Annotated in this window: 111 protein-coding genes and 3 pseudogenes (2 of these 114 cut by a window edge); 48 read left to right on the plus strand and 66 right to left on the minus strand. The window is 59.9% G+C overall.

The window, feature by feature from the left end; genetic code table 11:
- Positions 1–473, minus strand: the 5' portion of a protein-coding gene (locus QOM08_RS10465) for a response regulator (protein WP_047227685.1). Its footprint begins 238 nt before the window's first position; 473 of the gene's 711 nt are visible here — the first part of the coding sequence; its start codon is at positions 471–473; its stop codon lies beyond the left edge, outside the window.
- Positions 474–734: 261 nt separating this feature from the next.
- Here QOM08_RS10465 and QOM08_RS10470 point away from each other — a divergent pair, with 261 nt between their 5' ends.
- The 3 genes from QOM08_RS10470 to QOM08_RS10480 are packed head-to-tail and all read left to right on the plus strand — an operon-like array spanning position 735 to position 2,301.
- Positions 735–1,523, plus strand: a complete 789-nt coding sequence (locus QOM08_RS10470; protein WP_139050629.1) for a VacJ family lipoprotein — start codon at positions 735–737, stop codon at positions 1,521–1,523.
- Positions 1,516–1,761, plus strand: a complete 246-nt coding sequence (locus QOM08_RS10475) for a hypothetical protein (protein WP_047227683.1) — start codon at positions 1,516–1,518, stop codon at positions 1,759–1,761. Before QOM08_RS10470 ends, QOM08_RS10475 begins: the two co-directional genes overlap by 8 nt.
- A gap of 60 nt (positions 1,762–1,821) precedes the next feature.
- Positions 1,822–2,301: a VOC family protein gene (locus QOM08_RS10480; protein WP_139050628.1), complete on the plus strand. Its 480-nt coding sequence runs from the start codon at positions 1,822–1,824 to the stop codon at positions 2,299–2,301.
- Between the two features lie 163 nt (positions 2,302–2,464).
- On the opposite strand, the gene QOM08_RS10485 is transcribed toward QOM08_RS10480, so the two are convergent.
- A complete protein-coding gene (locus QOM08_RS10485) occupies positions 2,465–2,869 on the minus strand; it encodes a RidA family protein (protein ID WP_139050626.1) in 405 nt (134 codons plus the stop codon).
- Between the two features lie 130 nt (positions 2,870–2,999).
- Between QOM08_RS10485 and QOM08_RS10490 the strand changes: the two genes are divergently transcribed.
- On the plus strand, positions 3,000–3,926 hold the full coding sequence (locus QOM08_RS10490; RefSeq protein ID WP_139050625.1) for a LysR family transcriptional regulator: 927 nt from the start codon (positions 3,000–3,002) through the stop codon (positions 3,924–3,926).
- Positions 3,927–3,959: 33 nt separating this feature from the next.
- Positions 3,960–4,352, plus strand: coding sequence for a GFA family protein (locus QOM08_RS10495; RefSeq protein WP_316912936.1), 393 nt, complete (start codon positions 3,960–3,962; stop codon positions 4,350–4,352).
- 15 nt (positions 4,353–4,367) lie between these two features.
- Here the strand turns inward: QOM08_RS10495 and QOM08_RS10500 are convergent, their stop codons facing one another.
- The 5 genes from QOM08_RS10500 to QOM08_RS10520 all read right to left on the minus strand — a co-directional run bounded on the left by QOM08_RS10500 (position 4,368) and on the right by QOM08_RS10520 (position 11,418).
- On the minus strand, positions 4,368–4,520 hold the full coding sequence (locus tag QOM08_RS10500) for an aldehyde dehydrogenase family protein (protein ID WP_310663005.1): 153 nt from the start codon (positions 4,518–4,520) through the stop codon (positions 4,368–4,370).
- A gap of 20 nt (positions 4,521–4,540) precedes the next feature.
- Positions 4,541–6,715 (minus strand): ATP-binding protein, encoded by a 2,175-nt coding sequence (locus tag QOM08_RS10505; protein WP_139050623.1) that lies wholly within the window; start codon positions 6,713–6,715, stop codon positions 4,541–4,543.
- A 290-nt stretch (positions 6,716–7,005) separates the two neighbouring features.
- Positions 7,006–7,959, minus strand: coding sequence for an alpha/beta fold hydrolase (locus QOM08_RS10510; RefSeq protein ID WP_076385384.1), 954 nt, complete (start codon positions 7,957–7,959; stop codon positions 7,006–7,008).
- A 168-nt stretch (positions 7,960–8,127) separates the two neighbouring features.
- Positions 8,128–9,039 (minus strand): LysR family transcriptional regulator, encoded by a 912-nt coding sequence (locus QOM08_RS10515; RefSeq protein WP_083714446.1) that lies wholly within the window; start codon positions 9,037–9,039, stop codon positions 8,128–8,130.
- A 1,401-nt stretch (positions 9,040–10,440) separates the two neighbouring features.
- Complete coding sequence (locus QOM08_RS10520) at positions 10,441–11,418, minus strand: MBL fold metallo-hydrolase (RefSeq protein WP_188251585.1); 978 nt, start codon at positions 11,416–11,418, stop codon at positions 10,441–10,443.
- A gap of 254 nt (positions 11,419–11,672) precedes the next feature.
- Here QOM08_RS10520 and QOM08_RS10525 point away from each other — a divergent pair, with 254 nt between their 5' ends.
- A complete protein-coding gene (locus QOM08_RS10525; RefSeq protein WP_107322769.1) occupies positions 11,673–12,422 on the plus strand; it encodes a substrate-binding periplasmic protein in 750 nt (249 codons plus the stop codon).
- A 22-nt stretch (positions 12,423–12,444) separates the two neighbouring features.
- Here the strand turns inward: QOM08_RS10525 and QOM08_RS10530 are convergent, their stop codons facing one another.
- A complete protein-coding gene (locus QOM08_RS10530) occupies positions 12,445–13,911 on the minus strand; it encodes a surface-adhesin E family protein (protein WP_223194458.1) in 1,467 nt (488 codons plus the stop codon).
- 133 nt (positions 13,912–14,044) lie between these two features.
- Between QOM08_RS10530 and QOM08_RS10535 the strand changes: the two genes are divergently transcribed.
- Positions 14,045–15,898, plus strand: coding sequence for an ABC transporter ATP-binding protein (locus QOM08_RS10535; RefSeq protein WP_188252391.1), 1,854 nt, complete (start codon positions 14,045–14,047; stop codon positions 15,896–15,898).
- Positions 15,899–15,994: 96 nt separating this feature from the next.
- Positions 15,995–16,891, plus strand: coding sequence for a serine hydrolase domain-containing protein (locus tag QOM08_RS10540; protein WP_281459350.1), 897 nt, complete (start codon positions 15,995–15,997; stop codon positions 16,889–16,891).
- Between the two features lie 232 nt (positions 16,892–17,123).
- Here the strand turns inward: QOM08_RS10540 and QOM08_RS10545 are convergent, their stop codons facing one another.
- Together QOM08_RS10545 and QOM08_RS10550 are read right to left on the minus strand one after the other, a co-directional pair.
- Positions 17,124–18,122 carry an NADP-dependent oxidoreductase gene (locus tag QOM08_RS10545; RefSeq protein WP_281459349.1) on the minus strand — a complete coding sequence of 333 codons (999 nt, stop codon included), beginning with the start codon at positions 18,120–18,122 and terminating at the stop codon, positions 17,124–17,126.
- A gap of 59 nt (positions 18,123–18,181) precedes the next feature.
- Positions 18,182–18,970 carry an SDR family NAD(P)-dependent oxidoreductase gene (locus QOM08_RS10550; RefSeq protein ID WP_076385372.1) on the minus strand — a complete coding sequence of 263 codons (789 nt, stop codon included), beginning with the start codon at positions 18,968–18,970 and terminating at the stop codon, positions 18,182–18,184.
- A 263-nt stretch (positions 18,971–19,233) separates the two neighbouring features.
- Here QOM08_RS10550 and QOM08_RS10555 point away from each other — a divergent pair, with 263 nt between their 5' ends.
- Positions 19,234–19,809, plus strand: a complete 576-nt coding sequence (locus tag QOM08_RS10555) for a TetR/AcrR family transcriptional regulator (RefSeq protein WP_160892875.1) — start codon at positions 19,234–19,236, stop codon at positions 19,807–19,809.
- Here QOM08_RS10555 and QOM08_RS10560 read toward each other — a convergent pair.
- A complete protein-coding gene (locus QOM08_RS10560) occupies positions 19,792–20,481 on the minus strand; it encodes a phytanoyl-CoA dioxygenase family protein (RefSeq protein ID WP_139050615.1) in 690 nt (229 codons plus the stop codon). The genes QOM08_RS10555 and QOM08_RS10560 overlap by 18 nt on opposite strands.
- A 152-nt stretch (positions 20,482–20,633) precedes the next feature.
- Between QOM08_RS10560 and QOM08_RS10565 the strand changes: the two genes are divergently transcribed.
- The 3 genes from QOM08_RS10565 (at position 20,634) to QOM08_RS10575 (ending at position 24,119) form a co-directional block, all read left to right on the plus strand.
- Positions 20,634–21,257 (plus strand): hypothetical protein, encoded by a 624-nt coding sequence (locus QOM08_RS10565; RefSeq protein WP_316912937.1) that lies wholly within the window; start codon positions 20,634–20,636, stop codon positions 21,255–21,257.
- A gap of 105 nt (positions 21,258–21,362) precedes the next feature.
- Complete coding sequence (locus tag QOM08_RS10570; RefSeq protein ID WP_139051243.1) at positions 21,363–22,622, plus strand: IS256 family transposase; 1,260 nt, start codon at positions 21,363–21,365, stop codon at positions 22,620–22,622.
- A 123-nt stretch (positions 22,623–22,745) separates the two neighbouring features.
- Entirely contained in the window at positions 22,746–24,119 is a 1,374-nt protein-coding gene (locus tag QOM08_RS10575; protein WP_034115148.1) for an IS1182 family transposase, read from the plus strand.
- A gap of 331 nt (positions 24,120–24,450) precedes the next feature.
- Here the strand turns inward: QOM08_RS10575 and QOM08_RS10580 are convergent, their stop codons facing one another.
- On the minus strand, positions 24,451–24,723 hold the full coding sequence (locus QOM08_RS10580) for a hypothetical protein (protein ID WP_310662973.1): 273 nt from the start codon (positions 24,721–24,723) through the stop codon (positions 24,451–24,453).
- A gap of 271 nt (positions 24,724–24,994) precedes the next feature.
- On the opposite strand from QOM08_RS10580, the gene QOM08_RS10585 reads away from it, so the two are divergent.
- Complete coding sequence (locus QOM08_RS10585; RefSeq protein ID WP_139050610.1) at positions 24,995–25,666, plus strand: DUF2268 domain-containing putative Zn-dependent protease; 672 nt, start codon at positions 24,995–24,997, stop codon at positions 25,664–25,666.
- On the opposite strand, the gene QOM08_RS10590 is transcribed toward QOM08_RS10585, so the two are convergent.
- Together QOM08_RS10590 and QOM08_RS10595 are read right to left on the minus strand one after the other, a co-directional pair.
- Positions 25,620–26,141 carry an HIT family protein gene (locus QOM08_RS10590; protein ID WP_139050609.1) on the minus strand — a complete coding sequence of 174 codons (522 nt, stop codon included), beginning with the start codon at positions 26,139–26,141 and terminating at the stop codon, positions 25,620–25,622. The two genes, QOM08_RS10585 and QOM08_RS10590, sit on opposite strands and share 47 nt — an antisense overlap.
- 163 nt (positions 26,142–26,304) lie before the next feature.
- On the minus strand, positions 26,305–27,171 hold the full coding sequence (locus QOM08_RS10595; protein WP_310662974.1) for a LysR substrate-binding domain-containing protein: 867 nt from the start codon (positions 27,169–27,171) through the stop codon (positions 26,305–26,307).
- Positions 27,172–27,282: 111 nt separating this feature from the next.
- Here QOM08_RS10595 and QOM08_RS10600 point away from each other — a divergent pair, with 111 nt between their 5' ends.
- Both QOM08_RS10600 and QOM08_RS10605 read left to right on the plus strand, forming a co-directional pair.
- Positions 27,283–28,221 carry a DMT family transporter gene (locus QOM08_RS10600; RefSeq protein WP_316912938.1) on the plus strand — a complete coding sequence of 313 codons (939 nt, stop codon included), beginning with the start codon at positions 27,283–27,285 and terminating at the stop codon, positions 28,219–28,221.
- Positions 28,222–28,346: 125 nt separating this feature from the next.
- On the plus strand, positions 28,347–28,979 hold the full coding sequence (locus tag QOM08_RS10605; RefSeq protein ID WP_139050606.1) for a pyridoxamine 5'-phosphate oxidase family protein: 633 nt from the start codon (positions 28,347–28,349) through the stop codon (positions 28,977–28,979).
- 58 nt (positions 28,980–29,037) lie between these two features.
- On the opposite strand, the pseudogene QOM08_RS10610 reads toward QOM08_RS10605, so the two are convergent.
- Positions 29,038–29,256: pseudogene (locus tag QOM08_RS10610) on the minus strand (NmrA/HSCARG family protein); the annotation flags it as partial.
- On the opposite strand from QOM08_RS10610, the pseudogene QOM08_RS10615 reads away from it, so the two are divergent.
- Positions 29,242–29,468 (plus strand): annotated as a pseudogene (locus QOM08_RS10615) (multidrug ABC transporter ATP-binding protein); the annotation flags it as partial. The pseudogenes QOM08_RS10610 and QOM08_RS10615 overlap by 15 nt on opposite strands.
- On the opposite strand, the gene QOM08_RS10620 reads toward QOM08_RS10615, so the two are convergent.
- The 6 genes from QOM08_RS10620 to QOM08_RS10645 form a co-directional block, all read right to left on the minus strand.
- Complete coding sequence (locus QOM08_RS10620) at positions 29,451–30,293, minus strand: oxidoreductase (protein WP_316912939.1); 843 nt, start codon at positions 30,291–30,293, stop codon at positions 29,451–29,453. The pseudogene QOM08_RS10615 and the gene QOM08_RS10620 sit on opposite strands and share 18 nt — an antisense overlap.
- A gap of 62 nt (positions 30,294–30,355) precedes the next feature.
- A complete protein-coding gene (locus QOM08_RS10625) occupies positions 30,356–31,066 on the minus strand; it encodes an SDR family NAD(P)-dependent oxidoreductase (protein ID WP_139050604.1) in 711 nt (236 codons plus the stop codon).
- A 39-nt stretch (positions 31,067–31,105) separates the two neighbouring features.
- Positions 31,106–31,762 carry a DsbA family oxidoreductase gene (locus QOM08_RS10630; RefSeq protein ID WP_139050603.1) on the minus strand — a complete coding sequence of 219 codons (657 nt, stop codon included), beginning with the start codon at positions 31,760–31,762 and terminating at the stop codon, positions 31,106–31,108.
- Positions 31,759–31,980 carry a tautomerase family protein gene (locus tag QOM08_RS10635; protein WP_139050602.1) on the minus strand — a complete coding sequence of 74 codons (222 nt, stop codon included), beginning with the start codon at positions 31,978–31,980 and terminating at the stop codon, positions 31,759–31,761. The genes QOM08_RS10630 and QOM08_RS10635 overlap by 4 nt, the downstream gene beginning before the upstream one ends.
- A 300-nt stretch (positions 31,981–32,280) precedes the next feature.
- Entirely contained in the window at positions 32,281–33,489 is a 1,209-nt protein-coding gene (locus QOM08_RS10640; protein WP_139050601.1) for an MFS transporter, read from the minus strand.
- Between the two features lie 12 nt (positions 33,490–33,501).
- Complete coding sequence (locus QOM08_RS10645; protein ID WP_139050600.1) at positions 33,502–34,128, minus strand: isochorismatase family cysteine hydrolase; 627 nt, start codon at positions 34,126–34,128, stop codon at positions 33,502–33,504.
- A gap of 222 nt (positions 34,129–34,350) precedes the next feature.
- Here QOM08_RS10645 and QOM08_RS10650 point away from each other — a divergent pair, with 222 nt between their 5' ends.
- Positions 34,351–34,848 (plus strand): winged helix-turn-helix transcriptional regulator, encoded by a 498-nt coding sequence (locus QOM08_RS10650; protein WP_171061393.1) that lies wholly within the window; start codon positions 34,351–34,353, stop codon positions 34,846–34,848.
- A 236-nt stretch (positions 34,849–35,084) separates the two neighbouring features.
- Here QOM08_RS10650 and QOM08_RS10655 read toward each other — a convergent pair whose 3' ends face one another.
- On the minus strand, positions 35,085–36,113 hold the full coding sequence (locus tag QOM08_RS10655) for a D-cysteine desulfhydrase family protein (RefSeq protein WP_316912940.1): 1,029 nt from the start codon (positions 36,111–36,113) through the stop codon (positions 35,085–35,087).
- A 345-nt stretch (positions 36,114–36,458) separates the two neighbouring features.
- Here QOM08_RS10655 and QOM08_RS10660 point away from each other — a divergent pair, with 345 nt between their 5' ends.
- Entirely contained in the window at positions 36,459–37,382 is a 924-nt protein-coding gene (locus tag QOM08_RS10660; RefSeq protein ID WP_188252378.1) for a LysR family transcriptional regulator, read from the plus strand.
- 61 nt (positions 37,383–37,443) lie between these two features.
- Here QOM08_RS10660 and QOM08_RS10665 read toward each other — a convergent pair.
- Positions 37,444–37,587: pseudogene (locus QOM08_RS10665) on the minus strand (HIT family protein); the annotation flags it as partial.
- Between the two features lie 355 nt (positions 37,588–37,942).
- On the opposite strand from QOM08_RS10665, the gene QOM08_RS10670 reads away from it, so the two are divergent.
- Entirely contained in the window at positions 37,943–38,452 is a 510-nt protein-coding gene (locus QOM08_RS10670; protein WP_139050597.1) for an antitoxin Xre/MbcA/ParS toxin-binding domain-containing protein, read from the plus strand.
- Positions 38,449–38,937 (plus strand): RES family NAD+ phosphorylase, encoded by a 489-nt coding sequence (locus QOM08_RS10675; RefSeq protein WP_139050596.1) that lies wholly within the window; start codon positions 38,449–38,451, stop codon positions 38,935–38,937. The genes QOM08_RS10670 and QOM08_RS10675 overlap by 4 nt, the downstream gene beginning before the upstream one ends.
- A gap of 514 nt (positions 38,938–39,451) precedes the next feature.
- Here the strand turns inward: QOM08_RS10675 and QOM08_RS10680 are convergent.
- From QOM08_RS10680 to QOM08_RS10720, 9 genes are read right to left on the minus strand one after another with little or no spacing between them, the layout of a single operon-like run.
- Entirely contained in the window at positions 39,452–40,525 is a 1,074-nt protein-coding gene (locus tag QOM08_RS10680; protein ID WP_047227664.1) for a chemotaxis response regulator protein-glutamate methylesterase, read from the minus strand.
- 2 nt (positions 40,526–40,527) lie between these two features.
- Positions 40,528–41,025, minus strand: coding sequence for a chemoreceptor glutamine deamidase CheD (gene cheD / locus QOM08_RS10685; protein ID WP_047227663.1), 498 nt, complete (start codon positions 41,023–41,025; stop codon positions 40,528–40,530).
- Positions 41,022–41,858 carry a CheR family methyltransferase gene (locus tag QOM08_RS10690; RefSeq protein WP_047227662.1) on the minus strand — a complete coding sequence of 279 codons (837 nt, stop codon included), beginning with the start codon at positions 41,856–41,858 and terminating at the stop codon, positions 41,022–41,024. Before QOM08_RS10690 ends, cheD begins: the two co-directional genes overlap by 4 nt.
- Positions 41,855–42,391 carry a chemotaxis protein CheW gene (locus tag QOM08_RS10695; RefSeq protein WP_047227661.1) on the minus strand — a complete coding sequence of 179 codons (537 nt, stop codon included), beginning with the start codon at positions 42,389–42,391 and terminating at the stop codon, positions 41,855–41,857. The genes QOM08_RS10690 and QOM08_RS10695 overlap by 4 nt, the downstream gene beginning before the upstream one ends.
- Before the next feature lie 40 nt (positions 42,392–42,431).
- On the minus strand, positions 42,432–44,090 hold the full coding sequence (locus tag QOM08_RS10700; RefSeq protein ID WP_316912941.1) for a methyl-accepting chemotaxis protein: 1,659 nt from the start codon (positions 44,088–44,090) through the stop codon (positions 42,432–42,434).
- A gap of 33 nt (positions 44,091–44,123) precedes the next feature.
- Positions 44,124–46,223: a chemotaxis protein CheA gene (locus QOM08_RS10705; RefSeq protein ID WP_316912942.1), complete on the minus strand. Its 2,100-nt coding sequence runs from the start codon at positions 46,221–46,223 to the stop codon at positions 44,124–44,126.
- Positions 46,224–46,262: 39 nt separating this feature from the next.
- Positions 46,263–46,547, minus strand: coding sequence for a lipid asymmetry maintenance protein MlaB (locus QOM08_RS10710; RefSeq protein ID WP_047227659.1), 285 nt, complete (start codon positions 46,545–46,547; stop codon positions 46,263–46,265).
- Positions 46,548–46,562: 15 nt separating this feature from the next.
- Entirely contained in the window at positions 46,563–46,931 is a 369-nt protein-coding gene (locus tag QOM08_RS10715) for a response regulator (protein WP_047227658.1), read from the minus strand.
- Positions 46,932–46,942: 11 nt separating this feature from the next.
- Complete coding sequence (locus tag QOM08_RS10720) at positions 46,943–48,160, minus strand: methyl-accepting chemotaxis protein (protein WP_107322759.1); 1,218 nt, start codon at positions 48,158–48,160, stop codon at positions 46,943–46,945.
- A 301-nt stretch (positions 48,161–48,461) separates the two neighbouring features.
- Between QOM08_RS10720 and QOM08_RS10725 the strand changes: the two genes are divergently transcribed.
- The gene (locus QOM08_RS10725) at positions 48,462–49,808 is read left to right on the plus strand and encodes an MATE family efflux transporter (RefSeq protein WP_047227656.1); all 1,347 of its coding nucleotides are present in this window, start codon (positions 48,462–48,464) and stop codon (positions 49,806–49,808) included.
- A 184-nt stretch (positions 49,809–49,992) separates the two neighbouring features.
- Positions 49,993–50,661: an HAD-IA family hydrolase gene (locus tag QOM08_RS10730; protein WP_310662982.1), complete on the plus strand. Its 669-nt coding sequence runs from the start codon at positions 49,993–49,995 to the stop codon at positions 50,659–50,661.
- A 133-nt stretch (positions 50,662–50,794) separates the two neighbouring features.
- Here QOM08_RS10730 and ppnN read toward each other — a convergent pair whose 3' ends face one another.
- A complete protein-coding gene (gene ppnN, locus QOM08_RS10735; protein WP_047227654.1) occupies positions 50,795–52,168 on the minus strand; it encodes a nucleotide 5'-monophosphate nucleosidase PpnN in 1,374 nt (457 codons plus the stop codon).
- Positions 52,169–52,385: 217 nt separating this feature from the next.
- Here ppnN and QOM08_RS10740 point away from each other — a divergent pair, with 217 nt between their 5' ends.
- Positions 52,386–52,919, plus strand: coding sequence for a DUF3087 family protein (locus QOM08_RS10740; RefSeq protein ID WP_160892857.1), 534 nt, complete (start codon positions 52,386–52,388; stop codon positions 52,917–52,919).
- A gap of 70 nt (positions 52,920–52,989) precedes the next feature.
- Here QOM08_RS10740 and QOM08_RS10745 read toward each other — a convergent pair whose 3' ends face one another.
- The 7 genes from QOM08_RS10745 to QOM08_RS10775 all read right to left on the minus strand — a co-directional run bounded on the left by QOM08_RS10745 (position 52,990) and on the right by QOM08_RS10775 (position 59,076).
- Positions 52,990–53,169, minus strand: a complete 180-nt coding sequence (locus QOM08_RS10745) for a general stress protein (protein ID WP_047227652.1) — start codon at positions 53,167–53,169, stop codon at positions 52,990–52,992.
- A 125-nt stretch (positions 53,170–53,294) separates the two neighbouring features.
- The gene (locus tag QOM08_RS10750) at positions 53,295–53,861 is read right to left on the minus strand and encodes an ATP-dependent Clp protease proteolytic subunit (RefSeq protein WP_310662983.1); all 567 of its coding nucleotides are present in this window, start codon (positions 53,859–53,861) and stop codon (positions 53,295–53,297) included.
- Between the two features lie 133 nt (positions 53,862–53,994).
- Entirely contained in the window at positions 53,995–55,032 is a 1,038-nt protein-coding gene (locus QOM08_RS10755; RefSeq protein ID WP_139050587.1) for a DNA topoisomerase IB, read from the minus strand.
- A gap of 232 nt (positions 55,033–55,264) precedes the next feature.
- Positions 55,265–56,344, minus strand: coding sequence for a molybdenum ABC transporter ATP-binding protein (gene modC / locus QOM08_RS10760; RefSeq protein ID WP_173407082.1), 1,080 nt, complete (start codon positions 56,342–56,344; stop codon positions 55,265–55,267).
- 3 nt (positions 56,345–56,347) lie between these two features.
- Positions 56,348–57,028 (minus strand): molybdate ABC transporter permease subunit, encoded by a 681-nt coding sequence (gene modB / locus QOM08_RS10765; protein ID WP_047227648.1) that lies wholly within the window; start codon positions 57,026–57,028, stop codon positions 56,348–56,350.
- Positions 57,029–57,781, minus strand: coding sequence for a molybdate ABC transporter substrate-binding protein (gene modA / locus QOM08_RS10770; protein WP_160892853.1), 753 nt, complete (start codon positions 57,779–57,781; stop codon positions 57,029–57,031).
- 227 nt (positions 57,782–58,008) lie between these two features.
- Positions 58,009–59,076: a nitronate monooxygenase gene (locus tag QOM08_RS10775; protein ID WP_310662984.1), complete on the minus strand. Its 1,068-nt coding sequence runs from the start codon at positions 59,074–59,076 to the stop codon at positions 58,009–58,011.
- 148 nt (positions 59,077–59,224) lie between these two features.
- Here QOM08_RS10775 and QOM08_RS10780 point away from each other — a divergent pair, with 148 nt between their 5' ends.
- Positions 59,225–59,713 (plus strand): GyrI-like domain-containing protein, encoded by a 489-nt coding sequence (locus QOM08_RS10780; RefSeq protein ID WP_047227645.1) that lies wholly within the window; start codon positions 59,225–59,227, stop codon positions 59,711–59,713.
- On the opposite strand, the gene ada is transcribed toward QOM08_RS10780, so the two are convergent.
- From ada to QOM08_RS10795, 3 genes are all read right to left on the minus strand, one after another.
- Positions 59,677–60,750, minus strand: a complete 1,074-nt coding sequence (gene ada, locus QOM08_RS10785; RefSeq protein WP_047227644.1) for a bifunctional DNA-binding transcriptional regulator/O6-methylguanine-DNA methyltransferase Ada — start codon at positions 60,748–60,750, stop codon at positions 59,677–59,679. The genes QOM08_RS10780 and ada overlap by 37 nt on opposite strands.
- Before the next feature lie 88 nt (positions 60,751–60,838).
- Positions 60,839–61,519: a DNA oxidative demethylase AlkB gene (alkB, locus tag QOM08_RS10790; RefSeq protein WP_409078012.1), complete on the minus strand. Its 681-nt coding sequence runs from the start codon at positions 61,517–61,519 to the stop codon at positions 60,839–60,841.
- Complete coding sequence (locus QOM08_RS10795; RefSeq protein WP_139050584.1) at positions 61,506–62,234, minus strand: 2OG-Fe(II) oxygenase; 729 nt, start codon at positions 62,232–62,234, stop codon at positions 61,506–61,508. Before QOM08_RS10795 ends, alkB begins: the two co-directional genes overlap by 14 nt.
- Before the next feature lie 236 nt (positions 62,235–62,470).
- Between QOM08_RS10795 and QOM08_RS10800 the strand changes: the two genes are divergently transcribed.
- Complete coding sequence (locus QOM08_RS10800) at positions 62,471–63,913, plus strand: hypothetical protein (RefSeq protein WP_139050583.1); 1,443 nt, start codon at positions 62,471–62,473, stop codon at positions 63,911–63,913.
- 142 nt (positions 63,914–64,055) lie between these two features.
- Positions 64,056–65,309 (plus strand): hypothetical protein, encoded by a 1,254-nt coding sequence (locus QOM08_RS10805; RefSeq protein WP_139050582.1) that lies wholly within the window; start codon positions 64,056–64,058, stop codon positions 65,307–65,309.
- 201 nt (positions 65,310–65,510) lie between these two features.
- Here the strand turns inward: QOM08_RS10805 and QOM08_RS10810 are convergent, their stop codons facing one another.
- A complete protein-coding gene (locus QOM08_RS10810) occupies positions 65,511–65,681 on the minus strand; it encodes a hypothetical protein (protein ID WP_171061392.1) in 171 nt (56 codons plus the stop codon).
- Positions 65,682–65,708: 27 nt separating this feature from the next.
- Positions 65,709–66,011: a DUF1883 domain-containing protein gene (locus QOM08_RS10815; protein WP_003182962.1), complete on the minus strand. Its 303-nt coding sequence runs from the start codon at positions 66,009–66,011 to the stop codon at positions 65,709–65,711.
- Between the two features lie 199 nt (positions 66,012–66,210).
- Here QOM08_RS10815 and QOM08_RS10820 point away from each other — a divergent pair, with 199 nt between their 5' ends.
- On the plus strand, positions 66,211–66,561 hold the full coding sequence (locus tag QOM08_RS10820; protein ID WP_139050581.1) for a hypothetical protein: 351 nt from the start codon (positions 66,211–66,213) through the stop codon (positions 66,559–66,561).
- A gap of 109 nt (positions 66,562–66,670) precedes the next feature.
- On the plus strand, positions 66,671–66,901 hold the full coding sequence (locus tag QOM08_RS10825; protein ID WP_047227641.1) for a hypothetical protein: 231 nt from the start codon (positions 66,671–66,673) through the stop codon (positions 66,899–66,901).
- Between the two features lie 16 nt (positions 66,902–66,917).
- On the opposite strand, the gene QOM08_RS10830 is transcribed toward QOM08_RS10825, so the two are convergent.
- Positions 66,918–67,199 (minus strand): hypothetical protein, encoded by a 282-nt coding sequence (locus QOM08_RS10830; protein WP_047227640.1) that lies wholly within the window; start codon positions 67,197–67,199, stop codon positions 66,918–66,920.
- A 116-nt stretch (positions 67,200–67,315) separates the two neighbouring features.
- Complete coding sequence (locus QOM08_RS10835) at positions 67,316–67,531, minus strand: hypothetical protein (RefSeq protein ID WP_047227639.1); 216 nt, start codon at positions 67,529–67,531, stop codon at positions 67,316–67,318.
- Positions 67,532–67,764: 233 nt separating this feature from the next.
- Between QOM08_RS10835 and galU the strand changes: the two genes are divergently transcribed.
- The 4 genes from galU (at position 67,765) to ahpF (ending at position 72,696) form a co-directional block, all read left to right on the plus strand.
- Positions 67,765–68,604, plus strand: a complete 840-nt coding sequence (gene galU / locus QOM08_RS10840) for a UTP--glucose-1-phosphate uridylyltransferase GalU (protein WP_047227638.1) — start codon at positions 67,765–67,767, stop codon at positions 68,602–68,604.
- Positions 68,605–68,909: 305 nt separating this feature from the next.
- Entirely contained in the window at positions 68,910–70,268 is a 1,359-nt protein-coding gene (gene gorA, locus QOM08_RS10845) for a glutathione-disulfide reductase (RefSeq protein WP_139050580.1), read from the plus strand.
- Between the two features lie 177 nt (positions 70,269–70,445).
- Positions 70,446–71,009 (plus strand): alkyl hydroperoxide reductase subunit C, encoded by a 564-nt coding sequence (ahpC, locus tag QOM08_RS10850; protein ID WP_047227636.1) that lies wholly within the window; start codon positions 70,446–70,448, stop codon positions 71,007–71,009.
- 124 nt (positions 71,010–71,133) lie between these two features.
- Positions 71,134–72,696 (plus strand): alkyl hydroperoxide reductase subunit F, encoded by a 1,563-nt coding sequence (ahpF, locus tag QOM08_RS10855; RefSeq protein WP_076385334.1) that lies wholly within the window; start codon positions 71,134–71,136, stop codon positions 72,694–72,696.
- Between the two features lie 209 nt (positions 72,697–72,905).
- On the opposite strand, the gene gloA is transcribed toward ahpF, so the two are convergent.
- Positions 72,906–73,427 carry a lactoylglutathione lyase gene (gloA, locus tag QOM08_RS10860; protein ID WP_047227634.1) on the minus strand — a complete coding sequence of 174 codons (522 nt, stop codon included), beginning with the start codon at positions 73,425–73,427 and terminating at the stop codon, positions 72,906–72,908.
- 191 nt (positions 73,428–73,618) lie between these two features.
- Between gloA and QOM08_RS10865 the strand changes: the two genes are divergently transcribed.
- On the plus strand, positions 73,619–74,155 hold the full coding sequence (locus tag QOM08_RS10865) for a DUF4946 domain-containing protein (protein ID WP_047227633.1): 537 nt from the start codon (positions 73,619–73,621) through the stop codon (positions 74,153–74,155).
- A gap of 91 nt (positions 74,156–74,246) precedes the next feature.
- On the opposite strand, the gene QOM08_RS10870 is transcribed toward QOM08_RS10865, so the two are convergent.
- The 3 genes from QOM08_RS10870 to QOM08_RS10880 all read right to left on the minus strand — a co-directional run bounded on the left by QOM08_RS10870 (position 74,247) and on the right by QOM08_RS10880 (position 77,304).
- Complete coding sequence (locus QOM08_RS10870; RefSeq protein WP_188252367.1) at positions 74,247–74,612, minus strand: histone-like nucleoid-structuring protein, MvaT/MvaU family; 366 nt, start codon at positions 74,610–74,612, stop codon at positions 74,247–74,249.
- A gap of 186 nt (positions 74,613–74,798) precedes the next feature.
- Positions 74,799–76,379, minus strand: a complete 1,581-nt coding sequence (locus QOM08_RS10875; RefSeq protein ID WP_310662985.1) for an EAL domain-containing protein — start codon at positions 76,377–76,379, stop codon at positions 74,799–74,801.
- A 58-nt stretch (positions 76,380–76,437) separates the two neighbouring features.
- Complete coding sequence (locus tag QOM08_RS10880) at positions 76,438–77,304, minus strand: LysR family transcriptional regulator (protein WP_076385324.1); 867 nt, start codon at positions 77,302–77,304, stop codon at positions 76,438–76,440.
- A gap of 188 nt (positions 77,305–77,492) precedes the next feature.
- Here QOM08_RS10880 and QOM08_RS10885 point away from each other — a divergent pair, with 188 nt between their 5' ends.
- Positions 77,493–78,437, plus strand: coding sequence for a DMT family transporter (locus QOM08_RS10885; RefSeq protein WP_310662986.1), 945 nt, complete (start codon positions 77,493–77,495; stop codon positions 78,435–78,437).
- A 249-nt stretch (positions 78,438–78,686) separates the two neighbouring features.
- Complete coding sequence (hppD, locus tag QOM08_RS10890; protein ID WP_047227629.1) at positions 78,687–79,763, plus strand: 4-hydroxyphenylpyruvate dioxygenase; 1,077 nt, start codon at positions 78,687–78,689, stop codon at positions 79,761–79,763.
- Positions 79,764–79,937: 174 nt separating this feature from the next.
- On the opposite strand, the gene rarD is transcribed toward hppD, so the two are convergent.
- Together rarD and QOM08_RS10900 are read right to left on the minus strand one after the other, a co-directional pair.
- A complete protein-coding gene (rarD, locus tag QOM08_RS10895; protein ID WP_139050620.1) occupies positions 79,938–80,822 on the minus strand; it encodes an EamA family transporter RarD in 885 nt (294 codons plus the stop codon).
- A gap of 182 nt (positions 80,823–81,004) precedes the next feature.
- On the minus strand, positions 81,005–82,018 hold the full coding sequence (locus tag QOM08_RS10900; protein ID WP_076385320.1) for an aldo/keto reductase: 1,014 nt from the start codon (positions 82,016–82,018) through the stop codon (positions 81,005–81,007).
- Positions 82,019–82,356: 338 nt separating this feature from the next.
- On the opposite strand from QOM08_RS10900, the gene QOM08_RS10905 reads away from it, so the two are divergent.
- The 5 genes from QOM08_RS10905 (at position 82,357) to QOM08_RS10925 (ending at position 90,571) form a co-directional block, all read left to right on the plus strand.
- Positions 82,357–83,493, plus strand: a complete 1,137-nt coding sequence (locus tag QOM08_RS10905) for a glycerate kinase (RefSeq protein ID WP_310662987.1) — start codon at positions 82,357–82,359, stop codon at positions 83,491–83,493.
- Positions 83,494–83,638: 145 nt separating this feature from the next.
- Positions 83,639–84,826 carry a pyridoxal phosphate-dependent aminotransferase gene (locus QOM08_RS10910; RefSeq protein ID WP_310662988.1) on the plus strand — a complete coding sequence of 396 codons (1,188 nt, stop codon included), beginning with the start codon at positions 83,639–83,641 and terminating at the stop codon, positions 84,824–84,826.
- Between the two features lie 208 nt (positions 84,827–85,034).
- Positions 85,035–85,850: a hypothetical protein gene (locus tag QOM08_RS10915; RefSeq protein WP_310662989.1), complete on the plus strand. Its 816-nt coding sequence runs from the start codon at positions 85,035–85,037 to the stop codon at positions 85,848–85,850.
- A 118-nt stretch (positions 85,851–85,968) separates the two neighbouring features.
- The gene (locus QOM08_RS10920; RefSeq protein ID WP_310662990.1) at positions 85,969–87,984 is read left to right on the plus strand and encodes a hypothetical protein; all 2,016 of its coding nucleotides are present in this window, start codon (positions 85,969–85,971) and stop codon (positions 87,982–87,984) included.
- 370 nt (positions 87,985–88,354) lie between these two features.
- Positions 88,355–90,571 carry an autotransporter outer membrane beta-barrel domain-containing protein gene (locus QOM08_RS10925; RefSeq protein ID WP_310662991.1) on the plus strand — a complete coding sequence of 739 codons (2,217 nt, stop codon included), beginning with the start codon at positions 88,355–88,357 and terminating at the stop codon, positions 90,569–90,571.
- Between the two features lie 85 nt (positions 90,572–90,656).
- Here QOM08_RS10925 and QOM08_RS10930 read toward each other — a convergent pair whose 3' ends face one another.
- Complete coding sequence (locus tag QOM08_RS10930) at positions 90,657–91,118, minus strand: hypothetical protein (protein ID WP_310662992.1); 462 nt, start codon at positions 91,116–91,118, stop codon at positions 90,657–90,659.
- A gap of 390 nt (positions 91,119–91,508) precedes the next feature.
- On the opposite strand from QOM08_RS10930, the gene QOM08_RS10935 reads away from it, so the two are divergent.
- Entirely contained in the window at positions 91,509–92,210 is a 702-nt protein-coding gene (locus QOM08_RS10935; protein WP_316912943.1) for a response regulator transcription factor, read from the plus strand.
- Between the two features lie 4 nt (positions 92,211–92,214).
- Positions 92,215–93,513, plus strand: coding sequence for an ATP-binding protein (locus tag QOM08_RS10940; RefSeq protein ID WP_316912944.1), 1,299 nt, complete (start codon positions 92,215–92,217; stop codon positions 93,511–93,513).
- 14 nt (positions 93,514–93,527) lie between these two features.
- Here QOM08_RS10940 and pncA read toward each other — a convergent pair whose 3' ends face one another.
- Entirely contained in the window at positions 93,528–94,154 is a 627-nt protein-coding gene (pncA, locus tag QOM08_RS10945; protein ID WP_047227619.1) for a bifunctional nicotinamidase/pyrazinamidase, read from the minus strand.
- Positions 94,155–94,373: 219 nt separating this feature from the next.
- Here pncA and QOM08_RS10950 point away from each other — a divergent pair, with 219 nt between their 5' ends.
- On the plus strand, positions 94,374–96,452 hold the full coding sequence (locus QOM08_RS10950; RefSeq protein WP_316912945.1) for a putative bifunctional diguanylate cyclase/phosphodiesterase: 2,079 nt from the start codon (positions 94,374–94,376) through the stop codon (positions 96,450–96,452).
- 8 nt (positions 96,453–96,460) lie between these two features.
- Here QOM08_RS10950 and QOM08_RS10955 read toward each other — a convergent pair whose 3' ends face one another.
- Complete coding sequence (locus QOM08_RS10955) at positions 96,461–97,564, minus strand: DNA alkylation repair protein (RefSeq protein WP_316912946.1); 1,104 nt, start codon at positions 97,562–97,564, stop codon at positions 96,461–96,463.
- A 98-nt stretch (positions 97,565–97,662) separates the two neighbouring features.
- Positions 97,663–98,286, minus strand: a complete 624-nt coding sequence (locus QOM08_RS10960) for a DJ-1/PfpI family protein (RefSeq protein WP_316912947.1) — start codon at positions 98,284–98,286, stop codon at positions 97,663–97,665.
- Positions 98,287–98,448: 162 nt separating this feature from the next.
- Here QOM08_RS10960 and QOM08_RS10965 point away from each other — a divergent pair, with 162 nt between their 5' ends.
- Positions 98,449–98,757: an RcnB family protein gene (locus QOM08_RS10965; protein ID WP_316912948.1), complete on the plus strand. Its 309-nt coding sequence runs from the start codon at positions 98,449–98,451 to the stop codon at positions 98,755–98,757.
- Here the strand turns inward: QOM08_RS10965 and QOM08_RS10970 are convergent.
- Together QOM08_RS10970 and QOM08_RS10975 are read right to left on the minus strand one after the other, a co-directional pair.
- Positions 98,754–99,086, minus strand: a complete 333-nt coding sequence (locus tag QOM08_RS10970) for a protealysin inhibitor emfourin (RefSeq protein ID WP_047227614.1) — start codon at positions 99,084–99,086, stop codon at positions 98,754–98,756. The genes QOM08_RS10965 and QOM08_RS10970 overlap by 4 nt on opposite strands.
- Positions 99,086–100,147, minus strand: coding sequence for a M4 family metallopeptidase (locus QOM08_RS10975; protein ID WP_047227613.1), 1,062 nt, complete (start codon positions 100,145–100,147; stop codon positions 99,086–99,088). The genes QOM08_RS10970 and QOM08_RS10975 overlap by 1 nt, the downstream gene beginning before the upstream one ends.
- A 146-nt stretch (positions 100,148–100,293) precedes the next feature.
- Between QOM08_RS10975 and QOM08_RS10980 the strand changes: the two genes are divergently transcribed.
- Both QOM08_RS10980 and QOM08_RS10985 read left to right on the plus strand, forming a co-directional pair.
- Positions 100,294–100,635 carry an FKBP-type peptidyl-prolyl cis-trans isomerase gene (locus QOM08_RS10980; protein ID WP_047227612.1) on the plus strand — a complete coding sequence of 114 codons (342 nt, stop codon included), beginning with the start codon at positions 100,294–100,296 and terminating at the stop codon, positions 100,633–100,635.
- A 56-nt stretch (positions 100,636–100,691) separates the two neighbouring features.
- Positions 100,692–101,447: a winged helix-turn-helix domain-containing protein gene (locus tag QOM08_RS10985; protein WP_316912949.1), complete on the plus strand. Its 756-nt coding sequence runs from the start codon at positions 100,692–100,694 to the stop codon at positions 101,445–101,447.
- A gap of 745 nt (positions 101,448–102,192) precedes the next feature.
- On the opposite strand, the gene QOM08_RS10990 is transcribed toward QOM08_RS10985, so the two are convergent.
- Positions 102,193–102,987, minus strand: coding sequence for an AraC family transcriptional regulator (locus QOM08_RS10990; protein WP_047227610.1), 795 nt, complete (start codon positions 102,985–102,987; stop codon positions 102,193–102,195).
- A gap of 109 nt (positions 102,988–103,096) precedes the next feature.
- Here QOM08_RS10990 and QOM08_RS10995 point away from each other — a divergent pair, with 109 nt between their 5' ends.
- Entirely contained in the window at positions 103,097–104,026 is a 930-nt protein-coding gene (locus QOM08_RS10995; RefSeq protein ID WP_076385300.1) for a DMT family transporter, read from the plus strand.
- A 54-nt stretch (positions 104,027–104,080) separates the two neighbouring features.
- Here QOM08_RS10995 and QOM08_RS11000 read toward each other — a convergent pair whose 3' ends face one another.
- From QOM08_RS11000 to QOM08_RS11020, 5 genes are all read right to left on the minus strand, one after another.
- Complete coding sequence (locus tag QOM08_RS11000) at positions 104,081–105,100, minus strand: branched-chain amino acid aminotransferase (protein WP_047227608.1); 1,020 nt, start codon at positions 105,098–105,100, stop codon at positions 104,081–104,083.
- 257 nt (positions 105,101–105,357) lie between these two features.
- Positions 105,358–106,740, minus strand: a complete 1,383-nt coding sequence (lpdA, locus tag QOM08_RS11005) for a dihydrolipoyl dehydrogenase (RefSeq protein ID WP_139050560.1) — start codon at positions 106,738–106,740, stop codon at positions 105,358–105,360.
- Positions 106,741–106,758: 18 nt separating this feature from the next.
- On the minus strand, positions 106,759–108,021 hold the full coding sequence (locus QOM08_RS11010) for a dihydrolipoamide acetyltransferase family protein (RefSeq protein WP_160891780.1): 1,263 nt from the start codon (positions 108,019–108,021) through the stop codon (positions 106,759–106,761).
- The gene (locus tag QOM08_RS11015; protein WP_047227605.1) at positions 108,022–109,080 is read right to left on the minus strand and encodes an alpha-ketoacid dehydrogenase subunit beta; all 1,059 of its coding nucleotides are present in this window, start codon (positions 109,078–109,080) and stop codon (positions 108,022–108,024) included. It abuts the gene before it with no gap.
- A gap of 1 nt (position 109,081) precedes the next feature.
- Positions 109,082–110,317, minus strand: coding sequence for a 3-methyl-2-oxobutanoate dehydrogenase (2-methylpropanoyl-transferring) subunit alpha (locus QOM08_RS11020; protein WP_107322737.1), 1,236 nt, complete (start codon positions 110,315–110,317; stop codon positions 109,082–109,084).
- A gap of 192 nt (positions 110,318–110,509) precedes the next feature.
- On the opposite strand from QOM08_RS11020, the gene bkdR reads away from it, so the two are divergent.
- A complete protein-coding gene (bkdR, locus tag QOM08_RS11025; protein ID WP_047227603.1) occupies positions 110,510–110,998 on the plus strand; it encodes a Bkd operon transcriptional regulator BkdR in 489 nt (162 codons plus the stop codon).
- A 37-nt stretch (positions 110,999–111,035) separates the two neighbouring features.
- Here the strand turns inward: bkdR and QOM08_RS11030 are convergent, their stop codons facing one another.
- Positions 111,036–111,698: the 3' portion of an aldose 1-epimerase gene (locus QOM08_RS11030; RefSeq protein ID WP_310663000.1), read on the minus strand. Its footprint extends 207 nt past the window's final position; 663 of the gene's 870 nt are visible here — the last part of the coding sequence; the start codon falls outside the window, past its right edge; it ends in the stop codon at positions 111,036–111,038.

Genomic DNA, 111,698 nt, shown 5'->3' on the forward strand with positions numbered 1-111,698 from the left:
AGCGGGATCATGACTTTGTCCGGTGAACGCAACTCGCGGCGGGTGACGTCCAGTTGCCAATTTTCGAATTCCAGAATCAGGCGCGAATTGTTGTTCAATGTGCCCCTGGCTTCGCCGGTGCGCCTGAGCACGGCGCGCACCCGGGCCAGCAGCTCGCGCGCATCGAACGGCTTGGTCAGGTAATCATCCGCCCCCAGCTCAAGACCGACGACGCGATCACTCAGCTCACCCATGGCCGTGAGCATGATGATGCCGACCGTATGTTCGGCCCGCAGTCGCTGGCAGAGCACCAGTCCACTGTCTCCCGGCAACATGACGTCGAGGATGATCAGGTCCGGCAATCGACGCGCCACCGCCTGCCACAGGGCGGCACCGTCGGCGGCCACTTCGACGCTATAGCCATGTTGCTCGAGGAATTTGCGCAAGAGGGCGAGGACTTCGAGGTCGTCGTCCACCAGTAATAGATGGCTCACAGTGGGCACGCAGGGCAATGAATACAGAAGGGGATACTAGGGTCAATCCGGGGCCTGCGTCATATATTTCAACTCGGTAATAAAGTTGCCGACGGGCAATGTTGTGGAAATCTTCAGGCAAAGAATCAGGGGCAGGATCACCCGATGTCAGTCAGTTAAACGACGGCCAACCCAACACAACCCTCGCCACCAGAGCTGTGTACGGCGGTGTCTTCCCAAACTGACCGGTATCGCCCCAATTCCTCGCCGAGATAGCCTTGTATGCCGATCACCAAGCCCGCTCCGCTGTTTGTTCGTTGCACTGTTGTCGTAGGACTCGTGGCATTCGCCAGCGGCTGCACCAGCACGCCCGCTGCAACCCCTGGCAGTTGTGAACGTGCGAGCTACACCGTCGATGATCCGGCAGAGCCCGTCAACCGGGGCATCTTCGCTTTCAACCGGACTGTCGATGACTATGCGCTGGCCCCGGTTGCCCGTGGTTATCTCAAGCTTCCGGATGTGGTGCAGACGGGGGTGCATAACTTCGTGGCGAACTTCGGTGAGCCCAAGGTCTTCATCAACGATCTGCTGCAAGGCAACGCTCAACGCTCGGTCAACACCCTGGGTCGCTTCGTCATCAACACCACCGCAGGCATCGTCGGGCTGATCGATGTGTCGGGCAAACTGGGTATCGAACGCCACAAGGCCGATTTCGGCCAGACGTTCGGCGTCTGGAACATCGCTCCCGGGCCGATCGTCGAACTGCCGCTGCTGGGAACGTCCAGCCTGCGCGACGCAACCGGCAAACTGCTGAGTTCTGCGGTCGATCCGTTCGGCAGCAACAGCGATACGGTCGATACGTTAGGCACGATCAATACCGTAGGCGGGGTCGTTGATGGTCGTGCCGAGGCGCTCCCGCTGACGGACAAGTTGCGGGCCCGGCCGGATTACTACGTGGCGCTTCGTGACGCGGTAGCGCAGCGGCGCGCCGATTTTGTCGCCCAGGGCAAGTTGGGCGCGGTGGCGGGGGACGACGCCGCTTGCCCGGAGGGAGAGACCGTTGATGAGTAACCCAGTATTGGTTCTGCACCGGCGAGTGAAAAACCTTGAGCAAGGCATTCTGCATTGCCGGGAGATCGAGTTGCAGTTGACGGAGGATGGCCGACATTTACTGCTCAGCCGTTACCTGGAGTTGTACAGCCATGACCAGGTTGGCGCGTGCGACATCCAGAATTACCGGGTGCCTCTGGCGAGCATGATTCGCTGGATGGTCAGTCATGGGGAGCGGATGAGTCCACTGGTCCGCTAGCCTTGCGCCGACGCAGAGACTGCTAGACTTTACCGTCCAGTTATCTCTCGGAGAGATCGGATGAATAACAAAAACACGATTTGTCTCTGGTACGACGGTGCTGCGCTGGAGGCTGCGCAGTTCTACGCCGCGACGTTCCCGGACAGTGCGGTGCAGGCTGTTCATCACGCCCCCGGTGACTACCCGATGGGCAAGCAGGGCGATGTGCTGACGGTCGAGTTCACGGTAATGGGCATTCCCTGCCTGGGGCTGAACGGAGGCCCGGCGTTCCAGCACAACGAAGCCTTTTCGTTCCAGGTCGCGACCGATGACCAGGCCGAAACGGACCGTTTGTGGGAGGCGATTATCGGCAATGGTGGCCAGGCCAGTGCCTGCGGCTGGTGCAAGGACAAGTGGGGCCTGTCCTGGCAGATCACCCCGCGCGTGCTGACTGCCGCGATAGCCAATCCCGATCAGGCAGCCGCCAAGCGCGCGTTCGAAGCCATGATGGAGATGACAAAGATCGACATCGCGGCCATTGAAGCAGCGTTGAAAGGTTGAGCGGCGCAGCCTGACAGTCCGCTATCGCGAGCAGGCTCGCTCCCACATTGGATCTGTGTCGGTCTCGATGGGTGGGTCAACACAACCCCCTGTGGGAGCGAGCCTGCTCGCGAAGACGGCGGCACATTCAACATGGCTGCAACCTGACCCACCGCCAGTCAGCTCATCCCTGTGCGGCTTCAGGCAACCTGGCAATCACCTTGATCTCGAACTGAAAACCATACAGCCACGTCACCCCCACCGCCGTGAGTGTTGGATGCGGTGCGCTGCCCCAGAATTCGGGCACCACTTTCCAGATCGTTTCGAATGTCGATTCTGGATCGACGATGAACACGGTGACGTCAACCACATCATCAAAGGTGCAATCGGCGGCGGCGAGAATCGCCTTCAGGTTGTTGAACGCCCGCCGAACCTGATCCTCCAGTTCGGGTTCTGGCGAGCCGTCTTCGGTGCTGCCGACTTGCCCCGATACGAATAAAAAGCCATTGGAACGAATCGCCGGCGAATAGCGATTACGCTCATAAAGTGCCTGGCGTCCGGCGGGGAAAACTACATCGCGCTGTGTCATGGGTGCCTCCATCAAAGGGTCGGATTCAATGTTGAAAACACTCTAGGGGCTTGTGCGCGGACGATAAACGAGCAACCTTGGCGATCACTGTTTGTAAAATCCAAACAATCTGACGGACACCGGGGCAGTAATGGATCGTTTCGACGCGATGCAGGCATTCGTTCGAGTGGTGGAGGCGGGCAGCTTCACCAAAGCCGCCGAAACACTGCATATGAGCAAGACCACCGTGACCCAACTGGTGCAGCAACTGGAGGCCCGGCTGCGCGTCAAGTTGCTCAACCGCACCACGCGCAAGGTCAACGTCACCGCTGACGGCGCCGCTTATTACGAGCGGGTGATTCGCCTGCTGGCCGACATGGACGATGCCGAGACCAGCCTGTCCGGCGCTCAGGCACTGCCCAGAGGGCGACTGCGAGTGGACGTGCCAAGCCCGCTGGCAACCATGATCCTGGTGCCGGCATTGCCGCAATTTTACGCGCGATACCCGGACATTCAGATCGACATGGGCGCAAGCGACCGCATCGTCGACATGCTCGATGAAAACGTCGATTGCGTGGTGCGCGGCGGCGAGCTGACGGACCAGTCGCTGATCGCCCGGCGCGTCGGCGACCTGGCTCTTGGCGTGTTTGCCGCACCGAGCTATCTGCAGCGCGTGGGCACGCCTGCGCATCCGCGAGAACTGGAAGATTCCCAGCATCGCATCGTCGGCTTCCTCTGGGCGCGCACCGGCAAACCGCTCCCTTACGCCATGCACAACCACGGCGAGCATTTGCACATCAAAGGACGCTACGCACTGGCCGTCGATGATGGCAACGCCTACCTGGCGGCCGGTCTGGCGGGGTTGGGTGTGCTCTGGCTACCCGAGTACATGTCCAGATCCCATCAGGCGCGCGGTGAGTTGGTGCGCCTGTTCGAAGACTGGCGCCTCGACCCGATGCCGCTCTACGTGGCCTATCCTCCTAACCGACACATCAGCGCCAAGTTGCGGGTATTTATCGAATGGGTCGTGGAGTTGATGGCGCAGCATGCGCCTGTTATCGACCGGTCCGGGTTATGAAACCCGATCGCATGACTGCAGAGGAGACGCACCATGGACCGATTCACCGGCGGTTGCCTGTGCGGCAACGTTCGCATCCAAGCCACGGGCCGCCCGTACCGGGTTGGTCTTTGCCACTGCCTCGACTGCCGCAAGCATCACGGGGCGCTCTTCTACGCCTCCGCCGTGTTCCCCCAGGATGCCGTGACGATCGAGGGCGAAACCCGGGACTACGCCGGGCGCTTCTTCTGCCCGCGCTGCGGCTCGTCGGTGTTTGCCCGTAGCGGCGACGAGGTGGAAGTGAACCTGGGAACGCTGGATGCCCCGGATCAACTGATGCCCACCTACGAAAGCTGGACCGTGCGCCGTGAGTCCTGGTTGCCGGCGTTTCCGTTCACCAGGCACTACTCGCATGATCGTGAGGGTACGGGGCGCTCCGAGGAGTAGGCGCGGTAGCGGGTCTTAGCCAAAGCCCACAATCGCCTTGATCTCCAGGTACTCCTCAAACCCATGGAGACCATACTCACGGCCATTGCCGGAACGCTTGTAGCCACCGAACGGTACCCTCTGTACGCAAGGACGAGATTCCGTTGCGCAAACTGTTGCGGCACTGATTCAAAGGAAAAGGGGCCCCGTCATCCAGCGCTGTCCTCACTGGCGTGAATCAACGCACTCACCCGTCGGCCGAGGTCAGTCAAGCTGAAAGGTTTGGCCAGTACGTGGGTCGTGGTGTCGACCGAAACCAGATTTTTCCCCTCGGCAAATCCGGTGATGAACAACACTTTCAGCGAGGGATATCTGGCCTTCATTTCATTCGCCAGGCTGATGCCATTCATGGTTCCCGGCAGGCCGATATCTGTCAGCAATAAATCGATATGCTCGGTCTTATCGGCCTGCTTGAGGGCAGAGACGCTGTCCAGCGCATCGATGACGTGATAGCCGGTTTCAGTCAGGAATTCCGAGACCAACTGGCGAATCGCCGCTTCGTCATCCACCACCAGAATGGTTTCGTTGGCGCCGGGCTGCAAGGGTGCGGTGTCATCCAGATGCGCGCTTTTCACCCTGATGGGGGACTGGCTGACAACCGGAAAATACATTGTCACGGTCGTACCCACGCCGACGCTGCTCTGAATCTTCACCTGCCCTCCGGATTGCTGGGCAAACCCGTAGATCATCGACAGGCCCAGGCCGGATCCTTCGCCAATGCGCTTGGTGGTGAAGAACGGATCGAACACCCGAGACAGGATGTCGGCGCTGATCCCCGTGCCCGAGTCGGTGACCGAGATCGCCACATATGGGCCCGGCGGCATCATTTTTTCGCTGGAAGATGTCGCGTCGATAACGCAGCGTTGCACGTCAAGTTTCAAGGTTCCGCCACCGGGCATCGCATCCCGGGCGTTGATGGCCAGATTGAGCAGGGCGTTCTCCAGTCCATTGGGGTCGCATTTGATCGGATCATGCCCCCTGAAAGCGCATTCGACATGAATGCTCGGGCCCACGGAGCGTCGGATCATTTCTTCCAGGCCGGCCACCACTTTGCGCGGTTCGAGAACTTCCGGTTCTAGCGATTGCTGCCTGGAAAATGCCAGCAGGCGCTGGGTCAGTGCGGCTGCGCGTGTCGCTGAGGTCAGGGCGACGGAGTTGTAGCGAGACAGTTCGTCGTAGCGTTGACGGTCGATGTGCCGTTGCATCAGCTCAAGGCTGCCACTGATGCCAGCCAGCAGGTTGTTGAAGTCGTGGGCAATACCCCCCGTCAGTTGGCCTACCGCTTCCATCTTCTGACTTTGCCGCAGTTTCGACTCGGCCAGCGCACGCTCCTGTTGTTCGGCTTCAAGCTGCTGGGTACGGGTTGCAATCCGGTCTTCGAGCAGGTCGTTCCAGTCCCTGAGCGCCGCCTCCAGTTGCACCCGCTCGTTGATGTCTTCGACGGTGCCATACCAGCGCTCGCATCGTCCCTCGGGATCCAGGCTACAAAACGCGCGGATTCTGAACCATCGATATTCCCCCGTGGATTTTCGCAACTGGATCTGTGCGTCGAAGGGTTGCAAACTCGCCAGCGACTGATTCCACAACCGGGCAAATGATATGCGGTCATCGGGGTGCGTTGCGTTCAACCACTGGCGCCCCAGTGTCTGTTCCGGCGACCGTGCGGTGTATTCATACCAGCGTTGATCCAGCGATGTCACCGCGCCATGGCTGTCGGCCGTCCAGGGCCAGAGTGGATTAAGCTGCGCGGCGATTCGATAGTGTCTTTCGCTTTCCCGCAATTTTTCTTCAGTCAGGCGCATGGCCTGCATGGTTTTGGCGCGTTTCAACGCCGCACCCAGCAGGTTGCTGTAGACGCGCAGAAAGTCGATGTCGCTCTCGCTAAACTGCCGGGGGCTGCGGCTGTCGACTTCGAAGATGCCGAAGGGGCGCGTCTCGGTGGCGCCGTGTACCAGCACATTGACGAACGCTTGGACGCCGTTGCGCGTTTGGAAGTCGTGATAGTGAAAGCGTGTTTCTGTCGCAATGTCCGTGGAAATGACGGCGCCGCCGGAGTCCAGGGAATACCGTTCCGGGGTGCCTTCCAGTGCCTGAACCCGGACTTCGCCAACGACCCCCGGCAACCAGCCCACACCGTTGCGCACCAGGAAAGTGACACCGTCGTCTTCCAGCGACATGAACTTCGCCAGATGGGTTTCCAGTGCTTCACCGACCAGACGACACGCCTCGTCGAGGATGTGTTCAAAATCGTCTGAAACCAGGGCTAGCTCGCCGAACTCGGCAAGTACCTTGCGTTGACGTAATAAAGTGTCTTCGATTGTCATGTGGATCACCCTTGGTACGTCTTGAATATCCGAGGGTTGCAGGACGGCTAGGTTCACATGAATTGATAAGCGTGCCGACCACAAGCCGTTTGACGTGAGAGGCGTAGAACGCAAAAGCCCTTCCTGAGAAGGGCTCTGCAAAGTGGGCGCAGAATCTGGGCGCCCCTGGACAAAGGTGGGAGCGAGTCTGCTCGCGATGGCGCTAGGTCGCCTGGTCGGGGTCGTGAATGTTCCGACGCTATCGCGAGCAGGCTCGCTCCCACACAGGTCATGCAGTGCATGTCATTGTTTTATTCCTGAAGAAACGTCAGCAGATCCTGGTTCAGCCGGTCCTTGTGCGTATCGGTCAGGCCATGCGGCGCGCCGGGGTAGACGATCAGACGTGCACCCTTGATCAGCGCCGCCGAGGCCCGACCGGAAGCATCAATGGGAACAATCTGATCATCGTCTCCATGAACGACCAGCGTCGGCACATCGAACTTCTTCAGGTCGTCGCGAAAATCGGTGGCCGAGAAGGCCGCGATCGACTCATAGGTGTTCTTGCTGCCCGCCTGCATGCCCTGCACCCAGAACGACTGGATCAGCCCTTGGGATGGCTTGGCACCCTCGCGGTTGAAACCGAAGAATGGACCGGAGGCGATGTCCAGGTAAAGCTGTGAGCGGTTCTCCAGGGACGCCTTGCGCAGCCCGTCGAACACCTCGATGGGCAGACCGCCGGGGTTGGTTTGGGTCTTGAGCATCAGCGGTGGGACGGCGGAAACCAGCACGGCCTTCTTCACCCGGCTTGTACCATGGCGACCGATGTAGCGAGCCACTTCGCCGCCCCCCGTCGAGAACCCCACCAGGGTGACATCCTTCAAGTCCAACGCTTCAATCACCGCCGCCAGATCGTCGGCGTAGTGATCCATATCGTTGCCTTCCCACGGCTGGCTGGAGCGGCCATGACCGCGACGGTCGTGGGCAACGACGCGATAACCCTTCGAGGCGAGGAACATCATCTGCGCTTCCCAGCTGTCGGCGTTCAGCGGCCAGCCGTGACTGAAGGTGACTACCTGGCCATCCCGTGGACCCCAATCCTTGTAGTACAGCTGCACGCCATCCCGGGTGGTGATATAGCTGGCGGACTGGATCATGCTGCCGACGGCGGACATGCTCGCAGCGGTCTGGGCGGGGGAGGCAGCTTCTGCGCTGAGGGTTGCCAGTGCCAGCGTCGCGATGGCCATGGTGCGGTTGAGTGTGTTCATCGTCTCTCTCCATAGGGGTCGGTTTGACCTGTCGCGACCGCCGTCGATCGCGTTGGTGGGCAGATTAGAGAGAGAGGCTGCTACCGAGAACCGCTGCGCTATCGATAGCTGCTATACGCATAACCGATGGTTGCGGCGCGCTTGGATGGACCCCCTACGCTGGAGCACTCAAGCGGGCTCCAGTTCCGCGCTGAGATAGACCTGGCGGCGCAGCCATTGATGGCCGGCATCCTTGTTATTGCGCGGGTGCCAGGCCAGCACCAGGCGCAGCGCCGTCAGCTCGAGGGGTGGTTCGAACAGGTCCAACCGGTCGCGGTACTGGCAGAGGAAGCGCGAGGGCAGTGTGCACAGGGTATCGGTGGACGCAACGAGCAGCGGCGCCAGTGCATAATTCTGAATGGAGAAGGCGACGTTGCGAACCTGGTTGATCTCCACCAGTGCCTCGTCGACCACCCCGGCAAAACGCCCGCCTTCCGAGGACACGAGCACATGATCAAGGGCGCAAAACGTCTCGAGATCAAGTGGTCCCGTGCCGCGAGGATGGCCCTTGCGCTGGGCGGTCAGGAAGCCATCCTCCCAAAGAGGTCGCTGCATGAGGTCGTCGCGAAGAGCGCCTGGCACGGTGATCAGAAGATCGATCTGGCCTTGCTCAAGACGCTCGAACACGTCGCGTGGGGGATGGATGAACGCCAGCTTTGCATGCTTTGCCTCATGCTTCAGACGGGCGCAGAGATCCGGCGCCAGAACGGCCGCCGGCGTTTCGAACAAGGCGATGACGAAGGTGCGGGTCGTGGTGGCCGGATCGAAACGTTCCGGTTGACTGACCAGGCGTTTGAGTCCTTCGAGCACTTGCAGCAACTCTTGCTCCAGTGCCTGCGCCCGGGGCGTGGGGACCACGCCACGACCGTTCGCCGCCGGGACGAACAACGGATCCGCCAGGATATCCCGCAGACGCGCCAGCCGTGCCGACAGAGCCGGTTGGCTGATGCCCAACTGGGCAGCGGCACGTGTGACATTGCGCTCTTGCAGCAGCGCCTTGAGTGCCAGCAGCAACGCTCCGTCGAAATCTGTGTAGTTCATCTTCATCTCCCGATCAGCGCCATCAGACAGGCTGCTGTGCGGGCATGAAATCAAACAAGGTGCCGGTTTGTATAGCGTTGCGCAGGTGGGAGCGAGCCTGCTCGCGAAAGCGGTGTATCAGTCAGCAAAGATGTTGAATGTGCCGCCGCCTTCGCGAGCAAGCTCGCTCCCACCCTTAATCGCCGCCAGCCGCAGAATCTTCATTCACCGCAAATCCCCTGTGGGAGCGAGCCTGCTCGCGAAAGCGGAGTGTCAGTCAGCAAAGATGTTGAATGTGCCGCCGCCATCGCGAGCAAGCTCGCTCCCACCCTTGATCGCCGCCAGCCGCAGAATCTTCATTCACCGCAAATCCCCTGTGGGAGCGAGCTTGCTCGCGAAAGCGGTGTGTCAGTCAGCAAAGATGTGGGATGTGCCTACGCCATCGCGAGCAGGCTCGCTCCCACCCTTGATCACCGCCAGCCGCAGAATCTTCATTCACCGCAGATCCCCTGTGGGAGCGGGCTTGCTCGCGAAATCGGTGTATCAGTCAGCAAAGATGTTGAATGTGCCGCCGCCATCGCGAGCAAGCTCGCTCCCACCCTTGATCACCGCCAGCCGCAGAATCTTCATTCACCGCAAATCTCCTGTGGGAGCGAGCCTGCTCGCGAAAGCGGTGTATCAGTCAGCAAAGATGTTGAATGTGCCGCCGCCATCGCGAGCAAGCTCGCTCCCACCCTTGATCGGCGCCAGCCGCAGAATCTTCATTCACCGCAGATCCCCTGTGGGAGCGAGCCTGCTCGCGAAAGCGGTGTGTCAGTCAGCAAAGATGTTGAATGTGCCGCCGCCATCGCGAGCAAGCTCGCTCCCACTCTTGATCGGCGCCAGCCGCAGAATCTTCATTCACCGCAGATCCCCTGTGGGAGCGAGCCTGCTCGCGAAAGCGGAGTGTCAGTCAGCGCCGATGGGGAATGTGCCGCCGTCTTCGCGAGCAGGCTCGCTCCCACCCTTGATCACCGCCAGCCGCAGAATCTTCATTCACCGCAGATCCCCTGTGGGAGCGAGCTTGCTCGCGAAAGCGGAGTGTCAGTCAGCGCCGATGGGGAATGTGCCTACGCCTTCGCGAGCAAGCTCGCTCCCACCCTTGATCACCGCCAGCCGCAGAATCTTCATTCACTGCAGATCCCCTGTGGGAGCGGGCCTGCTCGCGAAATCGGTGTATCAGTCAGCAAAGATGTTGAATGTGCCGCCGCCATCGCGAGCAAGCTCGCTCCCACCCTTGATCGGCGCCAGCCGCAGAATCTTCATTCACCGCAGATCCCCTGTGGGAGCGGGCTTGCTCGCGAAAGCGGAGTGTCAGTCAGCGCCGATGGGGAATGTGCCACCGCCTTCGCGAGCAAGCTCGCTCCCACAAGATCAAGCGTTTCAGTCGCGATTGCGATACTGGGCCGGCACCCACTCATACTTTCCGGCTTCGCGTCGAATATGGCCGATACCGGGGAAGGGCAAATGCGCGACCGCAGACAGGCGCATTTCATCGGCTGAGGTTTCGAACTGACGCAGCCGCTGGGCTCGTGCGTTGTCCTGATTGACGTCAAAACTGATGGTCACCTCGGGCCGGGCGAACTGGATCAGGCCGACGTGCAGGATATCCCCCCAGAAATCGAGGCTTTGGCCCTGACTCTCGACCCTGTAGAAGCTATGGCCCGGCGTGTGGCCCGGTGTCGGGATGGCGGTGATGCCGGGGAGGAGGGTGGTCTTTGCGGTGAACGTCTTGACCTTGCCCGCCTCAAGGTAGGGGCCAATCGTCTTGCGCGCTTCTTCCAGGTGCTTGGGTTCGAGTCCTCTGCTCAGGTTGGCCGGATCCAGGAAGAAATCCACATCGGCCTGACCCACGTGAATGGTCGCGTTGGGGAATAGCATCTGCCCATCCCGCGTCAGCCCGCCGGAATGATCGGTGTGAATGTGGGTGATCAGAATGTCACTGATCTGCTCCGGCCGATAGCCAGCGGCGGCCAGGCTCTGGGGCAGTTTGCCGGCTACATTGCCGAACAGTTCGCCGGCGCCTGTATCCACCAGTACCAGATGAGAACCGGTGTCGATCACGTAGGCGTTGATCGAGGTTTCCACCGGGTTACGGACGAAGCCTTTTTGCAAAAGCGCGTCTATTTGCCCGGTGCTGATGCCCCGCAGCAGCGGGTGAAGATTAAGCGGTAGCGTACCGTCGCTCAGTGCGCTGACCTGTACCTCACCCACTTGGAATCGATAGACGCCCGGCAGCTGGGGTTTGTGTGATCGCGAGGCTTCTATTGGCGTTGCGGTGGAAGTCAGGGGGTAGATCGCTGCCGTGAGAAAAAGGGCAGCTAGCAATGTTGTGCGATGGAGAATGGATTGGGTGTGCATGGCAGGAATCCTGGGCAGCGCGAACCTCATTGATCGCTGGAGCAAAGATAAGGCGACGGCGGGACGGGGGGAACGCCTGCCTCGGTTATACGACGCATCGTTGTGGCTGATGGCCGGGCGCAGTGACGCGCTTGGGTGAGCCCGTGGCGAGGGGGTTTATCCCCGCTGAAGGGGCGCACCAACTGTTTGGTGCGTGTTTAAGGCTATGCTTATCAGGTCCCCCATAAACACCAAGCAGCCCATCAGGAGAACCCGTGAAACAATCGACACCTGTCGCAGCGCTGCTCTGTCTGCTGCTCGGTACTGGCGTTGCCAGGGCCGAGCCGTATCAGGTGGTCACCGAAGAATGGGCCCCGTACAACTATCAGGAGAACAACCAGCTCACCGGCATGACCACTGAAATCGTGCGAGCCATCATGGCACTGACCGGGGATGACTTCGAGGTGCTGTTGCAGCCCAGCATGCGCGCCACCCAGGTACTGAGGACCCGAAGCAAGACCATCATGTTCTCGCTGTTTCGCACGGCGGAGCGCGAGCCGTTGTACAAGTGGGTCGGGCCGATCGTGGAAGAGTCCATTCATGCCTATCAGTTGGCCAGTACGCCGCCGGTGAATTCCCTGGAACAACTGCTGCACGCCCCGCAGATCACCACGCGACATGCCGGCCTGGTGCCGCAGATGCTGCAGTCGCTGGGCTTCAACAACCTGGACAAAAGTGCTACCGAGAGCAAGCTGCTCTACCGCATGCTGCTCGCCGGGCGGACCAAGATCATCGTAGGTGACACCGATGCCGGGGTGGCTTACTACAGCCGCCAGTTGAATATCGCACCGGGCACACTGCGCAAAATCCCCATCGAACTCTATCGGTCATCGCTGTACATCGCCTTCAGCCTTGACTCTGACGATGAGGTGGTGGCCGCGTGGGCCAAGGCTTTGGAGCAGTTGCGGCGTTCTGGCGAGGTGGAGCGGATTCAGCGGCGGTATGAGCGGCCCGTCGGGCAATAAACGAAGCTCGCTCGTCACATCCTCACTTTACACTCTGCACGCGCATGTTGATGGACATGAAGTCCTTTTTGTCCGTGCTGGCGTGATAGAAGAAACCATAGTCAACCAAATAGTAATAATGCTCCAGCGGCACGGGGGTTGTGCTTGGGCGCTGTTGACGATGGCAGCTCAACGCCTTGGCGTTGCCGCTCAAGCCTGGGTTCAAACGTTTGGCGGGGCCTTCACTGTCGACGGTGCAGTCGACGGTTTTCGGCTCATCGCCCATGGTTCCAAGCAGATCGCTAGTGATGCTGCCCCGTTGGGTATAACTCAACTGACTGCCCACAGGCATGTGCTGCCAATCACCCCGAAAGCTCAGGCTGTTGACGACTACGGTGTTTTCCGAGCGGGTGGCCTGCTCTCGGCCTGAAAGCCTGATCAGGCCGCGCCAGTTGATCTGGCGGCCATTGAGGTATTCGCTTTTGTGAACAATGTTGAGCTGCTGGGTCGCGGGGTCGGTCGACAGGAAGTACTCAGTGCGTTCTGGCCAGCTTTTTTCAGCATTACTGCCGGTGCCTGCCAGCTCTATATAGGTCAGCGTCTTGGCCGGCGGCGGCATGTGCAGTTGCTCGATACTCTTCAACACACCTGGGTTGATGTCGGGCAGCGCGTCAGCCGCCACCGGTGCCTTGGTGCGCGACTTGAGCGCCGGCAGACCGGCAATGCTTGTCGTCGCGCTGCACACGAGTTCAAACACCTTCAACTGATCCTCGTCGGCCGCCGCAATAACCTTGGCCTCGGGAAACATCTCGACTTTTCCGTCAGTTACTTCGTTATTGGAATTGAGGTAATAACGGGCCAACAGCTTGGCATTTCGTGCTGCACAGTCCATCGTGTACTGCTCACGGATCTGTGTGAAAGGTGCGTTGCTAATCGGGTTGAGACGTGTCTTCGGCTCGTCGTACGCCATCCAGAACTGCACCTGTTTGCCATTTTTTTGCAAACTGCTGTTATCGAGCAACAACCACCGTTCACCTTCGCCCTTCGCCACTTGGCGCCAGTCCGGGATGGGTAGCCTTTTACACGCCTGCGTGAAATCCCGGTTGTTCATCAGCGAGCTGTGATAGCGCGCGGGCAACGCAGTCGCCGGGGCATACTGGGCGGTATTGCTGGAGTAGGAGCGCCGGAGCATGAACGAATAAACCAGGGTGACCTGCGGTTTCGAGCAGGCCGCCGAAAACTGAACAGTTTGCCAGAACGGCAAATTCGGTTCGCGGGGTGCAAACACCTGGAAGTTGATGACGTCGCCCTCGCGCATCAGGCTGTTGGGCGTCAACGGTTGAGCGAGCAGGGCGGCTTGTTTATCGGCCGGCGTCTGGTGGCTGGCGCAAGCGGTTAGCAGCAGGGAGGCGAGGAAAAGGGTTGAGCGTTGCACAGAGGTCTCCGGTAAGTCCATTGAGGGAGGCGTTATTGCTTGGAGGGCAGGAGGTAGGATATAGCTTGTACTCATGCGTGTCGCCGAGGGTTGTGTTTCTTGGATCGAGCCCTCGTTGTGCCGGGCGAACAACCTTTCCTCCACCCAAACCCCTCAAAGCAACCTTTAAATGCCAGAATCTCTTTACCAGATGGTTTTGGAGATCACCATGCTTCACGCATTTGAACAACGGCTCGACCCTTTTCCGCCCGACGAGGCACCTCCGCCACCTGAAGGTCTGGCGCGGTTCCTGTGGGCCTGCACGCGGGGCGCTCGCGGTTACATTCTCGCGCTCGCGCTGCTCAGTGCCGCTGTGTCGATTTACGAAGCCTGGCTGTTTTCTTTTCTCGGGCAGGTCGTGGACATGCTGTCGATCTGGCAGGCAGGCGGCGATGCGGCCCGACAGGAAAGTCGCGTGCTGTGGGGCATCGGTGTGGTGCTGGTGACGAGCATTGGGCTGGTAGCGATGCGCACGATGGTGCAGCACCAGATATTGGCGATCAATCTGCCGTTGCGGTTGCGCTGGGATTTTCACCGGCTGATGCTGCGGCAAAGCCTTTCGTTCTTCTCCGATGAGTTCTCCGGCCGGGTCACCACCAAGGTGATGCAGACGGCGCTGTCGGTGCGCGAGGTGTTATTCACCATTATCGAGATCGCTCCGGGGATCGGGGTGTACTTCATCGCGATCATCGCGCTGGCCGGCGGCTTTGACTTGAAGCTGATGCTGCCGTTCATTGTCTGGGTGGCGTTGTTCGGTCTTGCCATGCGCTACTTCGTGCCCCGCCTTGAGAAAGTAGGGCAGGAGCAGGCCCATGCGCGGTCATCAATGACCGGGCGTATCTCAGACGCCTACACCAACATCACCACGGTAAAGCTGTTCTCCCACTCCAAACGTGAAGCCCACTTCGCGCGCGCTGCCATGGAGGATTTCAAGCAGACCGGCTTTCGCCAGATGCGCCTGGTCAGCCAGTTCGAGATCGTCAATCAGGCATTGGTGGTCGGGTTGATCATGGGGGCAGGCGGTTATGCCCTATGGCTATGGCACCAAGGTCAAGTGGGCGCGGGTGCGGTCGCGGCGATTATTGCCATGGCGTTGCGCATAAATGGCATGTCGCACTGGATCATGTGGCAAATGACCTCGCTGTTCGAGAGCATCGGCACCGTGCAGGATGGCATGGCGACCCTGGCCTGCGGCCCCAAGGTGCAGGATGCCCCGGACGCCAGCGAGCTGGTCACCACGGGCGGCGCGGTGACTTTCGACAATGTGAGCTTCAATTACAACGGCGAACGCCAGGTGCTCGATGGCCTGAGCCTGAGCATTCGCCCGGGCGAAAAGATCGGGTTGGTGGGCCGCTCCGGTGCCGGTAAATCCACGCTGATCAACCTGCTGCTGCGCTTTTACGACGTGGACAAGGGTGAGATTCGCATCGACGGGCAGAACATCGCGCACGTCACCCAGGACAGTCTGCGCAGTGCCATCGGCATGGTGACTCAGGATACTTCGCTGCTGCACCGCTCCATTCGCGACAACATCGCCTATGGACGCCCCGATGCCACCGACGAGCAAATCCGCAGCGCCGCGGCCAGTGCCCAAGCCGATGGGTTCATCAGCCAACTGAGCGACAAGCAAGGCCACAGCGGCTACGACACCCTGGTGGGCGAGCGGGGTATCAAGCTTTCGGGCGGCCAGCGTCAACGCGTCGCCATTGCCCGGGTAATGCTCAAAAATGCCCCGATCCTGCTGCTTGACGAGGCCACCAGCGCCCTGGATTCAGAGGTCGAAGTCGCCATCCAGGAAAGCCTCGATGAAATGATGCAGGGCAAGACCGTGATCGCCATCGCCCACCGATTGTCCACGATTGCGGCGATGGACAGGCTGATCGTCATGGATGATGGACGCATCATCGAACAAGGCACCCACACCGAATTGCTCGGGAAAAACGGCACCTATGCGCGGTTGTGGCATCACCAGAGTGGCGGATTTCTGGGGGAGGATCAGGGCGTGGCTGAGGCGGTGGAGTAGGTATGAGGGGGAAATAGTCTGGAACGATCATTTTGTGGACTGGCTACTGAGATATCTAGTCGAGGCATCGATCCACCCAACATTCCAGGGAAGCCAATGCTCAGTTCGCTCATATCAAATGGTCAACCACAAACGCCTGCCCCATCTGAACTGACGGTCCCCTGGTGGAGTTTTACGAAAACTGTCCTGGCTGGGACGGCTCTATCGTTGGTGCGTGATGGGCTGATTGGATTGGACGACCCCCTTGCTGATCAGCCTTTCACGCTACGCCAGCTGCTACGGCATGAGGCAGGACTCGCCGATTATGGCGAACTTGCGGAGTATCACGCCGCCGTTACGAACAGTGAATCAGCCTGGTCGGCCGATGAAATGATGCAACGCCTTGACGGCACTCGACTTCGATACACCCCTGGAACCGCTTGGCGCTACTCGAATGTGGGCTACTTGCTCATCGGCCGGCTCATTGAACGGCTGACAGATCTGACGCTCGATGAAGCAGTGAGTCAACGCGTGCTAACTCCCCTGGGCCTGTCGAACGTTCGCTTCGCTAAAACGCGAGCAGACCTACAAGCGACCCCTCTTGGAAGCGCCTCAAAATATGACCCCGCCTGGGTCTATCATGGCTTGCTGATCGGCCCGATTTCGCAAGCAGCGCTATTGCTGGACCGACTCCTTTCTGCCGATCTTTTCTCCAAGGGCCTGCTCCAGGAAATGCAGGCAGTACGAGCATTGGGCGGCCCGATTCCCGGACGCCCATGGATCACGCCTGGCTATGGCCTGGGTGTGATGCAGGGTGCGATTGACGGCGGATTTTCCCTCTGCGGACACACAGGCTGCGGGCCTGGCAGTGTCATTGCCGTTTACCGCATCTGCGATGGCGATGCATCGGTTTGTTGCGCCGCTTTTGAGAGGGGGGCTGGTGAAGGTGCGGTCGAAACCTTTGTGGTTGGACAGATGCTGCAAGTCCTGCGGCAGGGGGCTGAAGACGGCTAAATGTTCTTGGCTTCGGTCTCGTGATTGGCCTAACGCCTGCCTGCGGCGTCAAGCCATTACTGCTCAAGCATCAAACCACGCCAAAAGATGATCGGCTTTTCTACCCGCGCGGGTTCCGGTGGCAACTGCTCTTCTATGGACTTGTCGTGCGCTGGCGGCTCCTCTGGTTCAGGCGCCGCAGTCGGGTACTTGGCGGTATACACATCATCTACTGACATCTTTTGTCGTGCGCTTATTTGATTGTTATGGTGACTTTGCCTTTTGATCTGCCCTGCTCGACGTAGCGCAACGCCTCTGCGGTCGATGCAAAAGGGAAGGAGCGATCGATGACCGGTTTGATGACCCCAGCCTCGATAAGCGAGGTGATTTTCTGCAGTTGTATCCCGTTGGCACGCATGAACAAAAACGCATAGCTCACCCCATGTCTGCGGGCTTTTCTGCGAATACCGCTGCTCAGCAGGCGCATGACTTGCCCCAGCACCCAGGACAGGCCTTGCTCTTGAGCAAATTGCGCGGTCGGCGGCCCTGAAAGGGAAATGAGCTGTCCGCCAGGTTTGAGCACCTTGATCGATTTCTCCAGTACATCGGCGCCGAGGCTGTTCAGCACCACGTCGAAATCGCGCAACTCCTTTGCAAAATCCTGCTGTTTGTAATCGATGACCACATCCGCCCCGAGTGCTTTCACCCATTGAACATTCGCCGTACTGGTGGTGGTCGCAACGAAGGCGCCAAGGTGTTTGGCGAGCTGGATAGCAAACGTGCCGACTCCGCCTGATCCAGCATGAATCAACACCTTCTGGCCTTTTTTCAGCTGGGCGGTCTCAACCAGCGCCTGCCAGGCCGTCAAACCCGCCAAGGGGATGGCAGCCGCTTCGGCCATGTCGAGATTGGAGGGTTTCAGCGCGAGCGCGTTTTCGTCCACGGCGATCAGTTCAGCAAACGTCCCGATCCGTGCCTCTGGAGGACGTGCATAGACTTCGTCGCCTGGCTTGAATCGCTTCACCGCCGAACCCGTGCTAACAACCACTCCGGCCAGGTCATTGCCCAATACCAATGGAAATGTATAGGGCAGGATCAGTTTGAATTCCCCCGTTCTGATCTTCGAGTCCAACGGGTTCACGCTGGTTGCATGCACCTGAACCAGAACGTCATGCACACCGACCGCAGGGTCGGGCACTTCGCCAATCATTCCGTTCTGCTTGCCGTAGCGGTCGATAAAAAATGCCTTCATGTTGCAGCTGCTCTTGTCGGGGGAATGAGAGTGGGGCGAGGCCGACCTGTCGGCATGGGTCAGTCTTGAGTCAAATAGCGCTGCGCCACAGCGGACTGCCTGATCTGCGACAAAAGACCCTGACGCGCGGTTTGCAGGGCATCCCAGCGCTCGCCTTCATGCAGCGGAGGAATGGTCACCGGTTCGCGACGGTCGAAGCCCACCAGTGCGGCATCGACCAGATCACCCACTTCCATGATTTCGCTCAAAGTGTTGATGTCGATACCGGCGCGATCCCAAATCTCCGTGCGGGTGGCGGCGGGCAGTACGGCTTGCACATAGACACCCTGAGGCGACAGTTCCAGGCTCAAGCCTTGGGACAGGAACAGCACGAACGCCTTGGTCGCTCCATAGACCGTCATGCCGAACTCAGGCGCCAGACCCACCACCGAGCCGATGTTGATGATCGCGCCTTCACCTGCTTTGGCCAAGCGTGGCGCGATGGCGCTGGCGAGACGCACCAGCGCGGTGGTGTTGAGGGCCACCAGTTGTGCCACGCTGTCGGTGCTTTGCTCGATGAAGGTGCCGGACTGTGCGGCGCCGGCATTATTGACGAGGATGCCGATGCGCGCATCATCCCGCAGGCGCGCTTCGACGCTGTGCAGGTCAGTGAGTTGAGTCAGGTCGGCCTGCAGCACTTCAACGGCGACGTTGTGCTCGCCACGCAACTTCGCGGCGAGCGTTTCCAGGCGCGAGTGATCGCGGGCGACCAACACCAGATCATGTCCGCGTTGGGCGAAACGCTCAGCGTAAACCGCGCCAATGCCGGTGGAAGCGCCAGTGATGAGAACGGTAGGGCGAGTAGTCATGATGTCAGCTCTTTGTGAGAAACATGGATTGGGATTGATGCACGAGAAAAAATCAGGCTCGATCAGCCAGTGCCTGGGCCAAGGAATAGGCGGTAAACAGATTCAGGTCGCTCATGGGAGGTTGTTCCGTGTCCGTTGGTAGCTGGTCAGATCGTTGGAAATTATGATGATGATCGAAATCTAAACTGTCAACGGTTTTGATTATGATCAACATCAATGTATGATCAGTCGATGAATTTCCAGCGGTAACGAGGTATCGAAACATGCGCGTGACCAAGGCCCAGGCCCAGGCAAATCGGGAGCACATCGTCGAAACAGCCTCAGTCGTATTTCGCGAGCGCGGTTTTGACGGGGTCGGCGTGGCCGACCTGATGGCCGCCGCCGGCTTCACCCATGGCGGTTTCTACAAACATTTCGGTTCGAAGGCTGACTTGATGGCCGAAGCCTCGGCGAAGAGTCTTGAGCAGTCACTGATCGGCGTCGACGCATTGAGCGTGAAGGACTTCATTGATGTGTATGTGTCACGGGACCATCGCGACGGGCGCGCCACGGGTTGCACCATGGCAGCGTTGTGCGGTGACGCGGCACGTCAGTCGGACGATTTGAAGGCGGCATTCGCTGAAGGCATCGAGCGCATGTTGCAAACTCTCGGCGAAAAATACCCGACCGGGCCGGATGCGGTGCCGGGTGAGGCGAGGGGGAAAATGATCGACCTGCTGGCGCACGCGGTCGGCGCGATCATGCTATCGCGCGCCTGTCCTGACGACTCGGCGCTGGCCGATGAAATTCTGGCGGTGTGTCATGCGCAAATGATTGCATCTTTACCTAGGCGAGCGTAGACCGAAGCCAAAATCCAAAGGCTCGAACCGCTCACTCGTGGCCATACGAACATTACGCAGCCCCACGGTTTCCAAGTGTGAAGCGTACAACTGCTCCGAAAAATAACTGATCAAAATCGAACGACGGTGCGAACCCACCGAGTTCAGGCTGCCCGCATGCACCAAGTCCACATCGAACACCAGGATGTCACCGGCGCAACCTGAAAGCTGTACGGAGCGTGATTCGTTGGTGAAATCGAATGGCGGCGCTCCCGGCTCGGGCCGATGGCTGCCAGGCACGATACGCGTCGCACCGTTCTCAGGGCCATAGTCGTCAAAAAAAGCCAGGGCCATGGCAATGTCGCCTGGCCGTTGGGCCGACAAGTCGCGGTGCAGCGGTTGATGGCCGCCACCGGCAAGAGGCTCGCGCCCCTCCACCTGCGACAGAAAGAACCGCTCCTCGATCAACTCCCCCGCGACCGCCAGCACCTGGGGCAGACGACACACAGCCTGAACCTTCGCATCATCGTCCAACAGCGAATGACGCCAGTCCATGCCACGCGGCACGGGCCATTGGTCCGACGGCCTCACACCAGCATCGAACGCGGCACGCAGGTCTTCCAGCCATTCGGTTGGGATCGCTTGACGGAGCAGAGCGTAACCATCTCGATGGAGTTGATCGCGGTTAGTCATGGTTTTCTCGACTTCCTTGTGCGCACGTTTGCAAGGCTAGTATTCAAAGCAAAGTTGGACCACCCGACACTGCAAAATCGAAAGTGACCAGAGACAAACCCGGAAGGTTTGCAGTTATCATCTGATCACCATCCAAGAAAAGGACTTCACCGATGAAGCGTCTGTTCGTCTGCACCCTCCTTGCACTGGCCGTCGTCGGCTACGCCAAAGCCAACCAGAGCACCTTCGAAGAAACCAACCAGTGCTCGGAAGATATCGATTGCCAAGGGGATTTCATTTGCAAAAACGGCCTATGCGATCTTCCTGAACCCCAACAAAACCTCGTTGCAAAACCCACCGTCACGACTCAAATCGCGCCCCCAGCGCCCCCCGGTGTTGCCTATGAAACCTTGCCCGTCACCGCCGAGCGTGCCGGGCCTTTCACGACCCAGACCCAAGGGACGGGGACCGCGCTGAATTATCAAACGCGCGCTGGGGTGGTGAATGTCATGGAGGCAATTGTCGAGGAGGCTGAGTACACCGGGTATGTGGCGATTGAAAAGGCTTATACGTTTGGGCCGAGCCGGTATGTGGTGGTTGTTTCCACGGGGGAGGGTGGGAATGCTTGCCCGGCGTCTACTTATGTTTTTAGTTTTGATGCCAAGGTCGAGCGTGTTGATGGGAAGCGGGAGGTGGCTGGGTGTTCTGAGTTGGTTGAGGTTGTGGTGGAGGGGAATAGGTTGACGGTTAAGAAGGAGGGGGATGGGACTGTTGTTTTTAATGGGGTTGTGGAGTAGATCGGTGGGGGGGCTTCGTCTGTTTTCGGCCGATTCTGTTGAAAAAGTAGCTCGGGACTGTCAGAAATTTTGTGTTCGGGCATAACATGCTGAAGAGGTGCATGTATGCCAACCAAAAAGAAGACGGCCTTGGAGGCCAAAACCGAGCTTCCTTCGATCCCGAAGGAGCTGATTGATCAGTTCGTCAAAGGCCCAATGACTGCCGAGGCGATTCAGGATGCGTCGATGGCCTTCAAGAAGGCGCTTATCGAGCGAGCCCTGGGCGCAGAGCTGGGCCACCATCTTGGCTATCCTCAGGGCGCGGAGCGCCCTGAGGAGTCTAATAACCAGCGCAACGGTAAAAGTGGCAAGACCGTTTTGACAGACGACGGTCCGCTTCGTCTGGAGATTCCCCGAGATCGCGATGGCAGCTTTGCGCCGATTCTGATTCCCAAGCATGAGCGGCGCTTTACCGGTTTCGATGACAAGATCATCGCCATGTACGCTCGGGGCATGACGGTTCGCGAGATTCGCGCATTTCTCTTGGAACAGTACGGTACGGATGTCTCGCACGACTTCATCAGCTCAGTCACCGACGCGGTGATGGAAGAGATCGGCGCTTGGCAGCAACGACCGCTTGAGCCGATGTACCCGGTCATCTTCTTCGACGCGCTGCGGGTCAAAATCAGGGAAGAAGGTCTGGTCCGCAATAAGGCAATCTACTTGGCCTTGGGCGTACTACCGGACGGAACCCGCGATATCTTGGGCATCTGGATCGAGACAACGGAAGGCGCCAAGTTCTGGATGAAGGTCTTCAATGACCTCAAGACACGCGGCGTCGAAGACGTGTTGATTGCCGTGACCGATGGCCTCAAAGGCATGCCAGAAGCCCTGAGCGCGGTGTTTCCTGAGACGACGTTGCAAACCTGCATCGTGCATCTGATCCGCAACAGCCTCGACTATGCAGCCTGGGACAAACGTCGGGAGCTGGCCAAGGCTCTCAAGCCGATCTATCAAGCGATCAACGCCGAGGCCGCCGAAGTGGCTCTGGACTCATTCGAAACCGGGCCGTGGGGCAAGCAGTACCCGACCGTCGTGGCTGCCTGGCGACGCGCCTGGGATCGAGTTATCCCGTTTTTTGTCTTCCCACCCGCCATCCGGAAAGTGATTTACACGACCAACGCAATCGAGAGCATCAACGCTCAACTGCGAAAGATCATCAAAACGAGGGGACACTTTCCAACCGATGATGCTGCCACGAAGCTGATCTGGCTGGGCTTGCGCAATATCACAGCAAACTGGGGCAGTGCGGCCCATGATTGGAAAAGTGCGATGAATCAGTTCGCGATCCTGTACGGGGATCGGTTCATCAGGCCGACGTGGTAAATGAAGGTCTGCCTAACGGCAGGCCGTTACCGGCCCGCACACAAAAAATCTGACACTCCCAGTAGCTCCCCCTGTTTGACCTGCGGCAAAATTGCTTCATTGGCCGGCGGGGGATCACAGAGGATGATGGGACAGTTATCGAGTGGGCAGGAGCGACTGTTTTACTCGTTCAACCTTGAAGATCACATCCCCGCCAATCACCTTCTGCGCAGCATTGATCAATGTCTCGATCTGAGCGACCTGCGCCATTACCTCGCCGATTTCTACAGCCCGATTGGGCGTCCGTCGATTGATCCAGAACTGATGATTCGTATGCTGATCGTGGGCTATTGCTACGGCATTCGCTCAGAGCGCCGGCTGTGCGAAGAGGCCCATTTGAACCTGGCGTATCGCTGGTTCTGCCGGTTAAGCCTTGAAGATGAAGTCCCCAACCACTCGACCTTTTCCAAAAATAGACACGGCCGTTTTCGGGACAGTGATCTGTTTCGCTGGTTGTTCAATGAAGTGCTGCGTCGCTGCATGGACGCAGGCCTGGTTAAAGGCGAAGGCTTTGCCGTGGACGCCAGCATCATCAAAGCGGATGCGAGTCGGCAGCGGGGCGTACCGGGTGATGAGCCAGTCAACTGGAGCGATCCGGCCCTGAGCACCCGCGCCGTGCGTGAGTACCTTGAAGCCCTCGATGAAGAGGCTTTGGCCGAAACGCTACCGAAGCGCCTGTCGCTGACGGATCCTCAAGCCCGCTGGACCGCTGCTCCAGGCGGCCCAGCGTTCTACGCTTACTCCACGAATTATCTGATCGATACCGAGCACGGTGTCATCGTGGATGTCGAGCCCACACCGGCTCATCGAACCGCAGAAGTCGAGAGCACCAAGACGATGATCAATCGGGTCGAGGCGCAGTTCGACATCAAGCCGGAGCGCCTCATTGGCGACACCGCTTACGGCACAGCGCCGATGCTGGCCTGGATGGTGGAGGAAAAAGACATCGAACCGCATGTGCCGGTGTGGGACAAAGCCGAGCGCAAGAACGACAGCTTTTCGAGTAACGATTTCCACTGGAATGAAGAGGCTGAGGAATACCGCTGCCCAGCCGGCAACGTATTACGCAGCGAATGGCGAGCCTTCAAGAACGAGCGTTCGCACGTCACCAAAGCCAACACCATCATCTTCCGATCCAGACAGACCGACTGCGCGACATGTCCGATGAAAGCCAAGTGTTGCCCGAACACTTCGATTCGCAAGATCGCTCGCAGCGTCCATGAAGCCGCTCGCGATGTGGCTCGGCGCATTGCCGCAACGCCGGCATATCAGCGATCTCGCCACGAACGTAAAAAGGTCGAAATGTTGTTTGCCCACCTCAAGCGCATCCTGAAATTGGATCGCCTGCGGCTACGTGGCATGAGTGGCGCGACGGATGAGTTCACGCTGGCCGCTGCGGTGCAGAACCTGCGACGGCTGGCCAAATTTTCATCTCAAGGGCCACCAGTCACGGGATAGTTGCGCCTGCACCAAGCAAGAAACCTCAAATTAACCCAATAGCAGAGCAGCAAAGGTCAACGAAGGGCCGAAAAACCACTCTATGTGGTGAGTAGGTTCTCCGGTGGTGGTCGCGCCTGAGTTCAGGCCATTTGAAAATCCGACTTTTTCAACAGAATCGGCCGAATGCAGACCTTGACCAACGTCTGCACATAGCCATTCTCTGCCAATCATAGGTGGTCAAATCCGATGTAAATGGCAGGTATGGTCGAATGCATGCCACGGGGGAAGTCCGTGCAGAACTCATCGGCCAGCTAAGCAGAAACGGGCGCTTTAAGCGCCCGAAACTCTGTCAATGTTCAACCTGCGACTGAAGCCGTCGACCAATCACTTCCAGCAAATCACACCCATCACGCAACGGAATTACCAGAAGTTGCGCCAAGTCCGAAAGCACCACTGTTTCGCTGGCGATCTCGGATCGGAACGCGATGTTTTCCAGTACTTGAGTCACCACACGGATGCGGTAATCAGCGGTTGCGTGCAAGACGTCCAGCGGGGCTTGAGTATCGATGAGTAGAGAGGCAGGCGTGCAGTCGATGCCGGTAATGGGGATGTATCTTTGCATGGGATTGCTCCGATCAGGTTAAAGGGCTGATCCGATTCACAGGTCGCCAAACCTGATCGCCATTCTGGGCGACGGAATGACTATAGGTTTCCCCGCGCTCGACGGACAAGGCTCCGGGTTCCGAGAGCTTTCGCGATAGTTTTTTGCCAGAGAGGGCCTACAGACAGAGGGGCGATCGAATCTGTCGACACTGGACAGCTGCCCTAGGGAAATTTACTGTCGCGAGCGGCATGGATCTATCGAGCCAGTACTGTGATTAAAGGAGAGGGTTATGGAGAAATGGACGCTGCACTGGCTGGAAGCCTCTGGGAGCCTGGCCGAGTTTCGCCGCGAGTTGACTGACGAATTTGATGCCGCGTACGAGGCCGTTGCTCGCCTGATGCCCCCGCCGAGGCTCGATGTTCTGATTCAGAGGCTACCGGGCGAAACCATTCCGGAAATGGGTCTGGTAGGGCGGGCGTATCGCAGTTCCATGTTTTCCATGACCCTTGATCCCGATAATCCCAATTTCCTTTCCAGCCTATGCACCGGCGCGTTGCGTCGACATGTTATTCATGAGGTTCATCATTGCCTGCGCATGGGTGGTCCTGGCTATGGTTGGACTTTGGGCGAGGCTCTGGTCAGCGAAGGGCTTGCCGGTCAATTTGTTCGGCATTTGCTCGGTAGCGATCCGGAGCCTTGGGAACGTGCCATAGCGTTGGCTGATCTTTCAAACTCACCGGTCGGACTCCAGGCTCTCGAATCAAGGTATTACGATCACAACGAGTGGTTCTTTGGTTTCGGCGACAAGCCCAAATGGCTCGGTTACTCGTTGGGTTATCAAATGGCCGGACGCTGGCTTGCGTCGCGGGGCGAGGTTGATGTTTCAACCTGGGTCAACGTATCAGCAACAGACATCATGGCCATTGCGCTGGAGGAAGGTTTGGTGTCGGCCGAGTCTTGAACGCCTCCCGCAACCGTTCAATTACCTGGCTGATCGAAGGCCCTTGGATTGCCGGAGGTGTAGGGCTTTCGCCGAATTCACGCCAAATGAATAACGTTAGCTCTGCGCCATCGGTCAACGTCTGGGCGTTCTCTAGTGTCCCAAAGGTCTCCAGAAGCCTGTACCGCGCATCTTTCCAAAACAGTTCCTCGACCCAGTCGTAAACCGGGATGAAATGGAAGTGGATGGGGTAGCGGGGATCGTGGCCGAATCGGCTGATATAAAGCCATTTTGGGTTCAGGTGTGTTTCGAGAGTGCGCTGGATGTTTGCCATCAGACCACCCAGCTCTGCGAGCGCCGCGTCCGGCAATTGTGCCAATGAGTTTACGTGAACCTTGGAACCGAGCATGAGGTAGCCGGGCAGGGCGGATGCCAAGTGGTGGTTGACGATCCAATGGGTGGTTTCATGGAGGGCGAATCGTGGTGCTAATTCCAAAATAGACTCCCTGTCATCGTTCGGTTTGGGCTTACATGCGACTAAAGCTTACATCTCGGTTTACCAGTCGATCACCTACAATATTCTTGGGGCTGCTTCGCCGCCCAGCGGTGCGGTACGACGTTTCGCTAAATCCCCTCGCCACAATGGAAGGGCGGTGCAGCTAGCCTTCGAACTCCGTTTGCAGCATCCCCAAAAACGCCTCCCTGGCAGGATGCCGACCGGTGTTTTCATGCCAATAAAAAAGGTTATCGATCCCCGCCAGCTCAGGGAATTCATACCCCGTCCAACCAGCCCCCTGGCGGTATTGCTCATAGATCCCACGGGGCACCAGCGAGACACCTGCACCTGCACTGACGCAGCCGACGATGGCGCCGTAGCTGGAGATGCTGATGATCGGCTGCGTTTGCTCATGGCGTAGCAGCCATTGCTCCAGCGCCAAGCGGTACGGACAGCCCGTGGGCCACATGAAGATCGCTTTGCCTCGCAAATCTGCCGCACTGCGCAGTGGACCGTGAGACTCGGAGGCGATGAGCACCAGGTCTTCGCGGTACATCACGGCTCGTTTGAGTCCAGGTCGCTCCATGTCCACCGCTACGATCACGCCATCGAGCCGGTGATGCTGGACATCGTCCAGCAGCTGAGCCCAGGTGCCCGTGCTCAGTTCCAGGGATACTTGCGGGTACTGCGCGTGGTATTTGGCCAGCAACTGGGGCAGACGCCCCGTGGCGCTGGACTCGATCGCGCCAATGCGCAACGGGCCGCTCGGCGCGCTGTCAGGGGCTATTGCGCGGTGGGCCTCTTCTGTCAGGTTCAGTATTTTTGTCGCGTACCCCACAAACACTTCACCCGCCGGGCTGACTCGCAGTCCGCGACCTTCGCGGAAGAACAACGGCGTGCCGAGCTCCCGCTCCAGGGACTTGAGGCGCGCAGTGATGTTGGACGGCACACAGTGCAGCACTTCGGCAGCACGGGCGATGCTGCCGGTGTCGCAGACCGTCTTGAGCATGCGCAGTTGGGACAGTTCCATAGCTCACCCAAAGTGAATGGTGGGTTGAGTTTAAGTCACTTGTGCTGATGTGGGGTGGTTTCGATACTTCGAGGCAAATCGGCAGACGCTCAATGGGGCAGGGACTTCTAAATGGAAACGCGTTGTGTGTCGTTCGACGGTTCCTCCAGCAAACCCGGTGCGAGAATTATCCTCGCGACGACGTTCGTGATTTTTTGCTGGGCCTATTCTCCGATTGGCATTCGCATCGGCTTGCAGGCTTACGAGCCGGGTCACTTGGCGCTGATGCGGTTTCTCATCGCTTCGGTGTTCATGGCCCTGGTCGCGATGGTCAAGGGTATTTCCCGGCCGCGTCTCAGGGACCTGCCATTGCTGGCGGTGCTGGGTTTCTTCGCTGTGAGCTTGCACCACATTGCGCTCAATTACGGTCAGCGTGGTGTCAGTGCCGGGGCCGCCAGTGTGCTCGCCCAGTCCACGCCTTTGTTCAGCGCTTTACTCGCACATTTTTTCTACAAGGACAGAGTCAGTGGTTGGCAGTGGGGGTGCGTAGTGTGCGGCTTGTTTGGCGCTGCCGTGGTCGTCACGGGGGATCGTGGCTTGGGTGATATGAACGCCCATGGACTATTGATCCTGCTGGCGGCGCTGTCCTGGAGTCTGTATTTCTCTCTCCAGAAACGTCATGCCTATCGATACGATGGATTGACCATGGTTTGCTACACCGTCTGGTCGGGCACAGTCCTGCTATTTATTTTCGCGCCGGGACTGCTAATTGACGCACAACACGCTTCTGTTTCGGTGAATCTGGCGGTGCTGATATTGGGTATTTTTCCCAGCGCGCTGGCGTACCTCGCATGGGCTTACGTGCTGGCGCATAGCAATGTAAGCCGCGCCTCCATGGCGCTTTACCTGATACCGCCCACCGCGATGTTGATGGCTTCTTTGGTGCTGGCCGAGCGCCCGTCAGTGATGGTGGTGGTTGGGGCGGTTATCGTGTTGGTGAGTGTGTTTGCGTTAAATCTAGAGCCGGTAAAAGCTGCCGTTCCGATTGCAAGCTCTAAACCCAGGGCATAACCGAGCGATGAATAATCCAGCAAACCTGCTCCTGGCCAAACCTACCGCTGCTCACTTGGTCAGAACGGGTGAGCTGGAAGCGATCAACTGAATGTGATTTTTAGACATCTACAAAGGAGATGAGCATGGAACGCGACAACGACAGCAGCGCCTACATCACGACCACACAAGCGCTGGAAAGCCTTTACGGCCCCGTCGCGGCGCCCTCGATCCTCAAGGAAGTCGATCATATCCATCCGGTTTACCAGCCCTTCATAGAGGCTGCCTCCTTTGTGATCCTCGCTTCCTCAGGCCCCGGAGGGCTGGATGCCTCACCGAGGGGCGACGCGACCGGGTTCGTTCATGTCCACGACAGCAAGACCCTGTATTTACCCGACCGCCGCGGCAACAACCGCATCGATTCGCTGCGCAACATCGTTGAGGACCCCCGGGTTGCGCTGCTCTTTCTCGTGCCTGGCATAGGGGAAACCTTGCGCGTGAACGGCACAGCCAGGATATCGGTCGAGCCAGCACTGCTGGCTCGGTTCGCGGTAAATGGGCAGCTTCCTCGAACGGTGCTGGAGATCACCGTAGCCAGCGTTTATTTCCAGTGCAGCAGGGCTGTGATCAGGGCGGGGCTGTGGGATGTGACGCGGCAGATCGAACGCAGCGCACTGCCCACGGCAGGCGAGGTATTCAAACGTATCTGCCCCTCGAAAGTAGATGGCGACGCTTACGACAAGGCCCTGTCAGGGCGCATTGCGAGCACACTTTACTGAGGAGTTCGCCGCGCCAGGGGGCAATTGGCTAATCCACCCCCTTTTTTGCCGTAGCCGCTTAAACCCCGGCAACGGCCTCGCGCACGAAGTCTTCATAGGTGCGTAGCGGGTGGCCGATGAGGGTCTGGAGCCTGTCAGGTCGCAATAACTCCGCCACGGCGACGTCAGCGATGTCGCGTGCATCAATCATCGACACTCCCGCCGAACCGATTGGCATCGGGTAGAACGAGAGGTTCTGAATCGCTTGTTGGACCATGGGCTCGTTCTGCATGAAGTAGCCCCGATCCTGCTGCTTGACGAGGCCACCAGTGCGTGGGGTTCAGAGGTCGAAGTAGCCATCCAGGAAAGCCTCGATGAAATGGCAAGACCCTGATCGCCATCGCCCATCGGCTGTCCACGATTGCGGCGATGGACATGCTCATCGTCATGGACGATGGACGCATCGTCGAACAAGGCACCCGCACCGAATTGTCAGTCAAAGTCAGTTGATTCTGAAAGACGCTCCCAGGCGGCTATTTCCGTTTGAAGACGCGCGATTTTTTCGCGCACCAGTCTCAACGCATCCTGACCGAGCAATAGATGAATGGGAGGCTTCTCAGCAGCCACCAGAGCCAATAAGGCCTGCGCCGCCTTGTGCGGATCGCCCGTCTGTTTGCCACTTTTCTCTTCACGCGTCTTGCGAAGCGGATCGAACACAGAGTCGTAGTCACTCAAGGTGCGAACTGAACGGATCATCGAGCGCCCCGCCCATTCGGTACGAAACGAGCCTGGGGCCATGGCAGTCACATGGATACCCAAGTGTTCCACTTCTTTGGCCAGTGCTTCGCTGATGCCTTCAAGGGCGAATTTGCTACCGCTGTAGTAGGCGATGCCCGGTAAGGTGATAAAACCGGCCATGGAGGTGATGTTGACAATATGTCCGTTGCGCCGCTCACGCATACCTGGCAGAACCGCCTTGATCATTGCCACCGCGCCGAACACGTTGGTGGCGAACTGGCGTTGCATCTCCGTTAGCGGTGACTCCTCAAGAATTCCCTCATGGCCATAACCCGCGTTGTTCACCAACACGTCTATCCGGCCCACATTTCCTAGGATCTCAGCCACCAGCGGCTCTATCGCCTGGTAATCGGTGACGTCGAGCACGACGGCCTTGGCGCGATCGGTGTCTAGCGCTTCGAACGCAGTACGCTCGGACTCACGCCGTACCGTACCAACCACAGTATGTCCCGCTGCTAGCACTGCTTGAGAAAAGGCCAGGCCGAAGCCTGAACTCACCCCGGTGATCAGAATAATCTTGTGAACGTGGGTGTTCATGGTGCGCTCTCTGAGGAAAACGCCGTCGGTATTGATCGACGGCGGTGCGAATAGGTCAGTCTTCAGTGCCCCGCGCTCTGACCGCCATCGACGTGGAGGATTTCACCCGTAACAAAGTTGGCGCTCTCTAGATACACTACCGCCTGCGCAATGTCGCTGATCTCGCCCATGTGTCCGATCGGGTGCAAACTTCCAAGTGCGTCGTGGGTTTCTTCGCCGTGCATCGGTGTTTTGATGATGCCTGGGGAGACCGCGTTCACCCGGATGCCGCGCTTGGCGTATTCGATGGCCAGGGATTTGGTCGCCGCGTTCAGCCCACCTTTGGTCAGCGAAGCCAGGACCGACGGTACACCGTCGATGGCATGATCGACCAAGCTGGTGGTGATGTTGACGATGTGCCCTTTGCCTTGTTTCTCCATCTCGGTGATCGCGAGTTGGCTGATATAGAAGAAGCCGTTCAGATTCACCGCCAGCACATTGGCGTAGTCTTCAGCGCTATAAGAGGTGAACGGTTTGGCAATGAATATACCGGCATTATTGACCAGAGTGTCGATGCGGCCAAAACGTGCAATCGTTTCACTGATGACTTGTTGAGCAACAGCCGGGTCGCTGATGTCGCCCGCCACGGTGAGGATGTCAGGGTCGGTGGAGGGTTTGATTGAGCGCGAGGTGGCAACCACCCGATAATCGAGATCACGGAAGGCCTTAGCTATACCCGCGCCGAGACCTTGAGATGCGCCAGTAATAACAATGACTTTTTTCGAATTGCCCATGATGGACCTCTACTAGATATATGGGTTGAAAGGGACTAATCAGGCTTGGGCGGGTGCCTGCGCCATGTGTCTCAGAATTTTTTCGTAGTCCTCGATCGATTGCGCGCCGGACACCAGCTGACGACCGTCGAGGATCATGGCCGGAACCGAAGTGATGCCGCGCTGGCGGTAAAACTTTTCAAGCTCAAGCACCTCCTTGGCAAACACTTCTGACGCCAATACCTCAAGTGCACGGGCCGAATTCAACCCCGCGTTAGCGGCTAGACGCACCAGCGTCTGACGATCGCTTGGGTTCTGACCGTCGGTGAAATAAGCAGCAAACAGGACCTTCTTGAGCTCGATCTGCCGCCCCTCCTGCAACGCCCAGTACAACAATCGGTGAGCATCGAAGGTGTTGTAGAAGTGGCTACGCTTCTCCAGATCGAACCGGAATCCAATGGCCTGACCGCGGGCAATCACCATCTGGTTTCTCGCTGTGACTTCCTCAGCACTGCGTCCGTATTTACGTATCATGTGCTGGACCGCGTCCTCGCCTTCGGCCGGCATGTCCGGGTTTAACTCGAAAGGCTTGTAGGTCAGTTTCACCGACACTTCACCTGCCACGTTTTTGATCGCTTGCTCCAGTGCCGTTGCGCCCAGTGCGCACCAAGGACAGACCACGTCAGAGACGAAATCGATGCTGACGGTGGAAGTCATGACTTAACCTCCGCTTCAACTAGTTGCTTTCGGTATTGGGTGGTGGTGATGCCTGCGTAACCCCAGTTATCGGTGTCGACTTCTTCAATCACGATATGGGTCAGGTCAGGGCGTTTGTTAAGGACGCGCTCCAGTGTTTCTGTGATTTCGGCAATCACCTGAGCTTTCTGCTCGGAAGTGATGCCGTCGCGGGTAATGCGGACGCTGACGAAAGGCATAACTACTCTCCAGTGGCCGCCCATCAACAGGATGGGCTAGGCGATGGATTGCAATGTAAGCCTTAACTATTTCGCAATAAATGCGTGTTATAGAATATAACTAGTAACATGATGTAATGAGTTTGAATGAGAGCCTGTCCGAAATGCTTGCCAGGTTCGTCAGCGCATATTCGGCAAGCAACTCGGTATGTGAATCGGCATTAGTAAGGGCGGTCGCGCCGTCGTCCGGCGTGGGATCCCAGAGAGTGCGATACCGTTGCCGCCTGTCCTTTTGTTTTAAGCGCATAGTGAGCAGTTGGCTTATGAGCGAGCCTCTGCGGGCGTTGAGCTCGGCTCACGGGGAGAAAGAACATTGATCACCGTGGCCCCAAGAGCAAGCAAGGTGCCAACTACGGCAAGACCTATCCAGCCAGACTGGTGCACTCCGTAGTTCCCTAGTGCAGCACCGACGGCTCCACCCAGGAAGTACGCTCCCATGAACACGGTATTGAGTCGGCTTCGGGCCTCAGGGCGTAAGGTGAATACGCGTGCCTGGTTGGCAATCAGGCCGGCACGATTGCCAAAGTCGAGCAGCACCATGCCGACGATCAGGGAGCCGAGGCTTTGTCCGCCTGCAGCGATGAACGCAAATCCCACAGTGAGGGCTACCGCCCCGGCGAGAACCATGGTACGTGCGCCCAGGCGATCAGCCAGGACACCGATACATGGCGACAGGGCAATGCCCAGCAATGCGACCAGACCAAACAAGCCGATGGTGGCAGAGTCGAACTCGTAAGGTGGCTGTGCCAGCAGCGCGGCGAGGCTGGCCCATAGCGCGCTGAACCCAGCGAACGTCATAAGCCCGCCCGCTGCGCAGTAGCGCAATACTCGTTCCTCAAGGACCAAGCTGCCCAGCGACCGCATGAGCCCGGCATATGGGATAGCGGTCAAGTTCGCGGTAGCGGGCAGGCTCCTGGCAACAATTATCAGCAGTAGTACATCGGTGAGCGAAGCCATTATGAAGACGACTCGCCATCCGGTGTATGCACCGACTACCCCTCCTATTGTGCGTGCCAGCAGAAGGCCTGCCGAGAGACCACTGAGCAGGCCGCCGACTATCCGCCCGCGTTCAGTCAGTGTGGCCAATCCCGAGAGTACTGGAATGATGATCTGTGCGGTAATCGCGGTCACGCCAACCACGACGCAGCTCACGCACAGCAGCGTGAAGCTCGGCGCGGCGGCGCAGACGATCAAAGCAACGGCATTCACAGCAATGGCCAGCAGCGCGATCTGGCGTGGCTGCCGGCAATCGGCGAGTGGCACGATTAGCAGCAGGCCCGCCGCATAGCCGAGCTGTGTCAACGTGGCGATCAGGCCAGCGTGTGTTGGCGCCAAGCCAAACGACGCAGCTATCTGGGGCAGCAATGGCTGATGATAGTAGATTGTCGATACGGCAAGGGCGCAGCAGAAGGCCATCAGGGCGACAAGGCGACTGGAGATTGCTTGCGGGGCTGCGGATGAGACAGGCATGGCGTGGCCCCTTTACTGCTTTAGTAGGGCCAGTAGAAGCCCTTGGGTGTCGACGATACTGTGGGCAAAAGTCGGCCCGTTCAGTTCGTGCGCCGCGTGCATCATTTCCTTGTTGAATGCCGCTGTCGCATCGCGTACCAGAGTGACGTGATAGCCGAGCTCCATGGCGAAGCGCGCCGTCGATTCGATACAAGTGTTTGCCAGCAGACCAACAACGATCACATGCGTGATGCCTTGCTGCTTGAGCCGGAAGTCGAGGTCGGTATTGGCGAACCCACTCTGACCCCAGTGCTCCTGGATGATGATGTCGCCCTGTTGCGGTACGAAGTCGGGATGCCATTCACCGCCCCAGGTACCTTTGGCGAAGGTATGGCGTTGCTGGATCAAGCGTTGGGTCGGGTTGGGGTGATCCCAGTGATCGTAGTCGCCGACCTGCCAGCGCCGATGCGGTACGTAGAACACCTGGAAGCTGTGTTCCCGAGCGGCGGCGAGGCAGGTGCGTAGGTTGTCGAGCAGATGAACGTCATCCGCGACGCCTTTCAGCATGGGGAACAGCTTACCGCCCTCGGACAGGAAATCGTTATAGGGATCGACTAGCAGCAGGCCGGTTCGCGCAGGGGAATACACAGGATGAGTCATGGCAGTGTTCCAGTTGAAAGGATGTTGGAGTGAGAGGTTTTTTGCCTGCACGGACATCTGCTTCAATTTGCCCTTGCGGCGGCGTGAACCTCAGTATGACTCATGAGACTATGAAAAACATAGTAACAGCGGATTTATCGGTCTCATATCTGGTTTCTTGAGGCTTGGCAGGCGTGACAGTGTTACTGTGAAAAACATAGTTATAGTGGGACAAACAGCGTGATGACGATGCAGGACAAGACGAATAGTACGGTGTGCCCGGTTGCACGCTCGGTGGATGTGGTAGGTGACAAATGGACGATTCTGGTTCTTCGCGAGCTGTACATGGGCGCGACACGCTTCGAGGAAATGCAGATCCAGACCGGGGCTACGCCGCAGATGCTGACCTCGCGCCTGAAAGCGCTGGAAGCCGACGGTCTGGTCGAACGTCGGCCTTACAGCGAAAAGCCGCTGCGCTACGAATACCACCTCACCGGCAAGGGAGGGGACTTCTATCCCGTGATTTACGCGTTGCGAGCCTGGGGCGAAAAGTGGTGCAAGAATGGGGATGAGGGATTAGCAGTACGTTTCGTGCATCGCGATTGTGGTCATGACGTTGGAGTGGCCAACGTTTGCCCTCACTGTGGCGTCTCCGTGGAACGCAAGGACCTCGAAGCGTCGATAAGCAATCGCTTCCTTGGCGAACGCGAGGCTCGTTGGAAGGCCTTCAAGCGAAAGTAGCTGACCCTGGCAGACTGGCGACTATTTTGACTATACCAGCGGCTACACTTGGCAGACTTTGTTGAATAAATAGCGATCACCTGAATTCGCCATCGGCCCCATCTACGCTAGCTGCGAACGAATGTTCCGCCCGGATCTGTAGGGTTTGTATCTAACAGGCTCTCCAGATCCTCGGGGTGTAGTCGATGAAGGGCTTGGGCAGGATGACGCCAGCATGTTAACCGGGGCGATGCTTGTCAGCTGTAGGCGGTTCTATAGGCAAAGATCCCAGGTAATCCACCAGTCATGATGAACAGCAGGTTGCTGCCGGCAGAGTGATCACCACGGGTGACGGATTCCAGCAAACCCGCGAAGGCCTTGCCACCATAGACTGGGTCGATTAGCAGCCCCTCCTGGGAGGCAAGGGTTCTGGTTGCCGCCAGCATGCTATCGGTCGGGGCGCCGTAAGCACTTCCTCGTTGAGAGTCGTCGATTTGCAGCGCCTCAGTGGGCAACACCGCAGTGCTACCAAGTAGCTTCAGGACGGCCTGGGTTTTTTCCCGCGTCACGTCAAGCGTTGGCCCCACCGGGCCCAGCACGGAATAGCCCTGCACCTGGGTTGATGAGCCGGCGATAGTGAGCCCTGCCAACAGGCCTGAGTGGGTGCCGCTGCTGCCATTGGGAATAATGATCCGCTCGAACTGCAGGCCAAAGGTGTCGGCCTGCCCGAGAATCTCGGCGGCGCAAGCCGCATAGCCCAGGCTCCCGCGCGCACTGGAGCCACCGAGAGGCATTACGAAGGTCCTGCGGCCTTGGCGCTGCAATTGCTCGACCAACTCCAGCGCGTAGGGTTCGGCAGCCTCCCCCACGGGCAGTTGATGGACGCCGGCGCCGAACAGTGTATCGAGTAGCACGTTGCCGTTCAGTCGGTAGTCTTCATCGTCGCGGATTGGCGATTGGGTCAGAATCAGCTCGCAGGCGAGGCCGTGGCGGGCGGCGACTGCAGCGGTCAGTCGGGCATGATTGGATTGCAGCCCGCCCCAGGTCACCAAGGTATCTGCTCCAGCAGCGATCGCCTCACCTAGCAGAAACTCGAGCTTGCGCAGTTTGTTGCCACCACCGCCCAATCCGGTGAGGTCGTCTCGTTTTACGTAGAGGTTGCACCCCCTCATCGTTGGCAGGGCACTGAGCCGTGACAGTTTCTGGATCGGGGTTGCGCTTTCCAGCAGAGCGATTCGCGGATAGGCAGACAGAGCCGTTCGTAAGTGTTCAATGTCGAGTCGCATGTGAGCATTCCTCGCAGGTAGCAAAAGAGAAGTACCGCAGCCGTAACGGCCTTCGGGAAGGACTCGTCAGACTCGGGAAACCCGGTAATTTCTGATCGTTTTCACGTCCGCATTGGTTCAGCGGCATGTGCGAGGTGGCGTTGCAGACCCTTGCCGCTGGCCCAGCGAGACAATGCACCATATTCGCAAGAAGCTTGATCTGCACCTGCCCACCAGTCGAAACAACTCATGCCATGAGGCCGACTCCGGCAAGTACCTGTTCGTCGTAGTTGGAGGAACTATATTTGTACTAGGAGTTTAGATAAATGTAGGATTTTACACTTCAGTTGATACTTGGTGTAACTAATGGTCAAGCGCCACTTTGATGACCTTCAGCTTGGCAGCATCGAGCTTTTTTGCCTCGCCGCTGAAGAGGGGAGTTTTACTGCAGCAGCGCTTTGCGCTGGCGTCACCCCAGCGGCGGTGAGTCGTTCGATATCGCGGATGGAAGAGCGTCTTGCGACACGTCTGTTCGTGCGAACGACGCGCAGTATTAGATTGACGGAAAGCGGTCGTGCTTACTTTGAGCAGTGTCGCGAGGCGTTGGCCCAATTGGTGGAGGCTGAGCGTGAAGTGATGGGCAAACAGCTCGAACCGACGGGAGAGTTGCGCATCAGCATTCCTACAACCTACGGCCACCACCGAATCCTCCCGTTGTTGCCGCGTTTCAGGGAGCGTCACCCGGGAGTGAACATCGACATCCACCTGAGCAACAGAAATATAGATTTCGTGGGGGAGGGCTATGATCTGGCAATTCGGGTGCGAGCTCAGCCCGACTCTACGCTCATTGCGCGCCATCTTGAAGATGCCCGGTTGGTCGTGGTGGCAACACCGGAGTATCTGACTCGGAATGGTATCCCGTCGAGCCTGGAAGACCTCGAGAACTGCGAGTGCATCCAGTTCGAATTGCCCAGTAGTGGCCGGCGTATTCCTTGGCTATTTAGCGAGAATGGCAAGGAACGCGAGATCCTGGCCACCGGTAATTATTGTTGCTCCGACGATGTTCTCGGCGGCGTGACCTTGGCCAAGAACGGCGCAGGCCTGTTCCAGACCTATCGCTTTATCGTCGAGCGAGAACTGGAGGAGGGCAGTCTAGTCGAGGTTCTCCAGGTGTTCGGTGGTCGGTCCCGACCCTTTACTCTGCTGTATCCGCACGGTCGTCACGTTCCGCTGCGCGTGCGTGCCTTTATCGATTTCCTGATGGAGTGCAAGAACCAATGGAATGTTTGACTACTGGCAAAGGAGAGGGTTATGGAGAAGTGGACGCTGCACTGACTGGATGCCTCGGGGAGCTCAGCTCTGCGCCATCGGCCAATGTTAGGGCATTCTCTTGAGTGCCAAACGTCTCCTGCAGCCTATACCGCGCATCTTTCCAAAACAGTTCCTCGACCCAGTCGTAAACCGGGATGAAATGGAAGTGGATGGGGTAGCGGGGATCGGGGCAGCGAACGGGGCAAAAGCCAGCTGATTCTGTAGTGGTTGTAGGCAATGACGTCGGATGTTGTCGCCGCATGGGCCGTCATTGAATAGCGTCTTACGACCAATGATCACGTTGGGATAAATCGAGGAAGTCTCTGACAACTTTTTAGGGTTGGCCTTGGGAAGCACCGCACTTACGATCTGACGTTGTCGCTGCGCTCGGTGTGGAATCCGGCACGCTCAGCTTCGTTTTATATCGTGAGGACAGATCGATGCCTGAAACCTTATACGCAAAGGCTGACAAACGGAGTTTTCGCTGTGACGACATTTGGCGCTATGATTGCGTCAAATGTCGCACTGAGGTCAACGTCATGTCCGAAGCCAAACAAGCAGACAAACCCGCCGTCAAATCCACGGCGAAAACTGGGGCGGGGACGAGGGTAACAGACGTCGCCAGAAAGCCAACGGAGGTGCTGCTGCATGGCCGCAAAGGTGATGAGCGCTTGCTGATCATCCGGTACACGCAAGAGGGCTTTTACCTGAGCGACGTCAAGGACATGCTTTCCACGTCCGCTCTGTACATGGAGCACGACCTGGTTCAGCGCATCACTGGAAGGTCCGTCAGAACCGTCCAGCGTCTGGCGAAGGAGACCAAGCCGATACGCCTGAACCAGCAGCAGAGTACGGTGGCTTTTCAGTATGCCCAGACCCTGGAGCACGCTACCAATGTCTTTGGTAGCCAGTCGTTGGCTGAGGACTGGCTCAAGAAACCCTGCAAATACCTGGACGGTTATGTGCCATTGGAGCTAATCGACAGTTCACTGGGTTTTCAGGTGCTGGAGGATTACCTGACCCGGATTGAGCACGGGGTTTATCAATGAATCCTCTGCCCTGGGATGGACGGTGGCACGCCTGGCGTCTTGACCGCGAGGTCTACAAGCAGACGTGGGACAGCGGCATTGGCGCGCAACGAACCGGTGGGCGTTGGAATCCCCCCGGGCGGCGGGTCATCTATGCTTCGGCTGACCCGTCTACGGCTATTCTGGAGGTCGCGGCCCATCTGGGATTCGACGCGTTAGACCGGGTACCTTACCTACTGACATGTTTTGAAGTGCTGGATCCGGCGCTTATCAAAGTGGTTCAGGCCGAAGACGTGCCGAACCCGAACTGGCTTGTTCCGGCTCGACCCTCGCCCAACCAGCAGCAGTTTGCTGAAGAGCTGCTGGCGCAGCATCCTTTCGTGCTGATTCCATCGGCGGTGACTCAGCATTCCTGGAATCTGCTGGTGAGCTGCGATTTGGCGGCGGATCGGTTCAGGCTTGTTTCCCAGGAGCGGTTCGGACTGGATACCCGGTTGGTTAAGTAGCAAAAAGGTTTCCCTACGAAACTCATTGGCTGTGCAATACGTCCCCAGTGGCGCAGCATTCACCGACTCTTAGTGCCTTGTATGCTGATCCGCATTTTCTCGCGACACCTGACTCTGTAATGAACCCAATCCCCACCCCAGAATACCGTTGCGGTTTGCCTGGCAGACGGCCCGTGTACTGCAAACTTTTCTATCGGGTGGGCTCATGACGAAGATGGCGATTTTTTTGGGTGGTTTTTTGGCACTGACCCTTTTGATTGGCGTGCTGGCAACGATTTCTCCGGTGTAGACACAAGCCTGCAGACAAGGTGGCCCTGTGGCAAAGGAATGCTTCAGCGGAATACTGAAGCAAACCCGGTCGCTTTTTGTGGCGAGGGGATTTATCCCCGTTGTGGGAGCAAAGCTTGCTCGCGAAGCAGGCGCCTCGGTTGCTGAAAGATTGCATCGCCTGCATCGCGGGCAAGCCTTGCTCCCACAATGAGTTCTGTGTGGATCGGGGAGCAGTCCTTAGCGCCTACCGATGCAAAATCACCTGGGCAATCTCCTGCAACCCCATCACCCGCTGCGCGGCGTTGAGTTTGATGGCTTCCTTGGGCATGCCGAAGACCACGCAGCTGGCTTCGTCCTGGGCCACGGTGCTGCTGCCGGCGTCGAGCATTTCTTTCAGGCCGCGGGCGCCGTCGTCGCCCATGCCGGTCATGATGATGCCGGTGGCGTTGCGGCCGGCGAATTTGGCTACTGAGCGAAACAGCACGTCCACCGATGGGCGGTGGCGGTTGACCAGGGGGCCATCCACCACTTGTACGTGATAGAACGCGCCGCTGCGGGTCACCATCATGTGTTTGCCGCCTGGGGCGATGAGGGCCAGGCCCGGGTGGATACGGTCGTTGTTGCGGGCTTCGCGTACTTCAATCTGGCACAGGCTGTTGAGTCGGGCGGCAAACGAGGCGGTGAATTTTTCCGGCATGTGCTGGACGATGACGATGCCTGGGCACACCCGTGGCAAGGCGGTCAGCACCGCTTCCAGGGCCTGGGTGCCGCCGGTGGACGTGCCGAGGGCGACGATGCGTTCGGTGGTCTGGGCCATGGCATGGCCGTTGGCGGCTGGCAGCATGGCATCGGCAGTGAGTTTGGTGGCTGGGGTCAGCGGCGCCGGGGCAGGGCGCCGGCCCAGGTTTTTGACGTTGACCTGGGCGGCGGCGCGAATGGCCGATATCAGCTCCGGTGCCGACTCCAGCAGGAAATTCTTCAGGCCGCTGGTGGGCTTGGTGATGATTTCCACCGCGCCGGCGGCCATGGCTTGCAAGGTGGTTTCGGCGCCCCTGGGCGTCAGGGACGAGCAGATCACCACCGGCGTGGGACGCTCGCTCATGATTTTCTTCAGGAAGGTGATGCCGTCCATGCGCGGCATCTCCACATCCAGCACGATCACGTCGGGCCACTCCCGGGCCAGTTTGTCCATGGCGAAAATCGGATCGGACGCCGCACCCATCACATGGATGTCCGGCGTGTCGCTGAGGATCGCCAGCAGTACCTGGCGAACCACGGCAGAGTCATCCACCAGCAGTACATTTATCTTTTTTGACATGGTTAATGCCGGGTCCTTATCGGTTGATGCCTGACCCACACGTCGCCGCTGCACAGGTCAAAGATGATGCTTCGGTAGCCGGTGCTGCCCATGTCCTGGGCGATCAGGTCCAGGCGGTACAGCGCGGCCATTTCCAGCGCTGCGTTGACGTTCATCCGCGCCACGTCGCCGAACGGCACCTGGCGTTGCAGCTCCGGGAACATTTCGCCGCCGCCGAACAGCTTGAGTTGGTAATCCTCGGGTTCGGTGCGATGGGCCTTTGCCTGGCGGACGAACAGTTCGATGGCTTCGTCGGCGTACATGCCGTTCAGCGCCGTGGAGCAGCGCGCCCGGCTGGGCAACATGTAATGGCACATGCCGCCGATCTTGCGCTCCGGATGCCACAGGGTGACGGCCACGCAAGAGCCGAGAATGGTGCGCAGGCGAGTCGGGCTGGTGGCGAAACGAAACTCGCCGGGCGCCAGATACACCTCGGGCATTTGCTTGAGCGCGGCGCTCATGGCTTGCGATAAATCGAAGGTGCCACCAGTTTCAACGCATCGGATACGCCGTTGAGGCTTTCGGAGTGGCTCACGATGAAATACCCGCCGGACTTGAGCCGCGGGAGCAATCGGGCGACCACTTTGCTTTTGGTGGGTTGGTCGAAATAGATCATGACGTTGCGCAGGAAAATGACATCGAACTCGCCCAGCTCCGGCAAGGTGTCGTTGAGGTTGACCTGGATGAAGTTGACCCGGCTGCGCAACGCCCGGTCGATGAGGAATGTGCCTTGCTGGCTGCCGGTGCCCTTCAGGCAATATTTCACCAGCAACGGTTGGGGCAGGGTACGGGCGCGTTCCATGGGGTAATGTCCGGAACGGGCCTTGGCCAGTACCTGGCTGCTGATGTCTGAACCGATGATTTCCCAAGGTGTGGTGCCCAGCCCTTCGGCCAGGGTCATGGCCAGGCTGTAGGGCTCTTCACCCGAGGAACTGGCGGCGCTCCACAGGCGGAAGGTTTTACCCGGCGTTGCATGGGGCAGCACATGTTCGCGCAGGAAATCGAAGTGCTTGGGCTCGCGGAAAAAGTAGGTTTCGTTGGTGGTGAGCAGGTCCAGCGCCACCTGCAATTCCTCGGTGCGCTGGCCGCTCATGATCAGCTTGAAATACTCGCCATAACTGCCCAGCTCATAGTGCTTGAGGCGCTTGAACAACCGCCCGGCCACCAGGGCCTTCTTGGCCGGTGACAGGTTGATGCCCGCGGCTTGATACAGCCAGGCTTGAAACTGGCTGAACTCACGGTCATTGAGCGCCAATGAGTTCACAGTGCGTTCCTTGCAGGTGTCTGCGTTCATTGGTTTTCAGCTTCCAGCGCGGCAGGGCTGGCCTGGGCCAGTTGCGACATTTCATCGATGGACAGCACTCGGTCCACCTCCAGTACGATCACGAACTTACCGTCGACCTTGGCCATGCCGCTGATGAAATCGGCGCGGATCTTCGCCCCGAAACTCGGTGGCGGTTCGATCTGCGAAGCCGGGATCTCCAGCACCGCCGACACCGTGTCCACCAGCAGGCCGATGTCCTGGGCGGGGCCGTCCTCGGTGTTGGCCTCGATGATCACCACGCACGAACGCCGGGTGATCGCCGAGTTCTGTCGGCCGAACCGGGCCGACAGGTCCACCACCGGCACGACCGCGCCGCGCAGGTTGATCACCCCGCGTACGAAGGCCGGCATCATCGGCACCACCGTCAGGTTGCCGTACTCGATGATTTCTTTGATGCACAGGATGCCGATGGCAAACATCTCCGTGCCGAGCATAAACGTCAGGTATTGCGCTTCTTCCTCAACCGCGATGGCGGCTTGACGTGTGGTCGCGATGGCGCCCATGCCTTTTCTCCTTTTAAGCGAAGCCCGTAGGGCCGGACCGTCAGAACCGGGTGAATTCGGATTCGTCTGGCGCGCTGGCCATGTTGTAGGCAAATGCCTTGGGCATCACCGCCGCGGGCGCACGGGCTGTCTTGCGACTGGACGGGCCGGGCGTGTTGTCCACCTTCAGTGGCTGGCTGGCCGATTTGGCCGGCGCGTCCAGGGTGAAGAAGCTCATGGCCTGTTGCAGCTGTTCGGCCTGGCTGCTCATTTCTTCTGCGGTGGCGGCCAATTCTTCGCTGCTGGAAGCATTCTGCTGGGTCACCTGGTTGAGCTGGGTCATGGCTGTGTTGATCTGCGCCACGCCGGCGGCCTGTTCTTCGGAAGCGGCGCTGATTTCCTGCACCAGGTCCGAGGTCTTGTTGATGGACGGGACCATTTCGTTCAGCAGGTGCCCGGCTTTCTCAGCCATGTCGACGCTGCTGGACGACAGCTCGCCGATCTCCTGGGCCGCCACCTGGCTGCGTTCAGCCAGTTTGCGCACCTCGGCGGCGACGACCGCGAAGCCTTTGCCATGCTCACCGGCGCGGGCCGCTTCGATTGCAGCGTTGAGCGCCAGCAGGTTGGTCTGGTAGGCGATGTCATCGATGATGCTGATGCGTTGGGCGATTTTCTTCATCGCCACCACGGTCTGCTGCACCGATTCACCGCCGTCGGTGGCTTCCTTGGCGGCCTTGCTGGCCATGCCGTCGGTGACCTTGGCGTTTTCGGTGTTCTGGTTGATGCTGGCGCTCATCTGTTCGATGGAGGCGCTGGTTTCTTCGACGCTGGCCGCCTGCTCGCTGGTGGCCTGGCTCATGGATTGCGCGGTGGCGCTGACTTCTTCGGAGGCGCTGGCCAGGTTGTCGGCGGCGTTGCGCACTTCACCGATGATATGGGACAGCTTGCCCACCATGTTTTGCATGGCGTTGAGCACCATGCCGGTTTCGTCCTTGGAGCCGCTTTCGATTTTCGCGTTCAGGTTGCCTTCGGCCAGTTGCTCGGCAACCAAGGCCGCCTGTTTCAGGGGACGGGAAATGATCCGGGAAATGAACAGCGCCAGGCCCAGGCCCACCAGCAGGGCGGCAACCAGCACGGCAATGATCGACAGGCGCGCATCCTCATACAGTTCCGTACCATGGGCGCTGGCCACGTCGGCCCCGGCGGCATTGAGCTCGACCAGTTTCTGCAGGTCGGCGGTCACCAGATCGAAATGACGTTTGGATTCGCCCTTGAGCAACGTCTGGGCTTCGTTGAGCAGATTTTGTCGGGACAGTGCGAACAGGTCCTTGCTGACGGCCAGGTACGCGGCCCAGTCACTGCGGGCGGTGTCGAACAGCTGGCGATCTTCGGCATTGGAGATCAGTTTTTCATAGGTCGCCAGGCGCGTTTCGAAACCCTGTTTGGCTTCGTCCGCTTCTTGCTCGATGGCCGTGCGCTCCTGCTCGGAGTCGGCGGTAATGTGGCGATTTTCCTTGAGGCGATAGTTCGCCGCGTAGAAACGCATGCCCGAGGCGGCGCGCATCGAAGTCATCCAGTTTTCGCGGATATCGATGGTTGTGCCGTTGACCTCGTTGAGTTGGACAATCGAGAACACCCCCATGACGGCGGTCAACGCGAGCACCACCAGAAACGAGGTGATCAGTTTGGTGGCGATTCTAAGATCGTAGAACCATTTCATTGGGAAGTACCTCTCCATGGAATTGCTAAAGCGTCAGCGAGCAGTGGCTTGTTGTGATTGAGTCGAGGTGTAGCGGTTGTCTATTTGGGCGATCTGCGTGAGCAGCGCCGGCACGTCGAGAATCAATGCCACGGCGCCGCTGCCCAGAATCGTCGAGCCGCTGATGCCGCGCAGCGCGCCGAACAACTTGCCCAAGGGTTTGATCACGGTCTGGAATTCACCGAGCAGGTCATCCACCACCAGCCCGGCCTTGAGTTCGGCGTAGCGCACCACCACTACGTTCTGCCGGCGCGAGGCCGGGCCTTCGTGGTTGAAGTGATCGCGCAGGTACACCAGCGGCAGCACTTCGCCGCGCAGGTCGAGGTAACCTTGTTCGCGGCTGCAAACCCCGTCGTCCTCGCTCAGCTCGATGCATTCCTGAACCATGTCCAGGGGAATGACGTACGTGGACTGGCCGATGCCCACCAGAAAGCCATTGATGATCGCCAGCGTCAGTGGCAGGCGAATGCGCACCACGGTGCCCTGGCCCGGTTGGCTGTCCAGGTCGACAGTGCCGCGCAGCAAGGTAATGTTGCGCTTGACCACATCCATGCCGACGCCACGCCCGGAAAGGTTGGTGACGGCCTGGGCGGTGGAGAAACCCGGCTCGAAGATCAGGTTGTAGATTTCCTGGTCGGTAGGGCTGGCGCCGGGGGCGACCAGGCCGCGTTCCTGGGCTTTTTCCAGGATCCGGTCACGGTTCAGGCCGGCGCCGTCGTCGGCGATTTCCAGCACGATGCTGCCTGAGTCGTGGTAGGCATTGAGGTGCAGATGACCTTTGGCCGGTTTACCGGCCGCCAGCCGCGCCTCGGCGGTTTCGATGCCGTGGTCCATGGCGTTGCGCAACAGGTGCATGAGCGGGTCACCGATTTTTTCCACCACGGTTTTATCCAGCTCGGTCTCCGCACCGCTGATGATCAGGTCGATGTCCTTGCCCAATTCCTGGCTGACATCGCGCACCACCCGGCGGAACCGGTTGAAGGTTTCACCGATGGGGATCATGCGCAGACGCAAGGCGCCGTCGAGAATCTCTTCCACCAGGCCGGACACCGTTGAAGTCGATTCCTGCAACGAGTCGTCGTTGCAGTGGCGGGCCAGCAGGCTGGCGCCGGCGCTGGCGATGACCAGTTCGCCCACCAGGTTGATCAACTCGTCGAGCTTGTCGGCGTTGACCCGCACATAGGCGCCGTCCTTGGCCTTGCCGTCGCTGGTTGCCGGTTGCTTGTCGGGCGTGACCTGAGCGGGCATGCGCGCAGCCGAACGCTGGTCCGGCATCAGTTCGCCGGTGGTGACCATTGCCGTGTTGGGGTCAGCCTGCTCTTGAGTGGTGGCAACCAGCCCGGTGTTCATCTGCGGCACGGGGTCATCAATGGCGACGATCTGGATCTGGCAATCTTCGCGCACGAAATCGAAGACTTCGTTGATCGCCCCGTGGCCGGCAGCCGAACTGAACTCAATGTCGAACCCCAGGTAGCAGGACTCGGCATCCCAGGTTTCGGCCGAGGGCATTGCGTCGGTCAGCGTGGTGATGTGGATGATCTCACCGAGGGTTTGCAGGTAACGCAGAAATGACAGCGGGTCCATGCCGTTGCGGAACACCTCCGGGCCAAAACGCAGGGCAATATGCCAGAGGCGCGTTTCGGCGGGCGCTTGTGTGTCGCTTGCTTCGGCGGGCTTCGGGGCTTCGGCAGGCGAGGGCGCCTGATATTCCTGAAGGATCTGGCACAGCTCCATTTCCCGGGCCAGGGCCGGGGGCGCCAGTTTCGCGCCCTGGTTGGCCACCACATTGATCAGCTCCAGCATGTGATCACTGGACTTGAGCAGCACGGCGATCAGGCCGGCGTCCACTTCGACGCTGCCATTGCGCAACCGATCGAGCACGTCTTCGACGATGTGGGTGAAACTGACGATGGGTTCCAGGCCGAACAGCCCGGCCGAGCCCTTGATCGTATGGGCCGCCCGGAAGATCGCGCCAATAGCATCATCGTCGCCCGGGTCGCTTTCCAGTTGCAGCAGGGACTCTTCCATCGCCTGCAACTGTTCCCGTGCCTCGACGATGAACGTTTGTTGTGCCTGATCGAGATTGATGCTCACGCTCATATCCTTTGTCGTGTCCGACGTGTTGCGAGGTCTCTATACAACCAGGTTGCACAGGGCGAGTGTTTCCGTGACGGCCTTGCTGTGGCCCGTTATCTCCAGGCGGGTACCGGCCTTGGGAGCCTCGCGCTGGACCATCATCAGCAGTTGCAGGCCGGCGCCGTCCATTTCTGTGATCTGCGACAGATCCAGCGCCATGCGCGGCGTCGCCCCCAGGCGCGGCAGCAACTGCGCGGCGAGGTCGGCGGCGGTGTAGATCGTCAGCTCGCCGTCGATCTGCACCTGCGCGGTGTCGTCCTGTGTTTCGTACAGCAAGGGCATTTCACTCTCCGCGAATCAAGGAAGAATCAGCTTGGACACCGCTGCCAGCATCTGCGCCGGCTGGAACGGCTTGACCACCCAGGCCTTGGCACCCGCCGCCTGGCCCTCGAGTTTTTTCGACTCCTGGGATTCGGTGGTGAGCATGATGATCGGCGTGAACTTGTAGCTGGCCAGCTTCTTGACCTCCTTGACGAAGGTGATGCCGTCCATGTTCGGCATGTTCACGTCACTGATGATCAGGTGCACCTTCTGGCCATTGAGCTTGCCCAGTGCATCCTTGCCATCGCTGGCCTCGATCACGTCGTAGCCGGCACTTTTCAACGCGATGCCGACGACCTGCCGGACGCTCGCGGAGTCGTCGACAACCAATACACTTTTAGCCATGAACGGCTCTCCTAGAAGAAGGTTATTTCCTGTGAATTCTGTTGCGCGCCCGATTCGCCGTGGTGGTTGCGGCGTTGTTCTTCGGTGGCGTAAGTGGTTTCCATGCGCGCCAGCCATTGGCGGGCATCGATGGAAACGGCCTGGTCGGGCGACTGACTGGCCTGCTGCATATGCACATGCAGGTCCTCGATGTTGTCGCGCACGTGGCTGAGAATCTGGCTGACCCGATCCTGGAATTGCAGGTTGACCAGCACTTCGGTGAGCTCGTCGCGAATACCGAAGCTTTCCTGTTGCAACAGGTCGGCCGATTCGGCCAGCCGCCCGGTGACGCTCTTGAAGCGTTCCAGCACGCGCTGGATGCTGTCCTCGGAGACGGTGACCGACTGGCTGTCCTGATCCGCGCCGCTGGAGGCGGCCTGGACCAATTGAGTGATGGCGCTATTGATGATGTCGACCTTGGCCGACATCTGCTGGCCAGTCTCGCTGGACTTGCTCGACAGGCTGCGCACGGCGTCGGCCACCACCGCAAAACCGCGCCCGGCTTCGCCCGCACGGGCGGCTTCGATGGCGGCGTTGAGGGCCAGCAAGTTGGTTTGCGCGGCAATGGCCGCGACATCGGCGGCCATGGTCCGCAGCTCGCCGGTGTAGGCGGTGAGGTTGCGCACCTGGGCCAGGGTTTCATCGCGGCTGGCCTGGGTGGCTTTCAGGGAGTCGATGACCTGGACCAGCTCACCTTCGCTTTGGGCCAGCACCTGCACGGCGCCGCCACTGCTGTTGCCGGCCAGCTCACCGGCGGCCAGTTGCGAAGCTTGCACGGTATCTTCCAGGCGTGAAGAGATGCCGGTGAAGCGATTGGTCAGCGAGACGATCGCGGTTTCGGTCTGCTGCCGGGAGCTTTCCACCTGCTTGGCCCAGATCGGCATGGCACCGAGGATGACTTCGTTGAGTTGCGCGCTGGCCTTATGGTTCAAGTGGTCGGCGGCGTGTAGCGCGTGATGGGCAATGGCGGCGGCGACGGCTCTGTCGATCTGCTGGTGCTGGGCGCGGGCAGCCCACACGCCGACCCCGGCGCCAATGGCCAGGAGCACGGCACACAACCCCAGGTTTTGTGTACTTGGGCCGTTGAGAACCAACAGGCCGACGCTCGCGATCAGGGCCACAAACAAGCTGGACCAAAGGATGCGCGGCGGAGTTTGGGAATGGGAATGACCGTGTGAATACGACGTCATGGTTCGGTCCTTGAACAGTGTTGCTAACAGGTTATTTACGAATAACTGGTTATCTGCGACCCCACCCCGGACTTTAAGACCGGTCGTCCGATTCCGGTATGGCCGAGGGCGCTGACCTGCCCAGTGAGTGGCACTGTGCTATCTGAGATTAGACGCAGTCGCTGAAATGTCGAGGCGCCCTGACGAACAGATGAGTCGCCCACAATCCCTTGCGCCTTGCTCCCACAGATTCCCTCACCACCATCCGGGAATAAGCTAAATTACCCCGCATCGGATTTTGAACCTGCCATCACGAGCCCTCATGCCCACCCAGCCTCTCTGGAAAATCTACCTTCTGTTCCTGGCCCCCATGGTCCTGTCCAATTTCCTGCAATCGATGTCCGGCACGCTCAATAGCATCTACATCGGCCAGATGCTCGGCACCCAGGCATTGGCGGCGGTATCAGGCATGTTTCCCATCCTGTTTTTCTTTATCGCGCTGGTGATTGGCCTGGGCGCGGGAGCAGGGGTATTGATCGGGCAGGCTTACGGCGCCGGGGAAACCGGCACGGTGAAGGCGATTGCCGGTACCACGTTATTGCTGGCGGCGATCATCGGGCTGGTGGCGGCGGTGCTCGGCACCGTGTTCGCGCGCCAGGCGCTGCAGGGGCTGGGGACGCCGGCCGATGTGCTGGAGGACGCGGTGTCCTATGCCCGGGTGATGATGTGGATCCTGCCGATACTGCTGGTGTTCGTGGTGTTTACCCAGTTGCTGCGCGGGGTGAGCGATACGCTGTCGCCCATGCTGGCCTTGCTGGTGTCCACCAGCGTCGGGCTGCTGCTGACGCCGGCGCTGATTCGCGGCTGGCTGGGGCTGCCGCAGATGGGCATCGAGAGCGCGGCGCTGGCGGGGCTGGTGGGTACGGCGTCGGCCATGGTCATGCTCGCGTGGCGCCTGAACCGTCGCGAGCACGCCCTGGCGCCGGACCGGGCGTTGTTCGCGGCGATGCGCCTGGACATGGACATCCTCGGCAAGGTGCTGCGCATCGGCCTGCCCACGGGGTTGCAGATGGTGGTGATCTCACTGTCGGAGCTGGTGATCCTGGCGCTGGTCAATGGCCACGGGTCCCAGGCCACGGCGGCCTATGGCGCGGTGACGCAGATCGTCAATTACGTGCAGTTCCCGGCGTTGTCGATTGCCATCACCGCCTCGATCCTCGGCGCCCAGGCCATCGGTGCCGGGCGTCTGGAGCGTCTGGGGCCGATCCTGCGCACCGGGCTGTTGATCAACGTCTGGCTCACCGGTGGGCTGGTGGTCTTGGGGTATCTGTTGTCTCACTGGCTGCTGGGACTGTTCATCACCGACCCGGCGGCGCGAATCCAGGCCGAACACCTGCTGCACATCATGCTCTGGAGCCTGCTGGTCTTCGGCTTCCAGGCGGTGGTCGGCGGCATCATGCGCGCCAGCGGCACGGTGCTGATGCCGGTGGCGATTTCGATCTTCTGCATCGTCGGCGTTCAGCTGCCAGTGGCCTACCTGCTGGACGCGCAGTTCGGCCTGCAAGGGGTATGGATGGCGTTTCCGGTGGCTTACTTGAGCATGCTGGTGTTGCAGACCCTGTACTACAAGATGGTCTGGCAGCATCAGCGGATTGAGCGGTTGGTGTAGCTCTGCGCTTTCTGACACAACAAAAAACCTGTGGGAGCGAGCCTGCTCGCGATAGCGTCGGCACATTCGGCATCGATGCGCGCTGACCCACCGCCATCGCGAGCAGGCTCGCTCCCACAGGGATTCGGTGCCTGGCGATGTTACAGTGGCCGGCATTCTCCTACCGCCATCACCGAGGATCTCGATGTCTGCCCGCCCGCCCTCCAGTGTTTCCTACCGCGCCTTCCTCTTCGACATGGACGGCACGCTGCTCAATTCCATCGCCGCGGCCGAGCGGATCTGGACGCGCTGGGCCCTTCGTCACGGTGTGGAGGTGGCGAGCTTTCTGCCGACCATCCACGGCGTGCGCGCCATCGACACCATTGCCCGCCAGCGCCTGCCAGGGGTGGATGCCCTGGCCGAGGCCGAGCAGATTACCCGCGAGGAAATCGAAGACGTGGAAGGTGTGGTGCCGGTGCCGGGTGCTGCGGCATTTCTCAACAGCCTGCCGCCCCTGCAATGGGCCATCGTCACCTCGGCGCCCATGGCGCTGGCCTTGCGGCGCATGGAAGCGGCCGGCATTCCACGTCCGGCGGTGATGGTCACCGCCGAGGATGTGAGCGACGGCAAACCCAATCCGGCCTGTTATCGACTGGCAGCGGAGCGCCTGCAAGTCGCCGCCCAGGACTGCCTGGTGTTCGAGGATGCCGAAGCGGGAATCAAGGCCGGCGAGGCGGCGGGAGCGGATGTGTGGGTGGTGACGGCGACGCATACGCATCCGGTGGTCACCCCCCATCCGCTGATCAAGGATTACCGTGGGCTTGGCCTTGAGGTGGATGAGGCCGGACGGATGCGACTGAACCCGACGCTGTGATCGCAGCAGACCCCCTGTGGGAGCGAGCCTGCTCGCGATAGCGACGGCACATTCAGCATTGATGCAATCTGATCCGCCGCCATCGCGAGCAGGCTCGCTCCCACAGTTGGATCTGTGGTGATCGTTGAACCGGTCAGGTCACCACGCGATAGCACGGTTCATACGCCGCGCCGCCCGGCAGTTTCATGCGGTGCTGGGCGACGAAGGCCTGGAGCAGCCGGTCGAGGGGTTCCATGATGGCGGCATCGCCGTGGATCTCGTAAGGACCGTGTTCTTCGATCAGACGGATACCCTTGTCCTTGACGTTACCGGCCACGATCCCCGAGAACGCTCGGCGCAAGTTGGCGGCCAGTTCGTGGGCGGGCAGGTCGCGCCTCAGGCCCAGGCTGGCCATGTTGGCGTGGGTCGGGTCGAACGGACGCTGGAAGCCTTCGTCGATTTTCAGCAACCAGTTGAAGTGGAAGGCGTCGTTGCGTTCGCGGCGGAACTGTTTGACCGCCTTGAGCCCTTGGGTCATCTGCCGCGCCACTTCGGCCGGGTCGTCGATGATGATCTGGTAGTGCTTCTGCGCAGCCTCGCCCAGGGTCGCACCGACAAAGGCATGCAGTTGATCAAGGTACGGCGCGGCGCTCTTGGGCCCGGTCAGAACGACCGGGAAGGGCAGGTCCTGGTTGGCCGGGTGCATCAGGATACCCAGCAAGTAGAGGAACTCTTCCGCCGTACCGGCGCCGCCCGGGAAGATGATGATGCCGTGGCCCACGCGCACAAAAGCTTCCAGGCGCTTCTCGATGTCCGGCAGGATCACCAGCTCATTGACGATCGGGTTCGGCGCTTCGGCGGCGATGATGCCAGGCTCCGTGAGGCCCAGGTAACGGCCGCCGTGGATACGCTGTTTGGCGTGGGCGATGGTGGCGCCTTTCATCGGGCCTTTCATCACGCCCGGGCCGCAGCCGGTGCAGATGTCCAGGCTGCGCAGGCCCAGTTCGTGGCCGACTTTCTTGGTGTATTTGTATTCTTCGGTGTTGATCGAGTGGCCGCCCCAGCACACGACGATTTTTGGCTCCACCCCAGGGCGCAATGTGCGGGCGTTGCGCAGCAGGTGGAAGACGTAGTCGCTGATGCCCTGGGAGGAGCTGAGATCGATGCGCTGGCTGTCCAGTTCGTTCTCGGTGTAGACGATGTCGCGCAGGGCGCTGAACAGCATCTCGCGGGTGCTGGCGATCATTTCGCCATCGACGAAGGCGTCGGCCGGGGCGTTCAGCAGTTCCAGGCGTACGCCGCGGTCTTGCTGGTGAATACGGATCTCGAAGTCTTTGTAGGCTTCCAGAATGGTCTTGGCGTTATCGACATGGGCGCCGGTGTTGAGAATGGCCAGGGCGCACTGGCGGAAGAGGGTATAGATACTGCCGGAACCGGCTTCACTCAGTTGCTGGACTTCGCGCTGGGACAAAGTCTCCAGGCTGCCCTTCGGGCTGACCGAGGCGTTGATTACATGTCTTTGATTCATTCAGCTTTCCTTGAATACGATGCCGTACACACAACGACGGCATCTTGAAAAAAACGTCCACGCAGAAAGATCGCACGATCCTTGCGGTATCGCCATGGACTTTGATCCGGATCCTTCGGGTCGGTTGCAACACAAAATGAGCTCCAGCATAGCTAAATCCACCGGGCAGGCGATAATGCGGGACTTTTTTTACCCCGCACAAGGAAATTGCACCGCGATGTTCGAGCTCAAGCCGTGGGACGCCGAAGTCTACCGACGCCAGACCCGACGCAGTACCCTCATCGTCGCCGTGACGTTCCTGGCACTGGCGATGCTGTTGTCCAGCCTTTCGGTGATGCTGTTCGGCACACCCGGGGGGGATAATTTTCGCTTCAATCTCGGCGGGGTGATTGCCGCGGTGTTGGTGATGGTCGCCTTGATGCGTCTGTATTTCTGGTCGCAGCCGTGGATGGCCGCGGCGGTGTACGGCTGGCAGCTCAAGCGCAGCCTGATGAGCATCACCAATGTGATGCACCAGGTGAAGGCCGGTGTGCAGGCCCAGGACGTGGCTGCGATGAAGCTGCTACGGTTTTATCATCTGGGATTGACGCAGATGCATCAACTGGACGCCAACTCCAGTGCCCAGGGCTCACTCGCCCGCGAGGCTGATGAGCATCTGACAAGGATGCAGGCGCTCAATCTCGACAGCGAGCAAGCTCGGCTGGACCCGATCTGGATCGACATGGTGAAAAAGGCTTATAGCGGACGCTGATCGACGCCTCAGGGCAATGACAGATTAAGCGCCGGAGCGCAGCAGGCGTGCGCCCCAGCGATTTTCCAGGTTACGATTTTCTGCCCGCGCCTTGGTTGCGGTCAGTTCCTTTGCGGCCCGCCTCAGTGCCTTTCTGACGATCACTTGCAACGTTACCGCCCGACGCATGGCCGCCTTTCTTGCCGGCTTCCGATGCTTTTTCCCGATCATTTGCGAAGTTGCCTTGGTTTTTGTTTCCACTACTGGCCATTTCGAGCATCCTCATTTGGTTACGCGAGCAACGTGCCTCGCATAATTTGTGAAAGGAAATGGCCGGCAAAAGTTTAATGAAAACGCTTCGTCAGATGACGAACGGCACGCACTGACCGCACGGGGTCACTGGTCCTCGCCACCACTGATTTTCCAATGCTTGGCATCCACCGGGAAAACCACTTGCTCGACCCGGTGCGCGATGCCGAAGGCCAAAGAGTTTTCGGCCGGGATGACCCTTTCTTCGGCGCAAAGACATTTGAAAATGTCCAACTGAGTTGCGGCGCCGGCGGTTTCCTTGACGTAGATTTCCACGTACCGCGCCACGTCGTTGTCCAGGCTGGACAGGTATTCCCGCAAACGCGAGTGATCCACCGACTTCTGGCCGAAATACCAGTTCATCGGGTGAATCAGAAAACGCGAGTGAGGCGTGGTGGTGCGGTCGCTGGCGGCCAGGTACATGATGATGCCCATGGACTCGATATTGCCGGCATTCACGGCACGCACCGGCACCGGAAGGGATTTGATGAAGGTGTAGAGGGTAAAGCCGAAGTTGGTACTGCCACCGATCGTCGAGAGGTTGAGCATCAGTGAGTCGGCGCCTTTTTCAATGGCTTCCAGGCAGTTGTCCCGGAAGCGCTCGGTCGTTCCCTGATCGATCTGGCAATGAAAATGGACAATGTGTTCGGACATTTCAAACTCCTGTCGACTTCCCGTTGAACGGTCTGCGCAGCGGTGGCGCCGTACAGTTGGGAGTTCGCAGGTGCGCGGATGTTCCTCGTCTGAGGCCGGATGTTGGCGTTCGCGCAGGTGTGGTTCGCCGGGTTCAGCACGCTTCGGCAGTTTGGGCCATGCGTTGCAGGAACATCGCCAGCGCAGCTTCCTCCTCGCTGAGGCCTTTGCGGACCCGGGGGTTGGGCAGCTCACTCAGCGAACCCAGCAGGAAACCCTCCACCACGGCGGGATGGATGTAGCATTTACGACAGACGGAGGGGGTATTGCCCAGTTGCCGGGCAACCTGCCTGACCATCTCGGCGAGGTGTTTTTTTGCCTCGCTCTCGGTTTCCCAGCACAGCAGTCGCAGCCCCGCCAGAGCCGCCGCGCTGCCGGCCCAGGTGCGGTAGTCCTTGGCGGTGAAGTCCGCGCCGGTGAGGCTCTTGAGGTAGGCGTTGATATCGGACGAGCTGACGGAGTGGCGGTCGCCATTGTCGTCCAGGTACTGAAACAGGTTCTGCCCGGGAATCTCCTGGCAACGCTTGATGATCCGCGCCAGACGCCGGTCTTTCACGGTGATCTGGTGTTCGACGCCGCTCTTGCCACGGAATTGGAAGGCAATCGCGCTGCCGTTGACCTCCACATGCTTGCTGCGCAGGGTGGTCAGGCCGTAGGAGCGGTTGTCCCGGGCATACTGGGTGTTGCCGACCCGGATCAGGGTGACGTCCAGCAACGTGATAACCGTGGCCATGACCTTGTCGCGGCTGAATCCGGGCGTGGCCAGGATCTGCTCCAGGCGTTTGCGCAAGCGCGGCAGGGTACGGCCGAACTCCAGCATTCGGGAGTATTTGTCGGCATCGCGCACTTCCCGCCAGCGTGGGTGATAGCGGTACTGCTTACGCCCACGAGCGTCCCGACCGGTGGCCTGGAGATGGCCGCGCGGGTCGGTGCAGATCCATACATCGGTGTAGGCCGGCGGTACGGCCAAGGCGTTGATGCGCTGGATTTCGGCCGCATCGGTGATCCGCTGGCCCTGAGGATCGAAATAGCAGAACTTGCCCCGCAACTTTTTGCGGGAGATACCAGGGGCGGTGTCATCGACATAATGCAGATCGGCCGGCAGCGCATCCGGCGGCAGGGTGTCGGGCATGAAAGAATCCTTGGCAGCAAATCCGGGGCCTGTGATCGATTGACCGCAGCCTGTGACGGTCGTGCCAAGTTTCTGAGGTGGCCCGCAACACCCACGAATCAGGGTTGGACCGCCGGACCTGTGGGAGCGAGCCTGCTCGCGATAGCGTCAGATCAGTTCACACCCATGTTGACTGAACCACCGCGATCGCGAGCAGGCTCGCTTCCACAAGGGATTTGTCTGGGGCGATACCCTACGCCAACACCGCCACCGCCTTGATCTGCGCCCACAGCAACTGCCCCGGATGAAGCTTCAGCTGATCGCGGGAGTAACGGGTGATGCGCGCCAACAGCGGCGTGCCAGCAGCCTCCAGCCGAATCAACACATGGGCGGCGTTGTCGGCGGCCAGTTCGCTGACCACGGTAACGGGCAAACGGTTGAGGATGCTGGTCTGGGCATCGTTCGCCAGGCTGAGGCTGACGTCACGGGCCTGGACCTTGAAGCGTAGCGGCTGTCCGATGGCCAGAGGCGTGTGGGCGACACGCACGTTCAAGAGGCTGTCGGGCAGTGTCAACGACAGCAATTGATAGGCCGCGTCATACCCGCTGACCTTGCCCTGGACCACCACGCCCGCGTCATCGCCCAACGCCAGTGGCAGGTCGAGTCGCGCCAGTGTTTCGCCGATCGGCCCGCTGGCCAGCACGCGACCGGCCTCCAGCAGCACGATGTGGTCGGCCAGGCGCGCCACTTCGTCCTGCGAGTGGCTGACGTACAGCACTGGGATGTCCAGCTCATCGTGCAGGCGTTGCAGGTAAGGCAGGATTTCGTTCTTGCGCCGGGTATCCAGGGCGGCCAGGGGCTCGTCCATCAGCAGCAGTCGCGGGCTGGTCAACAGGGCTCGGGCGATGCCGACCCGCTGGCGTTCACCGCCGGACAGGTTGTGTGGCTGTCGATCGAGCAAGTGACCGATGCCCAGCAGTTCGGTAGCCTGGTCCATGTCCACCCGCCGTTGCGCCGGCGCGATGCGCTTGAGGCCGAACGCCAGATTGGCCTGCACGGACAGATGCGCGAACAGGCTCGCTTCTTGGAACACGTACCCCAGCGCCCGTCGATGGGGCGGCACGAACACGCCGCGCTCGCTGTCCTGCCAGACTTCGCCGTTGACCTCGATGAAACCCCGGGTCGGCCGTTCCAGCCCGGCGATGCAGCGCAGGCAGGTGGTCTTGCCGGAACCGGACTGGCCGTACAGCGCGGTCACGCCACGGCCCGGCAGTTGCACATCCAGGTCCAGGGAGAAGTCTCCATGGTCGAGCTGAAAACGCGCTTGAATCATCGATCAGCTCCAGCCGGCCCGGGTTCGGCGGCTGGAATACAACGCCAGCAGCACAAGAAATGAAAACACCAGCATTGCCGCCGCCAGCCAATGAGCCTGGGCGTACTCCAGGGCTTCGACATGGTCGTAGATCTGCACCGACACCACGCGGGTCTTTTCGGGGATATTGCCGCCGATCATCAGCACCACGCCGAATTCGCCGACGGTGTGGGCAAAGCCGAGGATTGCCGCAGTGATGAAACCGGGGCGGGCCAAGGGCAGGATGACACTGAAAAACGTATCCCAGGGACCGGCCCGCAAAGTGGCCGCCACTTCCAGGGGACGACTGCCGATAGCGGAGAATGCGTTCTGCAATGGCTGCACCACAAACGGCATGGAGTAGATCACCGAGCCGATCACCAGCCCGGTGAAACTGAAGGTGAGGGTGCCCAGCCCGACGGCCTGGGTGAATTGACCGATCCAGCCGTTGGGGCCCAGGGCGAGCAACAGGTAAAAGCCGATCACCGTGGGTGGCAGCACCAATGGCAGGGCCACCACCGCGCCCACCGGCCCGCGTAGCCAGGACTGGGTACGTGACAGCCACAGGGCGATGGGCGTGCCGATCAGCAGCAGGATCACTGTGGTCAGCGAGGCCAGTTTCAGGGTCAGCCAAATGGCGGCGTAGTCGGCACTGGTCAGTGGCATTTAGCGTTGATAACCGTAGGCTTGGATGATGGCGGTGGCTTTCGGGCCTCTGAGGTAATCCATGAACGCCGAGGCGGCGGCGTTGTTTCGCCCTTTGTTGAGGATCACCGCGTCCTGTTTGATCGGGTCATGCAGCTCGGCGGGGACGATCCATGCCGAACCGCTGGCCACCTTGCCGTCCTTGTACACCTGGGACAAGGCCACGAAGCCGAGTTCTGCGTTGCCGGTAGAAACGAACTGATAAGCCTGGGTGATGTTCTGGCCTTCGACGAGCTTGCCTTTGACTTGCCCGGACAACCCCAGTTTGTCCAGCACCTGGGTGGCGGCCAAACCGTAGGGCGCGGTTTTCGGGTTGGCGATGGACAGGTGCTGGAAGCCGTTGTCCTTGAGCACCTGGCCCTGGCTGTCGACATAACCGTCCTTGGCCGACCACAGCGCCAGCGTGCCGACCGCATAGGTGAAGCGCGAACCCTTCACGGTATCGCCTTCGCTTTCGAGCCTGGCCGGGGTGGTGTCGTCGGCGGCGAGGAAGACTTCGAACGGTGCGCCGTTCTTGATCTGGGTGTAGAACTGCCCGGTCGCGCCATAGGCCGCCACCAGCTTGTGGCCGGTGTCTTTCTCGAAGCCGGCGGCGATGGCCTGGACCGGTGCGGTGAAATTGGACGCCACGGCCACCTGCACCTCATCGGCCTGGACGGCGCCAACGCAAAAGAGTGTAGTCAGCAGCAACGGCGCGAAGCGGGTGAGGTACATAAAGGCTCCGAAAGGTCGGTTTCGCTATATACGGAAATATATAGCGAATGGACGATAAACGGAACGCGGCATTTTGCGGACGTTGGTGTGAGAGGGCGGCCGCCATCGCGAGCAGGCTCGCTCCCACAGGTCCAGTGGTGTGCCCAGATGTTGTGTTCGCCACCGATCCCCTGTGGGAGCGAGCCTGCTCGCGATGGCATTCCAACAGACGATGAGCTCCTTCAGGATCAACCGCGGTTGTTGAATCGGACCAGTGCCTCTTCGGCCAAGCGCCGGGTCAGCTCCGCGGTCGACAGCTCCCGACCCATGGGGAACGCCTGGCCGGCCCACAGGTTGCTGAAGTCTGCTTCATCCTTGGCGCGCAACGGCAGCAACGCACCGCCAGCCAGGGGGAATGCCGGCGCTATCGGACTCATCGGCCCGATCTCGCGCATCACCCGGTTGACGATGCCCCGGGCCGGGCGGCCGGTGAACAGGTTGGTGACTGCGGTTTGGCTTTCCTTGGCCGTGCGCAGCGCCCGGTGATGGGCCGCGCTGATCTTCGCCTCGGGGGTGAACAGATAGGCGCTGCCCAGTTGCACCGCCGATGCGCCCAGAGCAAACGCTGCGACGATACCCCGCGCATCGCCAATACCGCCCGCAGCGATCACCGGCACGCTCACCGCATCCACCACCTGGGGCAGCAAGGCAAACAGGCCGACCTGGGTGTTGAGGTCGTCGCTGAGGAACATCCCGCGATGGCCGCCGGCTTCATAGCCCATGGCGATGATTGCGTCACAACCGTGCTGTTCCAGCCAGATGGCTTCCTCGACGGTGGTGGCCGACGACAGGACTTTAGCACCGGTGGCTTTCACCCGATCCAGCAGGGACTTCTCCGGCAGGCCGAAGTGGAAGCTGACCACTTCAGGACGCATCTGCTCCAGCACCCGGCAGGCTGCATCATCGAACGGCGTGCGGTTGGACACCGGCGTCGGCGCGTCGAAGTCAGCGCCCAGTTCTTCGTAGTAGGGCTTGAGGTGCTGCTTCCAGGCCTCGGCGCGCGGCTCGTCGAGCACGGGTGGCTGGTGACAGAAAAAATTCACGTTGAACGGCTTGTCGGTCTGTTCGCTGATCGTCGTCAGCGCCTGGCGCAACTGCTCGACATCCAGCATCGCCGCCGGCATCGAACCCAGCCCGCCGGCATTGCAGGCAGCGATCACCATGGCCGGCCCCGTCACTCCGGCCATCGGCCCCTGGATGATGGGTAGCTCGATGCCAAGCAGGTCAAGAATGCGAGTGTCTGGCCACTGGCTCATGTACGGGTCTCCGACGGCAGAGGAAAATAGCGTTTTTAGCAGGTGTGGCCCGGCCAGGGCCAGTCGAGTTTTTCAATCGGATGCGGCAACTTGATCCCGACGGCCAGCGGGTTACCATGCGCGCTTCATTTCTCAAGGAGCCTGACCCATGGACGTCAAACTCAAGGCAGTCGAACCCTTTACCGTGGCCGGCCTGCAGGTACACACGCGCAACGCTGACGAACAGCAGTCCGACACGGCACGGATCGGCCCGATGTGGCAGCAATTCTTCAACGAAGGGTTGTTCGACAAGATCCCCGCCAGGCAGTCGGAATCGTTTGTCTACGGGGTCTATTCCAACTATGAATCCGACGCCACCGGCTACTTTGATGTGACGGCCGGGGTGCAGGTGGATGCGACCAGCGCAGGCTACCCCGCCGTGGACATCGAAGGTGGGGATTACCTGGTGTTTTCGGCCAAGGGACCGATGCCCGATTGCGTGATCCAGACCTGGGGCCTGATCTGGGCATATTTCGCGGACAACCCGCAGACGTTGCGCCGCTTCACCACCGATTTCGAGGTCTACAGCGGCCCCGACTCGGTGGCGATCTACATCGGCGTTCAGTCCGCGGACGAGCGCTCCAGCGCCAGCAACTGACGCTTGCGCTCCACGCCCCAGCGATAGCCTGACAGGTTGCCGTCGCTGCGCACCACCCGGTGGCAAGGGATCGCCACCGCCAGGCTGTTGGCCCCGCAGGCCTGGGCCACGGCGCGCACGGCTTTAGGCATGCCGATGCGCTGGGCGATCTCGGCATAGCTGGCGGTGCTGCCCGGCGGAATATCCCGCAGGGCCTGCCAGACCCGTTCCTGGAAAGCCGTGCCTTGCAGGTCCAGCGGCAGGTCCAGGCCCAGGGCCGGTGCCTCGATAAAGCCCACCACCTGGGCGATCAATTGCTCGAATTCGCGGTCGGCACCGATCAGGTTGGCGCGGCGAAACTTGTCTTGCAGGTCCCGCACCAGCGCGTCCGGATCGTCCCCCAGCAGGATCGCGCACACACCGCGTTCGCTTTGTGCCACCAGAATCGCCCCGAGGGAACATTGGCCGACGGCGAAACGAATGTCGGTGTTCTGCCCGGCGGCGCGATAATCGGCGGGTTTCATGCCCAGCACTTTGTCGGCGGCTTCATAAAAGCGGCTGTTGGAATTGAAGCCGGCGTCGTACAGCGCTTGGGTGATCGATCCACCATCGCTCAGGCGTTCGCGCACCTTGCGCGAGCGGTGGGCGGCGGCATAACCCTTGGGTGTCAGGCCGGTGACGGCCTTGAACACCCGGTGGAAGTGGAAGGGACTCAAGCCTGCGCTTTGCGCCAGTTCATTGAGCCCAGGCAGTTCTTCGGCAGCCTCGATCTGTCGGCAGGCGGCCGCGACCCGGGCCGCTTGTTGGGCGGCGAGCTGGGTCTGGTCCCTGGCCACTCGCTTGCTGGGACGATACCCCGCCGCCTGGGCCTGTTCCGGCGTGTCGAAAAATTCCACGTTCCGCGGATTGGGCAGGCGCGACAGGCTGCTGGGATGGCAATAGATGCCGGTGGTTTTCACGCCATAGACGAATTGCCCGTCGGCGCGCGGATCCCGGGCGAGCACGGCGGCCCAGCGAGGATCCTGTTCAGCGGTGAGGGTGTTCGAAGTGCTGTTCATGGTCGTTATGTCCATTGGCCCGTTTTGGCTAAGGTAGCGAGCCTGTGAGATGGCAACACTCCGGGTCTTGCGGTTGAATTCTGCACGGTTACCCGGCGGTGCGGAACGTCAGGTTGATCCGCTGGGCGCCCAGCTTCGGATGCTGGCCTTGCTTGAGCGGCAGCACGCCGTGATAACGCAACCGGTCCACGCCGCCCCAGACCACGATGTCGCCGTGGAACAGTGGAACGCGCAGACTTTTGTCGCTGCGCTCGAACCCGCCGAACTGGAAGACTGCCGGCAAGCCCAGGGACATGGAGACGATGGGGGCGCTGAGGCAGCGTTCGTTCTTGTCCTGATGCAGCGACATTCGCGCGCCGGGCACGTAACGGTTGATCAGGCAGGCGTCGGGCTCGAAGTGCTCGAAGTGGGCCTGTCGGGCGGCGGCCTGGGCCAGTTCGCGGAACACCGCTGGCATGTCGGGCCAGGGGTCGCCGGTCTGTGGGTCATGGGCCGTGTAGCGATAGCCAGTGCGGTCGGTGGTCCAGCCCAGCGCGCCGCAACTGCTCAAGGCCACTGACATGGTAAAACCGCCAGGCGTGACCATCTGCCGGAACGGCGCGGCCAGCAACACCGCTTCCAGGGCCGGCAGCAAACGTTCGAGCCAGGGCAGGGCGAAACCGCGCAACACAAACGCTTGCTCGCCGATCTGTTCGGTCAGGCCGGGTGTCGTCGGCGTCTCGTCGGCGAACAGGTCCAGCGTGATAGGGGTGTCGTCACTGCGCATCATGAAAAATGATTCCAAGTGTATGCCGGCTACCGCTGTGCACGCGGCTGACGCCATGGCGCATGTTCACCCGATAATAACCGCGAACGCCTTTGACCGGCCGTTGATGCACGGCAAATACCAGCGCATCGCCCTGTTTCAGATCGATAACCTGCGCACGTGACTGCATGCGCGGACGCTGCTCCGTGAGAACGAACTCGCCGCCGGTAAAGTCCTGGCCCGGTTCCGACAGCAGAATCGCCACCTGCAACGGGAATACGTGCTCGCCGTACAGGTCCTGATGCAGGCAGTTGTAGTCCTGCGGGCCGTATTGCAGCAACAACGGCGTAGGACGCCGTTGCCCGGCGGTGTGACAGCGTTCAATGAAAGCCGGATGCTCGTAGGGGTAGCGCACCTCAAGGCCCATGCATTCGTTCCAGCGATTGGCCAGCGGCACCAGCGCCGGGTACAACGACTGTCGCAATTGCTCGACGACATCGGGCAGCGGATAGCGAAAATACTGATACTCCCCGCGCCCGAATCCGTGGCGGGCCATGATCACCTTCGAACGGAAAAGGTTGGGTTCGGCGTATAGGCCACTGAGCATCCTGCATTGCTCGGCCGTAAGCAGGTTGCGGATGATTGCGCTGCCGTCCTGGTCGAGGTTTTGTTCCAGGGAGGGCCAGTCGAGGGTGTTTACGCGCTGGGCCAGCGAGAGTGTGTGCGGGGTAGGGGGCATGATCGCAACCTTGGCAGAGAGGAAGGAGCAGTCTGGCAAGCGCCCGGGCGGTCGCCACTCCGGGGCTTGCGGTCAATGTCTGTCGAAGGGGCTGGCGATCTTGCGCGGAAGCCAAGCACAGGCTTGCATCCGACCAGTGACCTCTTTTTTCATTGCCACCTGTAACTTCTGACAGTAGCCAATTCCCTTTTCACGGTGCCCAATAACGTTATCGTTAATCCTGACCGGAGTTCGCCATGACTCGTCCCCCATCTGAAGCTCCCAACGACGGCAGCATCGCCGCGGACTCCACTGTTGAAATATCCGATAATGGCGACTCCAAGGGTACGTTCACCGCCACCAATGGCACCTGGACCACTACTCCCATTAGCGTGGCGCCCGGTGCTCACAGTTTTACTGCCCAAGCCAAATACGGCAGCGAGCCTGTGTCAGCGGCGCGAACCTTTAATGTCATTACCCTGACCGATCAGCATAAACCGTATATCCAGCAAGCCGAGAACAATGGCAGTGGCATGACGCTTGATCTGGGCACTTTTTCCGGTGATGCAACGGTCAAGGCTATCGCCTGGCCGGGTATCGCGCTTGGGCAGAAAGTCTGGTTGAGCTGCCGCGGCAAAAAGACCAATGGTGATGATCATGTCATCACCCTTTACACAGCGTGGCCCGTTGGTGATCCGGAGCTGACTGTTGGACTTTCCAGAACGCTGGCGCGCGCGGATCTGGAATTACTGGGGGATAACACTGGGTTGACGGTGGAGCTCAAGGTCCAGTTCAACGGTTCCACCGTGGAAGATGGCGCCGCTGTCTTCCCGCTCCGGACTTATGCGATCAAGACGGTGGAGGTGGTTGCGCCAACCCTCATCGATATCACCGACTCCAAGGGGACTGTGGTTGACGGGACAACGACCGAGACCAGCGTGACCGTTACCGGTACGGGCAGCAAAGGCCAGCAGATTCAGTTGATGGACGGTAATAGCGCTATTGGCGATGCTGTTGATATTCCCGCCAACACTACAACTTGGGACACCACGCTTACCGGGCTGGACGCCAAGGCCTATAGCCTGAAGGCCAAGGCCCTCTACGGTAGCGGTCAGGAGTCGGCGGTAAAAGGCTTCACCGTAGTGAGACCCATAACGATAGATCCGACACAGATGGTCCTGTCCACCTGGACCTTCTTGAGCAGTACGGGAGCCGTGCCGCCCAATCCTTACGAGGGCGCATATGGTTATCGCCAGCCCACCGGCGGCGTGCCTCCTTATCAATACAGCTCAAGCGCTCCTAATATTGCCCATGTTGATGTGAATACCGGAAAAGTCACTTCCTTTGGCAACGGTGCAGCCATCATTTACGCCGTGGATAAGAACGGTGAGCACGCGTCCTATCCGGTTGCTGTATCCAATGTGTTCGTGGCCTTCGGGACGGGCATTAATGGCACCTATAAGCAGTGTAGCGCTGCGGCGAGCGCTCAAGGGGGACGGATTCCGACACGCGATGAATGGCATCGAATGAGGCTGGACTACAACGGTCTCCCCGGCGTCAGTCCCAATTGGACATGGTCATCGACTACGTGGGGCATTGCCTATATGTACGGTATCCAAACCGAGACAGGCGCGGAAATGGCACTTGAATATGTGTTGGGTAATAGTCGGGCGGATGGCTTTGGCATTAGAGCGAAATAGCGTTTGTTTCGTGTCGATCAGGCGGTTCATCCGTTCGTCTTAAATCTATGCATACCTGTTAGTTCTGACAGTAGCCAGCACCCATATTTCGGAGGTCTGATAACCCCACAGTCCAGTGCTTCAGAACAAGGGGAATCCGATCATGACCGATTCATCAACACCCGCCGTCCAACCCAGAGTACTGGACGACCCTTTGCTGCCCGATGCCACGGATCCCGTCGTAGGCGGCGATTTCGGCATTCCCAAACGTATTTATGATGAAGCACCCCGCGGTTGCAAAGTGGTGGTTGATGCTTTGGTCGGTCAAGTGGGCGGCGAGAGGATTTCGCTCAACTTGAACGGCATCGAGGATCTGGACAGCGGATACACGCAGGGCCCCCATGACTCGGTCGAGTTGCATCTCCCACCCGGGTTTCTGTTGCATAACGCGGTCAATCGACTGACTTACACCGTGGCAAGTCGTGGCGGAGCCCCTGAAACCTCCACGCCTCCACTGGAGCTGTTGTACAACCTGATCCGCCCCGGTAACGTGGATCGGTCGCCGGGCGAGCCTGGGCATTCCGAGCTGGTGTTGTTGCTACCGGACGAAATCAAGAATGGTGTAGGCCCGGGCTTCACCAGGGCGACGGTGTGCGTGAGTTACCCGTATTGCCGGGCCTACGACACCATTCGCCTCAATTGCAACGGCAAGGAGCTGACTCGCAGGGTACTGGAAACCGAGGCGCCCGAGCCGCCGGACCATGGCTCGCCGACACCGACCACGATTTGTTTCGATGTCACCAGCGCCGACCTGGGCGCTGACCATCCCGAATTTGTATTCTCCTTCACGGTTACCGACCAGCTGGGCAACACCCCCGATCTCAATTCACCGTATTCGGCCGAACAGCTCGTGGACGTGGACCAGGCCGGCAGCAGGCTGCCGATGCCGATCCTGCGGGAAGTTCTCACCGATACCGGTGATGACCCGAGCATCATCGATCTCGACAAACTGGGTACCAATCCTTTGCTGTTCGTGGTCTTGACCGCCGACCCGCGTATTCTGCCCGGAGACTCGATCGAGGGGACATACGTGGTGAGGGTAGCGGGCCAACCGAATATCACGGTGCCGGTGTCGGGCACCGTTGAAACGGATGGTTTCGGGCAGAAGCAGGTGTGCATTCTGGAGGTCCCTAACGACAAGGTCATTGCCGGGAGTTCGGTGCAAGCGTCGTACAGGGTGTTCAGGGGTATTCCGTTGGTGGGTTCTTCAAGAACCGCATTTGCGACCGTCATTGGCCAGGGCGCTCCCGATGTTGAACCGGTCATCACCCGGATAGAGGACTCCAAAGGCAATGAGATCCCAGAGGGTGGGATCACCGTCGATACCCTCGTGAAGCTTACCGGTACTGCTCGCTAAGGTCGCAAATGGGGTGAGGGCGCTTGCGGTTTTACGTCTGATGCGCTGCCGGGGGGAGCAAGCGTCATAAGGACGTTCTGTGGCGAGGGGATTTATCCCCGTTGGGCCGCGAAGCGGCCCCAGACCTGCTGCGCAGCCGAGCGGGGCGGTGCGACGTTTCGATAAATCCCCTCGCCACATACACCGGGGGAGCGCAGCTTGTTAAAGCGCTTTGCTGACTTTGACATCGCTGATCACATCATCGGTCTGGCCATGCATCGCCTGCAGCGCTGCCATGGCTTCGTCCACTGTGCCGGTCTCCAGTTGCGCGAATTCGAAGCGGCGTTCGCCGTTGAGCTTGTAATTGATGACGTATTTGGTTGTCTGGGCCACGGTTTTGCCTGTCTTGAAGGGCGATGCTCAGCTCAGTTTCGAGCTGGAACGCCGGATGATTTTGATTTTGTGGGTCAGGGTCGGCTTGCGCGTGACGCTGATGGCACGGCGGTTGACGGTGTCGATGGTGATGTTCCAGAAACCGGTGCTCGGTGCGGTGATCCTGGCCGGGAACGTGTCGAACGCGCCGCCGTGATAAGTGTGCCGGCCGCCGTTCTTGAAGCTGCGGAAGTTGGCGTCGTTCATCAAGCGGATGTTGCACATTTGAGAGCATTCGATGACGACGATATCGTCTTCGTTGAGGTGTTCGCGCTGGTGTATGAATTTCATGGGCGCCTCCAGAAGGGCTTTTTCTACCAAATCAAAACGATAGCAAGGTCAATGCTGCGCAGTTTATCAGCACCGGATGCTAATATCCGGCCTGCGCCCCACGCTTTGTTCATTTATCGCAGGATGCGCAAAAAAAGACGCAGGACGCTGGAGAAAAGCAGCGTTTGCATTGTCGGAGGATCTTTATCGGAGGAATCATATGAAGCGCAGCGTGTGGGTGTTGGCATTGGCCATGAGTGGATGTGCATCGGTATCGGACATCAACCAGACGCCGCCCACCATGAATGTCATCTCCGGAAAGAAACCTCAGGAATATGCCAAGTGCGTCGCTGACAAGCTGGCCAGCACCCGTGGTCCGCTGCAAATGGAACCTCACAAGAATGGCGTGCGCTTGATCGTCCCCGGCAAGTTGTCGACGCTGCCGGCGGCGGTGTTCGACATTGACGAGCGCTCCAGTGGCAGCAGCATCAAGCTGCACGAAAGCCTGTCCAACGTGCCCGTGCGTCCGGGTGATGTGCAGGATGCGGCCAACGCCTGCATTTCCGGTTGAGCCCGGGCTCGGCCTGACGAGCAGGCCGGGCATCGGATAAACTGCTGCCCTCGACAATAAATGCCGCCACGGTCGACGTTGGCGGCATTGTCATTTATGGAGTCAGTCGATGAAGCGCGAGCAGGTGCGTGAGCGCCATGCAGAAGGTCTTATCTGCGCCACCCATGTGATTCAGAACCCGGCGACCCCGGGGGAGTGGATCGTCTTTTTCAAGAAAAGCGCAGGACGCAGCTTTTTTCTGGTGGACGACCAGGACGAAGTTGAATCCTTCAGCCGCCTCGATGACCTGATCGAGATCATCCGCGGCCTGGGGATCAAGTTCGCCGAGATCCACATCTGAGCGTCAGACCACGGGTTTATTTACACACCACCAGGACGCTGCGGCTGGTGAAGTTGCCGACATCCACACCCAGGGTCTTGTCGCTTTCCTTGGCTTGCGGCGTGCCATCGGTACCGACGATGCGGTAGCCGGTGCCGGCACAGGAGGCGTCAGCCTTTTCATAACAGGTGGCCCAGGAGTTCGCTTCGCCCGAGCAATCGATGGTCAGGCCTTGTTCGCCGGTGTTCAGGTAGGTTTTTTCGGCTGTGGCACAGCCTGCCAGGGCCAGGACTGCAAACAGCGCCAGAAATTTTTTCATGGAATCGTCATCGAGAAGGAAGGGGCTGGCGCGAGGTTATAGCGAATGGCCATTTCGGTACAGATAAACAAAGCCCCGTTCCATGTCCAGGCGACATTTACTTGAGGCTTGTCTCGTTACTTTTTACGACGGGGGCTGCGCGCTGGAGCCGTTTCACGCTCTTTGGTTGCCGGGGCAGCGCGCTCGTCCTGAAACACGGCGGCCACTTCCACCGCCATCGCTTTGCTGGGCAAGGGGCCGGCGACCTGTTCACCGTGGTAGTTGATGATCCACCACTGACCGTCTTTGTCCTGGCTGACCGAATAACCGTTTGCGTTTTTTGTTGCCGACATCTAACTGCCTCATTGGCGGGATCAAGAGCGCCATGATACGTCAAATGCTCGCAAACAGCGCCCATGAGCGTACAGTGAGACCGCTTGGCCCTCGCAATGAAAGATGATTGAACTATCCGCCATTTTTTATTTCTCTATGATGGCATCGGTTGGCCAGCTTGGGCATTGTAAGGTGCCTGCGGCCTGATTAGACTGCGCCGAAACTCGTACACACCGCCTTTTCAAGGACTTATATGATCAAGAAATGCTTGTTCCCAGCAGCCGGTTACGGTACTCGCTTCCTGCCAGCGACTAAAGCCATGCCCAAAGAAATGCTGCCGGTGGTGAACAAGCCACTGATCCAGTACGGCGTCGAAGAAGCCCTTGCTGCGGGCTTGACGGAAATCTCCATCGTCACTGGCCGCGGCAAGCGCGCCCTGGAAGACCATTTCGACATCAGCTACGAGCTGGAAAACCAGATCAAGGGCACCGACAAAGAGAAGTACCTGGTCGGCATCCGCAAACTGCTGGACGAATGTTCGTTCTCCTACACCCGCCAGACCGAAATGAAAGGCCTGGGCCACGCGATCCTGACCGGTCGCCCACTGATTGGTGACGAACCTTTCGCCGTGGTCCTGGCGGACGACCTGTGCGTCAACCTCGAAGGCGACGGCGTGTTGACCCAGATGGTCAAGCTGTACAAGCAGTTCCGCTGCTCCATCGTGGCGATCCAGGAAGTCGATCCGCAGGAAACCAACAAGTACGGCGTAATCGCCGGCGAAATGATCCGCGACGACATCTACCGCGTCCACAGCATGGTTGAAAAACCAAAGCCTGAAGATGCACCGTCGAACCTGGCGATCATCGGTCGCTACATCCTGACCCCGGACATCTTCGACCTGATCGAACAGACCGAGCCAGGCAAGGGCGGTGAAATCCAGATCACCGACGCCCTGATGAAGCAGGCCCAGAACGGCTGCGTCATGGCCTACAAATTCAAAGGCAAGCGTTTCGACTGCGGTGGCGCCGAAGGCTACATCGACGCGACCAACTTCTGCTTCGAGAACTTCTACAAGACGGGTAAGGCGTACTGATCGCCTGCGCCGCACCTTGAAAAACGCCCCGACTGGTTCGGGGCGTTTTTTTTGTCTGGAAAATGCTCTCACTCCAACAAAACCCCTGTGGGAGCGAGCCTGCTCGCGATGACGCCGGCACATCCAGCATCACCACAAACTGACCCACCGCTATCGCGAGCAGGCTCGCTCCCACAGGTTCTGGCTCAAGTGATCGGTGTTACCCATCTCGCCTGGATTTTTCATTTCCCGCCCCCATGACCATCGCAACGCTGCCTCGCGTGAAAACAGCAGGTATGCTGATGGCCTGCCGAAGGAGATAGAAAATGGCCTACGATTTTGACTTGTATGTGATTGGCGCCGGTTCCGGCGGTGTGCGGGCTGCGCGGTTCGCGGCCGGTTTCGGGGCCAAGGTGGCCGTGGCGGAGAGCCGCTACCTGGGCGGTACCTGCGTGAACGTGGGGTGTGTGCCGAAGAAACTGCTGGTCTACGGTGCGCATTATGCCGAGGACCTCGAGCAAGCGTCGGCCTATGGCTGGACGACGGGAGAAGCGAGTTTCGACTGGGCCACGCTGATTGCCAACAAGGATCGGGAAATCAATCGCCTCAACGGGATATACCGCAACCTGCTGGTCAACAGCGGCGTGGTGTTGCACGAGGGCCACGCCAGGCTCACCGGGCCCCATGAGGTCGAGATCAACGGCCAGCGCTACACCGCCGAACACATCATGATCGCCACGGGCGGCTGGCCGGTGATACCGGACATTCCGGGCCGTGAGCACGCGATCAGCTCCAACGAGGCGTTTTTCCTCAAGGAACTGCCCAAGCGCGTCATCGTGGTGGGCGGTGGCTACATTGCCGTGGAGTTCGCCGGAATCTTCCATGGCATGGGCGCGCAGACGTCGTTGCTGTATCGCGGTGAGCTGTTCCTGCGCGGCTTTGATGGCGCCGTACGCAAGCATCTGGCCGAAGAACTGAGCCGTCGAGGCATGGATCTGCAATTCAACGCGGACATCAAACGCATCGAAAAACTGGACGATGGCAGCCTGGAGGTAGAGCTCAAGGATGGCCGCATACTGGCCACCGATTGCGTGTTCTACGCCACCGGCCGGCGGCCGATGCTCGACAATCTCGGCCTTGAACACACCGGCGTCACGCTGGACGAGAAGGGCTTCGTCAAAGTCAACGAAAAGTACGAGACCGCCGAGCCGTCGATCCTGGCCATCGGCGATGTCATCGGTCGCGTACAACTCACCCCCGTCGCCCTGGCTGAGGGCATGGCGGTGGCGCGGCGACTGTTCAAGCCCGAGCAATATCGCCTGGTGGATTACCGGATGATCCCCACGGCTGTGTTCAGCTTGCCGAATATTGGCACGGTCGGCCTGACTGAAGAGCAAGCCAGGGAGGAGGGGAAGGAAGTCCAGGTGTTCGAAAGCCGCTTCCGCCCGATGAAACTGACCCTCACCGACTGCCAGGAGCGCACGCTGATGAAGCTGGTGGTGGATGCCCGCACGGACAAAGTGCTGGGCTGCCACATGGTCGGGCCGGATGCCGGGGAAATCGTCCAGGGGCTTGCCATCGCGCTCAAGGCTGGCGCCACCAAGCGTGATTTCGACGAGACCATCGGCGTACACCCGACTGCCGCCGAGGAATTCGTCACGATGCGAACTCCCGTAGCGTCCTGATCCTTGGGACTCACCTATGGCGAGCGAGCCCGCTCGCCATATTAGGTTTTCTTCTATCTATTAAGCGGCTGATAGCCAAAACCAATCATTCACATCAGGTTTGCCAATGAGCCTGCCGGGGGATGAGTGGTTAAGATTCACCCCATCAACTTTTCAACCCCTGACGGAGAGTCATCGATGCCTATCATCAACAGCCAAGTTAAACCGTTCAACGCTACCGCTTTCAAAAACGGCGAATTCGTCCAGGTTTCGGATGCCGATCTGAAAGGCAAGTGGTCCGTGGTGTTCTTCTACCCGGCCGACTTCACCTTCGTTTGCCCAACCGAGCTGGAAGACCTGGCCGACAACTACGCTGAATTCAAGAAGCTGGGTGTCGAAATCTACAGCGTCTCCACCGACACTCACTTTGCTCACGCTGCCTGGCACAACACCTCGCCAGCCATTGGCAAGATCCAGTACACCATGATCGGTGACCCGACCCACGTCATCTCCCGCAACTTCGACGTGCTGATCGAAGAAGTTGGCCTGGCTGACCGCGGTACTTTCGTGATCAACCCTGAAGGTCAGATCAAGATCGTTGAAATCAACGACGGTGGTGTAGGCCGTGACGCTTCCGAGCTGCTGCGCAAGGTCAAGGCTGCTCAGTACGTTGCTGCTCACCCGGGCGAAGTCTGCCCAGCCAAGTGGAAAGAAGGCGAGGCCACTCTGGCTCCGTCCCTGGACCTGGTCGGCAAGATCTAAGTCTGTGAGTCATCCGAGGGCGATCCGCTCTTAATCAAGCAAGCCGCTTCGCCCCAAAAAACGCCCGGGCGAGATTCGCTCGGGCGTTGTTTTTTCTGAAATTCAAAAAATGGAAATCGCCCGTATGTTGGACGCCAATCTTAAAGCTCAGTTGAAGTCATACCTGGAACGGGTCACCCAGCCGATCGAGATCGTCGCCTCCCTCGACGACGGTGCGAAATCCCAGGAAATGCTCGCGTTACTCAAAGACGTTGCCAGTCTGTGTGACCAGATTACCTTGCTCGACAACGGCACCGATGCGCGTAAGCCTTCGTTTTCGTTGAATCGCCCAGGAGCCGATATCAGCTTGCGTTTTGCCGGTATCCCCATGGGCCACGAATTCACTTCGCTGGTGTTGGCCTTGCTGCAAGTCGGCGGTCATCCTTCCAAGGCCAGTGTCGAAGTCATCGAACAGATTCGCTCCCTTGAAGGCGAGTTCAACTTCGAGACCTATTTCTCGCTGTCCTGCCAGAACTGCCCGGACGTGGTCCAGGCGCTGAACCTGATGGCGGTGCTGAACCCGAATATCCGCCACGTCGCCATCGACGGCGCGCTGTTCCAGGCCGAGGTCGACGAACGCCAGATCATGGCCGTGCCGAGTGTTTATCTCAATGGCGTGAACTTTGGCCAGGGCCGCATGGGCCTGGAAGAAATCCTCGCCAAGATCGACACCAGTGGTATCGAGCGCCAGGCTGAGAAGATCAGCGCCAAGCAGGCTTTTGATGTGCTGGTGGTGGGCGGTGGCCCAGCCGGCGCGTCGGCGGCCATCTATGCGGCCCGCAAGGGCATCCGCACCGGTGTCGCGGCTGAGCGCTTCGGCGGTCAGGTGCTCGACACCATGGCCATCGAGAACTTCATCTCGGTGCAGGAAACCGAAGGGCCGAAATTGGCCGTCGCCCTGGAAGAGCACGTCAAGCAGTACGACGTGGACATCATGAACCTGCAACGCGCCGATGCATTGGTGCCAGGCAAGGATGGCGCGCTGCACGAAATCAAATTCGCCAGTGGTGCGAGCCTCAAGGCCAAGACCGTGATTCTGGCGACCGGTGCGCGCTGGCGCGAAATGAACGTGCCGGGCGAGCAGCAATACCGCAACAAGGGCGTGGCGTACTGCCCGCACTGCGACGGCCCGCTGTTCAAAGGCAAACGCGTGGCAGTGATCGGCGGCGGTAACTCCGGCGTGGAAGCGGCCATTGATCTGGCCGGTATCGTGGCCCACGTCACTTTGTTGGAGTTCGACGTGCAATTGCGTGCCGACGCGGTATTGCAGCGCAAACTGCACAGCCTGCCGAACGTGACCGTGATCACCAACGCCCAGACCACCGAAGTGACGGGCGATGGTCAGAAGGTCAACGGCTTGCGCTACAAAGACCGCCCAAGCGGTGAAGTACGGGACGTGGCGCTGGAGGGGATCTTCGTGCAGATCGGTCTGTTGCCTAACACCGATTGGCTCAAAGGCACCGTCGAGCTGTCGCCACGGGGCGAGATCATTGTCGATGCCCGCGGTGAAACCTCGATCCCGGGTGTGTTCGCCGCCGGTGACGTGACAACTGTTCCGTACAAGCAGATCGTGATCGCCGTAGGCGAGGGGGCCAAGGCTTCGTTGAGCGCCTTTGACCACCTGATCCGTACCTCCGCGCCGGCATAAACAGCCGATAGCGAAAAAAACAAAACCCCATGGGCCCAGTGCTCATGGGGTTTTGTTTTTTGGATCACGCATTACCTTGTGGGAGCGAGCCTGCTCGCGATAGCAGACTGTCTGGTACATCAATGTTGAATGCGCTGCGCTATCGCGAGCAGGCTCGCTCCCACAGGGGGCTGTGGGATTTTTATTGCCCACACACCCTACGGTGGCGCTTACAGCGGCGCGGGCTGGATGATTTCAACCCAGTAGCCATCCGGGTCTTTGATGAACGCCAGGCTTTTCATGCGACCGTCGTTCAGGCGCTTCTGGAAGTCGCAGCCCAGCGCTTCGAAGCGCTCGCAAGCGGCGACGATGTCCGGGACCGAGATGCAGATGTGGCCGAACCCGCGTGGGTCAGTGTTGCCGTTGTGGTAGGCGAACGCCGGGTCGCTTTCGGTGCCGTGGTTGTGGGTCAGCTCCAGGATGCCGGGGATGGATTTCATCCATTCGGTGCGCTGTGCAGCGTCGGCCGGAATCTGGCTCTTGTCCACCAAGGCGAGGAAGTACAGGCTGAATTCGGCTTCCGGGAAATCGCGTTTTTCCACCAGGGAAAAACCCAACACCCGAGTGTAGAAATCCAGGGACTTGGTGATGTCCTTGACCCGCAGCATGGTGTGGTTGAAGACGAATTTGGCCGTGGCGGTATCGGGTTGGGCGGTGACGCCAGGGAAAGTGTTGAGTTCGTGCAGGCTCATGGGCCCTCCGGAAAATAAGTGGGGCAAACGGCATCGCAACTTTGCTGCGACGGTCCTGGGCTTGCGCTAAACGGCTTCCTTGCAGGTGCACCCATGATACGCAAGGGGCGCGGCATCGCCAAACGCCTCTGGCTATTGCTTGCCTGGGCGGCGGGCTTCAGACTTTACGAATCGTCCTTGAGTGCAATGCAATGATTCGACCGTTCCTTTCGCTGTTTGTCCTGCTGCTGGCCGCGATGGCAAATGTCGCTGTCCAGGCCGCCGAACCGCAGGTCGCCTGGCCCCCAGGCTGGGTCATCGAACCATTGCCCTCTGATGCTGGCACCTCGTCGGCAGCGCCGGGAACGACCCGGCAACGGGCGACAAAGAGTGATTCAGCGGGCACGGCGGTGATGGTCATGGAACTGACCACGACGCCCATCGAGCCGGGTCATCAAGTCAACTTGCAAGGCGTGTTACTGGAAATGCGCAAATCAATTCAAAAGGACTTTTATCAGAGCGGTTATCAAAGTGTCTGTAATAAGATTCATTCTTCGATGTTGGGCGACGTTGCCGCACTCGAGACCACTTGCACGATCACGCAAAACGGTCGGCACGTGTTATCTCAGACACTCGTCGCTGCACTAAAGGAGGGCAGGGCTAATGTGCTGTCCTATGCGGGGCAGGCTCAGGAGTTTGTAGAAAACCAGGATGAAATACAGTCGGTACGAAATAGCCTGAAACTATAAAGCCCTCGGTATTAGAACTACTTAATCCAGAAATCCTGCCCCATAAAAAACCCTGAGCAGGCTCAGGGTTTTTTTCATTCGGCCAGCTTTCTCAGCTGCGCAACCAGGCGTCAACGGTTTTTGCACCGTACTGTTCTTTCCAGGCTTTCAGGCCTCGATGGTTGCCGCCTTTGGTTTCGATCAGTTCACCTGTGTGCGGGTTCTGGTACACCTTGACCACTCGCGCACGGCGGGTTTTGACAGGCTTGGTCGATGGCAGGCCCCCCTTGGCCGGGTTCGGGTCGAGAATCGCGATGACGTCGCGCAGGCTCTTGCCGTAGGTTTTCATCAGTCCCTGGAGCTTCTCTTCGAATTCGATTTCTTTCTTGAGCCCGGCATCATTCTTCAGCTTTTCCAGCTGCTTGAGCCGCTCTTGAAGGTCCTGTTCTGCTCTACGAAATTCAGCGAGTCTGGACAATATCGTTACTCCAATCAGAATATTTGGCTGATACCAACCGCAAACAAAGCTATAAGCCAAGTGCCTTGAAGCGACTCGGTGATAATGACGCTCCTGCTATTAGCCACAGGTAAAAAAATTGTAGTAGTGAAACCCACGGGTGTAAATCGTAACTTTTTCGTTATGTAACAAGGAATGCGAATTTTATCAGTCCGACTGTGGTTGTCCGTGGAGGGACGTAGCACCAGGGCTTTCAATGACGGACACCGCCGCAATGAAATCCGCGCCACTCATCGGGCGACCAAATAGATAACCCTGCAAAAAGTTCACCCCGTGAGCGGCCAGATAGTTGCTTTGTTCAACGGTTTCGACCCCCTCGGCAACGATACCCAAGTCCAGCTTGCCCGACAGTTCGATGATGCTGTCAAGGATGTGCCGCGACAGGGCATCGACGCCGATCATGGCAACAAAGCTCTGGTCGATTTTCAGGAAGTCCACGTTGAACTGGCGCAAGTAGCCCAGGCTGGAATGACCGGTGCCGAAGTCGTCGATTGCGATCTTCACCCCCAGTTCACGCAGGTGCTGGAACAGCTGGTGAGTGGTGGGTGTCGGTTCGATCAGCTCGCGCTCGGTCAGTTCCAGCACCAAGGTAATGACCCCCGGTGGGAAGGCCTCCAGGAACTCGCGGCAATCTTGTACCAGTTCCAGACTCTGACAGTGGCGAGCGGTGATGTTGATGCCGACGTGAAAAGGACTTTCCAGTTGCGGGACCAAGGGCGATAGCAAGCGCATCGTTTGCTGCATCAATGTCCGGGTCATCGGCACGATCAAGCCGCTGTGTTCAGCAAAGGGAATGAACAGGTCCGGCCGCACCAGGCCTTCCTTGGGATGGTTCCAGCGCATCAGCACTTCGACCCCGGCCCAACGTTTGCTGTCGCCCTGCACGACCGGTTGCAGATACGGCACGAACTCCCCGGCCTCAAGCGCGCGTTGCAGCTCATGGCTGGGGGATGAGGCGCGTTTTTGCAGCCAATGGCCGAGCGTTCCGGCGATGACACCGAAGAAGATCAGCAGGCTGAACAGCGGCGGATACTCACGGGCCATGTAGCGCCAGATTTCCCCCTCATCGAAGCCGGCTTCAACATTGAAGGCATAGCGCGATGAGGTCAGGTTGCTGCGGGCGACCGGCAGCGCGGGCAGGGGCGCTGGTCGGACCTTCCCGTCCGCGGTCAGCCAGTTTGGCCCGACTTGCAGCAACAACCGGGTTTCGCCGCCGATCAGACGCAAGACATTGGCCAGGTGATAACCGTCCAGCGTTGCCAATGCCCCTTGTTGCCCTTCATTGAGCCGGTAGATCAGCAGCGCGGTGTCGGGGGTGATGGGGTTGCCGTTCATGAGCCACAACGTACCCTGATGGTAGGCGTTCGGATCAACCGTTTCCTCGAAGGCGCCAAACAGCGAACTGCAATAGAGGATGTTGTCCCACACCAGGTTGGTCGAACGGACGAATGGGCGACGCGTCACCTGTTCGCGCAAGGCCAGTTTCACCGCTTCGCAGGGCTGGCCGGCCAGAGGCAGCAGTTCGCGCGCCGCCAGGGCGGTGTTGTCGAGCATCAGTTCGATCTGCCCGATCAACTCTTCGCTGGTCTGTCGGCTCTGTTGCTCCAGTGTCCGTTCGGCCTGCAGGTACAGAATGCCCAGCCCTGACAGTATCGGCAGCACGCCGCAGAGCAGCGTGATCAGGTTGCGACGGGGCCGCTTGCGCAAACGAGTGGCGGTCAATGGCATCTGCATAACCTGTGAGGGCTTGAGGAACAGCTTCGATAGTGTATCCGGTTGCGGGTGATCAGACTGACTGCCTCGCCAGCTCGATAAACGCCAGGGTGGCGGGCGAGGCCTGTCGGCTGTCCAGTACCGCCAGGCCTATCTGACGCGGAACCTGCGGCGACAATGGCCGCGTGACGAACCGTGGGTTGTCGCCGCCCGGCAGCGAACCTTCGGACACCAGGGTCACGGCCTCGCCGCGGCTGACGACATCCAGGGTACTGAGCAGCTGCGAACAACGATAGCGCACGTTCGGTGTGAGCCGGGCTGCGTTGAACAGGCGCGAAACCAGTTCAGAAGAACCGGCCTCGGTGAGCACGAACGGGTCGTTGCACAGGTCCTTGAGGCTCAGGCTGGCTTGGGCAGCGAGGGGATGGGCGGTGGGCAGCACGGCGACCATCTGGTCTTGCATCAGCGCGAACGTGTCGAAACGGTCTTCGGGCAGCACCACGAAACCGACGTCGATCCGCCGTTCATCCAGCCACTGGATGACTTGCCGGTCCGGCCCTTCGTCGATGTGCACTTCGATCCCCGGATGCAGAGCCCGGTAACGTTGCAGGATGGCGGGCAACAACTTCATCGACGAAGTCGGACCGAACGAGCCGATGCGCAGGGTGCCTCGGCGCATGCCCCGCGCATCGGCGGCTTCCTGGCGCAGGGTATTGGCCAGCCCGAGCATGGCCCGGGCGCGCAGCAGCAACTGCCGGCCAATGTCGCTGGGTTCGATGAGGGTCTGATGACGTCTGAACAGCTCCACGCCCAACTCCTGCTCCAGCGATTTGATGGCGTGGGACACCGCTGACTGGCTGATGCCCAACCGCGTCGCCGCGGCGGTGAAACCGCGTAGCTCGGCGACCTGGGAGAAGATTTCGAGTTGGGTGAGGGTCATGAGGGAATGCTCATTTTACGATGATCAAGCATGAGGCGAACAATAGAGTATCTCAAGCGCACTTTCCTGTGGCGAGGGAGCTTGCTCCCGCTTGAGTGCGCAGCGCTCACAAAAGGGGCCGCTACGCAGCCCAGCGGGAGCAAGCTCCCTCGCCACGGGTAGTCGTTTTATTTCAATGTGGTGAAACCATGAAAACCCTCGAACAATCCGTTCCAGCCCCTTCGGACCTGCCGGTGTACCTGAAACTGGCCATGGTCACCATGATCTGGGGCGGCACCTTCGTTGCCGGGAGGATCCTTTCCGATGCCCTGGCACCGCTGCTCGCTGCCAGCCTGCGGTTTCTGTTGGCCAGTCTCGCGCTGTTGCTGTTTCTCGGCCTGGCCGGGATCCCGCTGGCCAGGCCCAGCCTGAAACAAGGGCTGCAATTGGCGGCGCTGGGGTTCTTCGGGATCTTTTTCTACAACCTGTGTTTCTTCTATGGCTTGCAGTACATCAATGCGTCGCGGGCCTCGTTGATCGTGGCCTTGAATCCGGCGGTGATAGGGCTGGCGTCCTGGTGGCTGTTCAAGGAACGGCTGAGCCGGGCGAAAGTTGCGGGCATTGTGCTGTGTATCGGCGGGGCGGGGCTGGTGATCGTCAGCCGCGATCCGTCCTTGCTGCAGAGTGCAGGGCAGGGCTGGCTGGGCGATCTGCTGATTTTTGGCTGCGTGCTGGGCTGGGGCGTCTATTCCTTGTTTTCCAAAAAGCTGAATGAAAGCCTCGGGCCTTTGCAAACCGTGACCTGGTCGATTCTGCTGGGCACCTTGATGTTGTGGCTAGCCTGCGCGGCCGCAGGCGAAGTTGGCGTTGAAGCTTTGCGCGGGCTGGACATTCGGCAATGGTTGAGCTTGCTGTACTTGGGCGTGCTGGGATCGGCGTTGGCCTATATTGCCTGGTACGACGGCATCCGTCGGATTGGCGCGACCCGTTCCGGCGTGTTCATCGCACTTAACCCGTTGACCGCCGTGCTGTTCGGGGCGCTGCTGTTGGACGAGCGGCTCACCGTCTTGATGGGTGTAGGTGCGGGGCTGATCCTGACGGGGATTTTCCTGTGCAACAAACCCCTTGCGCGGTCGCCGCAAAAGACGATTTGATACCGAAGGCGGACAAACGTGGTTACGCTGTGTAGAATCGAGTTACGCATATAAGAATAAACGTCTTCTGGCAGCAGAAGCCTCGCCCGCAAGAGCCTTGGGTCGACAATGAAGATATTCGGGTTTCAACTGATCTACGGCGATTTCCTCGCCCGCACCGTTCGCGGCATTTCCTGCGCGCCACCGCGTGCCCTCAGCATGGCCGGCAACTAACGCTCCGTTAATTGATAAGCATGATGAGGCGCCAACATGGCAGATCTATACGAAAACCCGATGGGCCTGATGGGCTTTGAATTCATCGAATTCGCATCCCCGACACCCAACACCCTGGAGCCGATCTTCGAGATCATGGGCTTCACCAAAGTGGCCAGCCACCGCTCCAAGGACGTGCACCTGTATCGCCAGGGCGCGATCAACCTGATCCTCAACAACGAGCCCCACAGCGTGGCCTCGTACTTCGCCGCCGAACATGGGCCGTCGGTGTGCGGCATGGCATTCCGGGTCAAGGATTCGCAACAGGCCTACAAGCGCGCCCTGGAACTCGGCGCCCAGCCGATTCACATCGAAACCGGTCCGATGGAGCTGAACCTGCCGGCAATCAAAGGCATCGGCGGCGCGCCGCTGTACCTGATCGACCGTTTTGGTGAAGGCAGTTCGATCTACGACATCGACTTCGTGTTCCTCGAAGGCGTTGACCGCAACCCGGTGGGCGCGGGCCTGAAAATCATCGACCACCTGACCCACAACGTGTATCGCGGGCGCATGGCCTATTGGGCCGGCTTCTACGAGAAGCTGTTCAACTTCCGCGAGATCCGTTACTTCGACATCAAGGGCGAATACACCGGCCTGACCTCCAAGGCCATGACCGCCCCGGATGGCATGATCCGCATCCCGCTGAACGAGGAATCGTCCAAGGGCGCCGGGCAGATCGAAGAGTTTCTGATGCAGTTCAACGGTGAAGGCATCCAGCACGTGGCCTTCCTGACCGATGACCTGATCAAGACCTGGGACCAGCTCAAAAGCATCGGCATGCGCTTCATGACCGCGCCGCCGGACACCTACTACGAAATGCTCGAAGGCCGCCTGCCGAACCACGGCGAGCCGGTGGATGAACTGCAAGCGCGGGGCATTTTGCTGGACGGCGCTTCCGAACAGGGCGACAAGCGTCTGCTGTTGCAGATTTTCTCGGAAACCCTGATGGGGCCGGTGTTCTTCGAGTTCATCCAGCGCAAGGGCGACGATGGCTTCGGCGAAGGCAACTTCAAGGCGTTGTTCGAGTCCATCGAGCGTGACCAGGTGCGGCGTGGTGTGTTGGCTACTGAGTAAGAGCTGAGGCAACAGACAACCCGTGCGGCGTAACTGCCGTACGGGTTTTTTATTGGCCAGCAGATCTCAATGTGGGAGCGAGCCTGCTCGCGATCGCGACCTGTCAGATACATCAATGTTGAATGTGCAGTTGATATCGCGAGCAGGCTCGCCCCCACAAGGGCCGTGTAAGTTTCAGGTCCGGCGTCGCTGGCGCATCAGATGCTTGAATCCTTCGAACACCAGCACTGCCACGGCCAGCCAGATGGGAATGTAGGTCAGCCATTCACTGGCCTGGATGCTTTCTCCCAGCAGCAAGGCAACGCCCAGCAGCAACACTGGTTCGACATAGCTCAACAGCCCGAACAGGCTGAACGGCAGCAACCGGCTGGCAACGATGTAGGCCACCAGCGCCGAAGCACTGATCACCCCGAGCAACGGGATCAGCAGCGACAGCCAAGGGTACTGGTCGAAAACAGCGAAACCTTGCTCCCCGCTTTGTACGAACCAGAGCGCCAACGGCAGCATCAGGGTCATGTCCAGCCACAACCCGCCCAGGTTGTCAGTCCCCAGGCGTTTGCGCAGGATGAAGTAGATCGGATAACCCACCACCACCAGCAGTGTCGCCCAGGAAAACCCACCCACCTGGTACAACTCGTTGACCACGCCGAGGGTGGCGAAGAACACGGCGATTTTCTGCAGGTAGGACAGGCGCTCGCCATAGACGAGGCGCCCGGTCAGAACCATCGACAGCGGCAACAAAAAATACCCCAGTGACACGTCCAGGCTGTAGCCGTTGAGGGGGGCCCACATGAACAGCCACAACTGCGCGCCCATCAACGCCGAAGACGCCATGGCACCGAGCAACAGGCGCGGCGCGGCGATCAGGCGCCGACCGAGCGCCGTTACCAGATTCCACTCCTTTGCCACCAGCATGAACACCGTCATGCAGGGCATCGTCAGCAGCATGCGCCAACCGAAGATTTCCACGCCGGTCAGCGGCGAGAGCAGGGAGGTGTAGTAATACATGACGGCGAACAGCACGGAGGCTGAGACCGATAGAACGATGCCTTTGGACACAGTGGTTCTCATGAGGGTGATCATCGACACCCGGACTTGTGACTGGAAAATTTATCTGTGGTGCATGGCCTGTGGGAGCAAGGCTTGCCCGCGATGAACGATAACGCGGTTCAGCCCTTGAACCGCAGCGCGGCCATCGCGGGCAAGCCATGCTCCCACAGTGTTCGTCGGAGTCGACGAAGTTATGACGTACGCGCCACCCGCCCCGGTACGAAGTGGCCCACGTCATTGAAGCCTGGCGTCGAGGCATGCCCCGGTGTCACCAGCGAATCGATGAAGGCTTCATCTTCGGCCGTGATCGTCACCGACTGCGCCTTGGTGTAGCCATCCCATTGTTCCTCGGTGCGCGGTCCGACGATGGCCGAGGTGACGGCGCGGTTGTTCAGCACCCAGGCAATGGCGAACTCGACAATGCCCACGCCGCGTTCCTGGGTGTATTGCTGGATCTGTTGGGCGATGCGCAGGGACTCGACCCGCCATTCGGTTTCCAGGATGCGTTTGTCCTGGCGACCGGCGCGACTGTTGGCGTCCGGTGCCACGTCCGGTGCGTACTTGCCACTGAGCACCCCGCGGGCGAGGGGGCTGAAAGGCACCACGCCGAGGCCATAGTTCTGCGCGGCGGTGATCTGCTCGGTTTCGGCCTGGCGATTGACGATGTTGTACAGCGGTTGGCTGATTACCGGCCGGTCGATGCCCAGGCGGTCGGCGATTCGAATCACCTCGGCGATGCGCCAGCCACGGTAGTTCGACAGGCCCCAGTAGCGGATCTTGCCCTGACGAATCAAGTCACCGATGGCCGACACCGTGACCTCAAGCGGGGTGTTGTGGTCTTCGCGGTGCAGGTAATAGATGTCCAGGTAATCGGTGCCCAGGCGCGTCAGGCTGGCCTCGATGCCATTGAAAATATGCTTGCGACTCAGGCCGCTGCGGTTGGGGACACCATCCGGCGGGCCGAAGCCGACCTTGGTGGCCAGCACCCATTCATGACGGTGACTGGCAATCGCCTCGCCGACGATCTCTTCGGAACGACCGTTGGTGTAGACGTCTGCGGTGTCGATGAAATTGATGCCCTGGTCCCAGGCCTTGTCGATGATCCGCAGTGAATCCTCGGTGCTGGTCTGTTCGCCGAACATCATGGTGCCCAGAGTCAATGTCGAGACTTGCAACCCGGAATGGCCTAGCGTGCGGTAGCTCATGACAAGGTCCTTTTATCGATGGGAAAGGCCCAATCAAACCCCAGAACAACCGGGCGTGGCAAACGAAAAGATCGCAGGCCACGCTCGACCCCTTACACTCCCGACAACAACCCACGCACTCGATAGAGATTTGACAGGCAGACCGCTATCGCGAGCAGGCTCGCTCCCACACTGATCTGCCTGGGCCACAGGTTTCAGCTAGCCCGGATCCCTGTGGGAGCGAGCCTGCTCGCGATGATGCCATCAGCCTCGACAACGGTGTCGATGGCAACCCGATTGCGTGAACTTGAACAATTGCGCTCAACTGCCGTGCCGTGCACTGGAACCGGAGAATAAGTATGAAAATAGTCATCGCCCCCGACTCGTTCAAGGACAGCCTGAGCGCCCAGGGCGTGGCCGATGCTGTCGCCCAAGGCCTGGCCCAGGTCTGGCCGGATGCGCAGTTGATCAAGTGCCCGATGGCCGACGGCGGGGAGGGCACGGTGGAGTCGGTGCTGGCGGCCTGCAACGGGCAGTGGCGGTGCAGTTGGGTGAGAGGTCCGTTGGGGGGCAGGGTCGAAGCGCGTTGGGGCTGGTTGCCCGACAGCCGCACCGCGATCATTGAGATGGCCGAGGCCAGCGGCTTGCAGCTGGTACCTCCTGGGCAACGTGACGCCTGTTCCAGCAGCACCTACGGCACCGGCGAGCTGATTCGCGCCGCCCTGGACGAAGGCGCCGGGCGCGTGATCCTGGCCATCGGCGGCAGCGCCACCAACGACGGCGGTGCCGGCGCGATGCAGGCCCTGGGCGTGGTGCTGCTGGATGAACACAACCGACCGCTTCCACCGGGCGGCCTGGCTTTGGCTGAACTGGCCCGCATCGATTTGAGCAAGATGGACCCGCGCTTGGCCCAGGTCAGTTTCGAGATTGCCGCTGATGTCGATAACCCGTTGTGCGGACCTCACGGCGCTTCAGCGATTTTCGGCCCGCAGAAAGGGGCATCCCCTGAGCAGGTACAGCAACTGGACCAGGCGTTGGGGCATTTCGCTGAACACTGTGCCCAGGCGTTGAACAAGGATGTACGCGACGAACCGGGCAGCGGCGCCGCCGGAGGGCTGGGGTTTGCCGCCAAGGCGTTTCTGGGCGCGCACTTTCGCACCGGCGTGGACGTCGTCGCCCAGTTGACCGGGCTGGCCGAGGCGATCAACGGCGCTGACCTGGTGATCACCGGCGAAGGCCGTTTCGACGCCCAGACCTTGCGTGGCAAGACCCCCTTTGGCGTGGCGCGCATCGCCCGCCAGCATGGCGTACCCGTGGTGGTCATCGCCGGCACGCTGGGGGAGGGTTATCAGGCGCTGTATGAGCACGGCATCGAAGCAGCCTTTGCCCTGGTCAGCGGGCCGATGACCCTGCAAGAGGCCTGTGGCGACGCGCCACGGCTGCTGACTGAACGAGCCCGGGACATCGCCCGGCTTTGGCGAGTGGCCGCCCGATAGACCTGTGGGAGCAAGGCTTGCCCGCGATACAGGCGCTGCGGTCTCCCAGGAATCGAGTCGCCCATATCGCGAGCAAGCTTTGCTCCCACGGCGTTGAATTTGAGATAGGGTTGAGGCTGGACTTCGCGCAAAACAGGAGTGGTACATGCGCTTTTCAGATTTGACCCGCCGCATCACCGGCGACGGCGCCGCCGCGTGGCAGATCCACGACCGAGCGTTGGCCATGCGCGAGCAGGGCATGGATGTATTGCTGTTATCGGTGGGCGACCCGGATTTCGACACCCCTCGCGCCATCACCGACGCCGCTGTGACCAGCCTGCGCGCCGGAGACACGCATTATTCGGACGTGCGCGGCGTGCACACCCTGCGCGCCAGCATTGCCCGGCGCCATCGCCAGCGTTGTGGCCAGCCGGTAGGCGCCGAGCATGTCACCGTGTTGCCGGGGGCGCAGTGTGGGGTCTATGCGGTCGCGCAATGTCTGCTCAACCCCGGTGATGAAGTGATCATCGCCGAACCGATGTATGTCACCTACGAAGCCGTGTTTGGCGCCTGCGGGGCGAAAGTGCTGCCGGTGGCGGTGCGCCCGGAAAACGCTTTTCGGGTTGACCCGACCGACGTCGCCCGGCTGATTACCCCCCGTACCCGGGCGATGCTGCTCAACAGCCCGAACAACCCGTCCGGCGCCAGCCTGCCGCTGTCCACCTGGCAAGCATTGGCGCAGTTGTGCATCGAACATGATCTGTGGCTGATCAGCGATGAGGTCTACAGCGACCTGCTGTACGAAGGCGAACACATCAGCCCGGCCAGCCTGCCGGGCATGGCCGAGCGCACCGCGACGATCAACAGCCTGTCCAAATCCCACGCCATGACCGGTTGGCGCATCGGCTGGGTGCTCGGTCCCGAACCTCTGGCTGAACATCTGGCCAACCTGTCGTTGTGCATGTTGTTCGGCCTGCCGGATTTCGTCCAGCGGGCGGCCCAGGTGGCGCTGGAGCAGGACTTGCCAGAAGTGGCGCAGATGCACCAGGAGTATCGCCAGCGTCGGGACCTGGTGTGCGCCGCGCTTGAGGGCTGTCCGGGCCTGAAACCCGTGCGGCCCGATGGCGGCATGTTCGTGATGGTCGATGTGCGTGGCACCGGCCTGGGCGCCCAGGCATTCGCCGAGCGCCTGCTCGACGGCCATGGCGTGTCGGTGCTGGCGGGCGAGGCGTTCGGGCCCAGTGCCGCGGGGCACATACGCATCGGGTTGGTGGTTGATCAGCAGAAACTGACGCAGGCCTGTCAGCGGATTGCCTTGTGTGCCGCGCAGTTAATGTGCGTCCGCCATACCTGACTACGGGCTTATCGTTGCGCGGGTGCAGATAAAGACTGATACCACTCCGTCTGTAGGGGGCGCCTTGTCTTATTTGATTCAAACACTAAAACCCGATAAACGGTCGATTGACCTGTAAGTTCTGACAGTAGGCAAGGTCGGATAACGAGTATCTACTTAATTCAACACGGCACGCCCGCTACAAGAGCCAATTAAGTAGGAGGACGTCATGTCGACATCCGGTAATGGGGAGGCAGGGCCAGGCACCCTGGCGCCCGAGGGGCCGCCGGTAGATGATGTCCCTCCCAGTGGACAAGTTCCGGCCTCGATTCTAATGAATGGCGGGCAGGCTCGGGTTCCATTATGGCCTAATTATGCCGATCAAATCGGCAAGGTTGATAGGTTGGTGGTTTATTGGCGGCGAGACGGTACGACGACCGCTGTCTATGATCAAGATAAGCCAGGTCCGATCATGGAAACTGAGTTCGTGATTCCATTACCCGTCCATTTATGGGCCGGAGACGGTGTGGCTTATCTCTATTACCGAGCTAGATCGATACAGCCTATCGGCAATTGGTTTACCTCGTTAGAGACAGAGTTATTTATCGATCACAGTGTCATTCCCCTGCCCAGATTGGAAGATGTCGATTTTTTGTATACAACAAATGGTTATTTGAACTGCGGCACAACGCCCCCCATTTGGGATGGGGTCTTTATAAGAATTCCGTATCAGGGGTTCCTGGAAGGGGATGAATGTGTACTCACCTGGCGTGCCTACCGCACTTTGAATCCCACGCCTGAAAGTTATATTGATGGCACTGAAGGTGTCTTTACCCATGAACTCACCAAGGCGGAAGCAGAGAATCCGGACGGGTTTGTATTGCCGCCCATTCCTTGGGTCAATCATCTTGAACCCCTGATCTATGGCTGTGGGATGGCTCAGTACAAGATCCGTAGTGCTGGGGTGTTTATCGGCGAATCCGAGTTGAAGCGGGTGAAAGTCGATCGGTATCTGCCCGGCGAGACTGGACCTTGTGGGCCTTGATGAACACTCGTCACTCAGATCAATGATCGGCTGCTTTTTAGCCGTTAAAACAGTCTTTGCGGTAGGGGGATTTCGATAGTGTGAGTTTGGATCTGGATATTATTGTGGAGAGCATGAAATGAACGTGAAACAGGAAATAGCGGAAATCGACCGGCAACGTGTGCGCAGTGCTCGTGCAGCATCAGGACCTCTGGCGGGACTTCCTCCAGAGTTTCCTGGCGTTATTGTCAGTGACACCGACAGGCGCGTGTATGTTGATAAACTGCTGCCTGGCCAGAAATTGCCGGTTACGCTTAAGCTCTGGGCAACCCAACACCCCGATGATCGTGTCACCGTTCAAATCGCACAAACGGAAATCTCTACGTCTTGGGTGACGGTAGATGAGTTTGACGCCGGCACTGATATCGGTGCACGTCCTCCAGAATATATAGCGGGTATTCCGACAGAAAATTTGACTGATTACAATCCGGCCGGCACGCCTTCTGAATGGTGGGTTCGATACCGGGTGAGGCATCCCTTGGGGAATTTCTGGACTTCAGATCCGAAAGAAATTGTAATTGACCGACGGGCCCACTACCAAGCGGACCCTGACGGACCAAAGAGTCGGCCACCGGTGGTACGCGTCAATCCAGTCATTCCACCGTCCTACATCATCGATGACACCTACGTCGGCAACCTCCCCAACGGTGTCATGGAAGTTACGGTTGGCACTCAGGGTTGGGAAGCGGGGGATATATGTTACTTATATATCAGCACGGAATTTTCGGAAGCTCATGGGGGTGAGCCTGTTAATCCTCCCCCTTATACGTTACCGCAAACTGGTGTATTTCAAGTGCCAGGGGCGACTTTGCGTAGTCTGCCTCCTGGCACCAACTTTCTTTTTTATCAGCATTTTGATGCTGTTGGGAACAAGAGCGCTTTGGCAGATGCTCAACCCTTGAAAATTGTTTTTGCACCAGCGCCAGTGCTCGAAGACCCCATTGTTCCTTTGGCTCAGACCGATCGCCTTATCGATTTGAAAGATTGTGCAGAGCCCGGTGGCGTTACAGTCGAGGTGGAAAGGGTTGAGCACATAGAGGATAGAGATGAGATTAAACTTACGTGGAATAATACACTGGTAGATACTAAGGCTTTCGGTAGCCTTACCAAACTGGTTTTTCCTGTGCCTTTTGCTACTATTTTCAATGATTATTATTCGGGCGGGCTTACAACCGAAGGCAACGTTCCCGTCAGCGTTGAAGCTACTTTGTTGCGCGGGACAGAGACTCTGTCTGTCTCATCTGTAGATATTTCTTCGAATCTCTATGTCGCCGGTCCGATTGACCCCACTGATCCGGGTCAACCCAATGATAAATTGGATGCGCCTAATGTTACAAGCACGGCAGTGGATAACATCATTGAGATTGCAGATTATGGTGACAACCAGACAATCACCATTGACTTGTGGACAGATACTAATAAGCCCGTAAAAAAGGGGCAGATGATTAGGGCTGAGTACGCAGGTGTGGAACTGAATGATCGCGCTTTCCCGGAGGATAACGATACAGAGGCAACGATTATTCTGTCTTGGGACGTTATCAACGACGCCGGAATCGGTCCTCATAACCTTCAATATTTCGTTTCGGACATCGGCGGAGTCAATGAAAATCCGTCACTCATCCAAACGGTGATCAACAATGCAATGGTCGTTGACTTGGACCCTCCTTCAATAACCACGGACAACCCAGGCTTGCTACTGTGCGATGATCTGGACCAGACCACGTGGAGCGCGGTAGTCAACATCGAGGGAGACCCTGTGCACCTTCAAGTGGGACGGAAAGTTACCCTGCGTGCGCAAGGATACAGGGATGCGGGTTACACTCAGGTAGCACAAGGCACCGCTTTTACTTCGACTATACCTCACACGATTGTCGACCCAGAGCCAACGGCCGGGTTTACCATGACCATCCAACCTTATGATCCCTATATCCGCAATATTCCTGAACCTCCTCCTGTTTCGGGAGGAACAGGACCCTATCTTGGTTATTGGAGGATTTGGTACGAGGTGGAGATTAATGGAGTTGATTATCCCTCTGACAAGTTTGAGATAGTGGTCAATCTTGTCAATCCATATAATGAATATTGCGAGGGTTGAGTAAAGATCTTGCTTGATGCTCCCTTCGCAGCAGTGCTCTGTTGAATTGCAGTGAAGGGATGCGACTTATCTTGCTTTTGCAACGGAATTGTCTGAGTTGTTTTCAGAATAATCCTACATTGAATTTTGGGCTTCCTCAGTAGTCTGGCGCCTCTTCTCGAATGTGATCGGGTAAAGATCAGCGAGCCAACCAGTTCCAAATATCGTTTTTAGGGTAGTTCATATGCAATCAGCTCAGTTTTCTCTATCGAAAGTTCATTGTGGCAGATGGAGATATCCATCGGTCCTGGCGCTCGCTTTTGTCATCCCTTATGCACAAGGGCGAGACCTGAACCCCGGGGAGACGGAAACGATCTCGCCCTCGCCGACCGTGGAGAGCTGGCGCATCGCAGCGGATGCCACCCTCAACGTCAATGGCGCCGATACGTTGGACATCGACGTCCAGGCCGGCACCTTGAACGTCAACACCGGTACGACCCAGCAGATCAGTGCAACGGATGGGGCGACCTTGAACCTGACCGGTGCCACGGTAACGGGGGCAAGCGGGGCCATTACGGTTTCGCTGACCAACAGTGACGCCAACGTCAGCGGCAGCACGATATCCGGGCTCGATTACGGGCTTGCGGCGGTACGCGATATCGACACGTCGACAGGCTCCAACGTGGCTTTGTTGAACAGCACCGTGAGCGGCGTTTTGGGGGGCGCGGTGGCCACCTCCTATAGCACCCTGAACTTGAATAACAGCACCATTGAAGGCACCGACAGTTCCAGCTTCGGTGTACGGATCGCAGGAGGGCAGGTGGCGCTCAATAACCAGTCCAAAATCATCGGCGGGCTGAATGGCGTGACGTTCGAGTTGGACGGTACCGACGAACAGATCAGCAAACTGGTGCTGAACAACTCCAGCGTCGAAGGCAAGACGGGCTCGGCGATTTTGGCGAATGTGGGTGCCATCCCGTTGGGAGCGTTCGTGGTTGAAGTATCGAACGGTTCGACGCTTATCGGTGGCAACGGCACGATCCTGGAAGTGACGGACGGTACGAACGTCGACTTCAGCGTCGACAATAGCCTGTTGCAGGGCAATGTGGTGGTCGAGGCCGGCAGCAATGTGAACGCTTCACTGAACAACCAGGCCTCGCTGACCGGTGATCTGCAAAACGTAGCGCGAGTCAGTCTCGATAATCAGAGTGCCTTCATCGGCACCATCAAAGGCGATGCCGGGCACACCACTGACGTGGTGCTCGATAACAGCTCCCAATTTACCGGCGGCGTGGAGGGTACAGCCGACCTTGCAATCAGAGGGCAAGCGACCTGGACCCTGACCGGCAGCAATAACGTGAACAATCTGTCGCTGGACGGTGGCCGGGTGGATTTTGCGCCGGGGCCAACGTTCTACACGCTGAATGTCCGCGAGCTCTCAGGTAACGGTTCTTTCAACATGTACACCGATTTTGTCACCGGTGAAACGGATTTTCTCAATGCCGAAAGCGCGTCGGGTGAGCATGTCGTGTCAGTCAGTGCCACTGGGAACAGGGCGGCCGGTGATTTGATACACATTGCTGAATTCGGTGCAGGTAACGGACAGTTGGCGCTGAACAATGGGGCTGTCGATGTCGGCGCCCTGACTTACCAACTGGTCCAGGAAGGCAATGGCTGGTATCTGCGCCCTGACGACGGGCCGAGCACCAGTACCCGTTCGGTGCTGGCGATCGCCAATACCGCGCCCACCATTATTTATGCGGAAAGCACGTTGCTGAATTCGCGTATGGGGGATCGCCGGTTGACCGGTGCCAAGCCCGGCCTCTGGACCCGTACCTACAATAACCGCTACAGCGTGCAGAATGCCTACGCCGGTGGCTACAGCCAGACCCAGCAGGGGCTGGTGATCGGTGCCGATGCAGCGCTGGGCGACAGCGATTGGCTGGTCGGCGGCATGGTGGGGTACAGCCGCTCGAACCTGGATCTCAAGCATGGCAGTTCGGGTTCGGTGGACAGCTATTCCGTCGGGGCCTATTTGACGAAATTCGATCCTCAATCGGGCTTCTATGTTGACGCGGTCACCAAGATCAATCGATTCGACAACAGCCTGGACGTGCGCATGAGTGATGGCGTGAAAACCAAGGGGTCTTATGACGCCTACGGTTTGAGCGGTTCGCTGGAGGTGGGTCTGCAAGACCAATTGGGCAGCGGGTTCTTCTGGGGACCTTTTGCTCAGGTCGCCGCTGCGGTGGTATCCGGTGAACATTACAAGCTGGACAATGGCCTTGAAGTCGATAGCGAGCTGACCCGGTCGCTGGTCGTCAAGGGTGGTGCTTACCTGGGCAGCGAGATCGATCTGGGCAACGGCCACAAGTTGCAGCCGCGGGTGCGCGTTGCCGTTGGCCAGGAGCTTATCAAGCGCAACCAGGTGGGCGTCAACGACAGTTCGTTCAACAACGATAGCTCCGCCACCAGCCTGGAGCTGGCGGGTGGAATCAATTGGGCACTGCCCCACGGACTTCAGGTTTTCGCCGAGGCCGGCTCAAGCCAAAGCAAGACCGTCAAGCAGGATTACAACGTCAGCGCGGGTCTTAGTTTCAACTTCTGACAATGCGCCGATTCGCGCTTGGTCGTTCAATAAAAAAGCTCCGGATCGAAAGTCCGGAGCTTTTTTATTGCGGCGCTTATCGGGCTCAAGTGCGTCGGGACCCAGGCTCTGCAACCAGCCTGAAATTCATCATCAGGTCATGGGCTTTCGGATTTACCAATCCGTCGTCTACACGTGCATCTATGGTGCCGCTGATGGAAAGGTTTTGCGAATCAAAATTCAGGGACGTCAAAGGTTCAGATGTCGAATACTCTGACGGCGGGCTCTCCGCGGTATCACCGTAGAAGACCCTCACGTCCTTGGCACGTTGTGGAGTGTTATCGACAGGATCTTCGATGAAAATGATCCTGATGGTCTTGATGTGGTTGTCGACTGCATCTCGAAGCGTCGCCGTTATGGTCAGGCAGTCACCAAACAGGGGGTAGCTCACGCGGGAAAAGGACGCTCTGAACGGTACCGGGGGACGTTGATCAATGGATGCTGCGAATTCATTGCTGAAGAGGGATTGTCGAACCGTATTGACTGACAGTTTTTGTGCTGTGCTCATGGTCATGGTCTCCATTGGAATATCGCAAGGCTGTACCGACAGTGCAGAGCATTATCTGACTATGGGTCCTGCCATCTGAGCGCGATACTGGCCCGCTGTAAACTGTCAGGTTTGACAGTTTACAGCGACGCTGGCTTATGAAAGTGCAGGGATGACGGGCTGCACCGGTAAAGCTTTGTAGCGGCTGTGTGAAATTGTGTAAGGGGTTTGCTCGTAGGTGGGTGAGGGCGTATATCCTTGGCAGCTTGAGATTCTCTGCGCCTGTGACATCGCCATCGCGAGCAAGCTCGCTCCCACAGTGGTTTTGTGTTGTACCGAAGACCCTTGTGGGAGCGAGCTTGCTCGCGATGAGGCCCAACCAGGCGCCACAGCACTTTTCTGGAAACACCCATGCCCAACATCCTCCTGGTGGAAGACGACACCGCCCTCTGCGAACTGATCGCCAGTTACCTGGAACGCAACGGCTACAGGGTCAGTGTGCTCAGCCGTGGCGATCATGTGCGGGAACGGGCGCGGGTCGATCCGCCGGACCTGGTGATCCTCGATCTGATGCTGCCGGGGCTGGACGGCTTGCAGGTCTGCCGCTTGTTGCGGGCCGATTCGGCGACCTTGCCGATTCTGATGCTCACCGCCCGGGACGACAGCCATGATCAGGTGTTGGGCCTGGAAATGGGCGCCGATGACTACGTCAGCAAACCCTGTGAACCTCGGGTCCTGCTGGCACGCGTTCGGACCTTGTTGCGCCGCAGCAGCCTTACCGAGCCGCAGACGGTCAACGATCGCATTCTCATGGGCAACCTGTGCATCGACCTGTCCGAACGCGCTGTGACCTGGCGCGGGCAAACGGTGGAGCTGTCCAGCGGCGAATACAACCTGCTGGTGGTACTGGCCCGGCATTGCGGCGAGGTGCTGAGCCGCGACCAGATCCTGCAGCGTCTGCGCGGCATCGAGTTCAACGGCACCGACCGCTCGGTGGACGTGGCGATCTCCAAGCTGCGGCGCAAGTTCGACGACAACGCCGGCGAAGCCCGCAAGATCAAGACCGTGTGGGGCAAGGGTTATCTGTTCAGCCGTTCCGAGTGGGAATGCTGAGTCGATGTGGAAGCTGCTGATTCGCCTTTACCTGGTCACCATCGTGTCCTACAGCGCCGCGATCTATCTGATGCCGGAGCTGGTGGTGCGGCTGTTTCATGAGCGCTTCCTGAACTACAACCTCGATTATTCCCGTGGCCTGCAAACCTTGATGGTCCGGCAGTTCCATAACGTGCCCAGCGAGCAGTGGCCGGCACTGGCGGCACAGATGGACAAGGAATTCGAGCCGCTGCGCATCGAACTGGCGGCCATCGAGGATGAGGGTTTCAGCGCCGACGAGCAGGCGCGTCTAAAGCGCGGCGAGAACGTGGTGCGCCTGGGCGAATGGGCCTGGCGAACCTTGGCGGCCGCGCCGCTGGATGAGCGCACGGCGGTCAAGATGATTGTGCCCCCGGACCCGACCGAGGTCAGTTGGCTGTACTGGAGCATCAACGTGTTGATCGGTGCGACGATGCTGGCTTGCCTGCTGCTTTGGTTGCGGCCGCATTGGCGCGATCTGGAACGGCTCAAACGCACGGCTGAACGCTTCGGCAAAGGCCATTTGAGCGAACGTACGCAGATTGGCTCCAGCTCGAACATCGGCAGCCTGGCCCACGTGTTCGACACAATGGCCGGCGACATCGAGCGCTTGCTCAACCAGCAGCGCGATCTGCTCAATGCAGTGTCCCATGAATTGCGCACGCCATTGACCCGCCTCGATTTCGGCCTGGCCCTGGCGCTGTCCGATGACCTGCCGCCGGCCAGTCGCGAACGGCTGCAAGGGTTGGTGGCACACATCCGCGAGCTGGATGAGCTGGTGCTGGAGCTGCTGTCTTACAGCCGTCTGCAGAACCCCGAGCTTCTGCCCGAACGCGTGGAGGTGGCGCTGGACGAGTTCATCGACAGTATCCTGGGCAGTGTCGACGAGGACCTGGCGGCGCCGGATGTGGTGATCGATGTGCTGCTGCACGGCACGCTGGAGCGTTTCGTGCTGGACCCGCGCCTGACGGCCCGGGCGTTGCAGAATCTGTTACGCAACGCCATGCGTTATTGCGAAAAGCGGATCCAGGTCGGCGTGCTGGTCGGCGTCCAGGGCTGCGAGATCTGGGTCGACGACGACGGTATCGGTATTCCTGACAGCGAGCGCGAGCGTGTGTTCGAACCGTTCTATCGCTTGGACCGCAGCCGCGACCGCGCCACGGGTGGTTTTGGCCTGGGCCTGGCCATCAGCCGTCGCGCCCTGCAAGCCCAGGGCGGTACGCTGACGGCGCAAGCTTCGCCGCTGGGTGGGGCGCGATTGCGCTTGTGGTTGCCAACGCGGTGAGGCTGGGGGAGGGGTCAGGCGTTTATTGCGCTCGATTCAATCAGCGCCACACCCGCTTGCTGCATCCGCCGGATTGCCGCCTCCATCGAACCGTCGATATCAATGCCCCGACAGGCGTCGAGCACCACAAGCGCGTTGAACCCCGCCGCCCGGGCATCCAGCGCCGAGAACATCACGCAGAAATCCAGCGCCAGCCCCACCATGTACACCGTGTCGATGCCGCGCTCCTTGAGGTAGCCCGTCAGGCCGGTGGGTGTCTGGCGGTCGGCTTCCATGAAGGCCGAATAGCTGTCGATGTCCGGGTTGCAGCCCTTGCGAATGATCAGTTGCGCGTGGGGCAGGTCCAGGGCCGGGTGCAGCGCGGCGCCTTGGGTGCCCTGTATGCAGTGGTCGGGCCACAGTTTCTGTTCGCCATAGGGCAGTTGAATGAGGTCGAACGGTTGCTTGTCCGGATGGCTGGAGGCAAACGAAGCGTGCCCGGCCGGATGCCAGTCCTGGGCGAGGATGACCTGCCTGAATGAACGACCCAGGCGGTTGATCAATGGCACGATTTCGTCACCCCCCGGTACGGCTAATTGGCCTCCGGGGATGAAGTCGTTCTGAACGTCTATTACCACTAACGCGGTGGTTGGGGCGATCATGGATGGGTCTCCTGAAATATGGCCCACCACAGCTTAGCCGAACGGCCTGTGACGCAGGTGCCTTCAGTCATCCGGAGACAAGATGTCCTTCGTCGCAAATATTCCAGGGTTGATGGCTTTTTGATATTTGGTCGGTACGCCCGTACCGCAATTGAGTACAATCGCCGCCTTTCAACCGGGCATGGAAGCAGTTCGGCTTTCCAGTCACGAGAAAAAACCATGCTCATCGGCAGTTACTCCCCGGCCCTTGTTTCAATTTCCCTGTTTGTTGCGGTACTGGCTTCCTACACTGCGCTGGACATGACCGGCCGCATCGCGACCACCCAGGGGCGCGCGGCGCATTGGTGGATGGCCGGCGGTTCCCTGGCAATGGGCGTCGGGGTCTGGTCCATGCATTTTATCGGCATGCTGGCGTTCACCTTGCCGGTGGAGCTTGGCTACGATGTATCGATCACCGCCTTGTCGCTGCTGATCGCCATCCTGTCCTGCGGTTTTGCCCTGTGGTTGGTCAGTCAACCGCAATTGCCGGCGTGGCAACTGGCTTTCGGCGCGTTGATCATGGGCGCCGGCATCAGCGCCATGCATTACACCGGCATGGCGGCGCTGCGGATGCAGCCGGGTATTGATTATGACCCCTCGTTGTTCGGGGCTTCGCTGGTGATTGCGGTCGGCGCTTCGGCGGCTGCGTTGTGGATCGCCTTTCGCTTGCGCCAGAACATCCCCCATGTACGTCTGGCCCGCGCCGGCGCTGCTGTCGTGATGGGCCTGGCCATTGTCGGCATGCATTACACCGGCATGGCCGCAGCGCGCTTCAGCGACGGCAGCTTTTGCGGTGCTCTGGACGGCTTGAGTGGCAAGGGTCTGGACAATCTGGTGCTGATCACCACGTTGGCGGTACTGGCCATCGCCTTGCTCACGTCGATTCTCGATGCGCGCCTGGAGGCCCGGACCGCAGAGCTGGCCCAATCGCTGACTCTGGCCAACCGTGAGCTGACGCAACTGGCCCTGCACGACCCCCTCACCGAATTGCCCAACCGCGTGCTGCTGGCCGATCGTATCGGTCAGGCCATGCATCGGGTGCATGAGCAGGGCGGCTGTTTCGCCTTGATGTTCATCGACCTGGATGGCTTCAAACCGGTCAACGATGCTTTCGGCCATCACATGGGCGACCTGTTGCTGCGCGACGTGGCCCTGCGCCTGCGGGAAGACTTGCGCAGCCAGGACACCCTGGCGCGGATCGGCGGTGATGAGTTCGTGCTGCTGGTGCAACTGGCCGAGCCTGACGATGCGTTGCGCCTGGCGGCCCGTCAGGTCGGGCTGATCGGTCGCACATTCCGGGTGGCCGATCATGACCTGCAGATATCCGCCAGTGTCGGCATCGCGCTTTATCCAGGCAACGGCCAGAGCGCCGAAGAGCTGCTGATGAATGCCGACGCGGCGATGTACCACGCCAAGGGCGCCGGCAAGAATGGCTACAGCTTTTTCGATGCCTCGATGAACAGCAACGCCCGCAAGCAACTGCAACTGCTGCAAGACCTGCGCATCGCCGTCGATCAACGCCAGTTCAGCCTCCATTACCAGCCCAAGTTCGACGCTGCCAACGGCCGTCCGGTGGGGGCCGAAGCCTTGTTGCGCTGGACGCATCCAACCCAGGGCCTGCTGATGCCCGATACCTTCATCGACCTTGCGGAAAAGACCGGGCTGATCATTCCCATCGGTGAATGGGTGTTGAACGAGGCCTGTCGCCAGATGCGCGAATGGTACGTGCTCGGCTACACCGACTGGCGCATCGCGGTGAACCTGTCGGCCTTGCAGTTCTGTCACGTGGGCCTGGTGCAGAGCGTCGCCACGGCGCTGGAAACTCATCATCTGCCGGCCAACAGCCTGACCCTGGAAATCACCGAAACCACGGCGATGAGCGATGCCGATGCAAGCATGACCGTGCTGCAGCAGCTCTCGGACATGGGCGTGGATTTGTCCATCGACGACTTTGGCACCGGTTATTCGAGCCTGATGTACCTCAAGCGTTTGCCGGCCAACGAGCTGAAGATCGATCGCGGTTTCGTCCGCGACCTGGAGCACGACAGTGATGACGCGGCGATTGTCTCGGCCATCGTCGCCCTCGGCCAGGCCCTGGGGCTGCGGATTGTTGCCGAAGGGGTGGAGACCGACGTGCAGCAGGATTTCCTGACTCAATTGGGGTGCGATTCGCTGCAGGGTTACCTGCTGGGCCACCCGCTGCCGGCCGAGCGCTTCCTGCAGGACATTCGCAAGGCACAACGGTTGGCGCTGGCCTGAGCGGCCGCTCAGGGAACGATGTCGAACGCCGTGCTCCCCAGCCGTTCGCCATTGACCAGCAGATGCACCGCATGCCGGCCCGCGTAGTGTCGGCGGGTGGTCAGTTCGCGAATATGCTGGGAGCGGCTGAGGCTGACGCACTCAAGGGCAGGCAGGTCGAAGGTCTTGAGCTTGAAGACTTTGGCCGAGGTGCCGCCCGAGGCTTTCACGTAGTCGATGGCATAGTCGATCACCAGGCGCTGGTTCTGCTCGAGGGTTGATTGCACCTTGAACGACAAGGTAATCGGTTCGCCGAGACGAATCACCGCCGGCGTGACCTGTAAGTCCAGCACCTGGATGTGCGCCTTGCCGCCGACCCCGATAACCGCCAGTGCCCGGGAATTGCCTTGTTTGATCAGGCTGCGCAAAGCATGGCGGGCGATCCATGCGGTATGGCGATCTTGCAGGGACCAGCCTTCGATCCGGTCCAGCACCCAGTCAGGGTGCTGCTTGGTGATGTCGTTGAGATGATTGGCCACGGACTTGCGCACATACAGGCTGCTGTCGGCCTTGAGGGCCTCAAGGATCGCAGCGGCGAGGTCGGGGTTGGCCTGGATCGGCTCCAGGTGGAACGACCAGGGCAAGCGCGGTCGACTGCCTTCACTGGCCAGGCGACGGACGTGTTCGTTGGGGTCGTGCGCCCAGTCGTGCATGGCTTTGAGGGTGCGCGCCAGGTCATCGCGCAGGAAATGCCGCACGGCGAACTCCGAGGAGCCGAACCGGGTGAAATACTTGAGCGCATCCAGGGACAGGTCGAAGCTGTGCCGGCCGTAGGACGCCACGTAGTGGGGCAGGAACATGCTGACAAACATGCTGTTGAGTCGGGGCGCCAGGTCCCGCAGCACATCCAGCGACGCCTCGTACTCCAGGGGCAGTACCGCATGCAGGCACTCACTGACTCGCGCCATGCGTTGCATCACCGACAACTCGCTCAGCCCGTCATTGGCCATGTCCAGGAACGCCCGGCTATCGAAAGTCGGATACACCGCGCTCATTTCACTGGCGATGTGCTCAAGGCGTGTGGCGTTGAAGATTTCCTTGAGGGCAGGGGATGAGGTGGTGGCGGTGCTCATGGCGGGGTCCGTGCGGTGAGGTGTGTTGGACTTTATAGGGGATGTGGCTGCCAATGTGTAGCCATCGCCACAGGGACATCGTTGTTCTTCCCGCGGCCTCAGACTTGCGCCACTTCACTCACATACTGGCGGATATGCCCCAACCCTCGTTCCACATAGGCCTCTTTCTCGCCCACCGGGGCAAAGTAATGCAGCACTTTCCGCGCGGTCTCCAGGCCCTTGAGCCGGGCCAGCACCCAGGCCGACAGGTACTGGGCGGAGAAACAGCCTCCGGCGGTGGCGATGTTGCCATTGGCGTGGAACGCCTGGTTGACCACGTTGACACCCGCCGCCACGACCCATGGTTTACTGGTGGTGTCGGTGCAGGCCGGTGCCTGGCCGAGCAGCCCCAGGCGTGCCAGCAGGAATGTGCCGGAGCATTGGGAACCGAGCAACTGGCGCGTCGGGTCCAGGCGCAGCCGGCTCATGATGGCCGGGTCGTCGGCCACTTCCCGGGTCCTCATGCCGCTGCCAAACAACACGGCGTCGGCCTTGCAGGCCTGCTCCAGGTCGATCTGGGCGTCGATGGTCAAACCATTCATGGACGTGACGCGCGGGGTAGGTGAAGCGATGCTCACGCGCCACTCCTTATCGCCGATCAGGGAAATACGGCTGAGCATGCCGTAGGCAATCAGTGAGTCCAGTTCGTTGAAGCCGTCGAAGGTCAGAATGGCGATGTGCATGGCGAGCCCCGGTTTTTATAAATGGCTTTTTTGCCAGCCTACGCCGGTTGTCGGCATCACCGCCCCGTACAGTCGGCGACGGATTCGTCGCTACAGTAAAAGGAATGATTCGCCGCCGTTGAAGTCGGAGATTTCGGTATTCTCGAAATCACTGGAGTTTTTATGCGCAAGCCTACCCTGATCGCCAGCCTGGTCCTGATCGCCGGTCTCGGAGCCCTTGGCCCTGTGGCGCAAGCGGTCGAGGCCACTGGAGATGCGGTGGAACATTCACCCAACAATGGTCGCCGGTTGGTGGAGGCCGACCGGACGCCGTCTGAATATCAGCGCTCGGACAAGGCCATTAAAAACTGGAAGGAGAAGGGGCTCGAAGCACCCGAAGAAGGCGCGCAATGGGTGCAGATCCATGACAAATACGTGATGGTGGTGATTGCCTCCGGCCGGATCCTGAAAATCACCCCCGTCACACGCTAGTCCTTTGAGCTCACTTCGCCTTTGTCCCACAGGCGAACCAGCTCGCCGGGTGCCTGGTCTTCAGGCACCTGCAGCACCATTTCGTCGTCCTGGTCGTTGGCGCGATAGCGCACCTCGATCCGGAAAAAACGCTGGTCGCCACGCCCCGGTGCCGCCGAGTCCAGCGGCAGGCACCCTTCCAGTACCGAACAGATACGCGTGCGCTGGTCGAGATCGCACTGGGCGAAATCGATTTCCCGAGGGCGAGTCAAACCGGGCATCGCCGCCACGCCGCCCTGGCGGGACAGCCGCACCACGGCGTGATCGTCGAGGTTTGGAAGGGGTTTCATCAGTGCTCCTCGGTTAAATCGACGCCAACCTGAGCCCAGCCGTTCTGCACCGCTTGCACTTCCCGGATGCCAAAGCGCTGGCGGGCGTGCTCGACGGTCAAGCGGGCGAAGTCGCTGAAGGAGGCGTCGTTGGCCAGTCTTCTGTCGCACAAGGTTTCATACCAGATCCGGCCGGCCTTTTCCCAGGCAAATCCGCCCAGCGTGGTGGCCGCCAGATAGAAGGCGCGGTTGGGAATGCCGGAATTGATGTGCACGCCGCCGTTGTCCTCGCGGGTGATGACGAATTCACGCATGTGCGCCGGTTGCGGGTCCTTGCCCAGCAGCGGGTCGTCGTAGGCCGTGCCGGGGTTGGACATGCTGCGCAGCCCGTCACCGTTGATCTTGTCAGTGAGCAGGTCGGCGCCGATCAGCCAGTCGGCCTGGTCGGCGGTCTGTTCGAGGACGAACTGCTTGACCAGCACCCCGAATACATCGGACATGGACTCGTTCAACGCCCCAGACTGGTTGGCGTAGATCAATCCGGCTTCGCTTTCGGTCACGCCATGGGCCAACTCGTGGGCCACCACGTCGAGGGAGCGGGTGAAACGCTGGAAAATTTCGCCATCGCCGTCGCCGAACACCATCTGCGCGCCGTTCCAGAAGGCGTTTTCGTAGTCCTGGCCGTAATGCACGCTACCCACCAGGGCGAAGCCTTTGTTGTCGATGGAGTCGCGCCCCAGCACTTTCCAGAAAAAATCGTAGGTGGCGCCCAGGGCATCGTAGGCCTCGTCCACGGCCGGGTCGCCCGTGGCTGCCTGGCCTTCGAGGCGTACCGGCTGGCCGGGCAGTTCCATGGTGTTTTGTGCGTCATGCACGCTGCGCTGGGGTTGGCCGGGCTTGCCGGGCCTGGGCAGCGCTGCGGCGGCGGGCGGGGTGTGCGGCGGACCGGGGTTGTGCCGCAGATTGCGTACGTGGGTCAGGGTGCCGAGGGCGCTGGAGCGTTGATGTTCGGAACCGTGGGCGATGATTCGGTTGAGGATATAGGGAGGAATGAAGCCGTGGAGCGGGCGAAAGTCGATCATCAGAACATCCTTATCTGAAATACAGGGTCGATACCCATGTGAACCGAAGCGGCCGCTGCGGTTCCCTTGTGCACCCAACACACAAAAGTTTGCCAGACACGCGGATTTCTGCGAAAACCCGCGCCTGAACCACACGGGAGTAGCCCATGAACGAAGAACTGCAAATCATCGACCTGGAGCAGGGCGACGGCAAAAGCGTAGTCAAAGGCGCGCTGATCACCACCCAATACCGTGGCACGCTGGAAGACGGCACCGAATTCGATTCGTCCTACAGTCGAGGCAAACCTTTTCAGTGCGTGATCGGCACCGGTCGGGTTATCAAGGGCTGGGACGTCGGCCTGATGGGCATGAAGGTCGGCGGCAAGCGCAAGCTGTGGGTGCCGGCGAATCTGGCCTATGGCGAACGGTCCATGGGCGCTCACATCAAGCCGGGCGCCAATCTGATTTTCGAAATCGAGCTGCTGGAAGTGCTGACCCGCGACGATTGAAAGTGTTGCTACTATCTGAAGTCCTGCCATGGCTCGATTCGTCGGGGGGGCGAAATATGAATGCAGAGCAACATGACCTTGGGGTGTCCCAGGTCGCCGCGGCCATTGCCGAACCGGCCCGCACCCGAATGCTGTGCGCGTTGATGGACGGCCATGCCCGAACCAGCACGGAGTTGGCGAGCATCGCCGATGTCAGTGCGTCTACCGCCAGCAGCCATTTGGCGAAGCTCAAGGAACTGGCCTTGGTGCGTCTGTACGTCCAGGGCCGACATCGCTATTACAGCCTGGCGGATAGACGCGTTGCCCAGGCGCTTGAAGCTTTGATGGTGATCGGCCAGAACCCCGCCCCGACCTTCACCCCGCGCACCCCGGATCGCCTGCAATTCGCCCGCACCTGCTACGACCACATGGCCGGCACGCTGGCGGTGCGCATGCATGATCGGATGCTTGAAGCTGGATGGCTGGTGGATGTGGAAGGCAAAGGGTATCGCCTGAGTGACTCCGGCGAAGCGCTGTTCCAAGCGCTGGGCATTGATGTCCAGGCGCTTGCCGGTCAGCGACGCCGATTTGCCTGTCCATGCCTGGACTGGAGCATGCGCCGTCCGCACTTGGGGGGCGCCTTGGGCGCGGCGTTGCTGCAAGTGGCGATCAAGCGCAAATGGGTGATTCAGGACCTGGATAGCCGGGCGCTGGGGTTGACGGCCAGTGGGCGCAAGGAAATGGCGGCGCGATTGGGTGTCGATGTCGAGATGGATGTCGGACCTGCTGGCGCCATCGCGAGCAGGCTCGCTCCCACAGTGGACCTGCGCTGAACACATGATTTATGTCCACCGACAAACCCTGTGGGAGCGGGCTTGCCCGCGAAGGGGCCTTCACATCCAGCATCCATGCAAGCTGATCCACCGCCATCGCGAGCAAGCTCGCTCCCACAGTGGAATTGCGCTGAACGCATGATTGATGGCCAACGACAGACCCTGTGGGAGCGGGCTTGCCCGCGAAGGGGCCTTCATATCCCACATCCATGCAATCTGATCCACCGCCTTCGCGAGCAAGCTCGCTCCCACAGTGGAGCTGCGCTGAACACATGATCGATGGCCACCGACAGACCCTGTGGGAGCGGGCTTGCCCGCGAAGGGGCCTTCACATCCAGCATCCATGCAAGCTGATCCACCGCCTTCGCGAGCAAGCTCGCTCCCACAGTGGAATTGCGCTGAACACATGATTGATGGCCACCGACAGATCCTGTGGGAGCGGGCTTGCCCGCGAAGGGGCCTTCACATCCAACATCCATGCAAGCTGATCCACCGCCTTCGCGAGCAAGCTCGCTCCCACAGTGGAATTGCGCTGAACACATGATTGATGGCCACCGACAGACCCTGTGGGAGCGGGCTTGCCCGCGAAGGGGCCTTCACATCCAACATCCATGCAAGCTGATCCACCGCCATCGCGAGCAGGCTCGCTCCCACAGTGGAATTGCGCTGAACACATGATCGATGGCCAACGACAGACCCTGTGGGAGCGAGCCTGCTCGCGATAGCCATTCCCGAACCACCCTCATTATCCAGCCATGTGCCTGCGCCGATACTCATCCGGCGTGGTGCCCATCATTTTGCGAAACATGCTGATGAACGCCGAGGCGCTGCTGTAGCCCAGGTCCAGGCCGATGGTTTCCACGCTCTGGCCACGTTCGAGCAGGGCCAGGGCTTCGATGACCTTCAGGCGCTGGCGCCATTCCACCAGTGACATGCCCAGGTCCCGCTGGGCCCGGCGCATCAGTGTGCGTTCGGTGGTGTTGGCGGCGCGGGCCAGTTGCGGCAAGGAGCGTGGGTCGCTGGGATTCGCCTCAAGGGTCCGCAACACGGGGCCCAGCAGTGGATCATCCGAGGAGGGCAAGTAACTGCCGGCATGAGGCGCCTGGATCAGCTTGTCCACCAGCACCTGCAACAAGCGCTGCTGCTCGGGCGTCTGAGGTTGGCTCGGCGGGTCGCTGCGCAGCTCTTCCAGCAACGCGCGGATCAGCGGGCTCAAGGTCAGCGCGCAAGGTACGGCCGGCAGCGCAGCGCACAGTTCGGCCGCCAGGTACAACGAACAATGACAGGCTTCATGCCGATTGAACCCAACGTGTTCCATGTCCGGCGGTAACCAGATGCCGTACTGCGGTGGTGCCAGGTAATGGTGCTGGGCGATCTCGATTTCCATCACCCCACTGTAGGAGTAGACGAACTCTCCCCAGGCATGCCGGTGCCGAGGATAAGTGGCGTGGGCCGGCATGCAGGCGCTGCGAAAGAAAATCGGCGAGGGCAGGGCCGCGTCGAACGGAGGAATCTTCAGATGTTGAGCTGGAGGCTGCATATCGACCGTAATGGCGGATTACCGGGATGGCTTGTCGGGTAATCACTATATCCAGCAAAGGTGTCAGGCAGACAATCCTTTCATCCATTTCTGCCCAAGGACCTTTCCCATGACCACCCGCCGCGCCCTGGATGGCCAGGTCAGTGCCCTGATGACGGGCCTCTGTGCCATCTGGGGTTTCCAGCAAGTCGCGATCAAGGCCAGCGCCGCCGACATGGCGCCGATGCTGCAACTGGGCGTGCGCTCGGCCATCGCTGCGGTACTGGTCTGGCTGTTGGTGCTGGCGCGCGGTGAACGCCTGTCCCTGGCCGATGGCAGTTGGCGTCCCGGTCTGTTGGTGGGGCTGTTGTTTGCCTTGGAGTTCGTGATGGTGGGCGAAGGCCTGCGCCATACGACGGCTTCGCACATGGTGATTTTCCTCTACACCGCGCCGATGTTCGCCGCTCTGGGCCTGCACTGGAAACTGCCGAGCGAACGTCTAAAACCTCTGCAATGGCTGGGTATCGCCGTGGCATTCGGCGGTATTGTTGTGGCGTTCAGCGGAGGGACGGGGGCGGCGAACGGCAGTTCGTTACTGGGTGATGGCATGGGGCTGCTGGCCGGTGCGCTCTGGGGGGCTACGACGGTGACAGTGCGTTGTTCACGCTTGACGAACCTGCCCGCCAGCCAGACGTTGCTGTACCAATTGGTCGGCGCCGGGGTGCTGCTGGTAGGGATGTCGGTGGTGCTGGGGCAAACGTCGATCAACCCCACACCGCAACTGCTGGCCAGCCTGGCCTTTCAAGTGTTGCTGGTGTCTTTCGCCAGTTTTCTGATCTGGTTTTCCCTGCTGCGCCGCTACCTGGCTTCGCAGTTGGGGGTGCTGTCGTTCATGACGCCGCTGTTTGGCATCGGTTTTGGTGTCTGGTTATTGGATGAACCGCTGGAGCCGAACTTCATCGTCGGTGCGGCTTTGGTATTGAGTGGGATTCTGCTGGTCAGCGGTTACGGATGGTTTCGCCAGCGTTGGGGGCGATGGCTGGTTTTGCGGCGGGAGTAAGGGAGACAAACTCATGTGGCGAGGGAGCAAGCTCCCTCGCCACATGAGCGCTGCTTAGACCTTGACGATCCAGCCAGCCGGCGCTTCCACGTCGCCGGTCTGCACGCCGGTCAGCTCTTTGTAGAGCTTCTGGGTGATCGGGCCGACTTCGGTTTCGCTGTGGAACACGTGCAGCTTGTCCTTGTAGCTGATGCCGCCAATCGGAGTGATGACCGCAGCGGTACCGCAGGCGCCGGCTTCCTTGAAGTCCGACAGTTTGTCGATGAACACGTCGCCTTCGATCACTTCCAGGCCCAGGCGCGATTTGGCCAGTTCGATCAGCGACAGGCGGGTGATGCCCGGCAGGACCGAAGGGGATTTGGGGGTGACGAATTTGTTGTCATGGGTGATGCCGAAGAAGTTGGCCGAGCCGACTTCCTCGATTTTCGAGTGGGTCATCGGGTCCAGGTAGATGCAGTCGGCGAAACTGGCCTTCTTGGCCTGGGAGCCGGGCATCAGGCTGGCGGCGTAGTTGCCACCGACCTTGGCCGCGCCAGTGCCTTGTGGGGCGGCACGGTCGTAGCTGGAGATCAGGAAGTTGTGCGGGGTCAGGCCGCCCTTGAAGTAGGCGCCGACCGGGATGCAGAAGATCGAGAAGATGAACTCGGGGGCGGTGCGCACGCCGATGTTGTCACCCACGCCGATTACGAACGGGCGCAGGTACAGCGCGCCGCCAGTGCCATAAGGCGGGATGAAGCGCTCGTTGGCGCGGACCACTTGCTTGCAGGCTTCGACGAACTGCTCGGTCTCGACTTGCGGCATCAGCAGGCGCGCGCAGCTGCGCTGCATGCGGGCGGCGTTCTGGTCAGGGCGGAACAGGTTGATCGAACCGTCCTTGCAGCGATAGGCCTTCAGGCCTTCGAAACACTGCTGACCGTAGTGCAGGGCGGTGGAGCCCTCGCTGATGTGCAGCACGTTGTCGTCGGTCAGGGTGCCGGCGTCCCAGGCGCCATCGCGCCAGTGCGACAGGTAGCGCTTGTCGGTCTTGATGTAGTCAAAGCCCAGTTTGTCCCAATTGATGCTCTCGTTACCCATGACACCCTCTATTTCTTAACAACCGTCGAAACGGTTCAAGGCTTCTGACGTTTTTTGGATGGGGACAACAATACTTCATTCCAGGGGTGTTTCGCAGCCCGCACGATAAGGGGCAGGCAGATAAATGATGGTGTTCTTGAAAATCGCGAGCAAGCTCGCTCCCACAGGTGATCTCGGTCGTTCATGCGAACGCAATTCCCTGTGGGAGCGAGCTTGCTCGCGAAGGGGCCCTCACTCACACCACCAACTCCCCTGAATCACAGATGCAACGCATGCCCCAACGCTCGCAACGCCGCTTCCTGCACCGCCTCGCCCAGCGTCGGGTGGGCGTGGATGGTGCCGGCGATGTCTTCCAGGCGAGCGCCCATTTCCAGGGACTGGCCGAACGCGGTGGACAGCTCCGAGACGCCAACGCCAACCGCTTGCCAACCGACGATCAGGTGATTGTCCCGCCGTGCCACGACCCGCACGAAGCCACTTTTCGATTCCAGGGTCATGGCCCGGCCATTGGCGGCGAACGGGAAGCTGGAAACGATGCAGTCGAGCCCGGCGGCCTTGGCCTCGTCCGGCGTCTGGCCGACCACCACCAGTTCCGGATCGGTGAAGCACACCGCTGCGATGGCCGTCGGGTTGAACTCGCGATGCTGACCCGCGATCAGTTCGGCGACCATTTCGCCCTGAGCCATGGCCCGGTGGGCGAGCATCGGTTCGCCGCTCAAATCACCGATGGCCCAGACATTGCGCATGCTGGTCTGGCAACGATTGTCGATTTTCACCGCCGAACCGTTCATCGCCAAGTCCAACGCTTCGAGGTTCCAGCCCTGGGTGTTAGGTTTGCGACCAACGGCCACCAGCACCCGGTCGGTCTCCAGGTCCAGCGTCTCGCCAGCGGGATCGCGCACTTGCAACGTGCTGGCCTGGGCATCGAAACCTTCGACGCTGTGCTTGAGGTACAGCTTCACGCCCAACTGCTTGAGTGCCTCGTGCACCGGTTGGGTCAGTTCGCCGTCGTAGGCTGGCAGGATCCGTTCCTGGGCCTCGACCACGCTGACTTCGGCGCCGAGCTTGCGGTAGGCGATGCCCAGTTCCAGGCCGATGTAACCACCGCCCACCACCACCAAATGCTTGGGCACCGAGGTCGGGGCGAGGGCTTCGGTGGAGGAAATGATCGGCCCGCCAATCGGCAGCATCGGCAGGTCGACGCTTTTCGAACCGGTGGCCAGCAGCAGGTGTTCGCACTGGATGCGGGTGTCGCCGACGTCAACGGTTTTGCCATCGACTACATTGGCCCAGCCGTGAATGACCTGGACCTTGTGCTTTTTCAGCAGGGTCGCGACGCCGGTGGTCAGCCGATCGACGATGCCGTCCTTCCATTCCACGCTCTTGCCGATGTCCAGGCTTGGCGCTGACACCGTGATACCCAGGACCGAGTCCTGGCTGTGGTGCCGTGTCTGATGGAACTGCTCGGCGACGTGAATCAACGCCTTGGACGGGATGCAGCCGATGTTCAGGCAAGTTCCGCCCAACGCCTGGCCCTCCACCAGAATGGTCGGGATGCCCAACTGACCGGCGCGAATCGCCGCCACATAGCCACCGGGGCCGCCGCCGATGATCAGCAGCGTGGTGTTCAAAGTTTGCATGGCCTGCTCCATTGATGATTAGTCCACAAACAGCGTGGCGGGCTGTTCGAGCAGGCCGCGCAGGGCCTGGATGAATTGCGCCGCGTCCATGCCGTCGACCACTCGGTGATCGAAGGAACTGGAGAGGTTCATCATCTTGCGGATCACGATCTGGCCTTTGATCACCATGGGCCGTTCGACAATCTTGTTCACGCCGACGATCGCCACTTCCGGCAGGTTCAGCACTGGGGTGCTGACGATGCCGCCCAACGCACCGAGGCTGGTCAGGGTGATGGTCGAGCCGGACAGCTCATCGCGGCTGGCCTTGCCATTGCGGGCCGCGGTTGCCAGACGCGAGATTTCTGCCGCGCTGTCCCACAAGCTACGGGCTTCGGCGTGACGCACCACCGGCACCATCAGGCCCACATCGCTCTGGGTGGCGACGCCGACATGCACAGCGCCCGAACGGTGGATGACCTGGGCCTCGTCGTCATAACGGGCGTTCATTTGCGGGAAGTCCCGCAAGGCTACGACCAAGGCGCGGACCAGGAATGGCAGCAAGGTCAGCTTGCCGCGATGGGCACCGTGCTTTTCATTCAAATGCACCCGCAGCTCTTCCAGGGCGGTGACGTCGATTTCCTCGACGTAGCTGAAATGCGCGGCGCGCTGGGTCGCTTCCTGCATGCGCTGGGCGATCTTGCGGCGCATGCCGATCACGGGGATCTGCTGTTCGTCGTGGCGTTCGGCATAACCCGAGCCGCCTTTGGCCGGGGTCGATGAACCCTGCGCCAGATAGGCTTCGAGGTCTTCATGCAGGATACGCCCGGCCGGGCCACTGCCCTGGACCAGGCGCAATTGAATGCCCAGGTCCAGCGCATGTTTGCGCACGGCCGGGGAGGCCAGCGGCCGCTCGTCCGGATCGCGGGCCACCGGCGCTTGCGGCGCGGGGCGTGGCGCAGCAGCGGGTTGTTCTATCGTCGGCTCAGGCGTTGCCACCAGCGCGGGTTTCGGCGCTGGCGCGGCGACGGCGGGTTGCGCCGACTCCTTGAGGTTGCCGGCACCTTCGACTTCAATGCGGATCAGTTCGCTGCCCACCGCCATGACTTCGCCGGGCTCGCCACCCAGGGCGATCACCCGACCGTGTACTGGCGAGGGAATGTCCACCATCGCCTTGTCGGTCATGACATCGGCGAGCACCTGGTCTTCGACCACCATGTCGCCAACCTTGACGTGCCACACCGACAGTTCAACTTCGGCGATGCCTTCGCCAATGTCCGGCATCTTGATAACGTGCGTGCCCATTCAGACCTCCATGACCCGTTTCAACGCCGCGCCCACACGGGACGGCCCTGGGAAATACGCCCACTCCTGCGCGTGCGGGTAGGGGGTGTCCCAACCGGTGACACGCTCGATGGGCGCTTCCAGGTGGTGGAAGCAGTGTTCTTGCACCAACGACACCAGCTCGGCGCCGAAACCGCAGGTGCGGGTGGCTTCGTGGACGACCACACAGCGGCCGGTTTTCTTCACGGATTTGACGATGGTCTCAAGGTCCAGCGGCCAGAGGCTGCGCAGGTCGATGACTTCGGCGTCGATGCCGGTTTCTTCGGCGGCGGCCTGGGACACATACACCGTGGTGCCGTAGGTGAGGATGGTCACGTCCTTGCCCGGGCGGGTGATGGCGGCGACATCCAGCGGCACTGTGTAGTAGCCGTCCGGCACCTGCGCCGACGGGTGTTTCGACCATGGGGTTACCGGGCGGTCGTGGTGGCCGTCGAACGGGCCGTTATACAGGCGCTTGGGTTCGAGGAAGATCACCGGGTCATCGTTTTCGATGGAGGCGATCAGCAGGCCCTTGGCGTCGTAAGGGTTCGACGGCATGACGGTGCGCAAGCCGCAAACCTGGGTGAACATCGCTTCGATGCTCTGGCTGTGAGTCTGGCCGCCATAGATGCCGCCGCCGCAGGGCATGCGCAGGGTCATCGGCGCGGTGAACTCGCCGGCCGAGCGATAGCGCAGGCGCGCCGCTTCGGAAATGATCTGGTCCGAGGCCGGGTAGACATAGTCGGCGAACTGGATCTCGGCCACCGGCCGCAACCCGTAGGCGCCCATACCCACGGCCACGCCGACGATACCGCTCTCGGAAATCGGCGCGTCGAACACCCGCGAGGTGCCGTACTTGTTCTGCAGGCCTTCGGTGCAGCGGAAGACGCCGCCGAAGTAGCCCACGTCCTGGCCGAACACCACGACGTTGTCGTCGCGCTCGAGCATCACGTCCATGGCCGAGCGCAGGGCCTGGATCATGGTCATGGTGGTAGTGGTCATGGCGGTGTCCAGCTGGATATTGTTGTTGTGATCGTTCATGTCAGATCCCCAACTCCTGACGCTGGCGCTTCAAGTGCTCCGGCATCTCTTTGTAGACGTCTTCGAACATGGTCGCGGCGCTTGGGATCTGCCCGCCAGCGAGGGTGCCGTACTGCTCGGCTTCCTTCTGCGCAGCGATCACCTCGGCTTCGAGTTCGGCGCTGACGGCGGCATGTTCCTCTTCGGACCAGTGGCCGATTTTCACCAGGTGCTGCTTGAGGCGCGCAATCGGGTCGCCCAGCGGGAAGTGGCTCCAGTCGTCGGCGGGACGGTATTTGGACGGATCATCGGAAGTGGAGTGCGGGCCGGCGCGGTAGGTCACCCATTCGATCAGCGCCGGGCCGAGGTTGCGGCGGGCGCGTTCGGCGGCCCAGCGCGAAGCGGCGTAGACCGCCATGAAGTCGTTGCCATCCACCCGCAGCGAAGCGATGCCGCAGCCGACGCCGCGTCCGGCGAAGGTGGTGGCTTCACCGCCGGCAATGGCCTGGAAGGTGGAGATCGCCCACTGGTTGTTGACCACGTTGAGGATCACCGGCGCCCGGTAGACGTGGGCGAAGGTCAGGGCGGTGTGGAAGTCCGATTCGGCGGTGGCGCCGTCACCGATCCAGGCCGAGGCGATCTTGGTGTCGCCCTTGATCGCCGAGGCCATGCCCCAGCCCACGCCCTGGATGAATTGCGTGGCGAGGTTGCCGGAGATGGTGAAAAAACCGGCGTCCTTGACCGAGTACATGATCGGCAACTGCCGGCCCTTGAGCGGATCGCGCTCGTTGGACAGCAGTTGGCAGATCATGCCCACCAACGGCACCTCGCGGGCCATCAGGATGCTTTGCTGGCGATAGGTGGGAAAGCACATGTCATCGATGTTCAGCGCCAGGGCCTGGCCGCTGCCGATGGCTTCCTCGCCGAGGCTCTGCATGTAGAACGACATTTTTTTCTGGCGCTGGGCGACCACCATGCGGTTGTCGTAGATGCGCGTCTTGAGCATGGCGCGCATGCCTTTGCGCAGGATCTCGAGAGGCACGTCTTCGGCCCATGGGCCGTGGGCATTGCCCTGGTCATCGAGCACGCGAATCAGCCCGCGGGCCAGGTCGGCCGTGTCGGACGGTTCAACGTCGATGGAGGGTTTGCGCACCGTGCCGGCATCGCTTAGATGCAGGTAGGAGAAGTCGGTCTGGCAGCCGGGACGGCCCGAGGGTTCGGGGACGTGCAGGCGTAGCGGTTCATACGCTGGGTTCATGGCTTTCTACGCTCGATCTTGTGAATTTCTTGTAGTGGGCGCGCTAGCTGACGAACTTTCCCGGGTAAGGAAAATTGTCCTACAACAATCATAGGCTCGACGCAGAAGAATATTTTTCTCTGTTGGGTTGCTGTTCAGATCATTTGCAGATAAAAAATCTGCACAACGATAAAAAACAGGATTATTTGTCTCATGCGTAAATTGGATCGCACCGACATCGGCATTCTGAACAGCCTTCAGGAAAACGCCCGCATCACCAACGCCGAGCTTGCCCGGTCGGTCAATCTATCGCCCACGCCTTGCTTCAACCGGGTCCGGGCCATGGAGGAGCTGGGGGTGATACGCGAGCAAGTCACGCTGCTGGATGCCGATCTGCTGGGCCTGCATGTCAACGTGTTCATCCACGTGAGCCTGGAAAAACAAGTGGAGGAGGCGTTGCAGCACTTCGAAGAGGCGATCTCCGACCGGCCGGAGGTGATGGAGTGCTACCTGATGGCAGGCGACCCGGATTACCTGATCCGCGTGCTGGTGCCGTCGATCCAGTCGCTGGAGCGGTTCATGATGGACTTTCTGACCAAGGTTCCGGGGGTGGCGAATATCCGTTCGAGCTTTGCGCTCAAGCAGGTTCGATATAAGACTGCGCTGCCGCTGCCGGCCAACGGGTTGACCTTGGGGACCTGAGGCCCAGCCGAGCGGGAGAGAAACCTGTCTGGAGGGGTTACAGGAGTCGACACTGCATCAAAAACCCCAACGCCACCGACTGCCCTTGCTCGAGCAAACGCAAGCCCGGCCGTCCTGGCAGGTGATGGGCATTGACCGGATGGCTGACCGGTTCGATGCAAAAGAAATCCAGTCCCACGGGACAGTACAGCAGGAAGTATTCGCTGCCGCTGGCTCGGCATTCCAGCTCATAACCCAGGTCCGGTTGCTGGATCAGGCAATGCCCGTTCCAGCCGCCAAAGCCGTTGTCCACCAGTGTGTCCGGCAGCAAGCGGGGTTGTTGGAAGTCCCAGGTTCGAGGAACGCTGCCCAACGTGGTCGGCAGTTTTTTCTCATCGCACATCCAGACTTCGGTTGCACGGGTTTGCAGGCGCGTGCCAGCAGTGCGCGGGAAGTACGGATGCAAACCCAGCCCGTGCCACGCGGCCTGTTCGGCCAGGTGGGTGACGTGCATCGCGATCTGTAACTGACCGCCGCTCAAGCGGATCCGCAGGCTGGCGCAATAGGCGAATGGATGTTGGCTGTCGAGTTGCAACAAGGCTTCCTGGGCGCTTTGCTCTATCACTTGCCACGGTTGTTGCCAGGCGCTGCCATGGATCGGGAACGGGTCGTTGGGGCTGTTGGCTTCCAAGGCGAGCCAGCCGCCCGGACAGTCGAAACC

The organism is Pseudomonas sp. P105, from assembly GCF_032614175.1.
Taxonomy (GTDB): Bacteria; Pseudomonadota; Gammaproteobacteria; order Pseudomonadales; family Pseudomonadaceae; genus Aquipseudomonas; species Aquipseudomonas rhizophila.

Excerpts from the sequence above, each read along its gene's own strand:
- QOM08_RS10470 (WP_139050629.1), top strand. The coding sequence starts at position 735 with ATGCCGATCACCAAGCCCGCTCCGCTGTTTGTTCGTTGCACTGTTGTC.
- QOM08_RS10475 (WP_047227683.1), top strand. The coding sequence starts at position 1,516 with ATGAGTAACCCAGTATTGGTTCTGCACCGGCGAGTGAAAAACCTTGAG.
- QOM08_RS10480 (WP_139050628.1), top strand. The coding sequence starts at position 1,822 with ATGAATAACAAAAACACGATTTGTCTCTGGTACGACGGTGCTGCGCTG.
- QOM08_RS10485 (WP_139050626.1), bottom strand. The coding sequence starts at position 2,869 with ATGACACAGCGCGATGTAGTTTTCCCCGCCGGACGCCAGGCACTTTAT.
- QOM08_RS10490 (WP_139050625.1), top strand. The coding sequence starts at position 3,000 with ATGGATCGTTTCGACGCGATGCAGGCATTCGTTCGAGTGGTGGAGGCG.
- QOM08_RS10495 (WP_316912936.1), top strand. The coding sequence starts at position 3,960 with ATGGACCGATTCACCGGCGGTTGCCTGTGCGGCAACGTTCGCATCCAA.
- QOM08_RS10505 (WP_139050623.1), bottom strand. The coding sequence starts at position 6,715 with ATGACAATCGAAGACACTTTATTACGTCAACGCAAGGTACTTGCCGAG.
- QOM08_RS10510 (WP_076385384.1), bottom strand. The coding sequence starts at position 7,959 with ATGAACACACTCAACCGCACCATGGCCATCGCGACGCTGGCACTGGCA.
- QOM08_RS10515 (WP_083714446.1), bottom strand. The coding sequence starts at position 9,039 with ATGAACTACACAGATTTCGACGGAGCGTTGCTGCTGGCACTCAAGGCG.
- QOM08_RS10520 (WP_188251585.1), bottom strand. The coding sequence starts at position 11,418 with ATGCACACCCAATCCATTCTCCATCGCACAACATTGCTAGCTGCCCTT.
- QOM08_RS10530 (WP_223194458.1), bottom strand. The coding sequence starts at position 13,911 with ATGAGTACAAGCTATATCCTACCTCCTGCCCTCCAAGCAATAACGCCT.
- QOM08_RS10535 (WP_188252391.1), top strand. The coding sequence starts at position 14,045 with ATGCTTCACGCATTTGAACAACGGCTCGACCCTTTTCCGCCCGACGAG.
- QOM08_RS10540 (WP_281459350.1), top strand. The coding sequence starts at position 15,995 with ATGCTCAGTTCGCTCATATCAAATGGTCAACCACAAACGCCTGCCCCA.
- QOM08_RS10545 (WP_281459349.1), bottom strand. The coding sequence starts at position 18,122 with ATGAAGGCATTTTTTATCGACCGCTACGGCAAGCAGAACGGAATGATT.
- QOM08_RS10550 (WP_076385372.1), bottom strand. The coding sequence starts at position 18,970 with ATGACTACTCGCCCTACCGTTCTCATCACTGGCGCTTCCACCGGCATT.
- QOM08_RS10555 (WP_160892875.1), top strand. The coding sequence starts at position 19,234 with ATGCGCGTGACCAAGGCCCAGGCCCAGGCAAATCGGGAGCACATCGTC.
- QOM08_RS10560 (WP_139050615.1), bottom strand. The coding sequence starts at position 20,481 with ATGACTAACCGCGATCAACTCCATCGAGATGGTTACGCTCTGCTCCGT.
- QOM08_RS10565 (WP_316912937.1), top strand. The coding sequence starts at position 20,634 with ATGAAGCGTCTGTTCGTCTGCACCCTCCTTGCACTGGCCGTCGTCGGC.
- QOM08_RS10570 (WP_139051243.1), top strand. The coding sequence starts at position 21,363 with ATGCCAACCAAAAAGAAGACGGCCTTGGAGGCCAAAACCGAGCTTCCT.
- QOM08_RS10575 (WP_034115148.1), top strand. The coding sequence starts at position 22,746 with ATGATGGGACAGTTATCGAGTGGGCAGGAGCGACTGTTTTACTCGTTC.
- QOM08_RS10580 (WP_310662973.1), bottom strand. The coding sequence starts at position 24,723 with ATGCAAAGATACATCCCCATTACCGGCATCGACTGCACGCCTGCCTCT.
- QOM08_RS10585 (WP_139050610.1), top strand. The coding sequence starts at position 24,995 with ATGGAGAAATGGACGCTGCACTGGCTGGAAGCCTCTGGGAGCCTGGCC.
- QOM08_RS10595 (WP_310662974.1), bottom strand. The coding sequence starts at position 27,171 with ATGGAACTGTCCCAACTGCGCATGCTCAAGACGGTCTGCGACACCGGC.
- QOM08_RS10600 (WP_316912938.1), top strand. The coding sequence starts at position 27,283 with ATGGAAACGCGTTGTGTGTCGTTCGACGGTTCCTCCAGCAAACCCGGT.
- QOM08_RS10605 (WP_139050606.1), top strand. The coding sequence starts at position 28,347 with ATGGAACGCGACAACGACAGCAGCGCCTACATCACGACCACACAAGCG.
- QOM08_RS10620 (WP_316912939.1), bottom strand. The coding sequence starts at position 30,293 with ATGAACACCCACGTTCACAAGATTATTCTGATCACCGGGGTGAGTTCA.
- QOM08_RS10625 (WP_139050604.1), bottom strand. The coding sequence starts at position 31,066 with ATGGGCAATTCGAAAAAAGTCATTGTTATTACTGGCGCATCTCAAGGT.
- QOM08_RS10630 (WP_139050603.1), bottom strand. The coding sequence starts at position 31,762 with ATGACTTCCACCGTCAGCATCGATTTCGTCTCTGACGTGGTCTGTCCT.
- QOM08_RS10635 (WP_139050602.1), bottom strand. The coding sequence starts at position 31,980 with ATGCCTTTCGTCAGCGTCCGCATTACCCGCGACGGCATCACTTCCGAG.
- QOM08_RS10640 (WP_139050601.1), bottom strand. The coding sequence starts at position 33,489 with ATGCCTGTCTCATCCGCAGCCCCGCAAGCAATCTCCAGTCGCCTTGTC.
- QOM08_RS10645 (WP_139050600.1), bottom strand. The coding sequence starts at position 34,128 with ATGACTCATCCTGTGTATTCCCCTGCGCGAACCGGCCTGCTGCTAGTC.
- QOM08_RS10650 (WP_171061393.1), top strand. The coding sequence starts at position 34,351 with ATGACGATGCAGGACAAGACGAATAGTACGGTGTGCCCGGTTGCACGC.
- QOM08_RS10655 (WP_316912940.1), bottom strand. The coding sequence starts at position 36,113 with ATGCGACTCGACATTGAACACTTACGAACGGCTCTGTCTGCCTATCCG.
- QOM08_RS10660 (WP_188252378.1), top strand. The coding sequence starts at position 36,459 with ATGGTCAAGCGCCACTTTGATGACCTTCAGCTTGGCAGCATCGAGCTT.
- QOM08_RS10670 (WP_139050597.1), top strand. The coding sequence starts at position 37,943 with ATGTCCGAAGCCAAACAAGCAGACAAACCCGCCGTCAAATCCACGGCG.
- QOM08_RS10675 (WP_139050596.1), top strand. The coding sequence starts at position 38,449 with ATGAATCCTCTGCCCTGGGATGGACGGTGGCACGCCTGGCGTCTTGAC.
- QOM08_RS10680 (WP_047227664.1), bottom strand. The coding sequence starts at position 40,525 with ATGTCAAAAAAGATAAATGTACTGCTGGTGGATGACTCTGCCGTGGTT.
- cheD (WP_047227663.1), bottom strand. The coding sequence starts at position 41,025 with ATGAGCGCCGCGCTCAAGCAAATGCCCGAGGTGTATCTGGCGCCCGGC.
- QOM08_RS10690 (WP_047227662.1), bottom strand. The coding sequence starts at position 41,858 with ATGAACGCAGACACCTGCAAGGAACGCACTGTGAACTCATTGGCGCTC.
- QOM08_RS10695 (WP_047227661.1), bottom strand. The coding sequence starts at position 42,391 with ATGGGCGCCATCGCGACCACACGTCAAGCCGCCATCGCGGTTGAGGAA.
- QOM08_RS10700 (WP_316912941.1), bottom strand. The coding sequence starts at position 44,090 with ATGAAATGGTTCTACGATCTTAGAATCGCCACCAAACTGATCACCTCG.
- QOM08_RS10710 (WP_047227659.1), bottom strand. The coding sequence starts at position 46,547 with ATGCCCTTGCTGTACGAAACACAGGACGACACCGCGCAGGTGCAGATC.
- QOM08_RS10715 (WP_047227658.1), bottom strand. The coding sequence starts at position 46,931 with ATGGCTAAAAGTGTATTGGTTGTCGACGACTCCGCGAGCGTCCGGCAG.
- QOM08_RS10720 (WP_107322759.1), bottom strand. The coding sequence starts at position 48,160 with ATGACGTCGTATTCACACGGTCATTCCCATTCCCAAACTCCGCCGCGC.
- QOM08_RS10725 (WP_047227656.1), top strand. The coding sequence starts at position 48,462 with ATGCCCACCCAGCCTCTCTGGAAAATCTACCTTCTGTTCCTGGCCCCC.
- QOM08_RS10730 (WP_310662982.1), top strand. The coding sequence starts at position 49,993 with ATGTCTGCCCGCCCGCCCTCCAGTGTTTCCTACCGCGCCTTCCTCTTC.
- ppnN (WP_047227654.1), bottom strand. The coding sequence starts at position 52,168 with ATGAATCAAAGACATGTAATCAACGCCTCGGTCAGCCCGAAGGGCAGC.
- QOM08_RS10740 (WP_160892857.1), top strand. The coding sequence starts at position 52,386 with ATGTTCGAGCTCAAGCCGTGGGACGCCGAAGTCTACCGACGCCAGACC.
- QOM08_RS10745 (WP_047227652.1), bottom strand. The coding sequence starts at position 53,169 with ATGGCCAGTAGTGGAAACAAAAACCAAGGCAACTTCGCAAATGATCGG.
- QOM08_RS10750 (WP_310662983.1), bottom strand. The coding sequence starts at position 53,861 with ATGTCCGAACACATTGTCCATTTTCATTGCCAGATCGATCAGGGAACG.
- QOM08_RS10755 (WP_139050587.1), bottom strand. The coding sequence starts at position 55,032 with ATGCCCGACACCCTGCCGCCGGATGCGCTGCCGGCCGATCTGCATTAT.
- modC (WP_173407082.1), bottom strand. The coding sequence starts at position 56,344 with ATGATTCAAGCGCGTTTTCAGCTCGACCATGGAGACTTCTCCCTGGAC.
- modB (WP_047227648.1), bottom strand. The coding sequence starts at position 57,028 with ATGCCACTGACCAGTGCCGACTACGCCGCCATTTGGCTGACCCTGAAA.
- modA (WP_160892853.1), bottom strand. The coding sequence starts at position 57,781 with ATGTACCTCACCCGCTTCGCGCCGTTGCTGCTGACTACACTCTTTTGC.
- QOM08_RS10775 (WP_310662984.1), bottom strand. The coding sequence starts at position 59,076 with ATGAGCCAGTGGCCAGACACTCGCATTCTTGACCTGCTTGGCATCGAG.
- QOM08_RS10780 (WP_047227645.1), top strand. The coding sequence starts at position 59,225 with ATGGACGTCAAACTCAAGGCAGTCGAACCCTTTACCGTGGCCGGCCTG.
- ada (WP_047227644.1), bottom strand. The coding sequence starts at position 60,750 with ATGAACAGCACTTCGAACACCCTCACCGCTGAACAGGATCCTCGCTGG.
- alkB (WP_409078012.1), bottom strand. The coding sequence starts at position 61,519 with ATGATGCGCAGTGACGACACCCCTATCACGCTGGACCTGTTCGCCGAC.
- QOM08_RS10795 (WP_139050584.1), bottom strand. The coding sequence starts at position 62,234 with ATGCCCCCTACCCCGCACACACTCTCGCTGGCCCAGCGCGTAAACACC.
- QOM08_RS10800 (WP_139050583.1), top strand. The coding sequence starts at position 62,471 with ATGACTCGTCCCCCATCTGAAGCTCCCAACGACGGCAGCATCGCCGCG.
- QOM08_RS10805 (WP_139050582.1), top strand. The coding sequence starts at position 64,056 with ATGACCGATTCATCAACACCCGCCGTCCAACCCAGAGTACTGGACGAC.
- QOM08_RS10815 (WP_003182962.1), bottom strand. The coding sequence starts at position 66,011 with ATGAAATTCATACACCAGCGCGAACACCTCAACGAAGACGATATCGTC.
- QOM08_RS10820 (WP_139050581.1), top strand. The coding sequence starts at position 66,211 with ATGAAGCGCAGCGTGTGGGTGTTGGCATTGGCCATGAGTGGATGTGCA.
- QOM08_RS10825 (WP_047227641.1), top strand. The coding sequence starts at position 66,671 with ATGAAGCGCGAGCAGGTGCGTGAGCGCCATGCAGAAGGTCTTATCTGC.
- QOM08_RS10830 (WP_047227640.1), bottom strand. The coding sequence starts at position 67,199 with ATGAAAAAATTTCTGGCGCTGTTTGCAGTCCTGGCCCTGGCAGGCTGT.
- QOM08_RS10835 (WP_047227639.1), bottom strand. The coding sequence starts at position 67,531 with ATGTCGGCAACAAAAAACGCAAACGGTTATTCGGTCAGCCAGGACAAA.
- galU (WP_047227638.1), top strand. The coding sequence starts at position 67,765 with ATGATCAAGAAATGCTTGTTCCCAGCAGCCGGTTACGGTACTCGCTTC.
- gorA (WP_139050580.1), top strand. The coding sequence starts at position 68,910 with ATGGCCTACGATTTTGACTTGTATGTGATTGGCGCCGGTTCCGGCGGT.
- ahpC (WP_047227636.1), top strand. The coding sequence starts at position 70,446 with ATGCCTATCATCAACAGCCAAGTTAAACCGTTCAACGCTACCGCTTTC.
- ahpF (WP_076385334.1), top strand. The coding sequence starts at position 71,134 with ATGTTGGACGCCAATCTTAAAGCTCAGTTGAAGTCATACCTGGAACGG.
- gloA (WP_047227634.1), bottom strand. The coding sequence starts at position 73,427 with ATGAGCCTGCACGAACTCAACACTTTCCCTGGCGTCACCGCCCAACCC.
- QOM08_RS10865 (WP_047227633.1), top strand. The coding sequence starts at position 73,619 with ATGATTCGACCGTTCCTTTCGCTGTTTGTCCTGCTGCTGGCCGCGATG.
- QOM08_RS10875 (WP_310662985.1), bottom strand. The coding sequence starts at position 76,379 with ATGCCATTGACCGCCACTCGTTTGCGCAAGCGGCCCCGTCGCAACCTG.
- QOM08_RS10880 (WP_076385324.1), bottom strand. The coding sequence starts at position 77,304 with ATGACCCTCACCCAACTCGAAATCTTCTCCCAGGTCGCCGAGCTACGC.
- QOM08_RS10885 (WP_310662986.1), top strand. The coding sequence starts at position 77,493 with ATGAAAACCCTCGAACAATCCGTTCCAGCCCCTTCGGACCTGCCGGTG.
- hppD (WP_047227629.1), top strand. The coding sequence starts at position 78,687 with ATGGCAGATCTATACGAAAACCCGATGGGCCTGATGGGCTTTGAATTC.
- QOM08_RS10900 (WP_076385320.1), bottom strand. The coding sequence starts at position 82,018 with ATGAGCTACCGCACGCTAGGCCATTCCGGGTTGCAAGTCTCGACATTG.
- QOM08_RS10905 (WP_310662987.1), top strand. The coding sequence starts at position 82,357 with ATGAAAATAGTCATCGCCCCCGACTCGTTCAAGGACAGCCTGAGCGCC.
- QOM08_RS10910 (WP_310662988.1), top strand. The coding sequence starts at position 83,639 with ATGCGCTTTTCAGATTTGACCCGCCGCATCACCGGCGACGGCGCCGCC.
- QOM08_RS10915 (WP_310662989.1), top strand. The coding sequence starts at position 85,035 with ATGTCGACATCCGGTAATGGGGAGGCAGGGCCAGGCACCCTGGCGCCC.
- QOM08_RS10920 (WP_310662990.1), top strand. The coding sequence starts at position 85,969 with ATGAACGTGAAACAGGAAATAGCGGAAATCGACCGGCAACGTGTGCGC.
- QOM08_RS10930 (WP_310662992.1), bottom strand. The coding sequence starts at position 91,118 with ATGAGCACAGCACAAAAACTGTCAGTCAATACGGTTCGACAATCCCTC.
- QOM08_RS10935 (WP_316912943.1), top strand. The coding sequence starts at position 91,509 with ATGCCCAACATCCTCCTGGTGGAAGACGACACCGCCCTCTGCGAACTG.
- QOM08_RS10940 (WP_316912944.1), top strand. The coding sequence starts at position 92,215 with ATGTGGAAGCTGCTGATTCGCCTTTACCTGGTCACCATCGTGTCCTAC.
- pncA (WP_047227619.1), bottom strand. The coding sequence starts at position 94,154 with ATGATCGCCCCAACCACCGCGTTAGTGGTAATAGACGTTCAGAACGAC.
- QOM08_RS10950 (WP_316912945.1), top strand. The coding sequence starts at position 94,374 with ATGCTCATCGGCAGTTACTCCCCGGCCCTTGTTTCAATTTCCCTGTTT.
- QOM08_RS10955 (WP_316912946.1), bottom strand. The coding sequence starts at position 97,564 with ATGAGCACCGCCACCACCTCATCCCCTGCCCTCAAGGAAATCTTCAAC.
- QOM08_RS10960 (WP_316912947.1), bottom strand. The coding sequence starts at position 98,286 with ATGCACATCGCCATTCTGACCTTCGACGGCTTCAACGAACTGGACTCA.
- QOM08_RS10965 (WP_316912948.1), top strand. The coding sequence starts at position 98,449 with ATGCGCAAGCCTACCCTGATCGCCAGCCTGGTCCTGATCGCCGGTCTC.
- QOM08_RS10970 (WP_047227614.1), bottom strand. The coding sequence starts at position 99,086 with ATGAAACCCCTTCCAAACCTCGACGATCACGCCGTGGTGCGGCTGTCC.
- QOM08_RS10975 (WP_047227613.1), bottom strand. The coding sequence starts at position 100,147 with ATGATCGACTTTCGCCCGCTCCACGGCTTCATTCCTCCCTATATCCTC.
- QOM08_RS10980 (WP_047227612.1), top strand. The coding sequence starts at position 100,294 with ATGAACGAAGAACTGCAAATCATCGACCTGGAGCAGGGCGACGGCAAA.
- QOM08_RS10985 (WP_316912949.1), top strand. The coding sequence starts at position 100,692 with ATGAATGCAGAGCAACATGACCTTGGGGTGTCCCAGGTCGCCGCGGCC.
- QOM08_RS10990 (WP_047227610.1), bottom strand. The coding sequence starts at position 102,987 with ATGCAGCCTCCAGCTCAACATCTGAAGATTCCTCCGTTCGACGCGGCC.
- QOM08_RS10995 (WP_076385300.1), top strand. The coding sequence starts at position 103,097 with ATGACCACCCGCCGCGCCCTGGATGGCCAGGTCAGTGCCCTGATGACG.
- QOM08_RS11000 (WP_047227608.1), bottom strand. The coding sequence starts at position 105,100 with ATGGGTAACGAGAGCATCAATTGGGACAAACTGGGCTTTGACTACATC.
- lpdA (WP_139050560.1), bottom strand. The coding sequence starts at position 106,740 with ATGCAAACTTTGAACACCACGCTGCTGATCATCGGCGGCGGCCCCGGT.
- QOM08_RS11010 (WP_160891780.1), bottom strand. The coding sequence starts at position 108,021 with ATGGGCACGCACGTTATCAAGATGCCGGACATTGGCGAAGGCATCGCC.
- QOM08_RS11015 (WP_047227605.1), bottom strand. The coding sequence starts at position 109,080 with ATGAACGATCACAACAACAATATCCAGCTGGACACCGCCATGACCACT.
- QOM08_RS11020 (WP_107322737.1), bottom strand. The coding sequence starts at position 110,317 with ATGAACCCAGCGTATGAACCGCTACGCCTGCACGTCCCCGAACCCTCG.
- bkdR (WP_047227603.1), top strand. The coding sequence starts at position 110,510 with ATGCGTAAATTGGATCGCACCGACATCGGCATTCTGAACAGCCTTCAG.